Raw genomic sequence first — 111,592 nt, 5'->3', positions numbered from 1 at the left:
GCTTTGAAGCTGGCAAGCTGAAGGAAAACGTTGAAGCCCTGATCGCTGATCTGAAGCGTATCAAGCCTGCTTCCTCGAAAGGTATCTACGTCAAGCGCGTTACCCTGAGCACCACCATGGGCCCAGGTCTGGTCATCGATCAGAGCTCGCTGGACGTGTAAGAACATGGCGGTGCGACCTGTCGCACCGCCAGCAAAAATTGGGGTCCCTGCCTGGCGGGGGCTATCCAAGACCGTAGGTGGCGCAAGCCTTAAAACACCAGCCCACGCAGATGGTGCTCCCGATTCGTTACCGAATCAGACACCAAAACGACATCCGGCTTCGGCCAGATGAAACGGTAAAAACCAGGAGTAAACCCGTGGCAATTAAACTCGAAGACAAGAAGGCCATCGTCGCTGAAGTCAACGAGGCTGCCAAAGTCGCTCTGTCCGCTGTCGTGGCCGATGCCCGTGGTGTGACTGTAAGCGCAATGACCGGACTCCGTAAAGAGGCCCGCGAAGCTGGCGTTTACGTACGTGTCGTACGTAACACCCTGCTCAAGCGCGCTGTTGAAGGGACCGAATATTCGATCCTCAACGACGTGTTCAAAGGCCCGACCCTGATTGCTTTCTCCAACGAACACCCGGGCGCTGCTGCTCGTCTGTTCAAAGAGTTCGCCAAGGGTCAGGACAAGTTCGAGATCAAGGCAGCTGCGTTTGACGGCAATTTCATTGCAGCGAACCAGATCGACGTGTTGGCTACCCTGCCGACCCGCGACGAAGCTATTGCGAAACTGATGAGCGTGATCCAAGGCGCTACCAGCAAGCTGGCTCGTACTCTGGCAGCCATTCGCGACCAGAAAGAAGCTACCGCTGCCTAAGGCACGCGCGACTCTTTCAAAATCATTCGTTTAATTTGATGGCTGCGTAGGCTGTCACCCCAATACAGGATTTAAGTCATGTCCCTGACTAACGAGCAAATCATCGAAGCCATCGGCCAGAAAACCGTTCTGGAAGTTGTTGAGCTGATCAAAGCGATGGAAGAAACCTTCGGTGTTACCGCTGCTGTTGCCGCCGCTGGCCCAGCTGCTGCTGCTGCCGTTGTTGAAGAGCAGACCGAGTTCAACGTTGTTCTGGTTGAAGCCGGCGACAAGAAAGTGAACGTGATCAAAGCCGTTCGCGAACTGACCGGTCTGGGCCTGAAAGAAGCCAAAGAGAAAGTCGATGGCGCTCCTCAGGTTGTAGCTGAAGGCGTTTCGAAAGAAGCCGCTGAAGACGCTAAGAAGAAGCTGGAAGAAGCAGGCGCTAAAGTCGAGCTGAAGTAATCTCGACTTTGCGACTCCAGTCCGAGCATTGAGCAAAGGGCTGATGGCTGGTGGCTTGCGCCACCGGCCTTTTTCCGTTATTGGCGGCCGGCCAAGCCGGCCCCGATAACGAGCTGCAAAACACCCATGTGGGTGGCGCAAACCAAGGGGTTTGCACGATTTTCTGGCTGCTCCCGCCGGGAGAAGCCAAACAAGCAGGTGACCAAGCTGGGGAACGCTGATGGCTTACTCATACACTGAGAAAAAACGTATCCGCAAGGACTTTAGCAAGTTGCCGGACGTTATGGATGTGCCTTACCTCCTGGCCATCCAGCTGGATTCGTATCGCGAATTCCTGCAAGCGGGAGCATCCAAGGATAACTTCCGCGACGTCGGCCTGCACGCGGCCTTCAAATCGGTATTTCCGATCATCAGCTACTCCGGCAATGCTGCCTTGGAGTACGTAGGCTATCGCCTGGGCGAACCCGCCTTCGATGTGAAGGAATGTGTCCTGCGTGGCGTGACCTTCGCGGTCCCACTGCGGGTCAAGGTGCGCCTGATCATCTTCGACAAGGAATCGTCGAACAAAGCGATCAAGGACATCAAAGAGCAAGAAGTCTACATGGGTGAAATCCCCCTGATGACTGAGAACGGTACCTTTGTAATCAACGGTACCGAGCGTGTGATCGTTTCCCAGCTGCACCGTTCGCCTGGTGTGTTCTTCGACCACGACCGTGGCAAGACTCACAGCTCGGGCAAGCTGCTGTACTCCGCTCGCATCATCCCTTACCGCGGTTCCTGGCTGGACTTCGAGTTCGACCCGAAGGACTGCGTATTCGTGCGTATCGACCGTCGCCGCAAACTGCCGGCCTCGGTGCTGTTGCGTGCGCTGGGTTACAGCACTGAAGAAGTGCTCAATACCTTCTACACCACCAACGTGTTCCACATTTCCGGCGAGAAACTCAGCCTGGAACTGGTGCCGCAGCGTCTGCGTGGTGAAGTCGCGGTCATGGACATCCATGACGAAAGCGGCAAGGTCATCGTTGAGCAAGGCCGCCGTATCACTGCGCGCCACATCAACCAGATCGAAAAGGCTGGCGTGAAGCAGCTGGACGTTCCTATGGAATACGTCCTGGGCCGCACCACCGCCAAGGCCATTGTGCACCCGGCTACCGGCGAAATCCTGGCCGAATGCAACACCGAGTTGACCACCGATCTGCTGATCAAGGTCGCGAAGGCACAGGTCGTCCGTATCGAGACCCTGTACACCAACGACATCGACTGTGGTCCGTTCATCTCCGACACGCTGAAGATCGACACCACCAGCAACCAGCTGGAAGCGCTGGTAGAGATCTACCGCATGATGCGTCCCGGCGAGCCGCCGACCAAGGATGCTGCCGAGACCCTGTTCAACAACCTGTTCTTCAGCGCCGAGCGCTACGACCTGTCCGCTGTAGGTCGCATGAAGTTCAACCGTCGTATCGGTCGCACCGAAATCGAAGGTTCGGGTGTGCTGAGCAAGGAAGACATCGTCGAGGTTCTGAAGACCCTGGTCGATATCCGTAACGGCAAAGGTATCGTCGACGACATCGACCACCTGGGTAACCGTCGTGTACGTTGCGTCGGCGAGATGGCCGAGAACCAGTTCCGTGTAGGCCTGGTGCGTGTAGAGCGCGCGGTCAAGGAACGTCTGTCGATGGCCGAAAGCGAAGGCTTGATGCCGCAGGACCTGATCAACGCCAAGCCGGTTGCGGCGGCGGTGAAAGAGTTCTTCGGCTCCAGCCAGCTCTCGCAGTTCATGGACCAGAACAACCCGCTGTCCGAGATCACCCACAAGCGCCGTGTCTCTGCACTCGGCCCGGGCGGTCTGACCCGTGAGCGTGCCGGCTTCGAAGTCCGTGACGTACACCCGACCCACTACGGTCGCGTGTGCCCGATCGAGACCCCTGAAGGTCCGAACATCGGTCTGATCAACTCCCTGGCAGCCTATGCCCGCACCAACCAGTACGGCTTCCTCGAAAGCCCGTATCGCGTGGTGAAGGAAGGGGTGGTCAGCGACGACATCGTGTTCCTGTCCGCCATCGAAGAGGCTGATCACGTGATCGCCCAGGCTTCGGCCGCGATGAACGACAAGAAGCAGCTGATCGACGAACTGGTAGCGGTCCGTCACCTGAACGAATTCACCGTCAAGGCGCCGGAAGACGTCACCCTGATGGACGTTTCGCCGAAGCAGGTTGTTTCTGTCGCAGCGTCGCTGATTCCGTTCCTCGAGCACGACGACGCCAACCGTGCGTTGATGGGCTCGAACATGCAGCGTCAGGCTGTACCGACACTGCGCGCTGACAAGCCGCTGGTAGGTACTGGCATGGAGCGCAACGTTGCCCGTGACTCCGGTGTCTGCGTGGTTGCTCGCCGTGGTGGTGTGATCGACTCGGTCGACGCCAGCCGTGTCGTGGTTCGCGTGGCCGATGACGAAGTGGAAACCGGCGAAGCAGGTGTAGATATCTACAACCTGACCAAGTACACCCGTTCGAACCAGAACACCTGCATCAACCAGCGTCCGCTGGTGAGCAAGGGTGACAAGGTTCAGCGCGGCGACATCATGGCTGACGGCCCGTCCACCGACATGGGTGAACTGGCACTGGGCCAGAACATGCGCATCGCGTTCATGGCGTGGAACGGCTTCAACTTCGAAGACTCCATCTGCCTGTCCGAGCGTGTGGTCCAGGAAGATCGCTTCACCACCATCCACATTCAGGAACTGACCTGTGTGGCCCGTGACACCAAGCTTGGTCCAGAAGAAATCACTGCGGACATCCCGAACGTGGGTGAAGCTGCACTGAACAAACTGGACGAAGCCGGTATTGTCTACGTGGGTGCTGAAGTCGGCGCCGGTGACATCCTGGTCGGCAAGGTAACGCCAAAAGGCGAAACCCAGCTGACGCCGGAAGAAAAACTCCTGCGCGCAATCTTCGGTGAGAAGGCCAGCGACGTTAAGGACACCTCCCTGCGCGTGCCAACCGGCACCAAGGGTACTGTCATCGACGTACAGGTCTTCACCCGTGATGGCGTCGAGCGCGACAGCCGCGCCCTGGCCATCGAGAAGATGCAGCTGGACGAGATCCGCAAGGACCTCAACGAAGAGTTCCGCATCGTTGAAGGCGCTACCTTCGAACGTCTGCGCTCTGCTCTGAACGGCCAGGTGGTCGACGGTGGTGCGGGCCTGAAGAAAGGCACCGTGGTTTCCGACGAGGTGCTGGACGGCCTGGAGCACGGCCAGTGGTTCAAACTGCGCATGGCTGAGGATGCACTGAACGAGCAGCTGGAAAAGGCTCAGCAGTACATCGTCGACCGTCGCCGTCTGCTGGACGACAAGTTCGAAGACAAGAAGCGCAAGCTGCAGCAGGGCGATGACCTGGCACCGGGCGTACTGAAGATCGTCAAGGTCTACCTGGCTATCCGCCGTCGCATCCAGCCGGGTGACAAGATGGCGGGCCGTCACGGTAACAAAGGTGTTGTCTCGGTTATCATGCCGGTTGAAGACATGCCTCACGATGCCAACGGTACGCCGGTAGACGTCGTGCTCAACCCGCTGGGCGTACCTTCGCGTATGAACGTCGGTCAGATCCTTGAAACCCACCTGGGCCTCGCAGCCAAAGGCCTGGGCGAGAAGATCGACCGCATGATCGAAGAGCAACGCAAGGCTGCAGAGCTGCGCGTGTTCCTGACCGAGGTCTACAACGAGATCGGTGGTCGTCAGGAAAACCTCGACGAGTTCACTGACGAAGAGATCCTGGCCCTGGCCCATAACCTGAAGAAAGGTGTGCCAATGGCTACCCCGGTCTTCGATGGTGCCAAAGAGCGCGAGATCAAGGCCATGCTGAAACTGGCCGACCTGCCAGAGAGCGGCCAGATGGTGCTGTTCGATGGCCGTACCGGCAACAAGTTCGAGCGTCCTGTGACCGTTGGTTACATGTACATGCTTAAGCTGAACCACTTGGTGGACGACAAGATGCACGCGCGTTCCACTGGTTCCTACAGCCTGGTTACCCAGCAGCCGCTGGGTGGTAAGGCGCAGTTCGGTGGTCAGCGTTTCGGGGAGATGGAAGTGTGGGCGCTGGAAGCATACGGCGCGGCATACACCCTGCAAGAAATGCTCACAGTGAAGTCGGACGACGTGAACGGCCGTACCAAGATGTACAAGAACATCGTGGATGGCGATCACCGTATGGAGCCGGGCATGCCCGAGTCCTTCAACGTGTTGATCAAAGAGATCCGTTCGCTCGGTATCGATATCGATCTGGAAACCGAATAACACGTGACGCGAAGGGGAGTGGGGCAGGTAATGCCCGCTCCCTGCTCCGCCAGGAGGAAAGGCCTTGAAAGACCTACTGAATCTGCTGAAAAACCAGGGTCAAGTCGAAGAGTTCGACGCCATCCGCATCGGTCTGGCGTCGCCTGAAATGATCCGTTCGTGGTCGTTCGGTGAAGTTAAGAAGCCGGAAACCATCAACTACCGTACGTTCAAACCCGAGCGTGACGGCCTGTTCTGCGCCAAGATCTTTGGCCCAGTCAAGGACTACGAGTGCCTGTGCGGCAAGTACAAGCGCCTCAAGCACCGCGGCGTCATCTGCGAGAAGTGCGGCGTTGAAGTTGCCCTGGCCAAGGTTCGTCGTGAGCGCATGGCGCACATCGAACTGGCCTCGCCGGTTGCCCACATCTGGTTCCTGAAGTCGCTGCCGTCCCGTATCGGCCTGCTGATGGACATGACCCTGCGTGATATCGAGCGCGTTCTCTACTTCGAGAGCTACGTCGTTATCGACCCGGGCATGACCACCCTTGAAAAAGGTCAGCTGCTGAACGACGAGCAGTACTTCGAAGCGCTGGAAGAGTTCGGTGACGACTTCGACGCCCGCATGGGTGCCGAGGCTGTCCGCGAGCTGCTGCACGCGATCGACCTGGAGCACGAGATTGGCCGCCTGCGTGAAGAAATTCCGCAGACCAACTCGGAAACCAAGATCAAGAAGCTGTCCAAGCGCCTGAAGCTGATGGAAGCTTTCCAGGGCTCGGGCAACCTGCCTGAGTGGATGGTTCTGACCGTCCTGCCAGTATTGCCGCCGGACCTGCGTCCGCTGGTACCGCTGGATGGCGGCCGCTTCGCGACCTCCGACCTGAACGACCTGTATCGTCGGGTGATCAACCGTAACAACCGTCTGAAGCGCCTGCTGGATCTGTCGGCACCGGACATCATCGTGCGCAACGAAAAGCGCATGCTGCAGGAAGCGGTCGACGCCCTGCTGGACAACGGCCGTCGCGGTCGCGCCATCACTGGCTCGAACAAGCGTCCGCTGAAGTCCCTGGCTGACATGATCAAAGGTAAGCAAGGTCGCTTCCGTCAGAACTTGCTCGGCAAGCGCGTGGACTACTCTGGCCGTTCGGTAATTACCGTAGGCCCGACCCTGCGTCTGCACCAGTGCGGTCTGCCGAAGAAGATGGCCCTCGAGCTGTTCAAGCCGTTCATTTTCGGCAAGCTCGAAATGCGCGGCCTGGCGACCACCATCAAGGCTGCCAAGAAGATGGTCGAGCGCGAGCTGCCCGAGGTTTGGGACGTACTCGCCGAGGTCATCCGCGAACACCCCGTACTGCTCAACCGTGCACCCACCCTGCACCGTCTGGGTATTCAGGCGTTCGAGCCGGTTCTGATCGAAGGCAAGGCCATTCAGCTGCACCCGCTGGTGTGTGCGGCGTACAACGCCGACTTCGACGGTGACCAGATGGCCGTTCACGTGCCGCTGACCCTGGAAGCCCAGCTCGAAGCGCGCGCGCTGATGATGTCGACCAACAACATTCTGTCGCCAGCCAACGGTGAGCCAATCATCGTTCCGTCGCAGGACGTTGTACTGGGTCTGTATTACATGACCCGTGAAGCCATCAACGCCAAGGGCGAAGGGCGCGTATTTGCCGACCTGCAGGAAGTCGACCGCGTATTCCGCGCCGGCGAGGCCGCCCTGCACGCGAAAATCAAGGTTCGTATCAACGAAACCGTGAAAGACCGCGATGGCAGCGTGACCAAGAATACCCGTATCGTCGATACCACCGTCGGCCGTGCGCTGTTGTTCCAGGTTGTTCCGGCAGGCCTGCCGTACGACGTGGTCAACCAGCCGATGAAGAAAAAGGCGATCTCCAAGCTGATCAACCAGTGCTACCGCGTGGTGGGTCTGAAAGAGACCGTCATCTTCGCTGACCAGCTGATGTACACCGGTTTCGCTTATTCGACCATCTCCGGTGTTTCCATCGGTGTGAACGACTTTGTCATCCCGGATGAGAAAGCCCGCATCATCGGTAACGCTACCGATGAAGTGAAAGAGATCGAGAGCCAGTATGCGTCCGGCCTGGTAACCCAGGGCGAGAAGTACAACAAGGTCATCGACTTGTGGTCCAAGGCGAACGACGAAGTGTCCAAGGCGATGATGGCCAACCTCTCGAAAGAGAAGGTCATCGACCGCGAGGGCAACGAAGTCGATCAGGAGTCCTTCAACTCCATGTACATGATGGCTGACTCCGGTGCGCGGGGTTCCGCTGCCCAGATCCGTCAGCTGGCCGGTATGCGTGGCCTGATGGCCAAGCCTGACGGCTCCATCATCGAGACGCCAATCACCGCGAACTTCCGTGAAGGCCTGAGCGTACTTCAGTACTTCATCTCGACGCACGGTGCTCGTAAAGGTCTGGCGGATACCGCACTGAAGACCGCGAACTCGGGTTACCTGACCCGTCGTCTGGTAGACGTTGCGCAGGACCTGGTGGTAACGGAGATCGATTGCGGTACCGACCAAGGCCTGGTGATGACGCCGCACATCGAAGGTGGCGACGTTGTAGAGCCGCTGGGTGAGCGTGTACTGGGCCGTGTCATTGCCCGTGACGTGTTCAAGCCAGGCACCGAGGATGTAATCGTGCCGGCCGGTACGCTGGTCGACGAGCAGTGGGTCGAGTTCATCGAGCTGAACAGCATCGACGAAGTGATCGTGCGTTCGCCGATCAACTGCGAAACCCGCTACGGCATCTGCGCCAAGTGCTACGGCCGTGACCTGGCTCGCGGTCACCAGGTGAACATCGGTGAAGCTGTCGGCGTTATCGCTGCACAGTCGATCGGTGAGCCGGGTACCCAGCTGACCATGCGTACGTTCCACATCGGTGGTGCTGCAAGCCGTACCTCGGCTGCCGACAGCGTCCAGGTGAAGAACGGCGGTATGGTTCGTCTGCACAACCTGAAGCAGGTCGAGCGCGCTGACGGTAACCTGGTTGCCGTATCCCGTTCGGGCGAACTGGCGATTGCCGATGAGTTCGGCCGTGAGCGTGAGCGTTACAAGCTGCCTTACGGTGCGGTAATTTCCGTCAAGGAAGGTGACAAGGTCGAAGCTGGCGCAATCGTCGCCAAGTGGGACCCGCACACCCACCCGATCGTGACCGAGCTCAAAGGTACCGTGACCTTCGTGGGCATGGAAGAAAACATCACCATCAAGCGCCAGACCGACGAGCTGACCGGCCTGACCAACATCGAGGTCCTGGACGTCAAGGATCGCCCTGCCGCTGGCAAGGAAATTCGTCCGGCGATCAAGATGGTAGATGTCAACGGCAAGGATCTGTACCTGCCAGGTACTGACGTACCGGCGCAGTACTTCCTGCCTGCCAACGCCTTGGTGGGTGTTGCTGACGGTGCGCAGATCGGTGTGGGTGATGTTATTGCGCGTATCCCGCAAGAAACGTCCAAGACCCGTGACATCACCGGTGGTCTGCCGCGCGTTGCCGACCTGTTCGAAGCGCGCCGTCCGAAAGAAGCCTCGATTCTGGCTGAAGTCAGTGGCACCATCGCGTTCGGTAAAGAGACCAAGGGCAAGCGTCGCCTGGTCATTACCCCGACCGACGGCAGCGATCCGTACGAAGAGCTGATTCCGAAGTGGCGCCACCTGAACGTCTTCGAAGGCGAACAGGTAAACCGCGGCGAAGTCATCTCCGACGGCCCGAGCGATCCGCACGACATCCTGCGTCTGCTGGGTGTGAGCGCGTTGGCGAAGTACATCGTCAACGAGATCCAGGACGTTTACCGTCTGCAGGGCGTGAAGATCAACGACAAGCACATCGAGACCATCCTGCGTCAGATGCTGCGCAAGGTCGAGATCTCCGAGTCGGGCGATTCCAGCTTCATCAAGGGCGACCAGATGGAACTGACTCAGGTGCTGGTAGAGAACGAGCGCCTGGCTGGCGACGACAAGTTCGTCTCCAAGTTCACCCGTGTGCTGCTGGGTATCACCAAGGCGTCGCTGTCGACCGAGTCGTTCATCTCCGCGGCTTCCTTCCAGGAAACCACCCGCGTGCTGACCGAAGCGGCGGTAACCGGCAAGCGCGATTACCTGCGCGGCCTGAAAGAGAACGTGGTCGTGGGTCGTCTGATCCCGGCCGGTACCGGTCTGGCCTACCACAGCGAGCGCAAGCGTCGCCGTGAAGCAGACAAGCCGCTGCGTGTGAGCGCCAGTGAGGTTGAAGCCGCACTGACCGAAGCACTGAACTCCAGCGGTAACTGAGTACAGGGCAGGGCCCCGGCAGCCTCGAACGATCATCGCTGACATGAAATGTTGCCGATGATCGGGCGAGGAGGGCCGGGGCTTCGTCTTGACTGGGTGCAAGATCCTCTTTAGACTTTTGTACCCTTAAATTTGGTGAGGCTCCGTCTCGCCAATTTTTGGCTTTCTTGCAAGACAATAGCGTCGCAAGACAATCAGTGGAGCTAGTAGATGGCAACTATCAACCAGCTGGTACGTCAGCCGCGTAAGCGTTCGGTCGAAAAGTCCGACGTTCCTGCGCTGCAGAACTGCCCGCAACGTCGTGGCGTGTGCACCCGTGTGTACACCACCACGCCGAAAAAACCTAACTCGGCACTGCGTAAAGTATGCCGTGTGCGTCTGACCAACGGTTTCGAGGTTTCCTCGTACATCGGTGGTGAAGGCCACAACCTGCAAGAGCACAGCGTCGTCCTGATCCGTGGCGGCCGTGTAAAAGACTTGCCAGGTGTTCGTTACCACACCGTTCGCGGCTCTCTGGATACTTCGGGCGTTAAAGGCCGTAACCAGGGTCGTTCGAAGTACGGTACCAAGCGTCCGAAGTAATCGGCCGTTTGCAGACATCCATTTTTTTGAGTCGATAAGAGTAAGGTCGGGCAGGGGTCGCAGACCCACGTCCCGGGCTAACCTGAAGACCGTTTGAGGGCTTATCATGCCAAGACGTCGTGTAGCAGCAAAACGTGAGATTCTCGACGATCCTAAGTACGGATCTCAGATTCTTGCCAAGTTCATGAACCACGTGATGGAAAGCGGCAAGAAGGCCGTAGCCGAGCGCATCGTTTACGGTGCCCTGGATACTGTCAAAGCGCGCAAGAACAGCGACCCCCTGGAAATCTTCGAGAAAGCTCTCGACGCCATCGCTCCGCTGGTCGAAGTTAAGTCCCGTCGTGTCGGCGGTGCTACTTACCAGGTTCCGGTTGAAGTTCGTCCCTCCCGTCGTAACGCTCTGGCAATGCGCTGGCTCGTAGACTACGCCCGCAAGCGCGGCGAGAAGTCGATGGCTCTGCGCCTGGCCGGCGAGCTGCTGGATGCTGCTGAAGGCAAGGGTGCTGCAGTCAAGAAGCGTGAAGACGTGCACCGTATGGCCGAGGCCAACAAAGCGTTCTCGCACTACCGCTTCTAATTCAAGCATCAATCATTTTGCGAGGGCTTTATGGCTCGTACTACAGCAATTAACCGCTACCGCAACATTGGTATTTGCGCCCACGTTGACGCGGGCAAAACTACCACTACCGAGCGGATCCTGTTCTACACAGGTTTGAGCCACAAAATGGGCGAGGTGCACGACGGCGCCGCGACCACCGACTGGATGGTGCAGGAGCAGGAGCGGGGTATTACCATTACCTCCGCTGCCGTTACCACCTTCTGGAAAGGTTCTGTTGGTCAGTATGACAACTACCGCGTTAACGTCATCGATACCCCCGGCCACGTTGACTTCACCATTGAAGTAGAACGTTCGCTGCGCGTACTCGACGGCGCGGTCGTCGTGTTCTGCGGTACCTCCGGCGTTGAGCCGCAGTCCGAAACCGTATGGCGTCAGGCCAACAAATACGGTGTTCCACGTATCGTCTACGTGAACAAGATGGACCGTGCCGGTGCCAACTTCCTGCGCGTCGTAGGCCAGATCAAGAACCGCCTGGGTCACACCCCGGTTCCGATCCAGCTGGCTATCGGTTCGGAAGATAACTTCCAGGGTCAGGTCGACCTGATCAAGATGAAGGCTATCTACTGGAACGAAGACGACAAAGGCACCACCTATCGCGAGGAAGAGATTCCTGCCGATATGCTGGAGCTGGCTGAAGAGTGGCGCAACAACATGGTTGAAGCCGCCGCCGAAGCCAACGAAGAACTGATGAACAAGTACCTTGAAGAAGGTGAGCTGACCGTCGAAGAGATCAAGGCAGGCCTGCGCGCGCGCACCCTGGCCAGCGAAATCGTTCCGGCTGTCTGCGGTTCGTCGTTCAAGAACAAGGGTGTTCCCCTGGTTCTCGACGCCGTCATCGAGTTCCTGCCTGCTCCGACCGAGATCCCTGCAATTCAGGGTATCAACCCGGACGACAAGGACCTGGACAAAGAAGACCCGGCTGTCCGCAAGGACGAGCGTCACGCTGACGACGACGAGCCGTTCTCGGCCCTGGCGTTCAAGATCGCGACTGACCCGTTCGTGGGTACGCTGACCTTCGTTCGCGTTTACTCGGGCGTTCTGACCTCCGGTGACTCGGTCATCAACTCGGTCAAAGGCAAGAAAGAGCGCGTTGGCCGTATGGTGCAGATGCACGCCAACCAGCGTGAAGAGATCAAAGAAGTTCGCGCTGGTGACATCGCGGCTCTGATCGGCATGAAAGACGTGACCACGGGCGAAACCCTGTGCAACGCCGACAAGCCAATCATTCTCGAGCGTATGGACTTCCCTGAGCCGGTTATTTCGCTCTCCGTAGAGCCAAAAACCAAGGCTGACCAGGAGAAGATGGGCATCGCACTGGGCAAGCTGGCCCAGGAAGACCCGTCGTTCCGCGTCAAGACCGACGAAGAGACTGGCCAGACCATCATCTCCGGTATGGGTGAGCTGCACCTGGACATCCTCGTTGACCGCATGAAGCGCGAATTCAACGTCGAAGCCAACATCGGCAAGCCGCAGGTTTCGTACCGCGAGAAGATCACCAAGTCCAACGTTGAGATCGAAGGCAAATTCGTTCGTCAGTCGGGTGGTCGTGGTCAGTTCGGTCACTGCTGGATCCGTTTCTCGGAGCCGGAAGTTGATGCGAAAGGCAACATCACCGAAGGTCTGGAATTCAAGAACGAAGTCGTGGGTGGTGTAATTCCTAAGGAATTCATTGCCCCGATCCAGAAGGGTATCGAAGAGCAGATGAAAAACGGCGTTGTTGCCGGTTATCCTCTGATCGGCCTCAAGGCCACGGTATTCGACGGTTCGTACCACGACGTCGACTCCAACGAAATGGCGTTCAAAATCGCTGCTTCGATGGCAACCAAGCAACTGGCCCAGAAGGGCGGTGGCGTGGTTCTCGAGCCGATCATGAAAGTCGAAGTTGTAACCCCGGAAGACTACCTGGGTGACGTGATGGGTGACCTGAACCGTCGTCGTGGTCTGGTACAGGGTATGGATGAATCGGTCTCCGGCCGCGTCGTCCGCGCTGAAGTTCCGCTCGGAGAGATGTTCGGTTACGCGACCGACGTTCGTTCCATGTCTCAGGGTCGCGCAAGCTACTCCATGGAATTCTCCAAATACGCCGAAGCTCCGTCGAACATCGTCGAAGCACTCGTTAAAAAACAAGGCTAATCCCCTTTAGGCAAGAGGTTCACTGTCGTGGCTAAAGAAAAATTTGATCGTTCCCTTCCCCACGTTAACGTCGGCACTATCGGCCACGTTGACCACGGTAAGACCACTCTGACCGCAGCTCTGACTCGCGTCTGCTCCGAAGTCTTCGGTTCGGCAGTCGTTGAGTTCGACAAGATCGACTCGGCTCCAGAAGAAAAAGCGCGCGGTATCACCATCAACACCGCTCACGTTGAGTACAACTCGACCATTCGTCACTACGCTCACGTTGACTGCCCAGGTCACGCTGACTACGTGAAGAACATGATCACCGGTGCTGCCCAGATGGACGGCGCGATCCTGGTTTGCTCGGCCGCCGATGGTCCGATGCCACAAACCCGTGAGCACATCCTGCTGTCCCGTCAGGTTGGCGTTCCGTACATCGTGGTCTTCCTGAACAAGGCTGACCTGGTAGACGACGCTGAGCTGCTGGAACTGGTCGAGATGGAAGTTCGCGACCTGCTGTCCACCTACGACTTCCCAGGCGACGACACCCCGATCATCATCGGTTCGGCTCGTATGGCGCTGGAAGGCAAAGACGACAACGAAATGGGCACTACCGCTGTCAAGAAGCTGGTAGAAACTCTGGACAGCTACATTCCTGAGCCCGTTCGTGCCATCGACCAGCCATTCCTGATGCCGATCGAAGACGTATTCTCGATCTCGGGCCGTGGTACCGTTGTAACTGGCCGTATCGAGCGTGGTATCGTCCGCGTTCAGGATCCGCTGGAAATCGTTGGTCTGCGTGACACCACCACCACCACCTGCACCGGTGTTGAGATGTTCCGCAAGCTGCTGGACGAAGGCCGTGCTGGCGAGAACTGCGGCGTTCTGCTGCGTGGTACCAAGCGTGACGACGTTGAGCGTGGCCAGGTTCTGGTCAAGCCAGGTTCGGTCAAGCCGCACACCAAGTTCACCGCAGAAGTCTACGTCCTGTCGAAGGAAGAAGGCGGCCGTCACACGCCGTTCTTCAAAGGCTACCGTCCTCAGTTCTACTTCCGTACCACTGACGTGACCGGTAACTGCGAACTGCCGGAAGGCGTTGAAATGGTAATGCCAGGTGACAACATTCAGATGACTGTTACCCTGATCAAAACCATCGCAATGGAAGACGGTCTGCGCTTCGCTATCCGTGAAGGCGGTCGTACCGTCGGCGCCGGCGTTGTGGCCAAAATCATCGAGTAATCACTCGACCGATTGAAAAAACCCCCGCTCAGCGGGGGTTTTTTTTATTGGGTTGACACTAATTGGGGGCGTCTATAGAATCACGCCTCCTTTTAGCGGGCGTAGTGCGTCCGTTGGGAACAGCCTGGAGTCTGAAATCCAATGCAAAATCAGCAAATCCGAATCAGGTTGAAGGCTTTCGACCATCGCCTGATCGACCAATCCACCCAGGAAATCGTGGAAACCGCGAAACGTACTGGTGCACAAGTGCGTGGTCCAATTCCACTGCCTACCCGCAAAGAGCGTTTCACCGTTCTGGTCTCTCCGCACGTCAACAAAGACGCGCGTGACCAGTACGAGATTCGCACTCATAAGCGTGTTCTGGACATCGTCCAGCCAACGGATAAAACCGTTGATGCGCTGATGAAGCTTGATCTGGCGGCAGGTGTGGAAGTACAGATCAGCCTCGGCTAAGACTTCGGTCTAGTCGTGTAACGCTCTGAAATGGGCGGCCATAGCGGGTGAAAGCCCCGTACACTCATGAGGTTTACAACATGACTATTGGTGTAATCGGTCGCAAGTGCGGTATGACCCGCATTTTCACCGAAGAAGGTGTCTCCATTCCGGTCACGGTCATCGAGATCGAGCCGAATCGTGTCACCCAGTTCAAAACTGAAGAAACCGATGGCTACCGTGCAGTGCAAGTCACTGTCGGCGAGCGTCGTGCTTCGCGTGTGACTGCCGCTCAGGCAGGCCACTTCGCCAAGGCCAACGTTGCCGCTGGTCGCGGTGTTTGGGAGTTCCGTCTTGAAGAAGGCGATTTCCAGGCTGGCGATCTGATCAAAGCTGAACTCTTCGCTGCAGGCCAGCTGGTAGACGTTACTGGTCAGTCCAAAGGTAAAGGCTTCGCCGGTACCATCAAGCGCTGGAACTTCCGTGGCCAGGACAACACCCACGGTAACTCCGTGTCGCACCGTGTCCCAGGTTCCATCGGCCAGTGCCAGACTCCTGGTCGTGTGTTCAAGGGCAAGAAAATGTCCGGTCACATGGGCGCCGAGCGCGTGACTGTGCAGTCCCTGGAAGTTGTTCGCGTAGACGCTGAGCGCAACCTGCTGCTCGTCAAAGGTGCCGTTCCAGGCGCTACTGGCGGCGACGTGGTTGTACGTCCAGCTGTCAAGGCTCGCGGTTAAGGGGAAACTGACATGCAACTTAATGTAAATGACGCTCAGGCGATCGAAGTTTCCGAACTGACTTTCGGTGGCGAATTCAACGAGACGCTGGTACACCAAGCAGTCGTGGCCTACATGGCCGGCGGCCGTCAGGGCACCAAGCAGCAAAAGACCCGTTCCGACGTGGCTGGTGGCGGTAAGCGCCCATGGCGTCAGAAGGGTACTGGCCGTGCTCGTGCTGGTACCACTCGTGGTCCGATCTGGCGTGGCGGTGGTGTCACCTTCGCAGCTCGCCCTCAAGATCACTCGCAGAAGCTCAACAAGAAGATGTATCGCGCTGCCCTGCGTTCCATCCTCGCTGAGCTGGTGCGTAGCGACCGTCTGGTCGTGGTTCAGGACTTCGCTGTTGAAGCGCCGAAAACCAAAGATCTGCTGAACAAGCTGAACGGCATGGGTCTGAGCGATGTGTTGATCGTTTCCGACGCTGTTGATCAGAACCTGTACCTGGCTGCTCGTAACCTGCCGCACGTCGATGTACGTGACGTACAAGGTTCCGACCCGGTCAGTCTGATCGCATACGAGAAAGTGTTGATCACTGTCTCGGCCGTGAAGAAATTCGAGGAGCTGCTGGGATGAACCAGGAACGCGTATTTAAAGTCCTCCTTGGCCCGCACGTTTCCGAGAAGGCTACCGTTCTGGCTGAGAAGAAAGGCCAGTTCGTATTCAAGGTTGCTACCGATGCAACCAAGCTGGAAATCAAGAAAGCTGTCGAAGGCCTGTTCAACGTAAAAGTTGAAAACGTGTCGACTGTTAACGTTCTGGGTAAAACCAAGCGTACCGCACGTGGTCTGGGCAAGCGTAATGACTGGAAGAAGGCGATCGTCTCCCTTCAGCCAGGCCAAGATCTCGATTTCAGCAGCAGTGCTGAGTAAGGAAGGGGTGCATCATGGCAATCGTTAAATGCAAACCGACTTCCCCTGGCCGCCGTTTCGTGGTCAAGGTGGTCAACAAGGAGCTGCACAAAGGCGCTCCTCACGCACCGCTGCTCGAGAAGAAATCGAAGTCTGGTGGTCGTAACAACAATGGCCGTATTACCACGCGTCACGTAGGTGGTGGTCATAAGCAGCATTACCGTCTGGTCGACTTCCGTCGCAACGACAAAGATGGCATCCCCGCCACTGTCGAGCGTATCGAATACGATCCAAACCGTACTGCTCACATCGCCCTGCTGTGCTACGCAGACGGTGAGCGTCGCTACATCATCGCCCCTAAAGGCGTGAGCGCTGGCGACCAGCTGATCGCAGGTGCACTGGCCCCAATCAAGGCCGGTAACTCCCTGCAGCTGCGCAACATTCCAGTAGGTAGCACCATTCACGGCATCGAACTGAAGCCGGGTAAAGGTGCACAGATCGCTCGTTCCGCTGGTGCCTCGGCTCAGCTGATCGCTCGCGAAGGTGTCTACGTGACCCTGCGTCTGCGCTCTGGTGAAATGCGTAAAGTCCTGGCTGAGTGCCGTGCGACCCTGGGCGAAGTCTCGAACTCCGAGCACAGCCTGCGTTCGCTGGGTAAAGCTGGTGCCAAACGCTGGCGCGGCGTTCGCCCAACCGTTCGTGGTGTTGCCATGAACCCGGTTGACCACCCACATGGTGGTGGTGAAGGTCGTACCTCCGGTGGTCGTCATCCGGTATCGCCATGGGGCTTCCCAACCAAGGGTGCTAAAACCCGTGGTAATAAGCGTACCGACAATATGATCGTCCGTCGTCGCAAGTAACTAGAGGGATACGACAGTGCCACGTTCTCTGAAAAAAGGTCCTTTTATCGATCTTCACCTCTTGAAGAAGATCGAAGTGGCGGTGGAGAAGAACGATCGCAAGCCAGTTAAAACCTGGTCGCGCCGTTCGATGATCCTGCCACAAATGGTCGGTCTGACCATCGCCGTACACAACGGTCGTCAACACGTCCCCGTTCTGGTGAACGAAGACATGGTCGGCCACAAACTGGGCGAGTTCGCCGGTACCCGCACCTACCGCGGGCACGTGGCTGACAAGAAAGCCAAGCGTTAAGGGGTAAGGAAATGGAAGTAGCCGCTAAGTTGTCGGGCGCTCGCATCTCCGCCCAGAAAGCCCGCTTGGTCGCCGACCAGATCCGCGGGAAGAAGGTGGGCGAAGCGCTCAACCTGTTGGCCTTCAGCAGCAAAAAAGCCGCTGAAATCATGAAGAAAGTCCTCGAGTCGGCCGTAGCCAACGCCGAACACAACGAAGGCGCAGACGTTGATGACCTGAAGGTCTCCACCGTTTTCGTCAACGAAGGGCGTTCGCTGAAGCGCATCATGCCACGTGCCAAAGGCCGTGCTGATCGCATCGTCAAGCGGTCTTGCCATATCACTGTCAAGGTTGCGGACAAGTAACGGAGTCGATCAGATGGGTCAGAAAGTACATCCCACTGGCATTCGCCTGGGAATCGTCAAGGAGCACACCTCCGTCTGGTACGCAGACGGTGCTACTTACGCAGATTACCTGTTGAAGGATCTGAAAACGCGTGAGTACCTCCACGACAAACTAAAAAGCGCGTCCGTAAGCCGTATCGATATTCATCGTCCGGCTCAAACTGCACGCATCACCATCCACACCGCTCGTCCCGGTATCGTTATCGGCAAGAAGGGTGAGGATGTCGAGAAGCTGCGTCAGGACCTGACCAAGCAGATGGGTGTGCCTGTGCACATCAACATCGAAGAGATCCGCAAGCCGGAACTCGACGCCATGCTGGTTGCGCAAAGCGTAGCTCAGCAGCTGGAACGCCGCGTAATGTTCCGTCGCGCCATGAAGCGCGCCGTGCAGAACGCCATGCGTATTGGTGCCAAGGGCATCAAGATCCAGGTGAGCGGTCGTCTCGGCGGCGCTGAGATTGCTCGTACCGAGTGGTATCGCGAAGGTCGTGTGCCTCTGCACACCCTGCGTGCCGATATCGACTACAACACCTACGAAGCTCACACCACTTACGGTGTGATCGGTGTGAAGGTTTGGATCTTCAAAGGCGAAGTAATTGGTGGTCGCCAAGAAGAACTGAAACCACAAGCACCAGCGCCTCGTAAAAAAGCTGCTAAGTAAGGGGTACGCCAAATGTTGCAACCAAAGCGTACAAAATTCCGCAAGCAGATGACTGGCCACAACCGTGGTCTGGCACTGCGCGGTAGCAAAGTCAGCTTCGGCGAATTCGCCCTGAAAGCTGTTGCTCGCGGTCGCCTCACCGCTCGCCAGATCGAGTCCGCACGTCGTGCGCTGACCCGTCACGTAAAACGTGGCGGCAAGATCTGGATCCGTGTGTTCCCGGACAAGCCGATCTCCAAAAAGCCTCTTGAGGTTCGTATGGGTAAAGGTAAGGGTTCCGTGGAGTACTGGGTTGCCCAGATCCAGCCAGGTAAAGTCCTGTACGAGATCGAGGGTGTTTCTGAAGAGCTGGCGCGCGAAGCTTTCGCCCTGGCTGCTGCAAAGCTGCCTCTCGCCACCTCCTTTGTTAAGCGGACGGTGATGTGATGAAAGCGAATGAACTTCGTGAAAAATCGGCACAGCAGCTGAACGAGCAACTGCTCGGCTTGCTGCGCGACCAGTTCAATCTGCGCATGCAGAAAGCAACTGGCCAGTTGGGGCAGTCGCACCTGCTCTCGCAAGTTAAGCGTGACATCGCTCGCGTGAAAACTGTGCTCAACCAGCAGGCAGGTAAGTGATCATGGCTGAAGCTGAAAAAACCGTCCGTACGCTGACTGGCCGTGTCGTCAGCGACAAAATGGACAAGACCATCACCGTTCTGATCGAGCGTCGCGTCAAGCACCCGATCTACGGTAAATACGTTAAGCGTTCGACTAAGCTGCACGCGCACGACGAAACCAACCAGTGCAAAATCGGCGACAAGGTTTCCATTACCGAAACCCGTCCGCTGGCCAAGACCAAGTCCTGGGCACTGGTTGAAGTCCTCGAACGCGCTGTTGAAGTCTAAGGGCTAGGGGTCGGAGAAATTTTATGATTCAGACTCAATCCATGCTCGATGTGGCCGATAACAGCGGCGCTCGTCGCGTCATGTGCATCAAGGTGCTCGGCGGTTCGCACCGTCGTTACGCCGGCATCGGTGACATCATCAAAGTTACCGTCAAGGAAGCGATTCCGCGCGGTAAGGTCAAAAAAGGCCAAGTGATGACCGCTGTTGTTGTGCGCACCCGTCACGGTGTTCGTCGCGCCGACGGTTCCATCATTCGTTTCGACGGCAACGCTGCTGTTCTGCTGAACAACAAGCAAGAGCCGATCGGCACTCGCATCTTCGGGCCAGTGACCCGTGAACTTCGTACCGAGAAGTTCATGAAGATCGTCTCGCTCGCCCCTGAAGTGCTGTAAGGAGATCCGACATGCAAAAGATTCGTCGTGACGACGAGATCATCGTGATCGCCGGCAAAGACAAAGGTAAGCGCGGTAAGGTGCTGAAGGTTCTCGCTGACGACCGTCTGGTCATCGGTGGCGTGAACCTGGTCAAGCGTCATACCAAGCCTAACCCGATGGCGGGCGTTCAGGGCGGTATCGTCGAGAAAGAAGCGCCTCTGCACGCTTCCAACGTTGCCATCTTCAACGGTGAAACCAACAAGGCTGACCGCGTTGGTTTCAAAGTAGAAGACGGTAAGAAAATTCGTGTCTTCAAGTCGACCCAAAAAGCGGTTGATGCTTGAACACTGCTAGGTAGAAGACCATGGCACGACTGAAAGAGATTTACCGGAACGAAATCGCTCCTAAGCTTAAGGAAGAACTTAAGCTGTCGAACGTGATGGAAGTTCCGCGCGTTACCAAAATCACCCTGAACATGGGTCTGGGCGAAGCCATCGGTGACAAGAAAGTCATCGAGCACGCTGTTGCCGACCTGGAAAAGATCACCGGTCAAAAGCCGGTTGTGACCTTCGCTCGTAAATCCATCGCTGGCTTCAAAGTCCGCGAAGGCTGGCCGATCGGTGTCAAGGTGACCCTGCGTAGCGACAAGATGTACGAATTCCTGGACCGCCTGCTGGCGATCTCCCTGCCTCGGGTTCGCGACTTCCGCGGCCTGAATGCCAAGTCCTTCGATGGCCGTGGCAACTACAGCATGGGCGTGAAAGAGCAGATCATCTTCCCGGAAATCGATTACGACAAGATCGATGCTCTGCGCGGTTTGGACATCACCCTGACCACCACTGCTCGTTCGGACGACGAAGGCCGCGCTCTGCTGCGTGCTTTCAAGTTCCCGTTCCGCAACTGATTGGAGTAGGAAAATGGCCAAGAAGAGCATGAAAAACCGCGAGCTGAAGCGTCAGCTCACGGTAGCCAAGTACGCTAAAAAGCGTGCCGAGCTGAAAGCGACCATCGTCAACCTGAACGCTTCTCCTGAAGAGCGTTTCGCTGCCGTTGTCGCGCTGCAGAAGCAACCGCGTGATGCCAGCGCTGCCCGCCTGCGCAACCGTTGCCGCCTGACCGGTCGTCCTCACGGTGTATACCGTAAGTTCGGCCTGGGCCGTAACATGCTGCGTCAAGCTGCAATGCGTGGTGACGTACCGGGTCTGGTCAAGGCCTCCTGGTAAGCACTGCTGGTGTGATCCCGGTGGAAGGGGAGCAATCTTCCGACCGCCGGTGACCTCGCCCACAAACAAGCCCCTCTATGGGGCTTGTTTCGTTTCTGCGTTGTGTCTAGAATGACCGGCTCACCTGGGCCTGGGTACTTTGCCCTGCCTGCTCAGGTGGTTGTGATAGCCGCAAGGCTAATAATTCTTGTATCAGGAGCATCTAGCCCATGAGTATGCAGGACCCGTTAGCGGACATGCTAACTCGCATCCGTAATGCCCAGATGGCTGAAAAGTCCGTCGTAAGCATGCCTTCTTCTACCCTGAAGGTCGCGGTTGCCAAAGTTCTGAAGGACGAAGGTTACATCGCCGGCTACCAGGTAACTGGTGAGGCCAAGCCTTCCTTGTCGATCGAACTGAAGTACTTCGAAGGCCGTCCGGTCATCGAGGAACTGAAGCGCTCCAGCCGTCCAGGCCTGCGCCAGTACAAGTCCGTCACAGACCTGCCGAAAGTACGTGGCGGTTTGGGCGTGTCTATCGTCTCCACCAACAAAGGTGTGATGACTGATCGCGCTGCGCGCGCTGCCGGTGTCGGCGGCGAAGTTCTGTGCACAGTGTTCTAAGGGGAGATAGGCATGTCTCGCGTCGCTAAGAACCCCGTTAAGCTGCCATCAGGCGTCGAAGTCAAATTCGCCGGCCAGCAGCTTTCGGTGAAGGGTGCCAAAGGCACTCTCGAACTGAACGTTCACTCGTCTGTTGAAGTTACCGAAGAGTCTGGCGAGCTGCGTTTCGTCGCTCGCAACGGTGATCAGCAAGCTCGCGCCATGGCCGGTACCACCCGCGCTCTGGTGAACAACATGGTCCAAGGCGTAAGCCAAGGCTTCGAGCGCAAGCTCCAGCTGGTCGGTGTTGGTTACAAGGCACAGGCAAAGGGCACCGTCCTGAACTTGGCTCTGGGCTTCTCGCATCCAGTGGACTACGAACTGCCAGCCGGTATCACCGCTGAAACCCCAAGCCAAACCGACATCCTGATCAAGGGTATCGACAAGCAGCTGGTGGGTCAGGTGGCCGCTGAAATCCGCGATTTCCGTCCGCCAGAGCCTTACAAAGGTAAAGGTGTGCGTTACGCGGACGAAGTAGTCCGTCGTAAAGAAGCCAAGAAGAAGTAGGGCCTAGCAAATGACCGACAAAAAAGTTACTCGACTGCGTCGCGCTCGCAAAGCACGCCTCAAGATGCACGAACTCGAAGTCGTGCGCCTGTGCGTGTTCCGCTCCTCGCAGCACATCTATGCCCAGGTCATTTCGGCCGACGGCAGCAAGGTTCTGGCAAGTGCCTCGACCTTGGACAAAGAACTGCGTGATGGCGCCACTGGCAACATCGACGCGGCCACTAAGGTTGGCAAGCTGGTAGCTGAGCGCGCGAAAGCCGCCGGTGTATCTCAAGTTGCCTTTGACCGTTCCGGCTTCAAGTACCATGGCCGCGTCAAAGCGCTGGCTGATGCTGCTCGTGAAGGCGGGCTGGAGTTCTAAGTTATGGCAAATAACGATCAAAAGCGCGACGAAGGCTACATCGAGAAGCTGGTTCAAGTTAACCGCGTTGCCAAAACCGTAAAAGGCGGCCGTATCTTCACCTTCACCGCGCTGACCGTGGTAGGTGATGGTAAAGGTCGTGTTGGCTTCGGCCGTGGCAAATCGCGCGAAGTACCTGCTGCGATCCAGAAAGCCATGGAAGCTGCTCGCCGCAACATGATCCAGGTTGACCTGAAGGGCACCACCCTGCAGTACGCCACCAAGGCTGCCCACGGCGCCTCGAAGGTTTACATGCAGCCTGCTTCGGAAGGTACCGGTATCATCGCCGGTGGCGCAATGCGTGCTGTCCTGGAAGTTGCTGGTGTTCAGAACGTTCTGGCCAAGTGCTACGGTTCGACCAACCCAGTGAACGTGGTTTACGCCACCTTCAAGGGTCTGAAAGCCATGCAATCTCCTGAATCCATTGCTGCCAAGCGCGGCAAGAGCGTCGAGGAGATCTTCTGATCATGGCAACCGTAAAAGTAACGCTGATCAAGAGCACCGCCGGCCGCCTGCCTAACCACATCCTGTGTGTTAAAGGCCTGGGCCTGCGTCGCATCGGTCACACTGTAGAAGTCCAGGATACTCCCGAGAACCGCGGGATGATCAACAAGGCTTACTACATGCTGAAGGTCGAGGGTTAATCGATGAAACTCAATGATCTGAGTCCAGCGCCGGGTTCCCGTCGCGAGAAGCATCGTCCGGGTCGTGGTATCGGTAGCGGTTTGGGCAAGACTGGTGGCCGTGGTCACAAAGGTCAGACCTCCCGTTCCGGTGGCACCATCGCTCCGGGCTTCGAAGGCGGTCAACAGCCGCTGCACCGTCGTCTGCCGAAGTTCGGCTTCGTTTCCCTGAAAGCCATGGACCGCGCAGAAGTGCGTCTGTCCGAGCTGGCCAAGGTGGAAGGCGACGTGGTTTCCGTGCAGTCCCTGAAGGATGCCAATGTGATCGGCCAGAACGTTCAGCGTGTGAAAATCATGCTGTCTGGCGAAGTCACTCGCGCAGTTACCATCAAGGGCATCGCAGCCACCAAGGGTGCGCGTGCGGCTATCGAAGCAGCTGGCGGCAAGTTCGAGGAATAAATGGCTAAGCAAGGTGCTCTCTCTTCGCTCGGTAAGGGCGGGATGTCGGAACTCTGGGCTCGTCTGCGCTTTCTGTTCATGGCGATCATCGTCTATCGGATAGGTGCGCATATCCCGGTTCCTGGCATCAATCCAGACCGGCTGGCGGATCTGTTTCGGCAGAATGAGGGGACCATTCTTAGCTTGTTCAACATGTTTTCCGGTGGCGCGCTTGAGCGCATGAGCATCTTTGCACTGGGGATCATGCCGTACATTTCGGCATCGATCATCATGCAGCTGATGACCGCGGTCAGCCCGCAACTGGAGCAGTTGAAGAAGGAAGGTGAAGCTGGCCGTCGCAAGATCAGCCAGTACACCCGCTACGGCACCGTTATCCTGGCGCTGGTACAAGCCATTGGCATGTCCATTGGCCTGGCCAACCAGGGCGTGGCGTTTTCTGTAGGCCTGGGCTTCCATGTCGTCGCCGTCTCCACGTTTGTGGCGGGCGCGATGTTCATGATGTGGCTGGGCGAGCAGATCACCGAGCGCGGTGTGGGCAACGGTATCTCGATGTTGATCTTCGCAGGTATCGTTGCCGGTCTTCCGAGAGCAATCGGGCAGTCTTTCGAGTCTGCGCGCACAGGCGATATCAACATCTTCGCCCTGGTCGCTATCGGTTTGCTGGCAGTAGCGATTATCGGTTTCGTGGTGTTCATTGAGCGTGGTCAGCGGCGCATCGCCGTTCATTATGCCAAGCGTCAGCAGGGCCGCAAGGTCTTCGCTGCGCAGACCAGCCACTTGCCGCTGAAAGTGAACATGGCGGGGGTTATCCCGGCCATCTTCGCGAGCAGCATTCTGCTGTTCCCGGCTTCGCTGGGTGCCTGGTTCGGTCAGTCCGAAGGTATGGGCTGGCTGCAGGACATCTCGCAGTCGATCGCTCCTGGTCAGCCGTTGAACATTTTGCTGTTTAGTGCAGGGATCATTTTCTTCTGCTTCTTCTACACAGCGCTGATGTTCAACCCGAAAGACGTAGCGGAAAACCTGAAGAAGTCCGGTGCCTTTATTCCGGGTATCCGTCCTGGTGAGCAGTCGGCGCGCTACATTGATGGCGTTCTGACCCGTTTGACCATGTTCGGTGCTCTTTACATGATGGCCGTCTGCCTTCTGCCCCAGTTCCTGGTGGTGGCAGCAAATGTGCCGTTCTACCTTGGCGGGACCTCGTTGCTGATTGTGGTAGTGGTTGTGATGGACTTCATGTCCCAAGTACAATCGCACCTCGTTTCGCACCAGTACGAATCCCTGATGAAGAAAGCCAACCTGAAAGGCTACGGTGGCAGCGGTTTGCTGCGCTGATACGCCCCTAAGGTTCGAGGAGTCGGTAATGAAAGTTCGTGCATCGGTGAAAAAGCTGTGCCGCAACTGCAAGATCATCCGTCGCGAAGGCGTCGTACGAGTGATCTGCAGCGCAGAACCGCGTCATAAACAGCGCCAAGGCTGAGTGTGACCTGTGCTTCAAACCCAGCAGCTAGTGTGCTGCTGGGTTGATTATTCGTTTCTACAGCGATATTATCTCGCGCCCTATTTCTTGGCTTCCGGGGCGTAGGTAGCTGTCAATTGGAGTCCCACTGAATGGCCCGTATTGCAGGCGTTAACATTCCAGATAACAAGCATGCTGTTATCTCGCTGACCTACATCTATGGTGTTGGTCGCACCACTGCACAGAAAATCTGTGCAGACGCTGGCGTAAACCCAGCCGCAAAGATCAAGGATCTGAGCGACGAGCAAATCGAAACCCTGCGTGGCGAAGTTGCGAAGTTCACCACCGAAGGTGACCTGCGTCGTGACATCAACATGAAGATCAAGCGCTTGATGGACCTGGGTTGCTACCGCGGCCTGCGTCATCGTAAAGGTCTGCCGGTTCGCGGTCAGCGCACCAAGACCAACGCACGCACCCGTAAGGGCCCGCGTAAGCCGATCCGCAAGTAATCGCCCAGGAATATAGACATGGCAAAACCTGCTGCTCGTCCTCGTAAGAAAGTCAAAAAGACAGTGGTTGATGGCATCGCCCACATCCATGCGTCTTTCAACAACACCATCGTGACCATCACCGACCGTCAGGGCAATGCTTTGTCCTGGGCGACCTCCGGTGGTTCGGGTTTCCGTGGTTCGCGCAAATCCACCCCGTTCGCAGCTCAGATTGCTGCCGAGCGTGCTGGTCAAGCTGCGCTGGAATACGGTCTGAAGAACCTCGACGTTAACGTCAAGGGTCCAGGTCCAGGTCGTGAGTCCGCCGTTCGTGCATTGAACAGCTGCGGCTACAAGATCGCCAGCATCACCGACGTGACGCCAATCCCGCATAACGGGTGCCGTCCGCCGAAGAAGCGTCGCGTGTAATCAGGAGACAGATAAATGGCACGTTACATTGGTCCAAAATGCAAACTGTCTCGCCGTGAAGGCACTGACCTTTTCCTGAAGAGCGGCGTTCGCGCTCTGGAATCGAAGTGCAACATCGAAGCAGCCCCAGGTATCCACGGCCAGCGCCGTGGCCGTCAGTCCGACTACGGTACCCAGCTGCGCGAGAAACAGAAAGTTCGTCGTATCTACGGTGTACTGGAGCGTCAGTTCCGCGGTTACTACCAAGCTGCAGCCTCGAAAAAAGGCGCAACCGGTGAGAACCTGCTGCAACTGCTCGAGTGCCGCCTGGATAACGTCGTTTACCGTATGGGCTTCGGCTCGACTCGTTCCGAGTCCCGTCAGCTGGTTTCGCACAAAGCGATCACCGTCAACGGTAAAACTGTAAACATTCCATCCTACCAAGTTCGTCCGGGTGACGTGGTCGCGGTTCGTGAGAAGTCGCTGAACCAGCTGCGCATTGTTCAAGCCCTTGAACTGTGCGCCCAGCGTGGCCGCGTTGAGTGGGTTGATGTGGATGCTGCTAAAAAGTCGGGCGTTTTCAAGAACGTTCCTGCTCGCAGCGACCTGTCTGCCGACATCAACGAAAACCTGATTGTCGAGCTCTACTCCAAGTAAGGGCTAGAAAATAGGTGCATCCATGCAGATTTCGGTAAATGAGTTCCTGACTCCCCGCCATATTGATGTGCAGGTAGTCAGTCCGACCCGCGCCAAGATCACGCTCGAGCCTCTCGAGCGTGGCTTCGGCCATACCCTGGGCAACGCGCTGCGCCGCATCCTGTTGTCCTCCATGCCTGGCTGTGCAGTAGTCGAGGCCGAGATCGATGGCGTACTCCATGAGTACTCCGCGATCGAAGGTGTACAGGAAGATGTCATTGAAATCCTGTTGAACCTGAAAGGCCTGGCTCTCAAACTGCACGGTCGTGACGAAGTTACGCTGACCTTGTCGAAAAAGGGTTCGGGGGTGGTTACCGCTGCCGATATTCAGCTGGATCACGATGTCGAGATCGTCAACCCCGATCACGTAATCGCGAACCTGGCGTCTAATGGCGCCCTGAACATGAAGCTCACTGTAGCTCGTGGTCGCGGTTACGAGCCGGCCGACTCCCGTCAGACCGACGAAGACGAAAGCCGTAGCATTGGCCGTCTGCAGTTGGACGCCTCCTTCAGCCCTGTGCGTCGTATCGCCTATGTGGTCGAGAACGCCCGTGTTGAACAGCGTACCAACCTGGACAAGCTGGTCATTGATCTGGAAACCAACGGCACCCTGGATCCTGAAGAGGCTATCCGCCGCGCTGCGACCATCCTGCAACAGCAGCTGGCCGCGTTCGTCGACCTCAAGGGTGACAGCGAGCCTGTCGTAGTCGAGCAGGAAGACGAGATCGATCCGATCCTGCTGCGTCCGGTTGACGACCTGGAACTGACTGTACGTTCGGCCAACTGCCTGAAGGCGGAGAACATCTACTACATCGGCGACCTGATTCAGCGTACCGAAGTAGAGCTGTTGAAAACTCCTAACCTTGGCAAGAAGTCCCTGACCGAAATCAAGGACGTCCTGGCCTCTCGTGGTCTGTCTCTCGGCATGCGCCTCGACAACTGGCCGCCTGCAAGTCTTAAGAAAGACGACAAGGCGACCGCCTGATCGTCGTAATCACCGAACGTAGTGTTTGGTAAGGAATGAATCATGCGTCATCGTAAAAGTGGACGTCACCTGAGCCGTACCAGCTCTCACCGCAAGGCTATGTTCCAGAACATGGCAGTGTCGCTGATCGAGCACGAGCTGATCAAAACCACCCTGCCGAAAGCCAAGGAACTGCGTCGCGTTGCCGAGCCGCTGATCACCCTGGCCAAGGAAGACAGCGTTGCTAACCGTCGTCTGGCCTTCGACCGTACTCGTTCGAAGTCCGCTGTTGGCAAACTGTTCAACGATCTGGGCAAGCGCTACGCCACCCGTCAGGGCGGCTACCTGCGTATCCTGAAGTGCGGTTTCCGCGCTGGCGACAACGCGCCTATGGCGTACGTCGAGCTGGTTGATCGTCCAGTCGGTGGTGCTGTAGAAGCTGCCGAGTAAGACGTTCTGTCTGCTACAAGAAACCGGGCCTAGTGCCCGGTTTTTTGTGCTCGCTAAAATTGTCTTTTTCTATTGATATGAATCAGTTAATGAATTTGGTTTAAGGCTGCCGCTCGTCGATACTCTCCCTCAAGCCGATCCCATGGCACTGAATGTTGATAAGGAGAGCCCATGAGCAAGATTCTCACCACCGCAAGCGGCGCACCTGTAGCCGATAACCAGAACTCCCGATCTGCCGGCCCTCGCGGCCCGTTGCTGCTCGACGACTTCCACCTCATCGAGAAGCTCGCCCATTTCAACCGTGAAAACATTCCGGAGCGCCGTGTTCACGCCAAGGGCTCGGGTGCTTATGGCACCTTCACGGTTACCCGTGACATCACTCAATACACCAGCGCCAAACTGTTCGATCAAGTCGGCAAGCAGACCGAAACGTTCCTGCGTTTCTCCACCGTGGGTGGTGAACGCGGCTCGGCTGACACCGAGCGCGACCCGCGCGGGTTCGCCGTGAAGTTTTACACCGAAGAAGGCAACTGGGACATTGTTGGCAACAACACCCCGGTGTTCTTCATCCGCGACCCGCTGAAATTCCCGGACTTCATCCATACCCAGAAGCGTCACCCGCAGACCAACCTGAAGAATGCCCAGATGATGTGGGACTTCTGGTCGCACTCGCCTGAGGCGCTGCACCAGGTCACCATCTTGTTCTCCGACCGGGGTATCCCGGATGGCTACCGGCACATGCATGGTTTTGGCAGCCACACCTACAGCCTGATCAGTGCACAAGGTGAGCGCACCTGGGTGAAGTGGCACTTCAAGACTCAACAGGGCATCAAGAACCTCGCACCTGCCGATGCCGCACGCCTGGCAGGCACTGACCCCGACTACGCTCAGCGCGACCTTTTCGAAGCGATCGACCGCGGTGAGTATCCGCGCTGGACGGTGTGCATCCAGGTGATGAGCGAAGCTGAGGCAGCCAACCGTGCCGAGAACCCGTTCGACGTCACCAAGACCTGGTCTCAGAAAGACTACCCACTGATCGAAGTGGGTGTGCTGGAGCTCAACCGCAACCCGCTCAACTACTTTGCTGAAGTTGAACAGGCCGCATTTGGCCCCAGCAACATGGTGCCGGGCGTCGGCCTGTCGCCTGACCGCATGCTGCAAGGCCGCGTATTCGCCTACGCCGACGCGCATCGCTACCGGGTAGGCACCAACCACCAGCACCTTCCAGTAAACGCGCCACGCTGCGCCGTAAACAGCTATCAGCGTGATGGTTCCATGGCCACGGGCAGCTATGGCGGTGCACCCAACTACGAGCCCAATAGCTACGCTGACGCCCCCAAGCAGTCGCCAGCTCACGCTGAACCGGCCTTGGCCCTCAGTGGCGCAGCAGACCGCCACGACCACCGTGTGGACAACGACTATTACAGCCACGCCGGGGCGCTGTTCCGTCTGATGAGCGAAGCCCAAAGGTCGCTGCTGATCAACAACATTGCCGGCACCATGGCGGGTGTGAGTGAAGATGTCATCCAGCGCCAGTTGCAGTACTTCTTCAACGCTGACCCGGCGTATGGGGAGGGCATTGCCAAAGCGTTGGGCGTGAACCTCGCCTAAGTCGAAGTGATAAGAAGAACCGCCCTCATTTGGGCGGTTTTTCAATGAATATCACTACTGTTTGCCCGATTTTTTGCATCGAATTGCGCATTTCTCAGTGACCGTGGCGCAAAGCTGGTTCACACTATGTGCCATAGACGTTTTCATATGGAGAAGCAGGGCGATGCAAGGCCACCCGGACGTAATCAATTACCTCGTCACGTTGCTGAAGGGCGAACTGGCAGCGCGCGACCAGTACTTCATTCACTCACGGATGTATGAAGACTGGGGCCTGTCCAAGCTCTATGAACGTATCAACCACGAGATGGAAGAAGAAACCCAGCACGCCGACGCGTTGATGCGCCGCATCCTCATGCTCGAGGGCACGCCAGACATGCGTGCGGACGATCTGGAAGTGGGTACCACGGTGCCAGAGATGATCGAAGCCGACCTGAAGCTGGAGTACAAGGTGCGTGGCGCGCTGTGCAAAGGCATCGAACTGTGCGAGCTGCACAAGGACTATGTCAGCCGTGACATTCTGCGAGCCCAGTTGGCCGATACGGAAGAAGATCACACCTACTGGCTGGAGAAGCAGCAGGGTTTGATCAAAGCCATTGGCCTGCAGAATTACTTGCAGTCGCAGATGTAATGGAAGGGGCCGCTAAGCGGCCCCTTTTGCTTATGCCTTGTCCCGCTCCAACAGCGGCTTGAGGTAGTGCCCTGTGTAAGACTGCTTCATCTTGCTCAGCTCTTCGGGGGTTCCGCAGGCAATGATCTGCCCACCTTTGGAACCGCCTTCCGGCCCCAGGTCCACCAACCAGTCAGCCGTTTTGATCACATCCAGGTTGTGTTCAATCACCACCACGGTGTTGCCGTGGTCGCGCAGCCGGTGCAATACATCCAGCAACTGCTGAATATCCGCAAAGTGCAGCCCTGTGGTCGGCTCGTCAAGAATGTACAAGGTCTTGCCGGTATCGCGCTTGGACAGCTCACGTGACAGCTTCACCCGCTGCGCTTCACCACCCGACAACGTGGTCGCCGACTGGCCCAGCTTGATGTAGGAAAGGCCGACGTCCATCAGCGTCTGCAGCTTGCGCGCCAGTGCCGGTACGGCATCGAAGAACTCGCGAGCGTCTTCGATGGTCATTTCCAGCACTTCGTGAATGTTCTTGCCCTTGTACTTGATCTCCAGCGTTTCGCGGTTGTAGCGCTTGCTCTTGCACACATCGCAAGGCACGTAGATGTCCGGAAGGAAGTGCATCTCTACCTTGATCAGGCCGTCGCCCTGGCACGCTTCGCAGCGCCCGCCTTTGACGTTGAACGAGAACCGGCCAGGGCCGTAGCCCCGTGAACGTGACTCTGGCACGCCGGAGAACAACTCGCGGATCGGCGTGAAGATGCCCGTGTAGGTAGCCGGGTTGGAGCGGGGCGTTCGGCCAATGGGGCTCTGGTCGATGTCTACCACCTTGTCCAGGTGCTGCAGGCCGTCCATGCTGGCGTGTGGCGCTGCTTCCTGCGTACTGGCGCCATTCAGCGCGGTAGCAGCCAAGGGGAACAAGGTGTTGTTGATCAGTGTCGATTTGCCCGACCCGGATACCCCTGTCACGCAGGTCAGCAGGCCGATCGGGATTTCCAGGTCGACGTTCTGCAAGTTGTTGCCACGCGCGCCTTTGAGCTTGAGCTGCAGCTTCTTGTTGCGCGGTGTGCGCTTGGCCGGCACGACGATTTTCTTGCGCCCCGACAGGTATTTGCCGGTCAGCGAATCAGGGTGGTCCATGACCTCCTGCGGCGTCCCCTCAGCGACGATCTGCCCGCCATGCACACCGGCACCCGGGCCGATGTCCACCACGTAGTCAGCCAGGCGGATGGCGTCTTCGTCGTGTTCAACCACGATCACGGTGTTGCCCAGGTCGCGCAGGTGGTTGAGCGTGGCCAGCAGGCGGTCATTGTCCCGTTGATGAAGGCCGATGGACGGCTCATCGAGGATGTACATCACCCCCACCAGGCCTGCACCGATCTGGCTGGCCAGGCGAATACGCTGCGCCTCGCCACCGGACAAGGTTTCCGCGCTGCGGTCCAGGGTCAGGTAGTCGAGCCCGACGTTCACCAGAAACTGCAGGCGCTCACAGATCTCCTTGAGAATCTTCGATGCAATTTCACCGCGCCGGCCGGTCAGGGTCAGTTCACTGAAATAGCCACTGGCATCGCCAATGGGCATGTTGGCGACGGCCGGCAGGGTTTTCTCGCCCACCCAGACATGGCGCGCTTCACGGCGCAGGCGGGTGCCGCGGCAGTCCGGGCAGGGCTGGGTGCCGAGGAACTTGGCCAGTTCCTCGCGCACGGTAGCCGACTCGGTTTCGCGATAACGGCGCTCCAGGTTCGGCACGATGCCTTCGAACGGGTGCGAGCGCTTGACGATGTCGCCCCGGTCATTCAGGTACTTGAAGTCGACGCTCTGCTTGCCACTGCCCTGCAGGATCACCTTCTGGTGTTCAGGGGCCAGCTCGCCGAAGGGCTCGTCCAGGCTAAAGCCATAGTGCCCGGCCAGTGACCCGAGCATCTGGAAGTAGTAGACGTTGCGCCGGTCCCAGCCGCGTATCGCCCCCTCGGCAAGCGTCAACTCGGCGTTGACCAGGCGCTTGGTGTCGAAGAACTGCTTCACCCCCAGGCCATCACAGGTGGGGCAGGCGCCGGCCGGGTTGTTGAAGGAAAACAGCTTGGGTTCCAGCTCGCTGATGGCATGGCCGCAAATGGGGCAGGCGAAGCGCGCCGAGAAAATCGTCTCTTCACCGGGTTCATCGTCCATCGGCGCGACCAGCGCGATACCATCGGCCAGCTTGAGAGCAGTCTCGAACGACTCTGCAAGGCGCTGCTGCAGGTCGGCACGCACCTTGAAGCGGTCCACGACGACATCGATGCTGTGCTTTTTCTGCTTGTCCAGCTTGGGCAGTTCGTCCAGCTCATACAGCTTGCCATTGACCCGGGCCCGCACGAAGCCTTGTGCGCGCAGCTCGTCGAACACGGCAAGGTGCTCGCCTTTGCGCTCGCGTATCACCGGGGCCAGCAGCATCAGCTTGCTGCCCTCAGGGCGCTCCAGCACCAGGTCCACCATCTGGCTGACCGTTTGCGCTTCCAGCGGAATGTCGTGGTCTGGGCAGCGGGGGGTGCCGACCCTGGCATACAGCAAGCGCAGGTAGTCGTAGATCTCGGTAATGGTACCCACGGTAGAGCGCGGGTTGTGCGAGGTAGACTTCTGCTCGATGGAGATGGCCGGTGACAGGCCTTCGATGGTGTCGACGTCTGGCTTTTCCATCATCGACAGGAACTGCCGGGCGTAGGCCGACAGCGATTCGACGTAACGGCGCTGGCCCTCGGCATACAGGGTATCGAAGGCCAGGGATGACTTGCCCGACCCGGACAGGCCGGTGATGACGATGAGCTTGTCCCGGGGCAGGGTCAGGTCGATGTTCTTCAGGTTGTGGGTACGTGCCCCACGAATCAGGATCTTGTCCACTGCGGCCTCGCTCGGCGGGCATAAACGAAGAATTATACGGCGCCCTGCCAGTACGCGGCAAAGCGTCGCGTAGATGCCGTCAAGCTGTCGGACTGATAGAATCGCCGCCGGTTCATACGAGATTAATCCATGCACGACACCCACAACGAGCGCATGAGCAGCAGCGAAACCCGCGCCGCTGGCGGCCTGGCCTTGGTCTTTGCCTTTCGTATGCTGGGCATGTTCATGGTCTTGCCGGTGCTTGCCACCTACGGGATGGACCTGGCAGGCGCAACGCCGGCGCTGATCGGCCTGGCCATCGGTGCCTATGGCCTGACGCAGGCGGTGTTGCAGATCCCGTTTGGCATGGTGTCCGACCGTATCGGCCGGCGCCCGGTGATCTACCTCGGGCTGGTGGTGTTCGCCCTGGGCAGTGTGCTGGCGGCCCAGGCGGATTCGATCTGGGGCGTAATCGCCGGGCGCATCCTGCAGGGCGCCGGGGCTATTTCTGCCGCCGTCATGGCGCTGTTGTCCGACCTCACCCGCGAACAGCACCGCACCAAGGCCATGGCCATGATCGGCATGAGCATCGGCCTGTCCTTCGCCGTGGCGATGGTCGTCGGGCCACTGCTGACAAGTGCCTTCGGGTTGTCAGGTTTGTTCCTTGCCACTGCAGGTCTTGCCCTGGTCGGGATCGCCCTCATCGCGTTCGTGGTGCCGGCCACCCACACCCTGTTGCAGCACCGCGAATCCGGCGTGGCACGCCAGGCCATCGGGCCAACCCTGCGCCACCCGGACCTTTTGCGCCTGGACGCGAGCATTTTCATCCTGCACGCCATCCTCATGGCAAGCTTTGTCGCACTGCCGTTGGCGTTCGTCGAGCGTGGCGGCCTGCCGAAGGAGCAGCACTGGTGGGTATACCTGACCGCGTTGTTCGTCTCATTTTTTGCAATGGTGCCGTTCATCATCTACGGCGAGAAAAAGCGCAAGATGAAACGCGTGCTGGCCGGGGCGGTCAGTGTGCTGCTGCTGGTGGAGGTGTTCTTCTGGCAGTGGGCTGACGGTTTGCGCGGACTGGTGATCGGCACCGTGGTATTCTTCACTGCATTCAACCTGCTGGAGGCATCGCTGCCTTCGCTGGTGAGCAAGGTGTCACCCGCCGGTGGCAAAGGGACGGCGATGGGGGTTTACTCCACCAGCCAGTTTCTCGGTGCGGCCTTGGGCGGCATCATGGGCGGCTGGTTGTTCCAGCACGGCGGGCTGAACCTGGTGTTCCTCGGTTGCGCAATACTGTGTGCCATCTGGCTGGTCGTCGCCTTGAGCATGAACGAGCCGCCGTATGTGACCAGCCTGCGCATGCCCTTGACGCCTGAGGCCGCAAACGAAGCCGGCTTGGCCACGCGGCTGATGGCCGTGCCTGGCGTGACCGACGCCGTGGTGGTGGCAGAGGAAGCAGCCGTCTACATCAAACTGGATACGAAAATTTTGGACCGCACGACCCTGGAGCGCCTGGTAAACCCAGCCTCAGCGGCGTGCGAAGCCTAGGAGAACGTTATGGCCCGTGGGGTTAACAAAGTCATTCTGGTCGGCACCTGTGGCCAGGATCCCGAAGTCCGCTACCTGCCCAACGGTAACGCCGTGACCAACCTGAGCCTGGCTACCAGCGAGCAGTGGACCGACAAGCAGTCGGGCCAGAAGGTCGAGCGTACCGAGTGGCACCGTGTGTCGCTGTTCGGCAAGGTTGCCGAGATTGCCGGCGAATACCTGCGCAAAGGCTCGCAGTGCTACATCGAAGGCAAGCTGCAGACCCGCGAGTGGGAAAAGGACGGCATCAAGCGTTACACCACCGAAATCATTGTCGACATCAACGGCACCATGCAACTGCTCGGCGGTCGCCCGCAGAACCAGCAGCAAGGCGGTGATCCGTACAATCAGGGTGGTGGCAACTATGGTGGCGGCCAGCCGCAGCAGCAATACAACCAGGCCCCCCGCCAGCAGGCCCCGCGCCCGCAGCCGCAACAGCAGCAACGCCCGGCACCGCAGCAGCAGCCTGCCCAGCAGCCGGCCGCAGACTTTGACAGCTTTGATGACGATATTCCGTTCTGATCGAACGGCACGCGTTCAGCAAGACCAGAAACCCAGGGCAGTTGCTCTGGGTTTTTTTTACCCACATCAACAGCGACAACTCGGCGATCAGCCACGGCTGGCGATTTATCTGGTTGTGACACGCATCACCGCACTTTCACGTTTTCTTGCTAGTCTTAACCATTGGTGACCTTTAAAAGTCGCCACCGTGACTACCAAGAGGCGCCGGCCATGATCCGCGCGTCCAAACCTGATCAGGAGTGCACGATGGATCTCAACCGTCGGCAATTCTTCAAGGTCGCCGCCGTCGGCCTTGGAGGCTCGAGTCTCGCGGCGTTGGGTATGGCCCCGACGCCTGCGTTTGCCGAGCAGGTGCGTCATTTCAAACTGACGCACACCAAAGAAACCCGTAACACCTGCCCCTACTGTTCGGTCGGCTGCGGCCTGATCATGTACAGCCAGGGTGATGCGGGCAAGAACGTCAAGCAGAGCATCATCCACATCGAAGGCGATGCCGATCACCCGGTGAACCGCGGCACCTTGTGTCCCAAAGGCGCCGGTCTGCTGGACTTCATCCACAGCGAGAGCCGTCTCAAGTACCCCGAGGTCCGCAAGCCGGGCAGCAATGAATGGGTACGGGTCAGCTGGGATGAAGCGCTCGACCGGGTCGCTGGCCTGATGAAAGAAGACCGCGACGCCAACTTCATCGAAAAGAACGCCCAGGGGCAAACGGTCAACCGTTGGCTAACCACCGGCTTTCTCGCTGCATCGGCCGCCTCCAGCGAGGCTGGCTACCTGACCCACAAGGTCGTCCGCGCTACAGGCATGCTGGGGTTCGATAACCAAGCACGTGTCTGACATGGCCCGACGGTGGCAAGTCTTGCCCCGACGTACGGCCGTGGCGCCATGACCAACCATTGGTCAGATATCGCCAACGCGAATCTGGTCCTTGTGATGGGTGGCAACGCAGCAGAAGCGCATCCTTGCGGCTTCAAATGGGTGACCGAGGCCAAAGCGCACAACAAGGCGCGGCTGATCGTGGTCGACCCGAGGTTTACCCGTACCGCTTCGGTAGCCGATTACTATGCGCCGATCCGTACCGGTACCGACATCGCGTTCATGGGCGGGTTGATCAACTACCTGCTTAGCAACGACAAGATTCAGCACGAGTACGTGCGCAACTACACCGACGTGTCGTTCATCGTCAAAGATACCTATGGCTTCGAAGACGGGCTGTTCAGCGGCTACGACGAAAGCATGCGCATCTATGCCGACAAATCCGGCTGGGGTTACGAACTAGGTGACGACGGTTTTGCCAAGGTCGACCCGACCCTGCAGCACCCGCGTTGCGTGTTCCAGCTGATGAAGCAGCACTACAGCCGCTACACCCCTGAACTGGCGAGCATGACCTGTGGCATGCCCCAGGACGCGATGATGAAGGTATGGGAAGAAATTGCCACGTGCTCGGCACCCGGCAAGACCATGACCATCCTCTACGCATTGGGCTGGACGCAGCATTCGATTGGTGCGCAGATCATCCGCAGTGCGGCCATGGTGCAACTGCTGCTGGGTAACGTGGGCATGCCGGGGGGCGGGGTCAACGCGCTGCGTGGCCACTCCAACATCCAGGGGCTGACTGACCTGGGGCTGCTGTCCAACTCGCTGCCCGGCTACCTCACCCTGGCTGGCGATGCCGAACAGGACTACACCGCGTACATCGACAAGCGCGCGTCCAAGCCGCTGCGCCCTGGGCAACTGTCGTACTGGCAGAACTACGGCAAATTCCACGTCAGCCTGATGAAGGCCTGGTATGGCCCGAATGCCACCGCCGAGAACAACTGGGGCTACGACTGGCTGCCCAAGCTCGACGTGCCGGCCTACGACGTGCTGCGCATGTTCGAGATGATGAGCCAGGGCAAGGTCAACGGCTACATGTGCCAGGGCTTCAACCCGATCGCCGCGCTGCCGGACAAGAACCGCGTCACCGCCGCATTGGCCAAGCTCAAGTGGCTGGTAGTGATGGACCCGCTGGCGACCGAGACGTCCGAGTTCTGGCGCAACGCGGGGCCATACAATGACGTGGACACGGCCAACATCCAGACCGAAGTGATCCGCCTGCCCACCACCTGCTTCGCCGAGGAAGACGGCTCGCTGGTCAACAGTAGCCGCTGGTTGCAGTGGCACTGGAAAGGCGCCGATGGCCCGGGCGAAACCCGCACCGATGTGCAGATCATGAGCGAGCTGTTCCTGCGCATGCGCCAGCGCTACCAGAAAGAGGGCGGGGCTTACCCCGACCCGCTGCTGAACATCCACTGGCCGTACAAGATCGCCGATGAACCATCCCCCGAGGAACTGGCCAAGGAGATGAACGGCTGGGCAGTAACGGACCTCACCGACCCGACCGGCGCCGCCATCAAGGCTGGCCAGCAGCTCTCTGGTTTCGGCCAGCTCAAGGACGACGGCAGTACTGCGTCCGGCTGCTGGATCTTCGCTGGGTGCTGGACCGAGCAGGGCAACCAGATGGCTCGCCGCGACAACAGCGACCCCTACGGTATGCACCAGGTGCAGAACTGGGCGTGGGCGTGGCCTGCCAACCGCCGCATCCTCTACAACCGCGCCTCCAGCGACCCGCAGGGCAAGCCTTGGGACCCGGAGAAAAAACGCCTGGTGTGGTGGAATGGCAAGGCCTGGGGCGGTACTGACGTGCCGGACTTCAAGGTGGACTCGCCGCCGGAGGCGGGCATGAACCCGTTCATCATGAACCCCGAGGGCGTGGCGCGTTTCTTTGCCATCGACAAGATGGCCGAAGGGCCGTTCCCTGAGCACTATGAACCGTTCGAGACGCCCATTGGCATCAACCCGCTGCACCCGAACAACAAGAAGGTGATCAGCAACCCTGCCGGGCGCATCTTCGATTCGGTGTGGGAAACCCTCGGTACCCACGACGAGTTCCCGTATGCGGCCACCACCTACCGGCTGACCGAGCACTTCCACTTCTGGAGCAAGCATTGCCGGCTAAACGCCATTGCCCAGCCCGAGCAGTTTGTCGAAATTGGCGAAGTACTGGCTAACGAGAAAGGCATCAAAGCCGGCGACCGGGTACGGGTGTCGAGCAAGCGCGGGCATATTGACGCGGTGGCGGTGGTGACCAAGCGGATACGCCCGTTGCAGGTGAACAACCAGACCGTGCACCAGATCGGTATCCCGTTGCACTGGGGCTTCACCGGGGCGACCCGCCACGGGTACCTGACCAACACCTTGGTGCCGTTCCTGGGCGATGGTAATACCCAGACACCAGAGTCCAAGTCGTTCCTCGTCAAAGTGGAGAAACGCTGATGGCCAGCCAAGACATCATTGCCCGCTCGGCCACCACCACCGTGCCGCCTTCGGTGCGCCAGCAGGAGCAGGTCGCCAAGCTGATCGACACCACCAAGTGCATCGGCTGCAAGGCCTGCCAGGTGGCGTGCTCGGAGTGGAACGAGCTGCGCGACGAGGTGGGGCACAACCACGGCACCTACGACAACCCGCAGGACCTCAGTGCCGAAACCTGGACGTTGATGCGCTTCACCGAGCATGAGCGCGACGATGGCAACCTGGAGTGGCTGATCCGCAAGGATGGCTGCATGCACTGTGCAGAGCCAGGCTGCCTGAAGGCGTGCCCCAGCCCGGGGGCGATCATCAAGCACGCCAACGGTATCGTCGACTTCAACCAGGACCATTGCATTGGCTGCGGCTACTGCATCACTGGCTGCCCGTTCAACATCCCGCGCATCTCGCAGAAGGACCACAAGGCCTACAAGTGCACCCTGTGTTCGGACCGCGTGAGCGTAGGGCTGGAACCTGCCTGCGTGAAAACCTGCCCGACCGGCGCAATCGTGTTCGGCACCAAGGACGAGATGAAGGTGCATGCCGACGAGCGCATCGTCGACCTGAAGTCACGGGGTTACGACAAGGCCGGGCTGTACGACCCGGATGGCGTCGGCGGTACCCATGTGATGTACGTGCTGCACCACGCCGATACGCCCAAGCTGTATGCCGGCCTGCCGGACCAGCCGGTGATCAGCCCGCTGGTAGGGCTGTGGAAGGGCTTCACCAAGCCATTGGCGCTGTTGGCCATGGGGGCTGCGGTGCTGGCCGGGTTCTTCCACTACGTGCGCATCGGGCCTCAGCGGGTGGAGGAGGATGAACACCCGACCCCGCCTGATGACAGCGTGCATCAGGTGGACCCGGCAGTGCATGTGTACGACCTGACCAAGCCCGGTGGGCAAGGGGAGCAGCGGCCATGAACCACAACAAACCCATCCTGCGCTACAACGCCAACGAGCGCACCAACCACTGGGTGGTGGCGATCCTGTTCTTCATGGCTGGGCTGTCCGGGCTGGCGCTGTTCCACCCGGCGCTGTTCTGGCTCAGCAACCTGTTCGGCGGTGGGCCGTGGACGCGTATCCTGCACCCGTTCCTGGGCGTCGCGATGTTCGTGTTCTTCCTTGGCCTGGTGATTCGCTTCTGGCGCGCCAACTTCATCACCGCCAACGACCGGCTATGGTTGCGGCGCGTGGACCGGGTGATGCGCAACCAGGAGGATGGCGTGCCCCCGATCGGCAAGTACAACGCCGGCCAGAAGCTGCTGTTCTGGACGCTGCTGGTGTGCATGTTGATTCTACTGGTCAGTGGCGTGGTGATCTGGCGTGCCTACTTCAGCCAGTATTTCGGCATTGGCGCCATACGCCTGGCTACCTTGCTGCATGCCCTGGCGGCCTTCGTGCTGGTGCTCAGCATCATCGTGCACATCTACGCAGGCATCTGGATCAAAGGCTCGGTTGGCGCCATGCTGCACGGCTGGGTAAGCCGCGCCTGGGCGCGCAAGCACCATGAGTTGTGGTACCGCGAAGTGACGGGTGACAAGACGCCGTCCGATCACCGCAGAAAAGAAGGATGAACGCTTGAGCAGCATACTCGAACCCGGGCAGATCGAAGCGTCGGCGGTCATGCCGCCGTTTCTGCACGTGCCGCCGGCCAACCTGTTCGCCTTGCGCGCCGCCCGCCTGGAGCGCCTGGCTGAAGGCAACCCGCTGCGCCGCTACCTGCTGTTGGTGGCACGGCTGTGCCGCATTCAGCAGCAGCTTGTGGACAACCCACCCTCTGCACTGCCTGTTGCCGAGGACCGTCAGCGCTTGTGTATAAGCCACGGCTTGCCGCCCTTGGCGGCTGACAGCCTGGTTCGCGAAGGGGCCTGGCTGGCATGGTTGCAGGCGCTGTTGGGCCATTTCGACGAGCCTGCCGATAGCCCGCTGGGTGCAGCGGTGCAGCTGCTGCGCAGCAGTGATGACAACCAGCGCAAGGGCTGGGGCATCGCCTTGCTCTCGGGGCAGTACGATGCGGTGCCGGCGGCCTTGGTGCCGTTCATGGGGGCTGCCTTGCAAGCGGCATGGTCCAGCTGGCTGCTGGCGTTGCCCGGCACCGAGCTCAAGCCTGCCGCCAGCCTGGCCCAGTGCCCGGCCTGTGGCTCGCCGGCCATGGCTGGGGTGGTGCGCAACCGCGGCAAGCACAATGGCCTGCGCTACCTGGCCTGCTCGCTGTGTGCCTGTGAATGGCACGTGGTGCGCGTCAAATGCGTGTACTGCGAGTCGAGCAAGGGCCTGCGCTACACCACCCTCGACGACGACCGCCACGCCCCGGGCAAGGCGCCGTTGCGCGCGGAGTGCTGCCCAGGCTGCAACAGTTACCTCAAGCAGCATTACCTGGAAAACGACGCGGCGGCTGAGCCACTGGCTGACGACCTGGCAACGCTGGCGCTGGACATGTGCCTGGACCAGGAAGGCTTCCATCGCCTGGCGCCGAACCTGATGCTTGCCCCAGGTCAGGGGTAGAGTGTCTACACTGTAAGACCGAGTCGCCTGCATCGTCGGCAAGCCGGCTCCCACAGGGGTACAAAAAAAGCCTGTGGGGCCCGCTTGCCGGCGACAAAGGCCAGTACCGCAAACGGACCAGCCCAGGGTAGTACCGCATGTCCCTCAGCTTAGCCAGCGACACCCCACGCCTGCCTTCCATCGATACACTGCTGCGTCACCCCGCCTGCCACCCGCTGATCGACCGCCACGGCCGCGACGCCGTCCTGGCCACCTTGCGTCAACTGCTCGACGACCTGCGCGAGCCGGCCCGCACTGGCGAACTCAGCGCCCCCGAGTTGGCTGGCGAAGTGCTGCTGGGCCGTGCCGGGGAGCGGCTGGCCATCCAGCAACGCAGCCAGGTTCGCCGGGTATTCAACCTCACCGGCACCGTGCTGCACACCAACCTCGGCCGGGCGCTGCTGCCTGAAGAGGCCATCGAGGCCATGCACACGGCGGCGCGCTACCCGCTGAACCTGGAGTTCGACCTGGCCACCGGCAAGCGCGGCGACCGTGATGACCTGGTCGAGGGGCTGGTGCGCGAGCTGACCGGTGCCGAAGCCGTCACCGTGGTCAACAACAACGCGGCGGCGGTCATGCTGGCTTTGAACAGTCTGGGCGCGCGCAAGGAAGGCATTATCTCCCGGGGTGAACTGATCGAGATTGGCGGCGCCTTCCGCATCCCCGACATCATGGCCCGTGCCGGGGTCAAGCTGCACGAAATCGGTACCACCAACCGTACCCACGGCCGCGACTACGAGGCCGCTATCGGCCCGCGTACCGGTTTGCTGATGCGCGTGCATTGCAGCAACTACAGCATCCAGGGCTTCACCCACCAGGTGCCCACCGCCGAGCTGGCGCGCATCGCCCGTCAGCACCAGTTGCCACTGCTCGAAGACCTTGGCAGCGGTAGCCTGCTGGACCTCACGCGCTGGGGCCTGCCGGCCGAGCCCACCGTTCGCCAGGCCCTGGCTGACGGCGCTGATATCGTTACCTTCAGCGGTGACAAACTGCTGGGTGGGCCACAAGCCGGCATTATCGTTGGCCGCAAGGACCTGATCGCCCGTATCAAGAAAAACCCGCTCAAGCGTGCCCTGCGCGTCGACAAGATCACCCTTGCCGCGCTCGAAGCAGTGCTGGCCCTGTACCGCAACCCCGACCGGTTGGCCGAACGCCTGCCCAGCCTGCAGTTGCTTACCCGTAGCCAAACGGATATCCAGGCGCAGGCCGAACGCCTGGCACCCGAGCTCAAGGCCCGCCTGGGTGAACAGTGGGCCGTGAGCGTGCAACCTGCCCTGGGCATGATCGGCAGTGGCAGCCAGCCAGTGGCACGCCTGCCCAGCGCCGCGTTGTGCGTGCGCCCGCTGGTGCCCAAGCGGTTGCGCGGGCGCAGCCTGCATACGTTGGAGCGTGCACTGCGCGAGCTGCCAGTGCCGGTCATTGGCCGCATTGACGATGACGCCTTGTGGCTCGACCTGCGCCAACTGGACGACGAGCCTCAGTGGTTGGCGCAGTTGCCCGGCCTGCACGTGGGGCCGGTGCAGTGATCGTTGGCACAGCCGGCCACATCGACCATGGCAAGACTGCCTTGCTGCAGGCGCTTACCGGCCAGGCCGGCGACCATCGCCAGGAAGAACGGGCACGGGGCATGACCATCGACCTTGGCTACCGCTACGCGGCGCTGGCCGAGGGCGCGCCGCTGACGGGCTTTATCGACGTGCCGGGTCACGAGCGTTTCATCCACAACATGCTGGCCGGTGCCCACGGCATCGACCTGGTGCTGTTGGTGGTGGCGGCAGACGACGGGGTCATGCCGCAGACCCGCGAGCACCTGGCGATCATCCAGCTGCTGGGCATCCCCCAGGCCCTGGTGGCGATCAGCAAAAGTGACCGTGTCGAACCTGAGCGCCTGGCGCAGGTGCAGGTGCAGGTCGGCGAGCTGCTGGCGCCAGGGCCCTATGCCGGCGCGCAGCAGTTTGCAGTGTCGAGTATCACCGGGGCAGGGGTGGAGGCGCTGCGTCAGGCCTTGGTGATGGCGGGGCGTGATGTACAACGCCGCAGTGTGGCCGGCGGTTTTCGCCTGGCGGTAGACCGCGCCTTCGCCGTCACCGGTGCCGGTGTGGTGGTAACCGGTACCGCATTGGCCGGGCAGGTAAGGGCTGGCGATACGCTGTTGCTGGGCAAGGCCGGCAAACCGGTACGCGTGCGCGGGTTACACGCGCAGAACCAGCCAGCGCTGGTGGCAGAAGCGGGGCAGCGGGTGGCGCTGAATATCGCTGCCGAGCGCCTGGCGGTGGAGCACGTGCGCCGGGGCGACTGGCTGGTGCCCCAGTGGCTGCATGCGCCCAGTGTAAGGGTAGACATCGAGCTGCACTTGCTACCGGGCGAGGGGCGGGTATTCGAACATTTCAATGCTGTGCACGTGCACCTGGGCACTCAGGATGTAACTGCCAGGGTTGCCCTGCTGGAAGGGCCAAGCCTTGCCCCAGGCCAGCGCATGTTCGCCCAGTTGTTGCTGAACGCACCCCTGCAGGCTGTGCATGGCGACCGCCTGGTGCTACGTGACCAGCGTGCCCAGCACACCCTGGGCGGGGGCAGGGTGCTCGACCCGTTCGCCCCCAGCCGGCAGCGCCGCAGTGAACAGCGCCTGCAACAGTTGCAGGTGCTGCGTGATGCGCCAGGGCTTGAGCAGGCGCTGCCAGGGCTGCTGGCCAGTGCCGTCGGTGGCATCGACCCCCAGCGCCTGGAGCGGCAATTCAATCGCCTGCGCAATACCTGGGCATTACCCGAGGATGTCCAGGTGATCGCCACACGGCAGGGGCAGTTGTTGTTCGCCAACGCCCAATGGCAGGCACTGCGGCAAGAACTGCTCAGCCAGCTGGCGCTGTTTCACGTACAGGAGCCCGACCAGCTTGGCCCCGACCGCGACCGGCTAAGGCGCTTTGCAGCCATGCCCCTTGAGCGCCCGGCCTTCGTCAGCCTAGTGGATGAGCTGTTGGCGCAGGGCGACCTGGCCAGCAGCGGGGCCTGGCTGCACCTGCCGGATCACAAGGTTCAGCTGAGCGACGCAGACACGGCGTTATGGGCGCGCTTGCAGCCCCGGCTGCTGGCAGGGCTGTACGACCCGCCCTGGGTCAGGACACTGGCGAGTGAAGAAAACTGCGCCGAAGCTGACGTCCGCCTGCTGCTGCGCAAGTTGGCCCGGTTAGGGCTGGTGCACCAGGTGGTGCGAGACCTGTTCTACCCGCAAGCCACGCTGGAGCGCATGGCAGAGCTGTTGCAGAGCCACATCGATGCCACGCCGGTAGTGCAGGTTGCGGCGTTTCGCGATATGTTGGGCATCGGTCGCAAGCGCAGTGTGCAGATTCTGGAGTATTTCGACCGTATCGGCCTGACCCGCAGGGTGGCCGACCAGCGCCACATTCGCGCTGACAGCGCCCTGGCCCAGCAGCAGGCCAGGCACTGACTCAAAGGAAGGCAATCGCGCCCGGTGGCGCGGCCGGGCTTCAAACCCGGTTGGGGACGGCATCCGTTCCCGGGCAGGTTCGACTCCCGCTGCCTTCCGCCACTTTTACCGCTCCCCGCACAACTCCAGGGCAAACCACTGCTCGGCCTCGTCGACGTTCAGGCCAGCGCCCAGCAGGGCGAACATCTTGGCCAGCGCAGCTTCGCGGGTCATGCCGCCGCCACTCACCAACCCCGCACCACGCAGGCGATTACCTGCGGCGTAGGTGTCGAACACCACATCGCCTTCCGGGCACTGGCTGATGGCTGCCAGCAGCACGCCGCGCTGGCGCGCGTCACGCAGGGTGTCCAGCAGCGCCTGGTCATCCGATGGCCCGGTGCCGCTGCCGTAGCATTCCAGCAGAACGCCTTGCACGCCGCTGGCCAGCAGCCCCTGCACGTGAGCGGCCTGCAGGCCTGGGAACACCGGTACCACCGCCAGGTTTACCGGCTGGCGAGGGTGGCGGTAGGTCAATGCAGCGGGCAGTTCTGCTGCGCGCTCGCTGTGGCGATGACGGGGCAGCGCCGCGAACGCATCGAAGGCCTCGCTGCGCAGCTTCGAGGCGTGGCAACCGTGCAGCAGGCGGCCATGGAAGTAGAGCTGTACGCCGGCTTCAAGGCCCTGTTCGAACTGTTGCAACGCACCGCACAGGTTACCCCAGGCATCGCTGTCGGGGGCCCCTGCTGGCAGCATCGAGCCGGTCAGCAGCACCGGCACCGGCAGGCCCAGCAGCAGGAACGAAAGCGCCGCAGCACTGTAGGCCAGGGTATCGGTGCCATGCAGCACCAGCACACCATCATGGCCGGCCACTTCCACCGCCTGCACGATGGCATCGCGCATGGCCAGCCAGTTGTGTTGCTGCATGTTGGCGCTGTCGAGCAGCGGGTTCAGTTCCTGCAAGGTCCACTGGACCTTGGGCGCGTCGGCCATCAGGGCGAAGTGGTCACGCATGCGGGCATCGAAACCGCCAGCGGGGGCCAGGCCCTCGGGGGTTTCAAGCATGCCGATGGTGCCACCGGTGTAGAGCACGAGGAGGTTCTTGACTGCACGCATGGAGAGCATCCGTAGCGGTGAGCGGAGAAAGAAAAGCCGCCCGCGAACGGGGCGGCTTGGCACGGCAGGGTATCAGCGCTGCAGTTCGGCCTGGCCGACTGCTTTGTCAGAAGCTGTGTCCACCTGCGGGTTGGTAGGCCATGCGTTGCGGTCCAGGTCCAGGTCGGCGAACTTGGCCGAGTCGAACACTGGCTGCTTGATACCCGCCTTGCGCTGGGTATCGTAGTCGCGCATTACGCGCAGGCCGACCTTGAACAGCAGGGCCAGGGCCATCAGGTTGACGAAGGCCAGGCAGGTCATGGTGATGTCGGCGAAGGCAAACACGGTCGACAGGTCCTGCATCGAACCCCATACCACCAGGGCCAGTACCAGTACCCGGAACACCATCAGCACTGCGCGGTTGCGGCTCAGGAACTGCAGGCTGTTTTCGCCCAGGTAGTAGTTGTAGAGGATGCAGGTGAACACGAACAGCGACAGCGCCACGCTGACGAAGATGCGGCCCCAGTCACCGACCACGGCGGCCAGCGAGTTCTGGGTCAGCACGATACCGTCACCTTCGAAGCCCGGGGTGTAGAAACCCGACAGCAGAATCAGCAGGGCGGTGCAGGTGCAGATCACGAAGGTATCGAGGAACACGCTGAACGCCTGCACCACGCCTTGCGCACCTGGGTGCTTGACGGCAGCCACCGCGGCCACGTTAGGCGCACTGCCCAGGCCCGCCTCGTTGGCGAACACGCCGCGCTTCACGCCCATGACGATGGCACTGCCCAGCAGGCCGCCAAAGGCAGGATCGAGGCCGAAGGCGCTCTTGAAGATGGTTTCGAGCATGGCGGGCACGTGTTCGATCTGGGTGCCGATCACGTACAGGGTCACGCCGATGTAGGCCAGGGTCTTGATCGGTACCAGCAGGTCGGACACCGCCGCGATGCGCTTGATGCCACCGATGAAGGTGATGGCCAGCAGTACCGCCAGCACGATACCGGTGTGGCGCGGATCGAAGTTGAAGGCGTTCTGCAGCGAGTGGGTCACGGTGTACGACTGCAGCCCGATGAAGGCGAAGCCGTAGGTGACCAGCAGCAGGATCGAGAACACGATCGCCATGCCCTTGTATTTCAGGCCATGCTGGATGTAGTAGGCCGGGCCACCGCGGTACAGGCCATCGCCATCGGCGCGCTTGTACACCTGGGCCAGGGTACATTCGAAGAAGCTGCTGGACATGCCCACCAGAGCGGTCACCCACATCCAGAACACGGCACCAGGGCCGCCCAGGGTTACAGCGATACCAACACCTGCGATGTTACCGGCGCCAACGCGGCCGGCGAGGCTCAGCATCAGGGCCTGGAAGGAGCTCAGTTGGCCTGCCTGGCCACGCAGCGATTCCTTGAACACACCGAACATGTGTGCAAAGTGGCGGAACTGGACGAATCGGGAACGGATGGTGAAGTAGCTACCCAGCCCCACGATCAGCACGATGAGAAGTTTCCCCGAGAGGAAATCGTTGATTACTTCGAGCATTGGAAAATGACCTCGATTCTTATTCTTCGTGTGGAAAGACCAGCGGACGGCAGGCGCACCGCTATTCGTTGGGGCGCATGGTTGGCCATGACAAGAGTGGTTACAATTTCGCGGGTTGCTCACACTTGATGCGACTTGATGCTACAATTGCGCCATTCGCGTCATCCGGGTTTTGCACATGAGCGATCATTTCGCTACCAATCTGAAGCTGGCTTGCAGCCACTACCGCTCTATTTCCGAAGTTTGCCGGCAGCTGTCGATCAACCGGGCCCAGTTCAACAAATATCTGAGCGGGCAGAGCCGTCCGACGGCTTACAACCTCAAACGCATCGGTGACTTCTTCGGGGTCGAGGATTACGAGCTCAACCTGCCTGCCGAGCAGTTCTCGCGCCTGATCGGTGCGCGCGTCTCAACCCTCGTCGAGCAACCTGACGACCCGATCAGCGAGTTGTTCCGGCCGCTGCATGAACACGCTGGCAACCTGTCGCGCTATTGCGGTTACTACTTCGAGTATTCCAACTGCATGTCGGTGCCGGGCACCATCCTGGTGTCGTTGGTGCACCTGTGGGAGGAGCGCGGGCGCTTTCTGTTCGAACGCCAGGAACGTCAGGAGCGCTCCACCGCCACCGACCAGCACGCCGAAGTGCGCTGCCGCTACCTGGGCGCCGCGTTCCAGTTGCAGGACCGGGTGTTTCTCATCGACTACGAGTCGCTGACCTACAACGAGATGAGTCAGACCATCCTGATTCCCAGTTTCAAGAGCCGCATCACGCGCCTCAATGGGCTGAAGTCGGGCGTGTCCAGCGGAGACCGCCGCAACCCTGCGTGTACGCGGGTGGTGTGGGAGTACCTGGGGCAGGAGATCAACCGCATCAACGCCTATCGCCAGGTCAAACTGTACCGCCCAGACGACCCGCGTATAGATGACGATGTACGGGAGCGGCTGAGTGTCGGCCCTCTGCGTAACAGTCTGTTTGAAATCGAGTAAACGGCCATCTGTACAGCGCGTTCGGTAGAGGTAAGTACAGCGGCCTAACGCTTGACAGAGCCTGTGGTTGGACTTCCCCGCCCGGAAACCGCAAAATGGCCGCTTTCCTTTACTAACCTCTCCGGATCTGCTGACTCTATGCGTATGCGCCTGATGCTGTTGGGTGGTGGCAATGCCCTTGGGCAAGCGCTGATTCGTCTTGGGGCCGAGGAGGACATCGCTTTCCTGGCCCCACGCCCCCCCGAGGATGGCTGGGCGCCGGCCAGCCTCACTCAGCTGCTTGACGATCATCGCCCCGACGCGGTGATCAACCTGGCCTATTACTTCGACTGGTTCCAGGCCGAATCGGTCAGCGAACCGCGCCTGGCTCAACAGGAACGTGCCGTGGAGCGGCTGGCCGAATTGTGCCAGCACCACCAGATCACCCTGGTGCAGCCTTCGAGCTACCGGGTTTTTGATGGCTCAAGGGCTACCGCCTATAGCGAAAAGGACGAACCGCTGCCACTGGGCCTGCGTGGCCAGGCACTCTGGCGCATCGAGCAAAGCGTGCGGGCGGCATGCCCCCAGCACGTATTGCTGCGCTTCGGCTGGCTGCTCGATGAAACCCTCGAGGGCTCCCTGGGGCGTTTCCTGACCCGTGCGGAGCAGCCGCACGAGCTGCTGTTGGCTGATGACCGGCGCGGCAACCCAACGCCAGTAGACGATGCGGCCAGGGTCATACTGTCTGTGCTCAAGCAGCTGGACTGCAGTTCACCCCTGTGGGGCACCTATCACTACGCCGGCAACGAGGCGACCACGCCGCTGGCGCTGGGCCAGGCCATCCTTGCCGAGGCGGGTAAACACCGCCAGCTGGCCGTGCAGGCGCCTACCGCCCAGGCCCATGCTGCACGCCCGGATGCCAGCGAGGAACCGCAGAACGCAGTGCTGGCCTGCAAGAAAATCCTTCACACCTTCGGCATCAAGCCGCGGGCCTGGCGTGCCGGCTTGCCGGCCCTACTGGACCGGTTCTACCGTCATGTCTGATTCCCCAATCCTGATCACCGGCGGTGCCGGCTTCATCGGCTCGCACCTGTGCGATGCATTGCTGGATAAAGGCCATGCGGTACGCATTGTCGATGACCTGTCCACGGGCAAGCGCAACAACTTGCAACTGCAGCACCCCCGGCTCGAACTGATCGAGGGTGATATTGCTGATGCCGCACTTGTTCAGCGGGCGGTTGAAGGTTGCCAGGCGGTTGTGCACTTGGCTGCTGTGGCCTCGGTCCAGGCCTCGGTGGACGACCCGGTGCGCACGCACCAAAGCAACTTCATCGGCACCCTCAATGTGTGCGAGGCCATGCGCGTGCACGGTGTGCGCCGCGTGCTGTTCGCCTCCAGTGCTGCGGTATATGGCAACAACGGCGAAGGCCAGGCAATTGCCGAGGATACCCCGAAGGCACCGCTGACCCCCTATGCGGTCGACAAGCTGGCCAGCGAGCAGTACCTGGACTTTTACCGTCGCCAGCACGGCCTGGAGCCGGTGGTGTTCCGTTTCTTCAATATTTTCGGCCCGCGGCAAGACCCGTCCTCGCCCTATTCCGGCGTTATCAGCATTTTCAGCGAACGTGCGTTGCAGGGGTTGCCGATCACGGTGTTCGGCGATGGCGAGCAGACCCGTGACTTCCTCTATGTCGGCGACCTGGTGCGGGTGATGGTGCAGGCGCTTGAGCAAGCGCAGGTAGGGGAGGGCGCAGTGAACATCGGCCTGAACCAGGCGACTTCACTGAACCAGCTGCTGGCGGCGTTGAAGAAGGTGATAGGCAGCCTGCCGGCCATCAACCATGCCGCGCCGCGTGCGGGTGACATTCGCCATTCCCGGGCGGATAACCAGCGCTTGCTGGCACGCTTCGAATTCCCCCAGGCCACTTCACTGACCGAAGGGTTGGCACAGCTGTTGAGCAACCCCACTACATCTCGGTAGAAATAGGGGCTGCAATAAAACGGGGCCGCGATGCGGCCCCGGTAACGGGTTCGATCAGAATTTGTAGCCCAGGCCCACCATGTACACCCATGGGTCCACGTCCACATTGACCTTGGTCTTGCTGTAGCCCAATGCGCTTGGGCCGTTGACGCTCGCCTTGGTGTCGATGTCCACGTACCACACGGCGGCGTTGACCAGCAGGTTGTCGGTGAGCATGTAGTCCATGCCCAGCTGGCCGGCGAAGCCGATGGAGTCTTGCAGTTTCAGGTTGCTGAAGCCCTGTTGTTTACGGTTGCTGCTCAGGTCTTCGTCGAAGAACAGGGTGTAGTTGATACCCACGCCAGCGTAGGGCTGGAACTTCGACGCGGCGTCCATCGGGTAGTACTGCAGCGACAGGGTTGGTGGCAGTTGCTTGATGTCTGCCAGTTTGCCGTCCAGGCCGCCACCCAGGCCTTTAACGCCCACAGTATGCTGGAACGGGGTTGCAGCCAGCAACTCCAGGCCGACGTGGTCAGTGAGCATGTAGGCGAATGCCAGGCCCAGCTGAGTGTCGCTGTCCAGGGTCGCCTTGGTACCCGAAACCTTGTTGCCATCAAACTTCAGGTCGCTGCTGCTTTCATTGGGTGCGGTGGTGATGGCACCGGCACGGATGATGAAATCACCCGGTTGATAGGCGTGGGCGGCAGGGGCGGCGAGTGCCAGGGCCACGAGTGAGGCACCGAGCAAGGACTTGTTCATGGAAGCTCCCAGAGGACGTTAATAATCATGTAGTCCAATGGTACGGATGCAACTAAACAGAAAGTTTGACCCAGCTCAACGAAGCGTCTTCACCCCCTGCAAACAGCGTTTACTTGAGGTCATAGGCGTAAATTTTTTCGGCTTCCATCTGGTAACCGGCATCGGCAAGTTCACTGCTGGTGGCTTTCACCTGCATTCGGCCCTCGATCCAGTAGGGCTGATAAAGGTCCTCCACCCGCACGCCCATCTCGCTGAAGATATGCACGATCTGGTTCGAAGGCGGCGGCGGCACATGGATGCACGCGCCGTAATACGGAACCAGCAGAAACTCGGTGGTGCGGCCTTCCTCGCTCACTTCCAGCGGCACGATGTACCCCGGCAATTTGACCTGCTGCCCGTCCAGGCTCTGCACCACAGGGGCATCCGGCGCTTGTTGGCGGGCAGCGGGGGCAGACTCGGCAGAAAGCGCGTTGCTGAGTTGCGACATGTCGTGCAGCGGGGTGAGCTGCGGTGGGATGACCGGGGCGCCCTCGGGGATCAGGGCAGGCCAGTCGAGCTCCTTGGGCTCGGCGGCCCAAGCTGGCACCGCGGCGAGCATCAGCAGGGCCAGTAACCAGCGCAGTGCCGGCCTTTTCGCGGGCAAGCCCACACTGCTGTCAAGTAGCTGTCTGATCATTGAACACGCACTCAAAGGTGGATCGACAAACCATCGGCCAACGACTGCCGATACGCTCGCCATGCTGGCACGCTACCCATCAGCAACGCCGCGCCAAGAATGATAGCCAGCAACGTCCACTCGTGGGCGCTCGGCAGCGCCAACGGCAGGAACAAGCCGTAGTTGGCCTGCACATACCCTTGCGCCAGCGCTATGCCCGCATACAGCAAGCCCAGCCCGGCGACGATGCCGACACCTGCCAGCGCCAGCGCCTCCAGCACCAGCAGCCCTGCAATATGCCACGGGCTGGCGCCCACCGAACGCAAGATCGCCATCTCCCGCCGCCGCTCATTGAGGCTGGTCAGAATCGCCGTAAGCATGCCGATCAAACCGGTCAGCACCACGAACAGCGACACCACGAACAGGGCCTGCTCAGCGGTGCCCATCAGGCTCCACAGTTCCTGCAGGGCCACCCCAGGCAAGATCGCCAGCAGCGGCTCGCTTCGGTACTCGTTGATTTCCCGTTGCAGGCTGAAGGTGGCGATCTTGCTGTTGAGCCCCAGCATGAAGGCGGTAATGGCGGTTGGCTGCAGGTCCATGCTGCGCGCCTGCTCAGCACTGATGCGCCCCGCCCCCCGGGCTGGCACCCCGTTGTGCCAGTCAATGTGGATGGCTTCCATGCCGCCCAGGCTGATATGCAGGGTGCGGTCTACCGGGGTGCCAGTGCGTTTGAGCACACCGACCACGGTAAACGGCTTGTCGTCGTGTTTCACCAGGCTGATGGCTGCCACCCCGTGGGCCAGCACCAGCTTGTCGCCCAACGTGTAGTGCAGGGCTTCGGCCACTTCTGCCCCAAGCACCACCTCGAACGGGTCCGTGGCAAAGGCGCGGCCCTGGCTCAGTTCCAGGTGCTGACGCCGGCCATACTGGTAACGCTCGAAGTACTCGCCGGTGGTCCCCATCACCCGATAACCGCGGTGCGAGTCGCCCAGCGAGATGGGGATGGCCCATTTCACCCGCGGGTCCTTGGCGTAGTGTTCGTAGCTGTCCCACCGAATGTTGTTGGTGGCGTTGCCGATGCGAAACACGGAATACAGCAGCAGGTTGACCGAGCCGGAACGTGCGCCGACGATCAGGTCGGTGCCGCTGATGGTACTGGCGAAGCTGGCGCGGGCTTCGGTGCGCACGCGTTCCACGGCCAACAGCAGGCAGACCGACAGGGCAATGGCAAACGCGGTGAGAAAGGCGGTAAAGCGCCGGTTGGCCAGGCTGGCCAGAGCAAGGCGAAACAGGTACATCAGACCTCCCGGGGCTTGGCGGCGCGGTTGAGTTCGGCCAAGGAAAGGTGGCGGTCGAACAGGGGCGCCAGGCTCTGGTCGTGGCTCACGAACAGCAGGCTGGCACCCGCCGCGCGGCACTCGGCGAACAGCAGGCTGATGAACGCCTCGCGGGTATCGGCATCCAGGGCCGATGTCGGCTCGTCGGCGATCACCAGTTCGGGCTGGCCGATCAGCGCACGCGCAGCGGCAACCCGCTGCTGCTGGCCAATCGAAAGGCTGTCTGCGCGCCGGGCCTGCAATGCACTGTCATCCAGGCCCAGGTGGGCCAGCAAGGTTTGCGCCGCTTGGGCGACACTGCCGTGGCGCTGCTCGGCCCGCGTCTTGCGGCTGGCCGAGAAGCGGCACGGCAGTTCGACGTTTTCCCGTACCGACAGAAACGGCAGCAGGTTGAACTGCTGGAAGATATAGCCGGTGTGGTCCACCCGGAAGCGATCCCGGGCGCCTTGCCCCAGGCCGGCCAGGTCCTGGCCCAGCAACCGAATGTGGCCCCGCTCGGGCACGGTCACGCCGCCAAGCAACCCCAGCAACGTGGTTTTGCCACTGCCGCTGGGGCCTTTTAGAAACACGGCCTCACCGGCATCCAGCTGGAATGCCGGCACATCCAGCAGCGGCGCCTGGCCAGGCCAGGCGAACACCAGGTCTTGCAGTTCGATCAGCGGCTGGCCCATTCAGAACGTAACCACGGCCTTGGCCGGTGTGGTTTCCAGCCCTTTCTGGCCGTTGGGGCCGATCAGTTGCACGTTGATTTTCTGGGTGGCCGGGAACGCCTTGAACAGCGGTGCCAGGTCTACCTGGGCGAGCTTGCCCGGGTTGCTGCAGGTGAGCTGGTAGTGGGCGCCGATATCACTGTGCTGGTGGCTATGTTCATGGGCGTCACCGTCGTTGTCAGCCTTGGCGGCATCGCCGAACAAGGGGCTTTCCAGCGCTTGCTGGTCTTCCTTGCAGCCGGCGGCGGCAGCAAGGCCGAACAGCGTGAGGGGTTGTTCGAGCTGTTTGCGCACCGCCGCTACCTTGGCCTTGTCGGCATCGGTGCTGGCGGCGTGCTCGAAGCCCACCAGGTTCATCGCCGGGCTGTCCAGTTCCAGCTCCAGGCTGTTGCCATCGAGTACGGCGTTGAGCTTGGCCACCCCGTGTTCATGGGCGCCGAGTGTGCCATGGGCATGGTCGTGATCATGGTCATCGTCATCATGGGCGTGGGCCACGGCCAGTGGCAGCAAGGCGAAGGGCAGGGCGAGCAGCAGACGACGCATGGAATGCTCCAGAACAGGTTATGGATATTGCGGTTATGTTATAACGAATTCTCCGGCGGCTGCCAGCCTGTGTGGCGCAGGTTTCATGTTGCGGTAGCATGCAACGCATCAACCCGCTTCAAGGAATGCACCGTGAGAATACGTGGACAGATTGGCCAATGGCCTGTGGACCTGACAATCGAGCTGGCCCCTGAAGAGTGGGCCCAGCTCGGCCGGCAGGCTGAGCTGCCGGTTGCCTCGCAGCCTGTCCAGCCCCCAGCCGCAGCGGCGCCCCGCCAGGACGACGGCCAGTGGGCTGCGGCACGCGACGTGTTGCGCGTGGCGGGGCAAATGAGCGGGCCGGAGTTGCTCGACCGCCTGGAGGGCCTGGCCGGGAGCACTGCCGCAGGCAAGCGCCTGTTGGTGCGCTTGCGGCACTGCAGCGAGGTGAAGGTGGCAAGTGGCGAGGATGCGCCGGTGTATCACTGGGTAGGCTGAGAGGCCTCGAAGACAGGGGCCGGCTGGCGGCCCCGGAAAGGCTAGAACATGGCCGCCGACAGCTTGCGCCGGTAAACCCCCACCAGCGGGTGATCACTGCCCAGCAGCTCGAACACCTGCAGCAGGGCTTTTTGTGGCAGGCCGTTTTCGTAAGCGCGGTTACGCTGGAACAGCTTCAACAGGCCTTCCAGTGCAGCCTCGTACTGCTGGCGCGCCAGCTGCTGAATACTCAGCTGGTAGGCTGCCTCATCGTCTTCGGCGTTCTGCGCCAGCCGGCTTTTCAGGTCAGCCACTTCCGGCAGGCTCTCGGCCTGGCGCAGGAAGGTCAGTTGCGCCTTGGCACCGGCCAGTGCAGCCTTGTGTTCGTCACTTTTGACCGCATCCAGCACCACCTGGGCTTCACCCAGCTCACCGCGCTCGGCCAGGCAACGGGCGTAGAAGATCAGCGCTTCAGCGTTGCTGTTGTCCTCAGCCAGCAGTGCCTGCAACAGCGCCTCGGCTTCGGCGAAGCGGCTTTCGGCAAACAGCGCCTTGGCTTGTTCCAGCGGCGACGCCGCGGCCGGGGCTGGCATTTGCACGTGGGGTTCAAGCAGGGCGCGGATTGCCGATTCAGGCTGGGCACCGGCGAAACCGTCCACCGGCTGGCCGTCCTTGAACAGCACCACCGTGGGCAGGCTGCGGATACCGAACTGGGCCACGACCTGCTGTTCAACGTCGCAGTTGACCTTGGCCAGCAACAGCTCGCCCTGGTAGCCCTCGGCGATTTTTGCCAGCAGCGGCATCAGCGCCTTGCAGGGCGCGCACCACTCGGCCCAGAAATCCACCAGCACGGGCTTATGGAAGGAGTTCTCGATCACCAGCTGCTGGAAGTTGGCATCGGTGACGTCGAAAATGTAGGGCGTGTCTTGGGTCATCGCGACTCTCACAAACGGGTGTATGGCACCACTATAAGGGGTCGCGGCTGGCGTGGTACAGGCTGACCCGGCGGAATTCGTGCGGTTCGGCCAGGTCTGGCAGAGTCAGGGCGTCCAGTACCCCCAGTTGCCGGTACAGCGGGTGGCTGAAGTCGCGCACCCTGGAGTCTGCCACCAGCGCCTGGCGGCCGCGGCCGAGGAAGGCATCCAGCAGCGGTAGGTTGGCGCGGTCGTACAGCACGTCGGCTACCAGAATGAGGTCGAAGCGGTCGTCTTCGGCAAAAAAATCGCTGCTGTAACCCAGCGTCACGCCATTGAGCGCCGCATTCGCCTGGCATGCCTGCAAGGCCAGCGGGTCGAGGTCGCAGGCCACAACCTCCAAGGCCCCCGCCCGCGCGGCCGCAATACCGGCGATGCCGGAGCCTGCGCCAAAATCCAGCACCCGCTTGCCCGCTACCCATTGCGGGTGCTCTGCCAGAAAGTGCGCCATGGCCAGGCCGCTGGCCCAGCAGAAGCTCCAGTACGGCGGCTCTTCCAGGATGCGCCGGGTTTCATCACTGCTGAAGGCCCGGTCCATGTTCTGCTCGTCGATCAGCCATAGCCGCAGGTCGCAGCCGGGCAGGTCGCTGACGACCAGGCGGGCTTCACCGATCAGCGCGCCAAGCGCCTGCGTCAGGGCCAGCGGCGCCACTCAAGGCGCCTTTTCGAAGCGCAGCGGGCCGGTGGCCTGGGTTTGCGCCTGGGCGATGGCCACCGGCGGCAGGTGCAGGATCAACTGGCCGGAGCGGCTGGCGCGGCCGCGCAGCTCTACACGTGCGCCGGCCGGGAAGGCTTCGGGGTTGAAACGCAAGTGGTAGGGCAGCGCCTGGCCAGTACCGGTCAGGTTGCTGCTGGCCAGCAGCCGTTGCGGGCGGTTGCGCTCGTCGATCACCAGCAGGGCGAGTTCAACCTCGGCCCCGGCCGGCACCTCCAGCAAGGTACCGCTCAACTCGCGCTGGTAGGCGGGCAGCGGGCCCAGCACTTCGGCAGGCTCGGCTTTGGCAACCGGCGCAGGCGCAGGCGCGGTGTCGGTCTTCGGCCTGTCGCTGCCACACGCGGCGAGCAGGGCGGCGCAGCACAGCACAACGAGTGCTCGGTGGTGCATGGAGGAGTCCTTAGCGGGCAGATTTCCCTTGGATGTTAACCCCTTTGGCTTGTCTTGCCAGTGCAATGCGCTACCATGGCCCTCCCTTTTTTTGTTGCCTGCCACCATGCACTGTCCCTTTTGCGGTGCCAACGACACCAAGGTCATCGATTCTCGCCTCGTTGCCGAGGGCGAGCAGGTGCGCCGCCGCCGCGAGTGCGTGGCCTGCGGCGAGCGCTTCACCACCTTCGAAACCGCCGAACTGGTGCTGCCCCGGCTGATCAAGCAGGACGGTACACGCCAGCCCTTCGACGAAGACAAGCTGCGCGCCGGCATGCAGCGGGCCCTGGAAAAGCGCCCGGTGAGCGTCGAGCGCCTGGAAGCTGCGCTGGCGCACATCAAGAGCCGGCTGCGCGCCACCGGTGAGCGTGAAGTGAAATCCCTGGTGGTGGGCGAACTGGTCATGGGCGAGCTGCGCAAACTCGATGAAGTGGCCTACATCCGCTTTGCCTCGGTTTACCGCCGCTTCCAGGACCTGGACGAGTTCCGTGAAGAAATCGACCGCCTGGCCCGCGAGCCAGCCAAAGAGTGAACATGCAAAGCCCCTCTGCCGCCCTTGATGCCCACTACATGGCCCGCGCCCTCGAACTGGCGCGCAAGGGCCTGTACAGCACCCACCCCAACCCCCGCGTGGGTTGCGTCATCGTGCGCGATGGCCAGGTGGTGGGCGAGGGCTGGCACGTGCGCGCCGGCGAGCCCCATGCCGAGGTGCACGCGCTGCGCCAGGCTGGGGAGCAGGCCCGGGGCGCCTGTGCCTACGTGACCCTCGAACCCTGCAGCCACCATGGGCGTACCCCGCCGTGCGCCGAAGCCCTGGTCAAGGCCGGCGTGGCGCGGGTGGTCGCTGCCATGCAGGACCCGAACCCGCAAGTGGCAGGGCGTGGCTTGCAGCGCCTGGCCGACGCCGGCATTGAAGTGGCCAGCGGTGTGCTTGAAGCCGAAGCGCGGGCGCTCAACCCGGGCTTTCTCAAGCGCATGGAGCACGGCATGCCGTTCGTTCGCGCCAAGCTGGCCATGAGCCTGGACGGTCGCACCGCCATGGCCAGCGGCGAGAGCCAGTGGATCACCGGCCCGGCTGCCCGCTCGGCCGTGCAGCGCCTGCGCGCCCGCTCCAGCGCGGTGCTGACCAGCGCGGCCAGCGTGCTGGCCGACAATGCGCGCATGACCGTGCGCGGTGACGAACTGGGCCTGGATGCCGACACCACTCAACTTGCCCTCAGCCGCCGCCCCCTGCGCGTGCTGGTCGATGGCCGCCTGCGCCTGCCGCTGGACGCGCCTTTCTTCCAGGCCGGCCCGGCCCTGGTGGTGACCGCTGTCGCGGATGACCCGCGCTATGCCGCTGCAGGCCATGAACTGCTCAGCCTGCCCGGCGACAATGCCCAGGTCGACCTGCCGGCGCTGCTGCACGCCCTGGCGGCCCGGGGCGTCAACGAAATCCTGCTGGAAGCCGGCGCTGGGCTGGTGGGGGCGTTTGCCCGGCACGGCCTGGTCGATGAGTACCAGCTGTTCGTCGCTGGCACCTTCCTCGGCTCCCTCGCCAGGCCGCTGCTGGAGTGGCCACTGAGCAGGATGAGCGAGGCGCCGCGGCTGAAAATCACCGACATGCGTGCAGTAGGCGATGACTGGCGCGTCACAGCCGTCCCGCTGCCGCCGCCCGGCGTATAATGCCCGGCTTGCCCCGCGCAAAGCGTTTTTGAGGAAGACCCATGTTCACCGGCATCATCGAATCCATCGGCACCATACGCAGCCTCACCCCCAAGGGGGGCGACGTGCGTGTATACGTCGAAACCGGCAAGCTCGACCTGGCAGACGTCAAGCTGGGAGACAGCATTGCCGTCAATGGTGTGTGCCTGACGGCGGTCGAGCTGCCCGGCAACGGCTTCTGGGCCGACGTCAGCGTCGAAACCCTCAAGCGCACGGCCTTCATCGACCTGAAGAGTGGCAGCAAGGTCAACCTTGAAAAAGCCCTCACCCCTACCACCCGCATGGGTGGGCACCTGGTCAGTGGCCACGTCGACGGGGTGGGCGAAATCATCTCGCGCAGCGATAACGCCCGCGCCATCCAGTTCCGTGTGCGCGCACCCAGGGAGCTGGCCAAGTACATCGCCCACAAGGGTTCGATCACCGTCGATGGCACCAGCCTCACGGTCAACGAGGTCGATGGCGCCGAATTCGAGCTGACCATCGTCCCGCACACCCTGTCCGAAACCATCATGGCCGACTACCGCGCAGGGCGTCGGGTAAACCTTGAGGTCGACCTGCTGGCCCGTTACCTGGAGCGTCTGCTGCTGGGCGACAAGGCTGCCGAACCGAGCAAGGGCAGTGGCATAACCGAAAGCTTCCTGGCCGCCAACGGCTTCTTGAAATCCTGATTGAGAAGGGGGTGCCAGTGGCGCTCAACAGCATCGAAGAACTGGTCGAAGACATCCGCCAGGGCAAAATGGTCATCCTCATGGACGACGAAGACCGCGAGAACGAAGGCGACATCATCATGGCAGCCGAATGCTGCCTGCCCGAGCACATCAACTTCATGGCCAAGCACGCCCGCGGCCTGATCTGCATGCCGATGACCCGCGAGCGCTGCGAAACCCTGAAGCTGCCCCTGATGGCCCCGCGCAACGGCTCGGGCTTCGGCACCAAGTTCACGGTGTCCATCGAAGCGGCCGAGGGTGTCACCACCGGTATCTCCGCGGCCGACCGTGCACGCACCGTGCAAGCGGCAGCTGCCAAGGACGCCAAGGCCGAAGACATCGTCAGCCCCGGGCACATCTTCCCGCTGATGGCCCAGCCGGGCGGCACCTTGGCCCGCGCCGGCCACACCGAAGCGGCTTGCGACCTGGCGCGCATGGCCGGTTTCGAGCCCAGCGGCGTGATCTGCGAAGTGATGAACGACGACGGCACCATGTCGCGCCGCGCCGAGCTGGAAGTGTTCGCTGCCGAGCACGGCCTGAAAATCGGTACCATCGCCGACCTGATCCACTACCGCATGATCCATGAGCGCACCGTGCAGCGGGTTTCCGAACAGCCCGTGGAAAGCGAGCTGGGTGAATTCAACTTGGTCACCTACCGCGACGCGGTGGAAGGCGACGTGCACATGGCCCTGACCCTGGGCAGCATCTGCGCCGAAGAGCCGACCCTGGTGCGCGTGCACAACATGGACCCGCTGCGCGACCTGCTGCTGGTCAAGCAGCCGGGCCGCTGGAGCCTGCGCGCTGCCATGGCTGCCGTGGCCGAGGCCGGCAGTGGCGTGGTGTTGCTGCTGGGCCACCCGCTGGACGGCGATGTGCTGCTGGCGCATATCCGCGAAAGCGCGGGCGATGCCCCGGCCAAGGCGCCCACCACCTACAGCACCGTCGGCGCCGGCTCGCAGATCCTGCGGGACCTGGGCGTGCGCAAGATGCGCCTGATGAGTTCGCCGATGAAGTTCAACGCGATATCCGGATTCGACCTGGAAGTTGTAGAATACGTGCCCTCCGAGTGACTTGAGGCGGCATTGACGCCCTGCAGCTCGAGTCCATACCCCTGTCGAGGCCGCCAGCAAGCGGCCTCGCGTTTGAAGATGAGAATATCGGAATGAACCTGAAGACCATCGAAGGTACCTTCATCGCCCCCAAAGGTCGCTATGCTTTGGTGGTTGGCCGCTTCAACAGCTTCGTCGTCGAAAGCCTGGTGAGCGGTGCCGTTGACGCCCTGGTACGCCACGGTGTCAGCGAAAGCGACATCACCATCATCCGTGCCCCGGGTGCTTTCGAGATCCCGCTGGTGGCACAGAAGGTCGCCCAGCAAGGTGCCTATGACGCGATCATCGCCCTGGGTGCAGTGATCCGTGGTGGTACCCCGCACTTCGAATACGTAGCGGGCGAATGCACCAAGGGCCTGGCCCAGGTGTCCATGGAGTTCGGCGTACCGGTGGCATTCGGCGTACTGACCGTCGATTCCATCGAACAGGCCATCGAGCGCTCCGGCACCAAGGCCGGCAACAAGGGTGCCGAAGCCGCCCTGTCCGCTCTGGAAATGGTCAGCCTGCTGGCGCAGTTGGAGGCCAAGTGATTAGCGACGAAAGCGATCGTTTCAACCCGCGCGATCCTAAACCTGCGGATGCCGGCAAGCCGTCGAAGAGCGCCAAGCGTCGTGAAGCGCGCAAGCTTGCGACCCAGGCGCTGTACCAGTGGCACATGGCAAAGCATTCGCTGAACGAGATCGAGGCGCAGTTCCGGGTCGATAACGATTTCACCGATGTCGACGGCGCTTATTTCCGCGAGATCCTGCATGGGGTCCCGGCAAGCAAGGACGAGATCGACAACGCGCTGGTGCCGTGCATGGCCATTGCACTGGATGAACTGGACCCGGTTGAACTGGCCGTGTTGCGCCTGTCCACCTGGGAGCTGATCAAGCGCGTCGACGTACCGTACCGCGTGGTGATCAACGAAGGTGTGGAACTGGCGAAAGTGTTCGGGGCCACCGACGGCCACAAGTTCGTCAACGGCGTGCTGGACAAGCTGGCACCTGTGCTGCGTGAAGCTGAAGTCAAGGCTAACAAGCGCTGACCCCGGCGCTGGCTGCCATGGGTGAGTTCGAGCTGATCAACCACTACTTTGCCTCTGCGGCTTGCGCGCAAGGGGGTGAGGGTGTGGTGCTGGGGATCGGCGACGACTGCGCCCTGCTCAGCCTGCCACCCGGCGAGCAACTGGCCGTGTCCACCGACACGCTGGTGGCCGGCGTGCATTTTCCCGACGCCTGCGACCCTGGCCTGCTTGGCCAGCGCTCGCTGGCCGTGGCAGCCAGTGACCTGGCCGCCATGGGCGCCACCGCCATCGGCTTCACCCTGGCGCTGACACTGCCCGAGGTCGGCCCGGCCTGGCTGGCGGCTTACGCCAATGGCCTCAGCCGCATGGCCCACCGCTGCCGCATGAGCCTGGTGGGCGGCGACACCACCCGTGGCCCGTTGAGCATCACTATCACCGTTTTTGGCCGTGTGCCCGCCGGGCAGGCACTGCGCCGCAGTGGTGCGCGCCCTGGCGACTTGCTGTGTGTCGGCGGCCCGCTGGGCAACGCGGCTGGCGCATTGCCGCTGGTACTGGGCCAGCGCCAGGCGCCTGCCGAGCAGGCCGAGCCGCTGCTCAATCACTACTGGGCCCCCATGCCACAGCTCACCCTGGGGCAATGGCTGCGTGGCTCTGCCACGGCAGCGCTGGACATCTCCGACGGGCTGCTCGCCGATTGCGGGCACATCGCCAAGGCCTCGGGCGTGGCGCTGCAGGTGAACCTGGCCCAGGTGCCAGTGTCTCCTGCTTTGCAGGCATTTCTCGGGCATGACGCTGCGTTGCAGGCGGCGCTCACCGGGGGTGACGACTACGTGCTGGCCTTCACACTGCCGCCCGAGGCACTGGCGCCGCTGGCCAGCCTGGGCTTCATTGATGTGCATGTGATTGGCCACGTACTGGAAGGGCAGGGCGTTACCTTGCTCGACCGTGACGGCCAGGACATCACCCCCGTGCAGCGGGGCTACCAACATTTTAGGGAGACACCGTGACCGACCACCCCAATCAGGTGCCTGCGGAGTTCGTTCCGCCTTCGGTCTGGCGCAACCCGTGGCACTTCATCGCCTTTGGTTTTGGTTCGGGCACTTTGCCCAAGGCCCCGGGTACCTGGGGCTCGCTGGTAGCAATACCGTTCATCCCGCTGTGGCAGATGCTGCCAGACTGGGGTTACTGGTTGCTGCTGGGGGTGAGCATGCTGTTCGGCATCTGGCTGTGCGGCAAAGTGGCCACCGACTTGCGTGTGCACGATCACGAAGGCATTGTCTGGGACGAGATCGTCGGCATGTGGATCACCCTCTGGCTGGTGCCGGACGGGTGGCAATGGTTGCTGGCGGGCTTCCTGATGTTCCGTTTCTTCGACATCCTCAAGCCCTGGCCCATTCGCTGGATCGATCGCCACGTACACGGCGGTGTGGGCATCATGCTGGACGATATCCTGGCTGGCGTGTTCGCCTGGCTGGGCATGCAGGTGCTGGTTTGGGCGGTTGCCTGACACAGGGAGCGTAGGGATGGCGTTGAGGGCTGTGTTGCTGGCAATGCTGCTGAGTATTTGCCCTTGGGTGGTGGCTGGTGAACGCCTGCCCCAGCAAGTGCGCCTGGCCAGCGAAGAATGGCTGGACTACACGAATGCTGATGGCAGCGGGCTCGCCTGGGACCTGATGCGCAAGGTATTCGAGCCGGCTGGCGTCAAGGTGGTGGTGCAGAGCGCCCCCTATAGCCGGGCCATCGGCCTGGTCAAACGCGGCGAGGCCGATGCCTGGGTGGGGTCGTACAAGGAAGAGGGCGAAGACAACCTCTACCCGCGCTGGCACTACGACATGGACCATATCTACGCCTTGGGGCTGGCCAGCAAGCCAGCCCCCACCTTGGCAAACATCGGTGACTATCGCCTGGCATGGGTACGCGGGTACGACTTTGGCAAGTACCTGCCGCGGGTTCGTGACTTCCGTGAAATCCAGCGCCGCGAAGGTATCTTGCCGATGCTTGAGCACGACCGGGTGGACTTCTACATAGACGCGCTTACCGAAGTCGACTATGTGTTGGGGCAAAGTTCGCAGCCCGAGCATTTTCGCCGTACCCACGTGGCCGAACTACCGCTGTACCTGGCCTTTGCCCGTCACGACCAGGGCAGGGCCTTGCGCGACCTGTTCGACAAGCGCATGGACGAACTGGTACGCAGCGGCGAGCTGAAGGCCATTTTCGAGCACTGGAAGCAGCCGTACCCGTTCGGGGCAGGCAGCGCCCCTCAGTGATCGCCTGCGGGCAGCGGTATATCGAATTTTTCGATATCAACCGCCCGTATTCAGCCAGCGCACAGTCGCCGACCTGCTGATACAATCGGCCCACGAGAAATCACCTACTTATGCCAGGAGCACAACGTGCCCGTCGTCTTTGTTGCCGCCTCTAAACTTCCGACCCCCTTTGCGACCTTCACCATGCATGGCTTTCTCGATGAAGCCACGGGCCGTGAGCACGTGGTGCTCAGCCTGGGTGACATCGCGGACGGGCAGCCGGTGTTGGGGCGTCTGCACTCCGAATGCCTGACCGGGGATGCCCTGTTCAGCCAGCGTTGTGACTGTGGGTCGCAGCTTGAAGCTGCCCTGCAGGCCATCGCCCGCGAGGGGCGCGGTGTGCTGCTGTACCTGCGTCAGGAGGGCCGTGGCATCGGCCTGCTGAACAAGATCCGCGCCTATGAACTGCAGGACGGCGGTGCCGATACCGTCGAAGCCAACGAGCGCCTGGGCTTTGCCGCCGACCAGCGCGATTACGGCATCTGCCTGCCGATGCTCGAGCACCTCGGGGTGAAGTCGCTGCGCCTGATGACCAACAACCCGCGCAAGGTCAAAGCCCTCACCGACATGAACATCATGGTTGCAGAGCGCGTGCCGCTGCACACCGGCCACAACCCGCACAACCGCTACTACCTGGCGACCAAGGCCGGCAAGCTGGGCCATATGCTGGGCAATGAACACCAGGGCGAGGTGCCCCAGGCGTGACCCGCGCCCAGGTCAAACGGCGCCTGGCGCTCGCCTGGTGGCAATACCTGGCGGTCGGCCTGGTACCGTTGCCTGTCATGGCCTGGGCCTTCGGCGGGGGCGATGCGCTGATTCCGGTGCTGGCCATGCCGCTGTTCATCGCTGGCGCGGCCACCATGTTCCTCAGCCTGCCGCGCTTCGGTGCTTACAAACTGGCCCTTGTCGCCACTTCCAAGGCATTGGGCACCCGCGCAGAGCCTGCTGCCTGGATCGAGCTGGCACGGGCCCGGCGCATGGCCATGTTGTACGCGTGCTTCCCGGCCTGGGTCGGGGCGCTGTCGGTACTGGTAGGCCTTGAGACGGTACCGCGCCTGCTGCTGGCGTTGTCGACGCTGGTGCTGTTGTACCTCTATCGCATCCCACGCCAGCTCGGCTGATGCGCCTGCTGCTCGGGTTGCTGGCGCTGCTGGCATCCACCACCATGGCGGCGGCGCCGCTGCGGGTCGTCAGCCTGGCGCCCTCCATGACCGAAATCATGCTCGAACTGCACGCTGATGACCTGTTGGTGGGTGTGCTCGACGGTGGCGAGCGGCCTGGCGCGCTGGCGGCGCTGCCCTCGGTTGGGCGCCAGGGCCAGTTGAACATAGAGCGCCTGGTCGGCTTGCAGCCAGACTTGCTGCTGCTGTGGCCGGGCAGTATTGGCCCCGCCCAGCGCGATCAGCTAAAGCGCCTGGGCATTGAAACCTTCAGTGCCGAACCTCGCACTGTCGACCAACTGATCGGGCAGATCGAGGCCATCGGCCAACAGGTGGGGCGTGGCGAGGAGGGCCGCCGGTACGCACAGGCACTGCGTCAACGGCTGCAGCAACTGCGTCAGCAATACCAGCGGCGTGAGCCGTTGCAGGTGTTCTACCAGGTATGGGACCAACCGCTGTATACCCTCGGTGGCCGCCAAGTGGTCAGCGACGCCCTGGCCGTGTGTGGGGCACGCAATGTGTTCGCCGACCTGAGCTTGCCGGCACCGCAGGTCAGCGTTGAGGCGGTGCTGGCGCGCAACCCCCAGGTGATTGTGGCCGGGGACCAGGCCCAGTTGGCCGGCTGGAAGCGCTGGCCGCAGCTGCGTGCGGTAGCCGATCAGCGCCTGCTGGTCGTGCCCGACAAAGGGCTGGAGCGGCCCAGCGGGCAAATGATAGAGGCCACAGCCCGCCTGTGTGCGCTGCTGGCGGCTAAAGCGCCGGCGTCCAGGTAACGCTGAACAGCAGCGTGCGGCCTTCCTCGCGGTAAGACGGGTTGGTACCTTCATAACTGTAGCGTGCGCGGCCGTACCAGCGGCTCAGCAGGTTGTCCACCTTGGCCTCCAGCTTCAGCGCATCCGTGGCCGCCCAGCTGCCGCGTACCCCCAGCAGCCCATAACCGCCGATGCGGTTACGGTTGCCCTCGTCGTCATAACTGCTGCTCACGGCCTGCCAGCTCGCGCCAACGTTGAAACGCCCCAGTTCCCTGTCCACATCCAGGCTCAAGGTACGGCGAGCGCGGCGGGCGAGGGTGTGGCCACTGTCGCGGTCACGTGGGTCGATCAGCGCCAAACCCAGCTGGCTATGCCAGGCGCCCCACTGCTGGGCCAGGGCCATTTCCAGGCCATTGATGCGTGCCGAGGCGACGTTGCGCGGTATCGAGCCCTCACCGAACACGATCGCATCGCGCAGGTCGGTGCGGTACAGCGAGGTTTCCAGCCGGCTGTCGGTCGTCAGCTGGCTGCGCCACTGCAGCTCGTAGCTGCGTGAGTGCTCAGGCTTCAGGCCAGGGTTGCTGTACTGCGGGTAGTACAGGTCGTTGAAGGTTGGGGCGCGGAAGCCCTCGCTGTACGACAGCAGCACATCGTTGCGCTGATCAAGCGGCAGGGTCAGGCTGCCGCTCCAGGTGGTCTGCCCGCCAAACTGCTGGTTGCGGTCGTGGCGGACGCCCAGCTCCGTGGCAAAACCTTCTGCCGCATACCTGTGCTGGATGAACACGGCGCGGTTCCAGCGGCTGTCCTGGGTGAAGTCGGTGCTGGCATGTACCCGGTCTTCGTACCAGTCTGCACCGGCCAGCAGGCTGTTGCGCTCGTCCAGCACCAGGTCATTCTGCCAGGTGAGCTGGTCCCGGTAGGTGTTGAACACGGCGCGTTCGCTGCTGAGCTTGTCGCGCTTGTCGTCGCGGTTTTCGCTGTGGGCCAGCTCCAGCCTGGAATGCCAGGCGTTGCTGAACTCGGCGTCCACATAGCTACCCAGGCTGCTCACGCTGAAGTCGGTGTAGGGTTGCTGGCCGCTGACCTCGAAGGTGTCCATGTCGAAGCGGCCATAGGGGTTGTCGTATTCGCTGCGGCCCCGGCTGTTCAGCAGGTTCAAGCCGGCCTCGAAGCGTTCGCCAAAGGTGTGGCTCAGGCTGAAGTTGAGCGCTTTGTTGCGGTAGGCATCGTGGTCGCTGTCGCTGGCAAACGATGGGCCGGTCGCATCGATACCGGCGGTTTCATCCAGGCTGGCGCCAAGGTTGAAGCGTGTGGCTCCGTCGCCACCAGCCAGGCCGAGGCTGCGCTGGAACGTCTGGTGGCTGCCGGCTGCCAGGCGCAGGCGTGGTTGCAAACCGGCACCGCTGCTGCGCCGGGTGAAGATCTGGATAACCCCGCCAATGGCATCGCTGCCGTAAATCGCCGAACGAGAACCGCGCAGTACCTCGACCCGCTCGATCTGATCCACATTCAGAAACTGCAGGCCGCTGTCACCGGAGGTAGCGTTGGCGATACGCACGCCATCGACCAGCACCAGGCTTTGTGCTGTCTTGGTGCCGCGGAAAAAAATACCAGGCAGGCTGCCACGACCACCGGTGGGTGCCACTTGCACGCCAGGTACGCGGGTGAGCAGGTCGGTGACGCTGGTGGGTTGCAGGCGGTCGATGTCGGTGCGGGTGAACACGGTATTGGCCGCGCTGGTGGCCGTGCGCGATTCCACCTGGCGGCTGGCGCTGATCAGCACATCGGGCAGCTTGAGGGCGTCATCACGCTCAGCCGCCAGTAGTGGCACCGGCAGGCACAGCAGAGTCGCGGTGAGGGTTGGGAGTTTCATTGGCTTTACCCTGGCAACCGCCGGCTTGCCGGCGATCGGGCCGCAAAGCGGCCCAATAAATCAAAGGCCGAGCTTGCCCATGCGGGCTCTCACCGAAGCCTCTATCCCCGCCGCATCAAGCCCGCACTCGGCCAGCATCTGCGCAGGCTTGGCGTGCTCCACATAAAGGTCTGGCAAGCCCAGGTGCAGCAACGGCTTGGTTACACCCTGGCTGGCGAGGAACTCACCCACCGCAGCCCCTGCGCCGCCCATGATGGCGTTTTCTTCGAGGGTCACCAGCAGTTCATGGCTATCGGCCAAATGCAGCACCAACGCTTCATCCAGCGGCTTCACGAAGCGCATGTCGACCACGGTAGCGTTGAGCTGCTCGGCCACCTGCAGCGCTGGCGCCAGTTGCACGCCGAACACCAGCAGGGCCACCTTGCTCCCTTGGCGGCGCACCACGCCCTTGCCGATTTCCAACGGTTCCAGGTCGTCGCTGATCGGCGCGTTCGGGCCGGTACCGCGCGGGTAGCGCACAGCGGCCGGGCCGTTGTACAGGTGGCCGGTGCTGAGCATCTTGCGCAACTCGTTTTCGTCGCTGGGTGTCATCACCAGCATGCCCGGGATACAGCGCAGGTACGACAAATCGTAGCTGCCGGCGTGGGTCGGCCCGTCTTCGCCCACCAGGCCAGCACGGTCGATGGCGAACAGCACGTCCAGGTTCTGCACGGCCACATCATGGATCAACTGGTCGTAGGCACGCTGCAGGAAGGTGGAGTAGATCGCCACCACCGGCTTGCTGCCCTCGCAGGCCATGCCGGCCGCCAGGGTAACCGCGTGCTGTTCGGCGATGGCCACGTCGAAATAGCGCTCGGGGTAGCGTTCGCTGAAGGCCACCAGGTCGGAGCCTTCCTTCATGGCCGGGGTGATACCCACAAGGCGGTTGTCGGCAGCCGCCATGTCGCACAGCCACTGGCCAAACACGGCAGAATACTTGGGGCCGCTGGCCTGCTTGGGCGCAGCGGGTTTGTCCGCTGGCTCAAGCTTGGTAATGGCGTGGTAGCCGATAGGGTCGATTTCAGCCGGGGCGAAACCCTTGCCCTTCTTGGTCACCACATGCAGGAACTGCGGGCCCTTCAGGTCCCGCATGTTGCGCAAGGTGGCGATCATGGTGGGCAGGTCGTGGCCGTCGATGGGGCCGATGTAGTTCCAGCCGAGCTCCTCGAAGAGGGTGCCGGGCACCAGCATGCCTTTGGCATATTCTTCGGTGCGGCGGGCGATTTCCCAGGCACCGGGCAGGCGCGACAGCACTTTCTTGCTGCCCTCGCGCATGCTTGCGTAGGTGCGGCTGGAGAGGATCTTGGCCAGGTAGTTGGACAGCCCGCCGACGTTGCGCGAGATCGACATGTCGTTGTCGTTGAGGATCACCAGCATGTCGGCGTTGACTTCCTGGGCGTGGTTCAACGCTTCGAAGGCCATGCCTGCAGTGAGCGCACCATCGCCGATCACGGCAATCGACTTGCGCCCACTGTTTTGCAGGCGGGCAGCAATGGCCATGCCCAGCGCGGCACTGATGGACGTACTGGAATGGCCGACGCCAAAGGTGTCGTACTCGCTTTCGCTGCGGCGCGGGAAGGCGGCCACGCCGTCCTTCTGGCGCAGGCTGAGCATGCGGTTGCGGCGCCCGGTGAGGATCTTGTGCGGGTACGCCTGGTGGCCCACGTCCCACACCAGCCGGTCGTCCGGGGTATCGAAAACGTAGTGCAGGGCGATGGTCAGCTCGATCACGCCCAGGCCGGCACCGAAGTGCCCACCGGTCTGGCCCACGGTGTACAGCAGCTCCTGGCGCAGCTCGTCGGCCAGGCTCTCCAGGTCGGCTTCGGCCAGGCGGCGCAGGCCGTCAGGCGTGTCAGCGCGGTCGAGCAGCGGCGTGACCGGGCGTTCGCGGGGGATCTCTTGAAACGTCGTGGGCATCAGGCGAGTCGTTATAGGTGTTAAGACGCGGCAGTTTACCCCATTGAAGGAAAAGCTGCCCATTCACACGGGTGTCGCAGGGGCCGCAGGGTCAGTTGCGGCGCTCGACGATATAGCGCGCCAGCTCACGCAGCGGCTGGGCTTTTTCATCGAACCCTTCCAGTGCGACCAGCGCCTGGTCGCGCAGTTCGATCGCATAGGCCTTGGCGGCCTCCAGGCCCAGCAGCGAAGGGTAGGTGGGCTTGTCACGGGCAATGTCTGCGCCCTGGCGTTTGCCCAGGGTGGCGGTATCGCTCTCGACATCCAGAATATCGTCCTGCACCTGGAACGCGAGGCCCACGGCCTGTGCGTACGCCTGCAAGGCATCCAGCTGAGGTTGCTCGGCGCGGCCGCTGGCCAGGCCGCCCAGGCGCACACTGGCTTCGATCAGCGCACCGGTCTTGTGGCGGTGCATGAATTCCAGCGCCCGCTGGTCCAGCCTGATGCCCACTGAACCGAGGTCGATGGCTTGCCCGCCCACCATGCCGGCAGGGCCCGCCGCCTTGGCCAGGGCTTGCACCATGGCCAGGCGAATGCTGTCGGCCTGAGGGCTCAGGCGTGGGTCCAGCAGGGCATTGAATGCCAGGCTCTGCAGGCCGTCACCGGCAAGAATGGCACACGCTTCGTCGAAAGCTTTGTGGGTGGTCGGCTGGCCGCGGCGCAGGTCGTCGTCGTCCATGGCCGGCAGGTCGTCATGCACCAGTGAGTAGGCATGGATCAGCTCGACCGCACAGGCGGCGCCGTTGGCTTGCTCTGCCGGTGCACCCAGCGCCTCGCAGGCGGCGTAGGCCAGCAGCGGGCGCACCCGCTTGCCGCCGTTCATCACGCTGTAGCGCATGGCAGCATAGAGCCGTTGCAGCGGTTCGCTGGGGGCGACGAACAGCGGTTCGAGGGCGCTGTCGACGCGCGCCTGGCAGGTGGCCTGGTAGGCGCCGATCATGCCTCGGGCTCCACATCGAAGGGCTGGACGGCCAGCTCGCCGTCGCGCTCCAGCAGAATCTGCACCTTTTGCTCGGCCTGGGCCAGGGCGCCCTGGCAATCACGAGTCAGGGCGATGCCCTGCTCGAAGGCGGCCAGTGAGTCTTCCAGCGACAACTCGCCGTTCTCCAGGCGCTCGACCAGTGCTTGCAGCTCGGCAAGGGATTGCTCGAAATCGAGGGAAGCTTTTTTACGGGCCATGGCGGCTGTCTCGGTGGCATTCTGAACGCCGCGACACTAGCAGAGCGGGCCGGGGGGAGCAAACTTGAGCGGCGAGGCCCCGCCTGCCCGTGCAGCTTGCAGGCAGGAGAAGCCGGCCAGGGTATGGCGTGTCAGGCGGTTTCGGCTACCCGCTGCAGCTGTGCTTCGCGGTAGCGCGCCAGCTCGTCGATGGTCAGCATCGGCAGCCCGTACTGGCGCGCATACACGGCCACGTCTTCACCCCGTGCCATGCTGCCATCGGGGTTCATCAGCTCGCACAGCACGGCAGCGGGGCGCAAGCCTGCCAGGCGCGCCAGGTCCACCGAGCCTTCGGTATGGCCACGGCGTACCAGCACCCCACCATTGCGTGCGCGCAGCGGGAACACATGCCCTGGGCTGACGATATGGCGCTGCGCGGCGGTGGAGGCCAGTGCAGCGGCAATGGTGGTGATGCGGTCCTGGGCGCTCACGCCAGTGGTGATGCCTTCTGCGGCTTCAATGGTTACCGTGAACCCGGTGCCGTGCCGGGCCTGGTTGTTCTGCACCATGGGCGGCAGCTGCAGGTCATCGACGGTGGTTTCATCCAGGCACAGGCAGACGATGCCGCTGCAATCGCGAATCATCATGGCCATGGTCTGCAACGAAATGTTCTCGGCGGCGGCGATGATGTCCGCTTCGTCCTCGCGGTCGTCATCATCGAGCAACAGCACAGGGCGGCCAGCCTGGAAGGCGGCGATGGCAGCACTGACGTTGGGGAAGTGCAAAGGGTGCAACGTAGACATGAAACGCTCCTCGTGAAGGGTCGATGAACGTCTCGGGGCGAACACAATGCGCGCGCAGGGGCGCCCGTTGATGGCCCCTGCCTGACGCCTTCTTTCATCCGGACTATGACCGTCGGCCCTGGGTTCTCACCAGGTCTGCTGACCCCCGGCATGGCCGGGGCGCTCGCGGGCTCATCTTTCGATTTACCGCCGGTGGGGACTTTCACCCCGCCCTGAAGACCGGCCCAGCATACCGTACCGGCCTACGGCTTTGGCAAGCCTGAATGGCGAGGGCCTGGGCTACCGGGGCAGTGGGCGGTTGCCTTGCTTGCCGCCCATGCCCTGGATCACCCAGCCCAGCGAGGCGGGCAGCATGGGCCCATGCCCGAGCCCCTGGAAGCGCTCGAACTGCACCTGCAGGCCTGCAACGCTGCCAAGGTACTGCAGCAGTTCGCGGCTGCGTTGCTCCGCGTCATCACCCACGGGGCCTTGCGGGCTGCCAGGCTCGTCCGTACCGCGCATCAGCACCAGATGTGGCCGGGCAGTGCCCAGGCGCTGTTGCACACCTTGGGCTTCATCGATGATGGCCCCGTCGTGCCACCACAATGAGGGGCTGGCGGCCGCGTAGAGGCTGAATTCCCCTGGCCGGGTGAACAGCGCGTGGAGCACGGCAAGGCCTCCGTAGGAGTGCCCCCACAGCGTCTGGCGCTGTGTGTCGATGGGCGCAACCTGCGCCACCATCGGCCGCATGCGGGTGCGCAGCAGGTCGAAAAATGCCTCTACGCCGCCGCTGGGTTGCCCGGTGAGCGGGTCTAGCTGGTCAGCCTGCCCGGCCAGCGCCGGGGTGTAGTCGTAGGTGCGGCTTGCCCGGTCGATGCGGTGGTCAGTCTGGTACCCCACCGCCACCAGCAGCGGTGCCTGGCCCTCGGCGAGCGTGGCCAGCTGGGCTTCGTCCAGTGCGCTGAGGGCGGCGTTGCCATCGAGCATCCACAGTACCGGGTAACCGGCTGCCGGTGCAGGGCGGTTCGGCGTGCCGACCCACAAGCGGTAGTGGCGCTTACCGTCGGCCGAGTCCAGGTCGAGCTGGCTGAAGCGGTAAGCCAGCCCGGGGCGGTGCAACAACGTCGTGTCCATCACCTGGTCGTGTTGGGGCTGGGCCGTGGCGCCGCAGGCGACGAAGGCCAGTGCGAGCGTCAGTACCAGGATCAACTTGCTCATCGGGCGTCTCGTCAGGGGGCAAGGGTTGAAACGCCAGATGATAGACAGCCCCGCCAGCGCGTAAAGCGCCTTAACTTTCTAAACCGTCAGGTGCCATGGGCAGGGTCAGGTGCAGCTGCAGCCCAGGGTTGCCATTGCTGGCCCACAGCCGGCCACCCTGCAATTCGATGGCGCGGCGGGCGATGGCAAGGCCCAGGCCGAACCCTGTGCCACTGCCCGGCAGGCGTTGGTAAGGAGTGAAGATGCGCTCCAGCTCATGCTCGGGAACGCCCGTGCCCTGGTCACGCAGGCACAGGTGCCAGCTTCCCCCTTCGCGCCAGCCGTCCAGGCTCACCCGGCCTGCGGGCGGGGAGTGGCGAATGGCATTGCGCATCAGGTTTTCCAGGGCCTGGGCCAGGCTGTCCAGATGGGCCTGGACAACGCAGTCGCTACCGAGCGAGCAGGGCAGGCGCTCCCGGCCCCAGCCACTTTCGAAGCAGATATCCTGGCACAGCGCCTCCCACACCGAAGCCATCAGCACAGGCTCGGTGGCCAGGCTGGGCTGTTCGGTATCCATCCAGGCCAGGTCGAGGGTGTTTTCCAGCAGCTTCTGCATATCGGCGACTTCGTAATCCAGGCGCTCGCGTAGCTGCGCTGCTGGCAGGCCGCTGTCATGGGCGATACGCAGCCGTGCCAGGGGCGTGCGCAGCTCGTGGGACAGGGTGCGCAGCAGCAGGCGCTGTTGCTCCAGGCTGTGGCGCAGGCGGGTGGCCATGTGGTCGAACGCCTGCGCCAGCTCGCCCAGTTCGTCGTGGCGGCCGTGCAAATGCAAACCGGGGCTCTCCAGGTCGTTGGCGCGCAGGGCATCGGCGCGGTCACGCAGGCGGTTCAATGGCGCCACAAGGTGCCTGTACAGCGCCAGGCCCAGCAGCAGCGCCAGCAGTGCCGGGGCAATACCGTGGGTGACCACGTGGGTCCAGGGGGTCAGCCCGGTGGGTAGCAGGCGCTCGGGCAGCTGCATCACCACCCGACCTTGCTCGGGGTGTTGCGCGAAGGCGATGCTCACGTAGGGCAGCTCATCCTGCAGGCGTCGGCTCATGGGCCAGGCCAGCTTGCGCATGAAGGTGAGGTGGCCGGCCTCTTCGGCGGTCAGCGGCGTGGTGCCCAGGCTTTGCAGGTGCGGGCCTACCACTGCGACCCAGGTGCCCTCGGTTGCCTGTACGTGCTGGCGCCAGGCTTCGACTGCAGGCGCTCCACCTGCCGCCAGGGCCTGTTCGGCCTGTTGGCCATAGCGCGCCAGGTACAGCTGGTCGGCCTCAGGCAGAAAGTAGCTGCCACGTTCAACACTCAGGCCCCACGTCCATATCAGCCAGGTCAGCAGCAGGCAGAAACTCACCTGCAGCAATGCCAGCTTCCATAGCAGCGGGTGACGGCGCATCACGCCTGCTCCTGGTCGACCAGCACGTAACCCTGGCCACGCACCGCCTGGATCTGCACATGCTGCACGTCGATGTCGGCGAGTTTGCGCCGCAGGTTGCACACGTGCACGTCAAGGCCCCGGTCCAGGCGGGTATAGGCCCGGTGCAGCACGGTCTGGTACAAAAACGGTTTGCTCAGCGGCTCGCCGGCATGGGCCTGAAGGGTTACCAGCAAGCGGAATTCGGAGGGCGTCAGGCCGGCCGGTTTGCCGCCGTTCAGGGCATCCTGCCGGTCCTGGTCCAGCAGCAAGTCACCAAGGGTTGCAAGGCGCGCGGGTTGGCGGGCAAACGCCGCCCGGCGCAGCAGCGCGTCCACCCGTGCATCCAGCTCTGCCAGGCTGAAAGGCTTGGGCAGGTAGTCATCGGCGCCCCGGGTAAAGCCGGTGATGCGGTCCTGCTCTGCGCCCAGCGCCGACATCAGCATCACCGGTACGGCCTGGCGATGGCGCAAAGCGTCGAGCAGGGTCAGGCCATCGATGCCTGGCAGCATGATGTCCAGCAACACCAGGTCGAACGGTGCCTGGGCAATGGCGCCAAGGGCCTGCTCGGCACAGGCGCAGGCCTGCACGCGAAACCCGCGGTCGAGGAAGTGGCGGTCCAGGTCGTGGCGCAGGCAAGGGTCGTCTTCGACGAGCAGCAGGGAGGTGGGCACGGGCAGCCTTGAATGAGAATATCTATCAGTTGTGGATCATCCCACTGTCGCCCCGGCAGGGGCAATGCCTGCGTGTGTTAAGAAGGTTAATCCTGCTGCACCCCTGATTTTGCTCCGGTATCGTTCGCAAAAAGCAACGTGTTTCGTTTGCGAATTATTTTTATTTGGGCGAAGGGTAGGTCATGAAGGGTTCAAACGGGGTGGGGCGTGTGCGCTGGGTGATGCTGGGGCTGATGGCGCCGTTTTCGTTGTCGGCACTGGCCGAAACGGTGGCGGTTCAGGCTTCGGCCGCAGACAGCACGCTCGATCTGCCGGCGCTGACCATCGAGGGCAACCGGCTCTACGACATGCTGCCATCGGAGCAGACCGGCGGTTACAGCGTGGACGCCGCCACGGTGGGGACCAAAACACCGGCTGCGCTGAAAGACATCCCGCAATCGATCACCGTTTATACTCAGGACTACGTCAAGGATCGCCAGTTCGTGCACCTGGATGACCTGGCCAAGTACACCGCCGGCCTGCGCACGCTGACCAACGACAGCGGCCGCTCCTCCATCTATGCCCGTGGCTACGAATACAGCGAGTTCAACATCGATGGCCTGCCGGCGCCCATGGCCAGCATCTTCGGTACCGTGCCGTCGCTGGTGGCCTTCGACCGTGTGGAAATCATGCGTGGCCCGGCGGGGCTGTTCAGCAGCACCAGCGAACTGGGTGGCATCGTCAACATGGTGCGCAAGCGCCCTACGGCCGAGTTCCAGGGCCATGTGGAAGGCCGCTACGGCAGCTGGGACACCAACCATGAAGAAATCGACCTGAGCGGGCCGCTGGACGATGCTGGCCGCGTGCGTGGCCGCCTGATTGCCTCACGCGACGACACCAATGGCGAGGTCGACTACAACGCCAACACCAGCAACAGTTACTACGGTGCGCTGGATGTGGACCTGGACGATGCCACCACCCTGTCGTTCGGGCTGATCCATGAGGTGAAGAACATCACCCCGCACAACGGCTACCCGGCGACACTGGCCGGCCAGGTGCCAGACTTCAGCCACTCCCGCTTCCTGGGTGCGGACTGGAACAGTTTCGACGGCAAGACCACCGACCTGGTCGCAGAACTGACCCACCGTTTCGACAATGGTGGTTATGGCCGTATCGCCGCCCGCGGCTCGCACCGTGATACCGATTACCTGTACGCCTTCACCGCCACCAATGCGGCCAATGGTGCCAACTCCGAACGCGCCAGCGCCCGGGATTTCACCCAGGACACCTACGCGCTGGACGCCAGCTACAGCCAGCCGTTCGAAACTTTCGGCCAGGTCAGTGAGTTCGTGGTGGGCAGCGACTACAAGAACTACGACACCGAGTACCTCAACGGCACCACCAACCTGGGGGCCATCAACGTCAATACCTACACGCCCAAGCGCTTCGCCAAGCCGTCGCCCAACTACAGCACCGAGACGGGGATGCAGGAAGAAGAATACGGCCTGTACTCGAAGGTGACCTTCCGCCCGGTCGAGCGCCTGGCGCTGATCGCCGGTGGCCGCTTCAGCTGGTACCGCGGCGACTTCTACACCACCACGCTCAAGACCGGCGCCACCACCAACGACAGCAAGCAGGTGGATGGCCATTTCACGCCTTACGCTGGGCTGGTCTACGACCTCACCGAGAACCACGCCCTGTACGCGAGCTACTCGCAGGTGTTCAAACCGCAGTCTGCCACTGATGGCAATGGCCGTGTATTGAAGCCGCGCGAGGGCGAACAGTATGAGTTCGGCTTGAAAAGCAGCTACTTCGGTGGCGACCTCAATACACGGTTCTCGGTATTCCGGCTGACGGATGAGAACCGCGCTACCACGGTGTACGACGCCGAGGGCGTGGCCACCAATGACTCGGCGGCATCAGGCAAGACCCGGGTAAAGGGCGCCGAGGTGGAAGTAAGCGGCAAACTGACGCCGAACTGGGAATTGCTGGCCGGTTACACCTGGATGGAAACCGAAACGGTCAAGGGTGATGCCGAAACCACCTTCTTCATCATGCCGCGCAACCAGGCTTCCTTGTGGAGCAAGTACACCCTCAGCGAGGGCCCGCTGGCAGGGCTGGCCATCGGCGGCGGCGTTTCGGCGATGAGCAACTTCCACTCGGAGAATGGCGGGGTTCGTATCGATGCACCGGGGTACGCTACCGTGGATGCCATGCTGTCGTACCCGGTGACCTCGAAGCTCACGGCCACGTTGAATGTGAACAACCTGTTCGACCGGGACTACCTGTCGCGGGTGGGGTCTACCTCTACGTTCAACTTCTACGGGCCGTCGCGCAGCATGATGGTGGGGGCGCGTTACGACTTCTGAGGGGTGACGCGCCTTTGAATCGACCTTACGCAGCCAAATAAAACACAATAAAAAGCCGGCTTGTGGCCGGCTTCTCGGGGACGCTTCCGGCTAATTTATGGTAAGCCGCAATCGCCTTAACAGGGTGGCCAGCAAAGGCCTGAAAAAGAAGGCAGATGCCCGTGTGGGGTATCGCCGAGCCCTCTGGGCCGCGGTTTGCACCGGGCGGGGCTGATGTGCGGCGTAGCATACAAGGCCCCAGCCATGATGCACAGCAAAAAATGGCACAGGGTGTGTCACCGCGGGCGTTGCTGGCGGAAGAACGCCCAGTGGAACACCCAGCCCAGAATCTCCAGCCCCTGGGCATGGCGTTGGGCGGGCGTGTAGCGCTCAACCGCATAGTTGTGCCGGTCGTGGCTGTGCAGGTACAGGGTGCCGTTCTGGCCAAGGCTGAGGTTGTGCACGCGCAAGGCCCCATTGAGCATCAAGGCATAGGTTTCGCCCTCGACAATCTGCGTCATGCCCATGTCGATTGCCAACGTCGCCTGCAGTGGAATCAGCGGCGCCATGTTGCCCGTGGGCATGGCCACGCACAGGGTGTTGTCGGGGTGTACCCCCAGCCCCTTCAAGGCATTGGCGGGCAGGCGCAGGTGGCGGCCGGCTACCGGGCACAGCAGGCCACTGCGCAACTCATGGAAGGGCACATTCACCACCCGGCCGCGCTGCACCGACAACGGGATGGGCACCTGGGCAGGCGCAGGCCGCGGCGCGCAATTGCGCAAAATCGCATTGGGGTGCTTGATGCCCTCGCCGCTGCGCAGCCAGCGGCGGTGCACGCAGAACAGGTCGGCAAGTTCGTCCAGGCGCGCCAGTGGCACGCCGCGGTTGAACCAGTTATTGACATGCTGTGGGGTCACGCCGCACTGGGCAGCGAAATCGGAGGCTGTAAGCCCGCATTCATGAAGCAGGGCCCTGAGGCGGTCACCGGATGTGTTCATGGCGCGAGTGTAGCGGCGAGGTGCCAGCAAGGATATGAACAGCAGGTTGACAGGGTTTGTAAGAAATACGGTGGTTTGTAGGGCTAAGACGTAAGACGTTGTAGGACCTGTTACCGGCTTCATTACACAGCGCGTGACGCGTTCAGCCGCCATAAAAAAACCCCGCCAAAGCGGGGTTTCTCATGCAAACGGTATCAGCCCTTGTAGGCAGCGACCGATTTGGTGATCGCAGCGCGGGCGGCGTCTGCGCCATCCCAGCCTTCGATCTTGACCCACTTGCCTTTCTCGAGATCTTTGTAGTTGGCAAAGAAGTGCTCGATCTGCTGGATCAGCAGGGCTGGCAGGTCGGTGTATTCCTTCACGTCCACGTACAGCTGCGACAGCTTGTCGTGTGGAACAGCGATAACCTTGGCGTCGCCGCCGCCATCGTCGGTCATGTTCAGCACGCCTACCGGGCGGGCACGGATGACCGAGCCTGGGGCTACCGGGTAAGGGGTGACCACCAGCACGTCCAGCGGGTCGCCGTCGTCAGCCAGGGTGTTGGGGATGAAACCGTAGTTGGCCGGGTAGAACATCGGGGTAGCCATGAAACGGTCGACGAACAGGGTATCGCTGTCCTTGTCGATTTCGTATTTGATCGGCGCGTGGTTGGCCGGGATCTCGATGGCGACGTAGATGTCGTTCGGCAGGTCTTTGCCCGCCGGAATCTTGCTGTAGCTCATTGGGCAGTGCCCCCGTGTTTGACCAAAAAAGTGGCGGCGATTATAGGCATATTCTGCCTGCGCATGCCACGCCTGGCCTGATGCAGCGGGGCGTCAGGCGGGGTGCTCACGGTACGCGGGGTGCTCCGCCTGCAATTGGTTGAGCCGGGCCAGCGGGTTCTGGCGGTAGAACAGCGACAGCTGGTGGTAGACCTGTGGGTAGGCCTGGTACAGCAGGTCGGGCCCACTGAAGAAGTACTCGCTGGCCACTGCAAAGAATTCCGCGGGGTTTTCTGCCGCATAGGGGTCGATGGCGGTTTCGGCGTCGGGGTTGGCGTCCAGCTGCCGGTTGAGGTCGTCGTAGGCGTGTTGCATGGCGCTGGCCCAGTGCTCGATCGACATGTCGCTGTGCAGGGGCGGCAGGCCATTGGCGTCGCCGTTGAGCATGTCCAGCTTGTGCGCCAGCTCGTGGATGACCAGGTTGTAGGCTTCCCAGCCACCGCTGGCCAGTACCCCGCTCCAGGCCAGGATGATCGGGCCCTGCTGCCAGGCCTCGCCGCTGTGCTCGCCGTCCCAGGCATGCTCGATGCCGCTGGCATCACGGTGGCGCTGGGGGCTCTTGAAATCGTCGGGGTAGAGGATGATTTCGTGAAAGCCCTGGTACCAATGCAGCTCGCCCAGGTGCAGCAACGGCAACTGGGCCTGGGCTGCCAGTATCAGGCGCTGCTGGTCGTCCAGCTCGACCCTCGGCAGGCATGTCAGGTGCTTGTCCAGCAGGAACAGAATGCAGGCTTCGCGCAGCCAGTGGTCTTCTTCGTCGCTGATGCCGTCGAGCATTGGCAGGCGCTCGCGCACGGCCTGCCATTGCTGGGGCGTGATGGGGTAGCGCGCCAGGGTGCGCTTGCGCCGCCAGGCGCTGAATGACCACATGGACGCAACGCCTGGCGGTCAGTGTGCCTTGGCCGTGCGGCCCAGGCGGGTGCGCAGCAGGCCCAGGATCATGGGTACCAGTGACAACACGATGATGCCCACCACCATCAGCGACAAGTGCTGCTTGATGAACGGCACGTTACCGAAGAAGTAACCCAGGGTGACCAGCCCACCTACCCACAGCAAGGTCCCGGCAATGCTGAACCCCAGGAAGCGGGGGTAGTGCATGTGAGCGATGCCGGCAACAAACGGGGCAAAGGTACGCAGGATGGGCAGGAAGCGCGCCATGGTCACGGTCTTGCCGCCGTGGCGTTCGTAGAAATCGTGGGTGCGCTGCAGGTAGTCGCGGCGGAAGATCTTCGAGTTGGGGTTGCTGAACAGACGCTCCCCGGCCGTTCGCCCGATGACGTAGTTGGTACTGTCGCCGAGGATAGCGGCGATCATCAGCAACCCGGCAAGCAGTACCGGGTCCATACCGCCCCCCGCGGCCACGGCGCCGGCGATGAACAGCAGCGAGTCACCCGGCAGGAACGGCATGACCACCAGGCCGGTTTCGCAGAAAATCACGGCAAACAGAATGGCGTAGATCCAGGGGCCGTAATTGGTGACCAGCAGGTCGAGGTACGCATCGAGATGCAGGATAAGGTCCAGCGGGTTGAAATCCATGTACAGCACCTGTGTTCTTGGTCGAAGGCTCGGTTAGCTGGGAGAGGGGAAACATTTCTCACATGACAAGTAGGCCATTATACGGCGAAGTCAGGATCATGCCCGGGGAGTTTGTAGCGGCGGGTTACGACGGAAGTCGTCCTCGGCTGGCCTTGTCGCGGGCATACCCGCGATAAGGCAACCGCAGGTCATTCCTGGCTGATGGGCAGGATGTAGTTGCGGAACTCGGTGTCCTCGCGAAACCCGATGGACTCGTAGGTCTTGTGCGCCACTTGGTTGTCGCTGCTGGTGGAAACCCGCATGCGCACGGCGTTGGTCTGGCGCGCCATCTTCTTCGCTTCGCGCATCAGGTGGTCAGCCACCAGCATGCGCCGGGAGTCCTCGGCCACATAGATGTCGTTGAGAATCCACACCCGCTTCAACGACAGTGACGAGAAGCTAGGGTACAGCTGGCAGAAGCCCAGCAGTTTGCTGTTATCGTCATCGGGCAATGCCAGGTAGATCACCGACTCTTCACGCGTCAGGCGCTTGCGCAGAAAGCTGCGAGAGCTGTCGGGGTAGGGCAGTTGGCCGTAGAACTCCCGGTATTTGACGAACATCGGGGTTAGCAGGTCGAGGTGATCCAGGGTTGCCTTGATGATGCGCATGTGCGGCCCTCAGCGTCCATGTGGAAAACAGTGCAACGCCAGCAGCGTCCAAGGCCATGCTGCCCAATGCCCGGGGCAAGTGCAATCTGCCCCACGTGACAGCTTGGTTAATCTTTGCCCAGCAGGAAGTTGCCCTTCTGGCTGGCCAGGTCGTCGCTTTCCAGGCTATGCACCTCGGCTTCGTCTTTCAGGTTCACGCCCGACAACTGGCGCCGGCAGGCTTCGCGCATCAGGTACAGCAGGCGGTGCGCTGCCATGCCGTAACTCAGCCCCTCCAGGCGTACGTTGGAGATGCAGTTGCGGTAGGCGTCGGTCAGGCCTACCCGGGGGGCGTAGGTAAAGTACAGCCCCAGGCTGTCGGGTGAGCTGAGCCCCGGGCGCTCACCGATCAGCATGACCGTCATGCGCGCGCCCAGCAATTCGCCCACTTCGTCGGCCACCGCTACCCGGCCTTGTTGCACCAGCACGACCGGCGCACAGGCCCAGCCGTCGGCGCTGGCCTGCTCTTCGAAGCGGGCCAGAAACGGCAGGGTATGGCGATGCACGGCCAGGGCCGACAAACCGTCGGCCACCACGATCGCCAGGTCGACCCCGCCGGGGTTTTGCTGGGCGTGCTGGCGCAGGGTTGCCGCCGACTCGTCGTTCAGCCGCCGCCCCAGGTCGGGCCGCTGCAGGTACTGGTGGCGGTCGCTTGCCGCGCTGTGCAGCAGCAGGCTGTGGCGGCCACGCTCGCTCAGCTGGGCAGCCAGGCCGTCAGCATCGAATGGCAGGTGCACCGCATCCCGTGCCTGGGCATGGGCATACTGGAAGTCCAACTGCGCGCCGGTGGGCAGGCTGGTGCCGGCGCGGCCCAGGGCGATGCGTGCCGGGGTGAGGTTGCGCAGGGCCAGCCAGGGGTTGTCGGCAGTAGGTGTGTGTTTGTTCATGGTCATCCCTATGCGAGCTGCGCCAATGCCTGGCGGAACGCCGGCGGCAGGTTGTCACCGAAACGCACCCGGCCGTCGGCCTGGGTGAAGATGCCGGTGCGGGCCAGCCACGCTTCGAACTCCGGCCCGGGTTTCAGGCCCAGGGTCTGGCGCGCGTACAGGGCGTCATGGAACGAGGTGGTCTGGTAGTTGAGCATGATGTCGTCGGAGCCGGGGATGCCCATGATGAAGTTGATCCCGGCCACCCCCAGCAGCGTCAGCAGGGTGTCCATGTCGTCCTGGTCGGCTTCGGCATGGTTGGTGTAGCAGATGTCACAACCCATGGGCACGCCCAGCAACTTGCCGCAGAAGTGGTCTTCGAGGCCGGCACGGATGATCTGCTTGCCGTTGTACAGGTACTCCGGGCCGATGAAGCCGACCACGGTATTGACCAGAAACGGCTTGAAGTGGCGGGCGACGGCGTAGGCGCGGGTTTCACAGGTTTGCTGGTCCACACCATGGTGGGCGTTGGCCGACAGGGCGCTGCCCTGGCCGGTCTCGAAGTACATCAGGTTCTGGCCGAGGGTGCCGCGCTGCAGCGACAGGCCGGCTTCGTAGCCTTCCTGCAACACGTTCAGGTTGATGCCGAACCCGGCATTGGCTGCCTCGGTACCGGCGATGGACTGAAACACCAGGTCCAGCGGTACGCCACGGTTGACCGCCTCGATTGAAGTGGTGACGTGGGTGAGTACGCAGGCCTGGGTAGGGATGTCGTAGCGCTGGATGATGGCGTCGAGCATCTCCAGCAGTGCGCAGATGGAGGCGATGCTGTCGGTGGCCGGGTTGATGCCGATCATGGCATCGCCATTGCCGTAAAGCAGGCCGTCGAGAATGCTCGCGGCAATGCCTGCCGGTTCGTCGGTGGGGTGGTTGGGCTGCAGCCGCGTCGACAGCCGCCCACGCAGGCCCATGGTGCCGCGAAAGCGCGTGACCACGCGAATTTTCTGGGCTACCAGCACCAGGTCCTGCACGCGCATGATCTTCGACACGGCTGCGGCCATTTCCGGCGTCAGCCCAGGTGCCAGTGCCCGCAGGCTGGTCTCGTCGGCCTGCTCGCTCAGCAGCCAGTCCCGCAGGCCGCCTACCGTCAGGTGGCTGACCGCAGCAAATGCCTGGGCATCATGGGTGTCGATGATCAGGCGGGTGACTTCGTCGTCCTCGTAGGGGACCAATGCCTCGCTCAAAAAGTGTGTCAGCGGGATGTTCGCCAGGGCCATCTGCGCGGCCACCCGCTCGCCATCGTTGCTGGCGGCGACGCCGGCCAGGTAGTCACCGGAACGCGCCGGGCTGGCCTTGGCCATCACCTCCTTGAGGCTGTCGAAGCGGTAGACCATCTGGCCGACCGTGTGCACGAAAGTTGCCATACAGGTTCTCCAGAGCCGCGGGCTGCCCCGCGGCAGGTGGCGATGATCAGTGCAGGGCCTGTTCGGCCTGCTGGATCGCGGCGAATTCCTCTTCCGGTGTGCCGGCTACCAGGTGGTGGCGGCTATAGAAGGCAAAGTACGCGATCAGCACCGCATAGATCACGGCGGCGCCAATCACCACCCGCGGGTCTACCAGGAAGCCCGCGACCACCGCGATACAGGCCAGCACCAGGGCCAGCCCCGAGGTGAAGATGCCCCCCGGCGTGCGGTAGGGACGCTCCATCTTCGGCCGGCGGATCCGCAAGGTGATGTGCGCCGCCATCATCAGTACATAAGACAAGGTAGCGCCAAAAACCGCCACCAGGATCAGCAGATCACCCTGGCCGGTCAGCGACAAGGCAAAACCGATGATGCCAGGGATGACCAGGGCCATCACTGGCGCCTTGCTCTTGTTTGTTTCCGACAGCTTGCGCGGCAGGTAACCGGCCCGGGACAGGGCGAAGATCTGCCGGGAATAGGCGTAGATGATCGAGAAGAAGCTGGCGATCAGGCCGGCCAGGCCCACCAGGTTGACAAAGCTGCCCATCCAGGTGGAACCACCATAGGCCTTGGCCAGGGCCTCGACCAGCGGGTTGCCGGAGGCCTTAAGGGCTTCGGAGCCCGCGCCACCTGGGCCTACCACCAGAATCAGCAAGGCAAAGGCAACCAGCACCAGCATGGCGCCGATCAGCCCGCGCGGCAGGTCGCGCTTGGGGTTCTTGGTTTCTTCAGCGGCCAGCGGCACGCCCTCCACTGCGAGGAAGAACCAGATGGCATAGGGGATGGCCGCCCACACGCCCACGTAGCCGAACGGCAGGAAGCTGCTGGCGCCTGCGGCGTCGGTAACGGCGATGTCGAACAGGTTGGCTGCATCAAAATGGGGCACCATGGCCACCAGGAACACGGCCAGTGCAATGGCCGCGACGGCGGTGATGGCAAACATCAGCTTCAACGCCTCGCCCACGCCGAAGATGTGGATGGCGATGAACACCACGTAGAACACCAGGTAGATCAGCCAACCGCCGATGCCGAACAGCGACTGGCAATAGGCGCCGATGAACGTGGCGATGGCGGCGGGGGCAATGGCGTACTCGATCAGGATCGCCGTCCCGGTCAGAAACCCGCCCCAGGGGCCGAATGCGCTGCGGGCAAAGCCGTAGCCGCCGCCGGCTGTAGGGATCATGGACGACAGTTCAGCCAGGGAGAAACACATGCACAGGTACATGGTGGCCATCAGCAAGGTGGCCAGGAACATGCCGCCCCAGCCACCTTGGGCCAGGCCGAAGTTCCAGCCGGCATAGTCGCCGGAAATCACGTACGCCACCCCCAGGCCGACCAGCAACACCCAGCCTGCGGCGCCCTTTTTCAGTTCACGTTGCTGGAAATAGTCGGAGCCGACCTTTTCGAAATCGACGGAAGAGCCTGCCGGCGAGCCGGCGGAATGATCGCTTGGCATAATTTCACCTTTCAAAAAAAAGCGGCAAGCGGCAAGCCATGATAAGCGGCAAGCTGCAAGCCATGAGCTGCAAGACAAAGCGAACTGCGCCCGGCTCGCCATCTTCTTCAGCTTGGAGCTCGCTGTTTGAATTTATGTAGTTGTTATCAGTGGCGAGCGTTGAGCCACGAAGATCACTAGCAAACTTCTAGCCACAAGCGAGCAACAGGGGCAGCCATGATGCGGTCCGCCCCTCTTGCCGCTTGTAACTTGCAGCTTGCAGCTGCCCTTTTAGAAGAAGCCCAGCGGGTTGATGTCGTAGCTCACCAGCAGGTTTTTGGTTTGCTGGTAGTGGTCGAGCATCATCTTGTGCGTTTCACGGCCGACACCCGACTTCTTGTAGCCGCCGAACGCCGCGTGGGCCGGGTACAGGTGGTAGCAGTTGGTCCAGACACGGCCAGCCTTGATCCCGCGGCCCATGCGGTAGGCGCGGTTGATGTCGCGGGTCCACACCCCGGCACCCAGGCCAAACTCGGTATCGTTGGCAATCGCCAGGGCCTCGGCCTCATCCTTGAACGTGGTCACGCTGACCACCGGCCCGAAGATTTCCTCCTGGAACACGCGCATCTTGTTGTTGCCTTTGAGCAACGTCGGCTGGATGTAGTAACCGGTGGCCAGCGAGCCCTCCAGTTTTTCCACCTTGCCGCCGGTCAACAGCTCGGCGCCTTCCTTCTGGGCGATGTCGAGGTACGACAGGATCTTCTCGAACTGCTGCTGGGAGGCCTGTGCGCCGACCATGGTGTCGGTGTCCAGTGGGTCGCCGCGCTTGATCTGCAGCACCTTCTTCATCACCACTTCCATGAACTGCGGGTAGATCGACTCCTGCACCAGTGCCCGCGACGGGCAGGTGCACACCTCGCCCTGGTTGAAGAACGCCAGCACCATGCCTTCGGCGGCCTTGTCGATGAAGCTCGGCTCGGCCTGCATGATGTCTTCGAAATAGACGTTCGGCGACTTGCCGCCCAGTTCGACGGTGGAGGGGATGATGTTTTCGGCCGCGCATTTCATGATGTGCGAGCCCACCGGGGTAGAGCCGGTGAAGGCAATCTTGGCGATGCGCTTGCTGGTGGCCAGCGCCTCGCCGGCCTCGCGGCCAAAGCCTTGCACCACGTTGAGCACGCCCTTGGGCAGCAGGTCGCCGATCAGCTCGACCAGTACGGTGATGCCCAGCGGCGTTTGTTCAGCAGGCTTGAGCACTACGCAGTTGCCGGCCGCCAGTGCCGGGGCCAGCTTCCACGCGGCCATCAGAATCGGGAAGTTCCAGGGAATGATCTGACCGACCACGCCCAGTGGCTCGTGAATGTGGTAGGCAACGGTGTTTTCGTTGATCTCGGCAGCGCCGCCTTCCTGGGCGCGTATGCAGCCGGCGAAGTAGCGGAAGTGGTCCACTGCCAGCGGGATGTCGGCGTTCAGGGTTTCGCGGATTGGCTTGCCGTTGTCCCAGGTTTCGGTAATGGCCAGCACTTCGAGGTTCTGCTCGATGCGGTCGGCGATTTTCAGCAGCACGTTGGAGCGGTCCTGCACCGAGGTGCGGCCCCAGGCATCGGCGGCCGCGTGTGCAGCGTCCAGGGCTTTGTCGATGTCTTCGGCAGTGGACCGTGGGAAGTCGGCAATCGGCTGGCCGTCCACCGGGGACGTGGTGGTGAAGTACTCACCCTTTACCGGAGGAACGAACTCACCACCGATGTAGTTGCCGTAGCGGCTCTTGAAGGAAACCTTCGCGCCTTCGGTACCGGGATGTGCGTAACGCATGGTGTGTCTCCTGGCTATTGTGTTTGTGTGGAGTTACCAAGCGTAGAGCAAAGCGCGGGCCACTGTGCCTTGGCTCAATAAAATCAATGGCTTGCGCCAGTACTTGGATGTTGCAGCCTGGCCCTTGTACCACGGGCGGTACGGTTGGGCATGACACTGTGTACCGTTTACGGCACAACGTTGGGCCGCTGCATTGCAAACCCCTGCGCGGTGGAGGATGCTGGGGCGATGCACTCATCTGCGGAGCACAACAACAATGCAGAGCAACCCATTCACCCGCCACGCCCGGCAAGTGCACACGGTGGCCCACGGCGGCGCCAGCGAGGGTGGCGGCGACCCGTCCATCGCTCGCTCCTGGCTGCGTTGCCTGGAGGACTATCACCTCGACCCGGCACTGATCGAGGCCCCGGTGGTGCTGGAGCATGGCCGCCTGCAGGAGAGCCGCGAGCGCCTGCGCCAGGTACTGCAAATTGCCGAGCACGAGATGAACAGCCTGCACCAGCAGCTCTCGGGTGCCGGCCACGCGGTGCTGCTCACCGACGCACGCGGGGTGATCCTCAACTGCGTCACCGCGCCTGCCGAGCGGCGCAGTTTCGAGCGCGCCGGGCTGTGGCTGGGCGCCGACTGGAGCGAAGCCCGCGAGGGCACCAACGGCATCGGCACCTGCCTGGTCGAGCGCCAGGCGCTGACCATTCACCAGCATGAACATTTCCGTGGGCGGCACACCGGGCTGACCTGCTCTGCGAGCCCCGTGTTCGACCCCCACGGCCAGTTGCTGGCGGTGCTCGACGTGTCGTCAGCGCGGCCCGATGTTTCGCGGCAAAGCGAATTCCACACCATGGCCATGGTCACCCTGTCGGCCAAGATGATCGAGAGTTGCTATTTCCTGCGCCAGTTCGAGCAGTACTGGCTGCTGCGTTTTCATGTACAGGCCGAATCGGTCGGGCTGTTCAGCGAAGGGCTGCTGGCGGTGGAGGGTGATGGGCGCATCTGCGCGGCCAACCAGAGCGCGCTCAACCTGCTGGGGCGCGTGCGCGGGGGCGTAGTCGGCCAGTCACTGGAAGACTTTTTCACCTGCCGCCACGACGAGGTATTCAGCCGAGCCACCCCGGGCGGCAGTGCGGTGTGGCCGCTGAACACCGTCGATGGCCGGTTGGTGTTTGCCAGCCTGCGTGGTCAGGCCCCCGCGCCGGTGTGGTCGGTGCCTGCGGCTCAGCCGCTGCCGGTGCCCGAGGTGCAGCCGCAGGTGTGCCTGCTGGACCCTGCGTTGCAGAACCACTTCCGCCGTAGCGTGCGGGTGTTCGAGCGCAATGTGCCGTTGCTGCTGCGCGGGGAGACCGGTTGCGGCAAAGAGGCCTTTGCCCTCGCCGTGCACCAGGCCAGTGGGCGGCGCGACAAACCGTTCGTGGCCATCAACTGCGCGTCCATCCCCGAAAGCTTGATCGAAAGCGAGCTGTTCGGTTACCGGGGCGGCAGTTTCACCGGCGCACGCAAGGAAGGCATGCGCGGCAAGCTGCTGCAGGCCGATGGCGGCACCTTGTTGCTGGACGAGATTGGCGACATGCCGCTGGACCTGCAGACTCGCCTGCTGCGGGTGCTGGAGGAACGCCAGGTGGTGCCGATTGGCGGCGAGCCCCAGGCGGTGGATGTGCGTATCATCAGCGCCACCCACCGTGACTTGCTGCAACGGGTGGAGCAGGGCACCTTCCGCGAAGACCTCTACTACCGCCTCAATGGCCTGGAAGTAGCACTGCCTGCGGTACGCGAGCGCAGCGACAAGGCCCAGTTGCTGGACTTCTTGTTCCGCGAGGAGGCCAAAGGGCAGTTGATCGACATCGCATCCTGCGCGCGCCAGGCGCTGCTGGCTTTCGCCTGGCCCGGCAATGTGCGGCAGATGCGTAACGTGCTGCGCACCCTGGTAGCGCTGTGCGAGCACACCCACATCGCTTTTGCCGATCTCCCAGACATCATCCGCGAGGGCTCGCCCCTGCGTGCAGGTGCCGGCTTGCCCGCGTCAGGGCCCGAAGCCCTGAAAGATGCCGAATGCCAAACACTCCTGGCTGCCCTGCAAGCAAAACACTGGCACCTCACCCGGGTAGCCGAGTACCTGGGCATCAGCCGCAATACCCTGTACCGGAAACTGCGCAAGCACAACCTCAACCGGCCAGCCTGAGCGAAACAGCGGGTGCGATTTATCGCGCCCTGGGCTACCCTGCCTCGATGTTTTGCGAGGTCGACCATGCATATTCACATTCTCGGTATTTGCGGCACCTTCATGGGCTCGCTGGCGGTGCTGGCCAAGGAACTTGGCCACCGCGTCACGGGCTCCGACGCCAATGTCTATCCGCCCATGAGCTCCCAGCTTGAAGCCCAGGGCATCGAGCTGACCCAGGGCTACGACCCTGCGCAACTCGACCCGGCGCCAGACCTTGTGGTCATCGGCAACGCCATGTCCCGCGGCAACCCGGCAGTGGAGTACGTGCTGAACAAGGGCCTGCCCTATGTGTCTGGCCCGCAGTGGCTGGCCGACCATGTGCTGCAGGGGCGCTGGGTACTGGCGGTAGCGGGTACCCACGGCAAGACCACCACCAGCAGCATGCTCGCCTGGGTGCTGGAGCACGCTGGCATGAGCCCGGGTTTCCTGATTGGCGGCGTGCCGCAGAATTTCTCGGTGTCGGCCCGCCTGGGCGCGACGCCCTTCTTCGTGGTAGAGGCTGACGAATACGACAGCGCGTTCTTCGACAAACGCTCCAAGTTCGTGCATTACCACCCACGCACCGCCATCCTGAACAACCTGGAATTCGACCACGCAGATATCTTCCCGGACCTGGCGGCCATCGAGCGGCAGTTCCATCATCTGGTGCGGACCATCCCCAGCGAAGGCCTGGTGATTCACCCCACCTCCGAACAGGCGCTGGAGCGGGTGATTGGCATGGGTTGCTGGACGCCGGTACAGACCACGGGCGATGGCGGGCAGTGGCAGGCGCGCCTGCTCAGCCCTGACGGGTCGCGCTTCGAGGTGCTGTTCGAGGGCCAGGTGCAGGGCGTGGTGGACTGGGCCCTCACTGGCCAGCACAACGTGGCCAATGCCCTGGCTACCCTGGCGGCAGCACGCCATGTGGGCGTGGTGGCCGCCATGGGTATCGAAGGCCTCAGCGCATTCAAGAGCGTTAAACGGCGCATGGAAAAGGTCGCTGAAGTCCAGGGTGTAACCCTCTACGACGACTTCGCCCATCACCCTACCGCCATCGCCACCACCCTGGACGGCCTGCGCAAGCGCGTAGGCGAGGCGCCGATCATTGCGGTGATCGAGCCACGCTCCAATTCCATGAAGCTGGGGGCGCACCGCGACGGCCTGCCCGAAAGCGTCAATGATGCCGACCAGGTCATCTGGTACGCGCCTGCCAACCTGGGCTGGGACCTGGCGGGCACTGCCGCACAGTGCACGGTACCGAGCACGGTGGCGGATAGCCTCGAGGCGATCATCGAGCACATCAAGGGCCAGGCCCGCCCAGGCACCCACGTGGTGATCATGAGCAACGGCGGCTTTGGCGGGCTGCACGGCAAGCTGGCAGAGGCCCTGAAGTGAGCGGGCCGCAGCGCATCACACTGGCCATGACGGGGGCCTCGGGCGCTCAGTATGGCCTGCGCCTGCTCGACTGCCTGGTACGCGAGGACCGCGAGGTGCACTTTCTGATCTCCAAGGCCGCACAACTGGTGATGGCCACCGAGACCGACGTGCTGCTGCCGGCCAAGCCTCAGGCCATGCAGGCGTTCCTTACCGAGTACACCGGCGCTGCCGCCGGGCAGGTGCGGGTGTACGGCAAGGAGGACTGGATGTCGCCGGTTGCGTCGGGCTCCGGCGCGCCCGCTGCCATGGTGGTAGTGCCCTGTTCGACGGGCACGTTGTCTGCCATTGCCACTGGCGCCTGCAACAACCTGATCGAGCGGGCTGCCGATGTGACCCTCAAGGAGCGTCGCCAGCTGATCCTGGTGCCGCGCGAAGCGCCGTTCTCCACCATTCACTTGGAGAACATGCTCAAGCTCTCCCAGATGGGCGCGGTGATTTTGCCTGCCGCGCCCGGGTTCTATCACCAGCCGCAGACCATCGATGACCTGGTGGATTTTGTGGTGGCGCGCATTCTCAACCTGCTGGACATCCCGCAGGACATGCTGCCGCGCTGGGGTGAGCATCACCTTGGGGTGGATGATTGAAGCGAGCGTTGGCCTGCCTGATGGCAGTGGCTGCGCTGGGCGGCTGCGCCACGGTGCGTACACTGGATGCGAATGTACCTGGGGCCCCGGTGGTGTATGCCGGGGCTCGGCTGGACTGGTACGTGATCAATGGCGGCTGCTGCCCGCGGGATCGGTTTGGTGTTGAGGCGCCCTATTTTGCAAAGGCTGACCTTGTGCCCAGCATGCTCCTCGATACCCTGCTGCTGCCACTGTCCCTGCTGACCGCAGCGGGTATCGAGTACAGGGCCTCGGGCGGCCTTTGACGGCTACTGCTTGCCCAGTTTTCGCAACTCGTCCGATTCGACGACGCGCACCCCGTCCTGTTCTTCCAGCGCCAGGCGCCACAGCGCCCTGGCCAAGGTGCAGGCCTCGATACCCCGGTATTTGCCCGGTATCAGCTTGGAAAACGGCGCCGCGAGTTTTTCTGTAAGGCGCGGGTGGCTGCGCTCTCCCAGTAGCAAAGAGGGGCGCACGATGGTGAGCTGTGGCCAGTCCTGGGCCTTCAATGCGTCCTCCATCTCACCCTTGACCCGGTTGTAGAAAATCGAGGATTTCGGGTCTGCGCCCAGCGCGCTGATCACCAACAGGTGACGGGCGCCCAGTTCCCGCGCCCGCTTGCTGAAGGCCACTACCATGTCCAGGTCCACTGCCCTGAACGCAGACTCGGAGCCCGCCTGTTTCAGCGTGGTGCCCAGGCAGCAATAGGCAATATCGACACGCCCACCCAGCTGTGGCAAGAACACCGCCGGGTCGCCGACGGGGTTCTCCAGGTGCGGATGTTCGGCCAGTGGCCGCCGGGTCGGTGCCAGCACCCGGGTGATGGTCGGCTCGTTGAGCAGGCGGTCGAGCAGGTGTTCACCGGTCAGGCCGGTCGCTCCGGCAAGCAGGACATGCTGAGGCGTCAAGTACATGATGTCTCTCCCTTGTTACACCCAAGCTTAGTGGTTGCGCGGCGTTTTTGCCTGCGCCCCCACCTTGGCATGGGTGGCATTGCGCAAGGCTTCTTCGGCTTGCTGGCTGCGCAGACGCTGCCAGTGTTCCAGCACCTTGGGCGGCGCCCACAGCTGCGGTTCAGACGCCTCGAAGCCTTCCCTTCGTTCACGTTCGGCAACACTGTCACGCGCCAGTTCAAACGCCTGTTTCAGGTCGTCGGTCTGGTTCAGTGCCTGGGCGAACAGGGCATCGCCAAAGTAGGTGAAGTCGGCTTCTTCCGAGCAGCCGAACGACACCCGGTCAGCCCGCGCTGCGGTCATGATCATGGTGCGCTCGTCCTTCAGGCCGGCGATGTAGCCACCGGAATAACAGGCAGAGATGACGATTACCTTGTCCCGGTCCTTGAGCGGTGCCAGGGCGCTGGCCAGCTCGTCGGCAGACAGGTCCGCCAGCTGCAGCCGTGGCTGGTCCAGCACCAGCTGGTGATCCTCGCTGCCGTGGCTGGTTAGGTAGATGAACAGCAGGTCTTGCGGGCCGCTGCGTTCTGCCAGAGCCTGGGCCGCGCGGGTAATGCTCTGGCGGGTGGCCATGGGGCGTGTGGCCATGAAGTCGCGGTGATTGACCAGGGTTACCTGGCCACGGGCACCGAAGCGTACCTTCAGCAGGTTGCTGACGTAGTCGGCCTCACGCAGGAACACGCTCTGCTGCCCGTCGCCGGCCACCACCAGGCTGTACAGCTGGATGGGCGCCAGCGAGCGCGGCACTGCCGCCAGCGCTTCGTCCAGCAGCCGGCCCTGGTTGAGCAGGGCGAGGTCGAGAGGGTCGGGCAGCAGCTTGCCGTGCTGGTCGCGCACGCGCACGCCGTTGGCCCAGACCCCGCTTTGCACCTGGCCGTTGGCCAGGGTCAGGCGCCCTTGGCCGTGGTAGGCATCGTTGAGCAGGTTACCCACGTACTGGCTGCCATCGGCCAGTTGCAGGCTGCCGTGGCCAGACATGCGCCAGTCGACGAAGGCGCCTTTGTAATGGCTGCCATCGCTGCCGAGCATTTCGCCTTCGCCCACCAGCGCGCCGTCCTTGAACTGGCCGATCCACACATCACCGTCGGCATTTTCGTAGCGGCCCCGGCCTTCCAGGCGGTTGTCCTTGAATTCACCGATGTACTGCTCGCCGTCGACGCTGTCGTAAGTACCGGTGCCTTGCAATTGGCCGTCCACGAAGCGCCCGCTGAACTGGTTGCCGCTGGCGTCGCTGCGTACCCCGGCGCCGTTGGGTTTGCCTTTGGCGAACAGGCCCTGGTAGCGGCTGCCGTCGGCCAGCTCCAGCTGGCCGGCGCCTTCGTACTGGTCGTCCTTGAACTGGCCACGGTAGGTCTGGTCGGCCTGCTTGAGGGTGCCTTCACCGTCACGGCGGCCGTGGCGGAAGGTGCCGGCGTAATGGCTGCCGGGGGTGATCAGGTCGCCCAGGCCTTCGAACAGGCCATCCTTGAACTGGCCACGGTACACCTCACCGTTCTGGCCATGCCATTCACCCTGGCCGTGCCACTGGCCATTCTTGAAGGTGCCGGCGTACCAGCTGCCGTTGGGGTAGTCGATGCGCCCTTCGCCCTGCAGAAGGCCATCGACCACCTGGCCTCGGTAGCGGCCGCCATCGGGCAGGCGGGCATCCGGCGGCAACAGGGATTCGCCATCGCCACAAGCGGTAAGCAGCAGAAGCAAGGTAAAAGGCAGCAGTGGACGCATGGCGATGACCGGGCAATAAGTTTGCCGAGTATGACGCAGATTGGGTGAGCGACGGTAGGAGGGAGGGAGGGCTTGAAGGTGCCCGCCCTGATGATTTTTCCGCCTGTGAACCCGAGCGCCGCCCGCTCCTACACTGGAATAATTGCCCACAAAAATGTAGGAGCGAGCGCAGCTCGCGATGGGCTGCGTAGCAGCCCCGGTCCTTCAGGCGCTGCGCAAAAACGCCAGCATGCTGCGATTCACCGCTTCGGCAGCCTCCATCTGCACCATGTGACCAGCCTCAGGCACCCGCAGCACTTCAACATCGAGGCCTTCGGCATGGCTGGCCGGGATGATCGCGTCCTTGCCGCCCCAGATCACCAGCGCCGGCTGCTGGGCAAGTACATGGCGCAGGTCGTGGCGCTGGGTATCGCCCTCGGCAAGGCCCGAAGCCAGCTGGCGCAAGGCACCGTCCACGCCCTCCAGCCGCTTGAACTTGAGCATGTCCTCCAGCATCTGCCGGGTCACCAGCGCCGGGTCGGCGAACAGCTGAGCCATTTGCGGTTTCAGGGCATTGCGGTTGGCGGCAGCCACGAAGCCTTGCAGGTACTGCCCATTGATATGCTCGCCCAGGCCCACGCTGGCGATCAGGCTCAGGCTTGCCACCCGCTGCGGGGCCATGCGCGCAATGTTCAGGCACACTGCGCCGCCCATCGAGTGGCCAGCCAGGTGAGCCTTGGTGATGCCCAGGTGGTCAAGCAAGGCCAACACGGTTTCGGCCAGCTCACCCAGGTCGCCGCGTTGCAGAGCCTTGGCCGACTCGCCGTGGCCCGGCAGGTCGAGGGCGATCACCCGGCGCTCGGCGGCCAGGGCGGGGTGGTTGTACAACCAGTTGTTCAGGTCGCCGCCAAAGCCGTGCACCAGCACCAGCGGCGTACCCCCTTCGCCCAGCTCGAACCAGCGTAGCAGTTGCCCGGCCACCTCGGCCTTTTGCGGGGCGGCCCCCTGGGCCTGGTCGGCGTTGCCCTCTGCGACGAACTCGGCCTGGAACCGCTGTACCACGGCATCGATTGCGGCCTCGTCAGCCTCGCCTTCGACCACCACCGCCAGCAGCGCCCCCACCGGCAGGGTTTCATCGGGTTTGGCCACCACGCGGCGCAGCACGCCGCTGAAAGGCGCCTCGACGCTGCTGCTGATCTTGTCGGTCTCCACGTCCAGCACTTCATCGCCTTTGCTGATCGGGTCACCCTCCTGCTTGAGCCAGGTGTCCACCCGGCCTTCGGTCATCGACAGGCCCCACTTGGGCATGGTCAGGGTATGGATCTGGCTCATGCGGCGCTCCTTTTCGCGTCGATCACCTTGCGTACGGCGGCCTCGATCTTGGCTGCGTCAGGGATGTACAGGTCTTCCAGCGCATCGGAGAACGGCACGGGGGTATGCGGTGCGGTCACCATCTCGATCGGCCCCTTGAGTGTGGCAAACGCCTTTTGTGCAACGAGCGCGCTGATGTCGGTGGCCACGGAACAACGCGGGTTGGCTTCGTCGATGACGACCAGGCGCCCGGTTTTTTCCACGCTTTCCAGAATGCTGTCCTCGTCCAGCGGGCTGGTGGTGCGCAGGTCCAGTACCTCGCAGTCGATCCCCTGGCGGGCAAGGTTGTTGGCAGCTTCCAGTGCCACATGGACCATGCGGCCGTAGGTCACCAGGGTCACATCGTCACCGTCGCGCAGGTAGTTGGCCTCGCCGAACGGTACGCTGTACACCTCTTCCGGCACCTCGCCCTGCAGGCTGTACAGCAGCTTGTGCTCGCAGAAGATCACCGGGTCGTTGTCGCGAATGGCCTGGATCAACAGGCCCTTGGCGTCGTAGGGCGAAGACGGGCACACCACCTTCAGCCCGGGAATGTGCGTCCACAGCGAGGTGAGCATTTGCGAGTGCTGGGCAGCGGCACGCAGCCCGGCACCGTACATGGTGCGCATCACCAGGGGCGTGACCGCCTTGCCACCGAACATGTAGCGAAACTTCGCGGCCTGGTTGAGTATCTGGTCCAGGCAGCAGCCGGCGAAGTCGACGAACATCAGCTCGCAGACCGGGCGCAGACCTTGGGTCGCGGCGCCCACCGCTGCCCCCACATAGCCAAGCTCGGACAACGGCGCGTCCAGCACCCGCCCGGGGAACTGGTGGTACAGGCCTTTGGTAACCCCCAGTACGCCGCCCCAGGCGTCATCCTCGCCCGGCGCGCCGGCACCGCCGGCGACGTCTTCGCCAATGATGAAAACGCTCTCGTCGCGGCCCATTTCCTGGGCCAGGGCTTCGTTGATGGCTTGCTGGTAGCTGATCTTTCTTGCCATGGTGATTCTCCTGTCGTTCTTGTTATGGGCAGCTCAGGGGTAGGCGACGTAGACGTCGGTCAGCAGGTCGGCAGGTTGCGGTTTGGGGTCGGCCTTGGCGCGCTGCACGGCGTCCTCGATCAGGTCTTCGATGCGCGCATCGATAGCGTCAAGTTGTGCGGCGCTCAGCCAACCGGCCCGGGTGGTCTTGTCGCGAAATTGCATCAGGCAGTCGCGGGTCTCGCGCAGGTTCTTTACCTCGTCGGGCGCACGGTAGGTTTGTGCGTCGCCTTCGAAGTGGCCGTAGTAGCGGGTGAGCTTCACCTCGACCAGCGAGGGGCCCTGACCACTGCGGGCCCGTTCGACGGCGGCGCCGGCAGCTTCGTGCACGGCAAAGAAGTCAAAGCCATCGATGGTCACCCCTGGCATGCCGAAGCCTGCTGCGCGGTCGGCGATGTGCTTGCAGGCCACCGACCAGTTCGAGGCGGTGGCTTCGGCATAGCCGTTGTTCTCGGCCACGAAGATGCAGGGAAGCTTCATGATCGCGGCCATGTTCATGGCCTCGAATACTGCACCCTCGTTGGAGCCGCCGTCGCCAAAAAACACCACCGCCACATCGTCACGGCCCTTGATCCTGGCCGCCAGCGCGGCGCCGGCCACAAGCGGTGCGCCTGCGCCGACGATGCCGTTGGCCCCGAGCATGCCTTTGCCCAGGTCGGCGATGTGCATCGAGCCGCCCTTGCCGCCGCACACACCGGTCTTCTTGCCGTAGATCTCGGCCATCATGCCGTACACATCCACGCCCTTGGCGATGCAGTGGCCATGGCCACGGTGGTTGGAGGCGATGCAGTCGCTGTCGCGCAAGTGCGCCATGACGCCGGCGGCCGAGGCTTCCTCGCCGGCATAAAGGTGGACAAAGCCGGGTATCTCGCCGGTGGCGAATTCGACATGCAGGCGTTCTTCGAACGCGCGGATGGTGCGCATCACCTCGTAGGCATGCAGCAGTTGTTCGGTGCTCAGTTGATTGGACATGTTGTTGTTCTCCGGGGTGTCTCAACGGTTCACAGCGTGCAGGCCCATCGCACGTGCTTGCCTGGGCTGGAGCAAGGCCGGTGCCAGCTTTGTGCAGGCTGCCGGAAAGGCCCGTTGCAGAGGGGCCCTGCATGCATTTCGCGATCAGGCTCGCCAGGCAGGCTGAGACGCCCGGTGCCGGCGCGCGGCTGCAGCCGGTGAAACGTTGAGACGCTGCGTCTCAAGCCAGCCGATAATCACCCCGTGCTTGTCGGGGCATGCCAGCGGGCGCTTAATGGCCGCACAACCATAAAAAGCTGTAACGAGAACCGGAGGGCCTGAATGCTTGCCGCGAACTCCCGAGCCCATGTCGACTGCGTCAGCCGGGTGCTGAAAAATGCCGACCGCCTGCCCCAGGCGCCGGTGCCACCGCTGATCCTGGATTCATGGCGCCGCTCCATGGAGCTATACCGCCTTGACCCTGCCTCCCAACAAGGGCCGCGGGTGCTTTCACCCAGCCTGCTGAACGAATGCCGCGAGCGTGCCGAGCTGTTTTTGCGCATTGCCGGCGATGCGGTGGCACGCCTGCATGAACGGGTGCGCGGCGCCGACTACTGCGTGCTGCTGACCGATGCCCAGGGCCGTACCATCGACTACCGCGTCGAGTCAGCCATCCGCAAGGACTGCCGCAAGGCCGGGCTCGACCTGGGCACCTGCTGGTCGGAGGGCGTGGAGGGCACCTGCGGGGTGGCCGCGGTGCTGACCAGCAGGGCCCCGGTCACGGTGCACAAGCGCGACCACTTTCGTGCGGCCTTCATCGGCCTGACGTGCACGGCGGCGCCGGTGTTTGACCCGCAAGGCGAGTTGCTGGGCGTGCTGGATGTATCGGCCCTGCAGTCGCCGGATGACCGTCGCAGCCAGCACCTGATTCGCCAACTGGTGGAGCAGACCGCGCGCGAGATCGAGAACGCGGTATTCATGCACAGCGCGCAGGGGCACTGGGTGATGCGTGCCCATGGCACCCCGGGCTACGTGGAAAGCCAGCCCGACTACCTGCTGGCCTGGGACGCCGATGGGCGCCTGCAGGCGCTCAACAGCCTGGCACGAGAGCACCTGGCGCAAAGGCTTGGGCGCTTGCCGGCGCACATCGGCGAGCTGTTCGCCCCTGAGCAACTGCGGCGTGTCAGTGCCTCCAGCGCCCAGCGCCTGCCAGGCCTTGCCGGGCTGTACGGCCGGGTCAGCCCGCCCCAGCGCCGCACGCCTGCGCGGGCCGTGCAGCAAGGCCAGGACGCGCGTATCGAGCAGCACCTGCAGTTGGCCACGCGGGTCAAGGACTGCGGCCTGGCAATACTGGTGCTGGGCGAGACGGGGGCTGGCAAGGAAGTGTTCGCCCGCCAGTTGCATCGCCTGAGCCGGCGCCACGAAGGGCCGTTCGTGGCCCTCAACTGTGCGGCCATTCCGGAAAGCCTGATCGAGAGCGAACTGTTCGGGTATGCGGCGGGGGCGTTTACCGGGGCTTCCAGCAAAGGGATGCAGGGGCTGTTGCAGCAGGCCGACGGCGGCACGTTGTTCCTCGATGAAATCGGCGACATGCCCCTCACCCTGCAAACCCGCCTGTTACGTGTGCTGGCAGACGGCGAAGTGGCGCCCTTGGGTGCGGCGCGGCGTGAGCACGTGGACATTCAGGTGATCTGCGCGACCCACCGGGATCTGGCGGCGAGGGTGGAGCAGGGCCAGTTCCGGGAGGACCTCTATTTCCGCCTGGCCAACGCCAGCTTCGCGCTGCCGCCGCTGCGTGAGCGTGAGGACCTGCTGGGGTTGATCCACCAGATGCTGAGTGAAGAAGCAGCCGGCTGCAGTACCGACGCCGTGTTGGCCAATGATGCACTGCAAGCGCTATTGGTGTACCGCTGGCCTGGGAACCTGCGGCAGTTGCGCCAGGTGCTGCGCTACGCCTGCGCAGTGAGTGAAGGCGGGCACATCCGGATGAAAGACCTGCCCCAGGCGCTGCAACACGACCCCCCTGTTGCAGATGCCCCGGGGGTATCGTGCCCCGCCCGGCAGTTGCTGCTCGATGCCTTGATACGTCACCGCTGGAAGCCGGCTGAAGCGGCGCGGGCATTGGGCATATCGCGCGCGACGCTGTATCGGCGCGTACATGAACACCGCATCGAAATGCCGCGGATGAAGGGGTGAGCACAGGCCCGGAAGGGGCCATAAAAAACCCCGGCACCAGGGCCGGGGTTGTTGAACATCACACTACACGATCAATCCTGGTTGGCCAGTTTGTGCTCGAGGTAGTGAATGTTGACGCCGCCGTTGCAGAAGCCTTCATCACGCACCAGGTCGCGGTGCAGCGGGATGTTGGTCTTGATGCCATCGACGACGATTTCGTCCAGGGCATTGCGCATACGGGCCATGGCCTCGTCGCGGTCCTTGCCCCAGGTGATCAGCTTGCCGATCAGCGAGTCGTAGTTCGGCGGTACCGAGTAGCCGCTGTACAGGTGCGAATCAACACGTACGCCGTTGCCGCCGGGTGCGTGGAAGTGCTTCACCGTGCCTGGGCTCGGGATGAACTTCTTCGGGTCTTCGGCGTTGATCCGGCATTCCAGCGAATGGCCGTGGACCACGATATCTTCCTGGCGGAACGACAGCTTGTTGCCAGCGGCGATGCTCAGCATCTCCTTGACGATGTCGACACCGGTGACCATTTCCGAAACCGGGTGCTCAACCTGTACGCGGGTGTTCATCTCGATGAAGTAGAAGCGACCGTCTTCGTACAGGAACTCGAAAGTACCCGCACCGCGGTAGCCGATCTCGATGCACGCGTCCACGCAGCGCTTGAACACTTCCTGGCGGGCTTTCTCGTCGATGCCCGGGGCCGGCGCTTCTTCCAGTACCTTCTGGTGACGGCGCTGCAGCGAGCAGTCACGGTCGCCCAGGTGGATGGCGTTGCCCTGGCCGTCCGACAGCACCTGCACTTCAACGTGGCGCGGGTTGGTCAGGAACTTCTCCAGGTACACCATCGGGTTGCCGAAGGCAGCACCGGCTTCGGTACGGGTGAGCTTGGCCGAGGCAATCAGGTCCTCTTCCTTGTGCACCACGCGCATGCCGCGACCACCACCGCCACCAGCAGCCTTGATGATCACCGGGTAGCCGACTTCACGGGCAATGGCCAGGGCCATGTCTTCGTCTTCCGGCAGCGGGCCATCGGAGCCCGGCACGGTAGGTACGCCGGTCCTGATCATGGCGTCCTTGGCCGAAACCTTGTCGCCCATCAGGCGAATGGTGTCAGCTTTGGGGCCGATGAAGGCGAACCCGGATTTTTCCACCTGTTCGGCGAAGTCGGCGTTTTCCGCCAGGAAGCCGTAGCCCGGGTGGATCGCCGTGGCGCCGGTGACTTCGGCGGCCGCGATGATTGCCGGAATATGCAGGTAGGAATCCTTGGACGATGCAGGGCCGATGCAGACCGACTCGTCTGCCAGGCCCAGGTGCATCAGTTCACGGTCGGCGGTGGAGTGCACCGCGACGGTCTTGATGCCCAGCTCTTTGCAGGCACGCAGGATCCGCAGGGCAATTTCCCCACGGTTGGCGATCAGGACTTTTTCGAGCTTCCCAGACATCGTTGGCTCTCCGCGATTCAAACGACGGTGAACAGCGGCTGGTCGAACTCAACCGGCTGGCCGTCTTCTACCAGGATGGCGTCGATCACACCGCCGATTTCGGCTTCGATGTGGTTCATCATCTTCATGGCTTCGACGATGCACAGGGTGTCGCCTTTTTTCACGGTCTGGCCAACTTCAGCGAAGTTCGGCGAGGTCGGCGAAGGCTTGCGGTAGAAGGTGCCGACCATTGGCGAGCGGACCACGGTGCCTTTCAGGGCAGGGGCAGCAGCAGCGGCTTCAGCAACCGGGGCCGCGGCCGCTGCCGGGGCGGCTACTGGGGCAGCGGCCATTGGCGCAGGTGCGTAGAACTGCTGGGCGGCCGGGGTCTTGCTGTGACGGCTGATACGGACAGACTCTTCGCCTTCCTTGATCTCCAGCTCGTCGATGCCAGACTCTTCCAGCAGCTCGATCAGTTTCTTGACTTTACGGATATCCATTAATCATCAACTCCCAAAGGTTCGGTCAGGGGGCGAAAGGTAAAAACGTGTCGACACGTTTCTCTCGACCCTGGCCACCGAGGCCAGGGTTTTCATTATTTGGGCTGTGCGTTGGCAGCCAGTTGTTCCAGCGCAGACTCCAGGGCCAGCCGATAACCGCTGGCGCCCAGGCCGCAGATCACACCCACTGCAACGTCGGAAAAGTAGGAGTGATGGCGGAACGGTTCGCGTTTGTGCACGTTGGACAGGTGCACTTCGATGAATGGGATGCTCACCGCAAGCAACGCGTCACGTAATGCGACACTTGTATGGGTGAACGCCGCCGGATTGATCAGGATGAAGTCCACACCCTCATTGCGCGCCGCGTGAATGCGCTCGATCAGTTCGTATTCGGCATTGCTCTGCAAATACTGCAAATGGTGGCCCGCTGCACGGGCGCGTTGCTCCAGGTCCTGGTTGATCTGGGCCAGGGTCACGGCGCCGTAGTGGCCAGGCTCGCGGGTACCGAGCAGGTTCAGGTTGGGGCCGTGAAGCACCAGTAGCGTTGCCATCTGCGGATTCCTTGGATTTGTAGGGCAATTCGACACAGCGCGGCGAGTGTGCCGTAAAGGGGTACCAAGTGTCCAGTTCCCCGAAATAGCCAGCACGATGCCCGAGGTTCGCGCGAAGTATGTGACCGGATGTTTGGATCCGGTCACTCAGCGCAGGTTTGCGCCCGGCATACGGGCGCCTCAAAGCCCTGCAGTAGCGCGTACGCGCTGAAGAATAGCGGCAAATTGATCGGCGTTTACTTCACCAATGACCCGATCAGCGGTAATTTCGCTGCCATTACCGCCAAAAAACAGGATTGCAGGTGGGCCGAACAGCCCGTACCGGTCCAGCAGGCCGCGTTGGGCGGCATCACTTTGGGTGATATCGAAGCGCAGCAGCTTGAACCCAGCCAACTGCGGGCGCACCTGTGCGGCATTCAGCACCTCGTGCTCGATCACCTTGCAACTGATGCACCAGTCGGCATACCAGTCCAGTAGCACCGGTTGGCCAGCCGCCTTGGCCTGCGCCAGCGCTGCGTCCAGGGCGGCGGGGGCGGTTAGGGTTTGCCAGGCGTCGGCCGGTGCCGAAGGGGTGCCGACACCCGCCTGAACGGCGGGCGGCAATGGCCGCAGCGGATCGCCCTGGCCACTGAGCGCGCCGTACCAGCACGCCAGGGCGTACACCAGCAACGCCAGGCCCAGCAACTGTGCCAGGCGCTGGCGTGGCGACTTGACCACGAACTCAAGGGCGCCGAGAAACAGCGCCACACCGGCGCTCAGCAGGCCCACCAGCAACAACGTCAGCGGGCCGGGCAGCACGCGGCTGAGCAGGCCGACAGCCAGCCCCAGCAACAGCACGCCAATGGCATTTTTCACCGTGTTCATCCAGGCTCCGCCTTTCGGCAGCCAGGCGGCACCACCGGTGGCGATCAGCAGCAGCGGGGCGCCCATGCCCAGGCCCAGGGCAAACAACTTGAGGGCGCCGCCCAGGGCGTCGCCACTGGCGCTGATGTAGAGCAGGGCACCGGCCAAGGGGGCCGAAACGCAGGGTGAAACCAGCAGGCTCGACAGCACCCCCAGCGCTGCCGCGCCCAGCAGCGAGCCGCCTTTGGTGCGGCTGGCCACACTGTCCAGGCGGCTGCTCAGCGACTGTGGCAGTTTCAGTTCGAACAAGCCGAACATGGCCAGGGCGAACACCACGAAGAACAGCGCGAAGGGCACCAGCACCCAGGCCGACTGCAAGCGGGCCTGCAGGTTGAGGCCTGCGCCAAACAGGCCCATCAGCGCGCCCAGGGCGGCAAAGCTTGCGGCCATCGGCAATACATACGCCAGCGACAACGCCAGGCCGCGCAACCCGCCTACCTGGCCGCGCAGCACCACCCCGGACAGAATCGGCAGCATCGGCAGCACACAAGGGGTAAAGGTCAGGCCCAGGCCGGCGAGAAAGAACAGCAGCAGTGACTTCCACGTCCAGCCCTGCTCGCTGCCAGGGGCAGAAGGGCTAGCCAGTGCGGTGCTGGCGCCTTGGCCGTCGATACTGATGCGTTCGGTTTCCGGCGGGTAGCACAGGCCCTTGTCGGCGCAGCCCTGGTAACCCACCTGCAACGTGAATGCACGGGAGTCTGTACGCGGCAGTTCGATGTCGAGCACCCCGTGATACACCTCGACGTCGCCGAAAAACTCATCATGCTTGGGCTCGCCTTTCGGGATATTCGGCGTGCCCAGGGCGATATCTGCCGGCTCGGTATGGAACTGGAACCGGTGGCGGTACAGGTAGTAGCCATCGGTGGCCACAAAGCGCAGCTTGATGCTGTGCGCATCGGCCTGTACCAGGCTGAGCTTGAAGGCCTCGTGCACCGGCAGGAAGTCGGCATTGTTGGACAGCGAGGCGGCGCCAAGGGTGGCGCTGGGGCGGTTGTAAAGCAGGCCGGTGGCGAACACCGGGCTGGCCAGCAGCAGGAACAACAGGAAAAACAGGCGGCGCATGGCGGACTCGCGAGGTGGAACGTGCCGCGCATGATAGCGGAGCGCCCGTGTGATGTCCCCCATGGGCACTGGCTCACACCCTGAACGCGCGCACCGCCCGGTTCAGCTCGCTACCCAGGCTCAGCAACTGTTCGCCTTGCTCGCGGCCTTCGCCTATGCGCTGCAGGTTGTCGCCGCCCAGTTCATGGATACGTTCGCTGTGGTCACGAATTTCGCTCACGGCGCCGCTCTGCTGGGCGGTGACGTCGGCGATGCGCACGGCGGTATCGGAGATGGTGCGGATGGCGCAGACGATTTCATCCAGCGCGCCGTCCGCCGTCTGCGCCTGGCTGGCGGTCGCCTCGGCGTGCTCAAGCTGGGTGCGCATGCCGGTCACGGCGCTTCTGGCCGCCTGCTGCAGCCGGTCGATCAGCGTCTGGATTTCGCCGGTGGCACCCGTGGTGCGCTGGGCCAGGGAGCGCACCTCATCGGCCACTACTGCAAAGCCGCGGCCCATTTCGCCAGCGCGGGCCGCCTCGATGGCAGCGTTCAGGGCCAGCAGGTTGGTCTGCTCGGCGATCGAGCGGATGACCGTAAGCACCCCGCCAATGGTGGCAGACTCCTCGGCCAACTGCTCGATCATGCGGGCGTTGCCCTGCACCTCGTCGACCAGCGTGCGCAGCCCTGTCAGGCTCTGGCCAATCACCGTCTGACCCTGTTCCACCGCACGCCCGGCATCACGGCTGGCATGGGCGGCGGCGCTGGCATCGCCGGCCACCTGCTGGATGGTCGCCTCCAGCTCGCCCAGGGCGTCGCGGATCTGGCCGGTGTCGCCGGCCTGGCGCTGGGCGCCGTCGTGCAGGGCGGCGCTCATGCCTGCCAGGGCATGGCTGCTGCCGGCTACCTGTTCGGCATTGTGGCGGATGGTGCCCACCAGCTCGACCAGGTACTGGCGCAGGCGGTTGAGCGATTCCTGAATATCGTGCAGTTCGCGGTTGGTCTTGCCCAGGGCGATGGCCTGGGCGAAGTCGCCTTCGGCCCAGCGCGACAGGGCCGGGGCCAAGCTGGTGAGGGTGCGCGCAAGGCGCCGTTGCAGCGTGTCGATCAACAAGGCGATCAACAAGATCAAGCCGATCATCAGGCCCTGGATGATGCGTACTTCAGCTGCAATCTTGCCATGCAGGTTGCGGACTTCTGGTTCCAGGGCGGCAATGGCCTGTTGCACCGCATCCAGACGCTGGCCGGTGCTGGTCGCCAATGCGGCGCGCCGCTCGATCTGGGCGCGGGTGCGTTGCAGCTCGGCAGGGTAGCGGCTCACCAGGCTCTGCAGTTCGCGCTTGAGGGGCACGGCCACATCTTCCTGCTGCTCGCTGGCCTGGGTTTGCAGGCCCATCATGGCGGCAAAATCGTCCGCCCCGGACTCGGCGGCGCGGGTCACCCCTAGCAGCGGCAGGCCGTCGATGACCTGGGCCTGGGCGCGTATCAGTTGCAGTTCACGCTCCACTTCATCGGCAAGCTCCGGTCGGCCACTGCTGACCAGCTTGTCCCGTGCAAGCGACAGCCGGCCCAGGTGCACGGCGGCATCCAGCAACGGCACCTGATAACGGTTGGCGTCAGGGCTGTTGCTGTCCCGGGCATAGCCGGCCAGTTGCTCAAGGTTGGCGCCCAGTTCACGCTCGGCCTGCAACAGCAGGGCTTGCGGGTCGCCTGCCAGCTTGCCTGCCGCCAGCAGATCGCCGGCGGTGAAGGCCTGCAGCCCATCCAGGCTAGGCCGGAGTTTATCGGCGAGTTCGCCCGGCCATTCGGCCAGGCCCGCCTGTAACTGTTGGGTGGCTTCCAGCGCGGCAGCGTGGCGCAGGGCATCGCCGCTGCCCAGGTAGGCCTGGATATTGCGCGCCGCCTGGTTCTGGAACTGCTGGGACAGGCCCAGGTAGCGCTCCATCATCTGGTAAGGGCGTTCCAGCGCCCGCTGCGACCACCACAACGTGGCCGCCAGCGCAATGCACACGGTCACCAGCAACAGCGTGTTGAAATTGGTCAGCCACTTCAGGCGCATAGCCGCACACTTCCTGCGCAGGGGGGAGATAGGCGCCTGAAGTTATTGCGATTTTATGACGTGGTGATGACGACAAAGGCCTGGCGTCAAAAAAAGTGGCAAAGTGCCGCTATTTGCGTAGGTCCCGTTTCAAGGCTCTACGCGTACCACGCAGTTACGGCCCGCATGCTTGGCCCGGTACAGGGCTTCATCGGCGGCACTGGCCATGGTCAGTGCGTCCAGCCCGTCATCCAGTTGCACCACACCTGCACTGAAGGTGCACTGCAGGTCCCGGGGTTGGGCCGGGTACAGGATGTCGGCAAAGCGCCGGCGGATCTCGTCCAGCACCTTGTGCGCCGCGTCCAGGGCGGTATTGGGCATGACGATGGCGAATTCCTCACCGCCGTAACGGCCAATGAAATCGGACTTGCGTAGCCGCTGCTTGAGGAACAGCGCCAGGCTCTTGATCACTCGGTCACCCATGGGGTGGCCGTGGCGGTCGTTGATCTTCTTGAAATGGTCGATGTCGAGCATGGCAAAGCTGAGCGGCTGGCACTCACGCCGCGCCCGGAAGCTGCAGTCTTCGAGCAGTTGCAGGATGTGTGTGTGGTTGTACAGGCCCGTCAGGCTGTCGCGCACCATGCGTGCCTTCAGGTGCCTGGCGCGGGCGGCGCGGTTGCGCACGGTGGTGATCAGGTGGCGTGAGCGAAACGGTTTGGTCAGGAAATCGTCGCCGCCTTCACTCATGGCATCGAGCTGCTTGTCCAGGTCGTCTTCGGCCGACAGGTAGATGATCGGCACGCTGACGTAACGGTCGTTGTGACGGATGACCTTGGCCAGCTCCGGGCCCGTGCAGGCGGGCATGTACATATCCAGGATGATCAGGTCGGGCTGAAAGTCGGCCAGTTCGGCCATGGTGCGAATCGGGTCGCTCAGGCTGCGGGTAACCATGCCCGCCCCAGCCAGTACCCGTTCGGTGTACAAGGCCTGGGTGCGCGAGTCATCGATGATCAGCACCCGCAGTGGGTCGTAGGGGGCGGCGTCGGTCAAGCGTTCGACCTTCTCCAGCAGGCTGGAGGCCTCCAGGGTGCCGGTGAGAAAGTCCTGGCCACCTGCCCTGACCGCAGCCAGGCGGGTAGGGGTGTCGGTTTCGTGGTGGCTGAAGAACAGCAACGGCACGGGTTTTACCAGGCTGGCCTGGATCTCGGCAGCCAGTGCCAGGCCTTGGCCGGCGCCACTGAAATCGACATCCATGATCACCGCCGACGGCGGGCATTCACTGAAGGAGGCACGAAACGCATCAGCCGTTGGCAACGCCTGTACGCCAAGGCCGAAGAATTCCAGTTGTTGCGCGAGGCGCTCGGCACGCTCGTGGTCCTGCAGCAGGATGTAGACCGGCCTGCGCACAGGCGCGAGTAGTACCTGGTCGAGCGGGTCATCCTTGCGCAGGCCGCTACGCGTGAGCTGCTGGGCGGGGCGCTGCGGGCTCGGCTCGACTGCTTGGCTCATGTCCTGGCTACTTTGTAGGTTGTGGTATGCAGGGGCAGTGATGGCTCTATGCTAGCACCTCTTCATTGCAGGGTGAGTGTCACATGTCAACAAAATGACCAGGATCACTATTCAGTTCATGACTGATGAGTCGTTTATGCGTAAGGCAGTGTCTGCTTTATAGTGCAGCAAGGCGGGCTTGCCGTGGCACCCTGGCGTAGGCCTGTGGTCCAAGCCCCTGAACCGTCGTGACTGATTAAGGACAAAGCCATGCTGGACTGGAAAAACCGCGAGGCGAAAGCCGAGCCCCGTGAGCGTGCCGACAGCCGCGGCGCTGCCGCCCGTAGCTACTTTGGCGGGTTGTGGAGCCGTGCGCTGCTGACCCTGGTCGGGTTGTACCTGTTGGTCTGCATTGGCCTTGGCTGGTACTGGAGCCAGGAGCCGGACCTGTTCCCGGTCCAGCAGAACGCGCAAGCGGCCGCTCAACGTAACGCCCAGCAGATGGTCGTGGGTTACACCACCATCGAAACCCTCAAGACCGTGGCCGGCACGTTGCTGGACAAACCGGGCGGTTACATTTCCAACGACCGCTTCCCACCAGGGCTGTGGATGGACAACATGCCGAGCTGGGAATACGGCGTACTGGTCCAGGTGCGTGACCTGTCCCGGGCCCTGCGCAAGGACTTCGCCCGTTCGCAGTCGCAGTCCACCGAAGACGCCGACCTGGCCAAGGCCGAGCCACGCTTCAACTTCGACAACAAGAGCTGGATTCTGCCTTCCAGCGAGTCGGAGTTCGAGGAAGGTATCAAGTCGCTGTCGCGCTACCAGGCACGCCTGGCCTCGGGTGACAAAGGTGCAATCTTCTACACCCGCGCCGACAACCTGAACAACTGGCTGGGCGATGTCGCCACCCGCCTGGGTTCGCTGTCCCAGCGCCTGTCGGCCAGCGTCGGCCGGGTCAAGCTCAACACCACGTCCAAGACCGACTCGGTGGTGGCTGGCCAGGCGCCGCAGGTGGACGAGGAAGTGGTGGAAACCCCTTGGCTGCAGATTGACAACGTGTTCTACGAGGCCCGTGGTCAGGCCTGGGCACTGTCGCACCTGCTGCGCGCCATCGAGGTGGACTTCGCCGACGTGCTGGCGAAGAAGAATGCCACGGTGAGCGTGCGCCAGATCATTCGTGAACTGGAAGCCTCGCAGGAACCGCTGTGGAGCCCGATGGTGCTCAATGGCAGCGGCTTTGGCATGTGGGCCAACCACTCGCTGGTCATGGCCAACTACATCTCCCGCGCCAACGCTGCCGTCATCGACCTGCGCCAGTTGCTGTCGCAGGGCTAAGGTGAGCATCACTGCCCGCGAGGCCGCCCACCGGGCGGCTTCAGACCGCGAGCTGGTGACCTGGGTGGATGAAGCCGACCAGGTGCAGGGGGCTTTGCCCCGGGCGCAGTTACGCGAACGCGGCCTGATCGGCCGCTGCACCTTCATCCTGCTGTTCAATACCGCCGGTGAGCTGTGCGTGCACAGGCGCACCTTGAGCAAGGCGCTGTACCCAGGTTATTGGGACGTCGCGGCAGGGGGTATGGTCGCAGCGGGCGAGGGCTATGCCGAGTCTGCGGCCAGGGAGCTGGCTGAGGAACTGGGGGTGGAGGGCGTTGAACTGCGCTTTCATGAGCGGTTCTACTTTGACCAGCCTGGCAACCGCTTGTGGTGTGCAGTTTATTCGGCGGTGTCCGATGCGCCGTTGCGCTTGCAGCCGGAAGAGGTGATGGAGGCGCGGTTCATGGGCTTGGAGCAGGCTGAGGTGCAGAGCCTGAGCGAACCTTATTGCCCGGATTCGTTGGCGGCGTTGCAGCGGTATAAAGCCAGCCTTTGAGTACTTGCTTGTTGCTCAGGAAGTGGGGCTGGCCAATGACCCTGCTCCTGTGCAAATACTTCGCTCGCGATCACGGCGCGCCTACACAATAGCCAGATTTATCGTTACACTGCGCGCCCTTTTCAGGCTGCCGCAACACCTTGCGGCAGTAGCGCTGCCCCTGCCAGAGTGGGGCTTTGCGGTCGGCCTTGTCCCAGGCTCGACCAGTTTTTGTCCTCAGCGCAGAGGAACAAAAGTGGCCAAGAAAGCTTCTTCCTTTTCCGCCCTTGGCGGTCTCGTTTACTCCACCGATGCCGGTCGGCATTGCCCCGACTGTGGCCAGCCGTTGGATGCCTGCACCTGCAAGCAGCAGGCTATCCCCGAAGGGGATGGCATTGCCCGCGTGCGCCGCGAAAGCAAAGGCCGCGGCGGCAAGACCGTGACCACCGTCACCGGGGTGCTGCTGCCGCTGGATCAGCTCAAGGAGCTGGCCACCACCCTCAAGCGCCGCTGTGGTACCGGTGGTGCGTTGAAGGACGGGGTTATCGAAATTCAGGGCGACCATGTAGAGCTGTTGGTTGCCGAGCTCATCAAGCAGGGTTTCAAGGCGAAGAAGTCCGGCGGCTGAGTCTTTTTGCCCGGTGCTTTCTAAACTCGTTGCTGTGACCAGGGTCTACCCAGGCAACAGACGAACCGTCACTTTTGGCTTTTACACTGCGCCCGCCAGCTGGCAGGGCCGTGTTTTCGACTTACTTATAGGGGACTTGAATGTCCGTACGACGCACACGCAAAGACGATGGTAGCCAATGGACCGTGGCCGACAGCCGCAGTGTGTATGGCATCCGCCATTGGGGCGCTGGTTACTTCGCCATCAATGATGCCGGGCGCGTCGAAGTGCGCCCCAATGGGCCGGACAGTGCCCCGATCGACCTGTTCGAGCAGGTGGACGAGCTGCGTCAGAGTGGGCTGTCGCTGCCGTTGCTGGTGCGCTTCCCTGGCATTCTGCAGGACCGCGTGCGCCAGCTGACCGGTGCCTTCGATGCCAACATTGCGCGCCTGGAATACCAGAGCCAGTACACCGCGCTGTACCCGATCAAGGTCAACCAGCAGGAAGCGGTGGTGGAAAACATCATCGCCACGCAGAACGTGTCCATCGGCCTGGAAGCCGGCTCCAAGCCTGAGCTGCTGGCAGTGTTGGCACTGGCGCCCAAGGGCGGCACCATTGTCTGCAACGGCTACAAGGACCGTGAGTTCATCCGCCTGGCGCTGATGGGCCAGAAGCTGGGCCACAACGTGTTCATCGTCATCGAGAAAGAGTCGGAAGTGGCGTTGGTGATCGACGAGGCCGCCGAGCTCAAGGTCAAGCCGCAGGTGGGCCTGCGGGTGCGCCTGTCGTCGCTGGCCTCGAGCAAATGGGCCGACACCGGTGGCGAGAAGTCCAAGTTCGGGTTGTCGGCCGCGCAGCTGATTTCGGTGGTACAGCGTTTCCGTGATGCCGGGCTGGACCAGGGTATCCGCCTGCTGCACTTCCACATGGGCTCGCAGATCGCCAACCTGGCCGACTACCAGCATGGGTTCAAGGAAGCCATCCGCTATTACGGCGAACTGCGTGCCCTGGGCCTGCCGGTGGACCATATCGACGTGGGCGGTGGCCTGGGCGTTGACTACGACGGCACCCACTCGCGCAATGCCAGCTCGATCAACTACGACATGGACGACTACGCCGGCGTGGTGGTGGGCATGCTCAAGGAATTCTGCGACGCGCAGGGCCTGCCGCACCCGCACATCTTCTCCGAGAGTGGCCGCTCGCTGACCGCGCACCATGCCATGCTGGTGATCCAGGTGACCGACGTCGAGAAACACAACGACCAGGTGCCGACCATCGAGAACAAGGCAGCCCTGCCCGAGACCGTGCAGTGGCTGGTTGACCTGCTGGGCCCTACCGACATCGAGATGGTGACCGAGACCTACTGGCGCGCCACCCACTACATGGGTGACGTGGCGGCGCAGTATGCCGACGGCAAGCTGACCCTGGCCGAGAAGGCCCTGGCCGAACAGTGCTACTTTGCCGTGTGCCGCCGCCTGCACAACTCGCTGAAGGCTCGCCAGCGCTCCCACCGCCAGGTGCTGGACGAATTGAATGACAAGCTTGCCGACAAGTACATCTGCAACTTCTCGGTGTTCCAGAGCCTGCCCGACACCTGGGCCATTGGCCAGGTGCTGCCGATCATCCCGCTGCACCGCCTGGACGAAGAGCCCCTGCGCCGCGCTGTGCTGCAGGACCTGACCTGCGATTCCGACGGCAAGATCAACCAGTACGTGGATGAGCAGAGCATCGAGACCAGCATGCCGGTGCATGCCTTGAACGAGGGCGAGGACTACCTGCTGGGTGTGTTCCTGGTGGGCGCGTACCAGGAGATCCTGGGCGATATGCACAACCTGTTCGGTGATACCGACTCGGTGAACATCTACCAGAACGCTGATGGCAGCGTTTACCACGCCGGTATCGAGACTCACGACACCATCGAGGACATGCTGCGCTATGTGCACCTGTCGCCGGAGGAGCTGATGACCCATTACCGCGACAAGGTGGCCAGCGCCAAGATCACCGCACGCGAACGTACCCAGTACCTGGATGCGTTGCGCCTTGGGTTGACCCGGTCTTCGTACTTATCGTCGTAAGCAACGATATATCGCTCGCTTCTACCCCCCTGTAGGAGCGAGCGAAGCTCGCGATGCGCCGCAACGC

General features: G+C 62.3%; 112 protein-coding genes, 1 tRNA gene and 1 riboswitch (1 of these 114 cut by a window edge). Of the genes, 74 read left to right on the top strand and 39 right to left on the bottom strand.

Features of this window, described 5'->3' with window-relative positions:
* From rplA to bfr, 39 genes are all read left to right on the top strand, one after another.
* On the top strand, positions 1-161 hold the 3' end of the coding sequence (gene rplA, locus IAE36_RS11300) for a 50S ribosomal protein L1 (protein WP_027915749.1). 535 nt of this gene lie to the left of the window's left edge; 161 of the gene's 696 nt are visible here — the last part of the coding sequence; its start codon lies off the left edge, out of view; the stop codon is at positions 159-161.
* A gap of 197 nt (positions 162-358) precedes the next feature.
* Positions 359-859 (top strand): 50S ribosomal protein L10, encoded by a 501-nt coding sequence (rplJ, locus tag IAE36_RS11295; RefSeq protein WP_028633699.1) that lies wholly within the window; start codon positions 359-361, stop codon positions 857-859.
* 78 nt (positions 860-937) lie between these two features.
* Positions 938-1,303, top strand: coding sequence for a 50S ribosomal protein L7/L12 (rplL, locus tag IAE36_RS11290; protein WP_003255496.1), 366 nt, complete (start codon positions 938-940; stop codon positions 1,301-1,303).
* A gap of 220 nt (positions 1,304-1,523) precedes the next feature.
* Complete coding sequence (rpoB, locus tag IAE36_RS11285; RefSeq protein ID WP_028633700.1) at positions 1,524-5,597, top strand: DNA-directed RNA polymerase subunit beta; 4,074 nt, start codon at positions 1,524-1,526, stop codon at positions 5,595-5,597.
* Positions 5,598-5,661: 64 nt separating this feature from the next.
* Positions 5,662-9,861, top strand: a complete 4,200-nt coding sequence (gene rpoC / locus IAE36_RS11280; RefSeq protein ID WP_201212417.1) for a DNA-directed RNA polymerase subunit beta' — start codon at positions 5,662-5,664, stop codon at positions 9,859-9,861.
* A gap of 210 nt (positions 9,862-10,071) precedes the next feature.
* Positions 10,072-10,443, top strand: a complete 372-nt coding sequence (gene rpsL / locus IAE36_RS11275; protein WP_003255492.1) for a 30S ribosomal protein S12 — start codon at positions 10,072-10,074, stop codon at positions 10,441-10,443.
* A 106-nt stretch (positions 10,444-10,549) separates the two neighbouring features.
* Positions 10,550-11,020 carry a 30S ribosomal protein S7 gene (gene rpsG, locus IAE36_RS11270; protein ID WP_003246741.1) on the top strand — a complete coding sequence of 157 codons (471 nt, stop codon included), beginning with the start codon at positions 10,550-10,552 and terminating at the stop codon, positions 11,018-11,020.
* A gap of 30 nt (positions 11,021-11,050) precedes the next feature.
* Positions 11,051-13,195 carry an elongation factor G gene (gene fusA, locus IAE36_RS11265; protein WP_028633702.1) on the top strand — a complete coding sequence of 715 codons (2,145 nt, stop codon included), beginning with the start codon at positions 11,051-11,053 and terminating at the stop codon, positions 13,193-13,195.
* A 27-nt stretch (positions 13,196-13,222) separates the two neighbouring features.
* Complete coding sequence (tuf, locus tag IAE36_RS11260) at positions 13,223-14,416, top strand: elongation factor Tu (RefSeq protein ID WP_038411791.1); 1,194 nt, start codon at positions 13,223-13,225, stop codon at positions 14,414-14,416.
* A gap of 141 nt (positions 14,417-14,557) precedes the next feature.
* Positions 14,558-14,869: a 30S ribosomal protein S10 gene (rpsJ, locus tag IAE36_RS11255; protein WP_003186070.1), complete on the top strand. Its 312-nt coding sequence runs from the start codon at positions 14,558-14,560 to the stop codon at positions 14,867-14,869.
* 80 nt (positions 14,870-14,949) lie between these two features.
* Entirely contained in the window at positions 14,950-15,585 is a 636-nt protein-coding gene (gene rplC, locus IAE36_RS11250; RefSeq protein WP_028633080.1) for a 50S ribosomal protein L3, read from the top strand.
* A gap of 12 nt (positions 15,586-15,597) precedes the next feature.
* Positions 15,598-16,200: a 50S ribosomal protein L4 gene (gene rplD, locus IAE36_RS11245; RefSeq protein ID WP_003255485.1), complete on the top strand. Its 603-nt coding sequence runs from the start codon at positions 15,598-15,600 to the stop codon at positions 16,198-16,200.
* Complete coding sequence (gene rplW, locus IAE36_RS11240; protein ID WP_003255484.1) at positions 16,197-16,496, top strand: 50S ribosomal protein L23; 300 nt, start codon at positions 16,197-16,199, stop codon at positions 16,494-16,496. Before rplD ends, rplW begins: the two co-directional genes overlap by 4 nt.
* A gap of 14 nt (positions 16,497-16,510) precedes the next feature.
* Entirely contained in the window at positions 16,511-17,335 is an 825-nt protein-coding gene (gene rplB / locus IAE36_RS11235; RefSeq protein ID WP_027915105.1) for a 50S ribosomal protein L2, read from the top strand.
* 16 nt (positions 17,336-17,351) lie between these two features.
* On the top strand, positions 17,352-17,627 hold the full coding sequence (rpsS, locus tag IAE36_RS11230) for a 30S ribosomal protein S19 (protein WP_010486981.1): 276 nt from the start codon (positions 17,352-17,354) through the stop codon (positions 17,625-17,627).
* Positions 17,628-17,638: 11 nt separating this feature from the next.
* Positions 17,639-17,971: a 50S ribosomal protein L22 gene (rplV, locus tag IAE36_RS11225; RefSeq protein ID WP_003103908.1), complete on the top strand. Its 333-nt coding sequence runs from the start codon at positions 17,639-17,641 to the stop codon at positions 17,969-17,971.
* A 13-nt stretch (positions 17,972-17,984) separates the two neighbouring features.
* Positions 17,985-18,671, top strand: a complete 687-nt coding sequence (rpsC, locus tag IAE36_RS11220; protein ID WP_023535026.1) for a 30S ribosomal protein S3 — start codon at positions 17,985-17,987, stop codon at positions 18,669-18,671.
* Positions 18,672-18,683: 12 nt separating this feature from the next.
* Entirely contained in the window at positions 18,684-19,097 is a 414-nt protein-coding gene (gene rplP / locus IAE36_RS11215) for a 50S ribosomal protein L16 (protein ID WP_003255479.1), read from the top strand.
* On the top strand, positions 19,097-19,288 hold the full coding sequence (rpmC, locus tag IAE36_RS11210; RefSeq protein WP_002555481.1) for a 50S ribosomal protein L29: 192 nt from the start codon (positions 19,097-19,099) through the stop codon (positions 19,286-19,288). The genes rplP and rpmC overlap by 1 nt, the downstream gene beginning before the upstream one ends.
* Before the next feature lie 2 nt (positions 19,289-19,290).
* Entirely contained in the window at positions 19,291-19,557 is a 267-nt protein-coding gene (gene rpsQ, locus IAE36_RS11205) for a 30S ribosomal protein S17 (protein ID WP_023534981.1), read from the top strand.
* Between the two features lie 23 nt (positions 19,558-19,580).
* The gene (gene rplN, locus IAE36_RS11200) at positions 19,581-19,949 is read left to right on the top strand and encodes a 50S ribosomal protein L14 (RefSeq protein WP_002555479.1); all 369 of its coding nucleotides are present in this window, start codon (positions 19,581-19,583) and stop codon (positions 19,947-19,949) included.
* An 11-nt stretch (positions 19,950-19,960) separates the two neighbouring features.
* Positions 19,961-20,275, top strand: coding sequence for a 50S ribosomal protein L24 (gene rplX, locus IAE36_RS11195; protein ID WP_003255476.1), 315 nt, complete (start codon positions 19,961-19,963; stop codon positions 20,273-20,275).
* 20 nt (positions 20,276-20,295) lie between these two features.
* The gene (rplE, locus tag IAE36_RS11190) at positions 20,296-20,835 is read left to right on the top strand and encodes a 50S ribosomal protein L5 (protein WP_003255474.1); all 540 of its coding nucleotides are present in this window, start codon (positions 20,296-20,298) and stop codon (positions 20,833-20,835) included.
* 13 nt (positions 20,836-20,848) lie between these two features.
* Positions 20,849-21,154, top strand: a complete 306-nt coding sequence (gene rpsN / locus IAE36_RS11185) for a 30S ribosomal protein S14 (protein ID WP_009397499.1) — start codon at positions 20,849-20,851, stop codon at positions 21,152-21,154.
* A gap of 209 nt (positions 21,155-21,363) precedes the next feature.
* A complete protein-coding gene (gene rpsH, locus IAE36_RS11180; RefSeq protein ID WP_008089805.1) occupies positions 21,364-21,756 on the top strand; it encodes a 30S ribosomal protein S8 in 393 nt (130 codons plus the stop codon).
* A 12-nt stretch (positions 21,757-21,768) separates the two neighbouring features.
* Positions 21,769-22,302 carry a 50S ribosomal protein L6 gene (rplF, locus tag IAE36_RS11175; RefSeq protein WP_003255469.1) on the top strand — a complete coding sequence of 178 codons (534 nt, stop codon included), beginning with the start codon at positions 21,769-21,771 and terminating at the stop codon, positions 22,300-22,302.
* Positions 22,303-22,312: 10 nt separating this feature from the next.
* Complete coding sequence (gene rplR / locus IAE36_RS11170; protein WP_009397496.1) at positions 22,313-22,663, top strand: 50S ribosomal protein L18; 351 nt, start codon at positions 22,313-22,315, stop codon at positions 22,661-22,663.
* A gap of 3 nt (positions 22,664-22,666) precedes the next feature.
* Positions 22,667-23,167: a 30S ribosomal protein S5 gene (gene rpsE / locus IAE36_RS11165; protein ID WP_003255465.1), complete on the top strand. Its 501-nt coding sequence runs from the start codon at positions 22,667-22,669 to the stop codon at positions 23,165-23,167.
* Positions 23,168-23,169: 2 nt separating this feature from the next.
* Positions 23,170-23,346, top strand: coding sequence for a 50S ribosomal protein L30 (rpmD, locus tag IAE36_RS11160; protein ID WP_023535007.1), 177 nt, complete (start codon positions 23,170-23,172; stop codon positions 23,344-23,346).
* 3 nt (positions 23,347-23,349) lie between these two features.
* Positions 23,350-23,784: a 50S ribosomal protein L15 gene (gene rplO / locus IAE36_RS11155; RefSeq protein ID WP_028633079.1), complete on the top strand. Its 435-nt coding sequence runs from the start codon at positions 23,350-23,352 to the stop codon at positions 23,782-23,784.
* A complete protein-coding gene (gene secY / locus IAE36_RS11150) occupies positions 23,785-25,116 on the top strand; it encodes a preprotein translocase subunit SecY (protein ID WP_003257108.1) in 1,332 nt (443 codons plus the stop codon).
* A 28-nt stretch (positions 25,117-25,144) separates the two neighbouring features.
* Positions 25,145-25,261: a 50S ribosomal protein L36 gene (gene rpmJ / locus IAE36_RS11145; protein ID WP_002555468.1), complete on the top strand. Its 117-nt coding sequence runs from the start codon at positions 25,145-25,147 to the stop codon at positions 25,259-25,261.
* 131 nt (positions 25,262-25,392) lie between these two features.
* Positions 25,393-25,749 carry a 30S ribosomal protein S13 gene (gene rpsM, locus IAE36_RS11140; protein ID WP_003257112.1) on the top strand — a complete coding sequence of 119 codons (357 nt, stop codon included), beginning with the start codon at positions 25,393-25,395 and terminating at the stop codon, positions 25,747-25,749.
* A gap of 18 nt (positions 25,750-25,767) precedes the next feature.
* Positions 25,768-26,157 (top strand): 30S ribosomal protein S11, encoded by a 390-nt coding sequence (rpsK, locus tag IAE36_RS11135; RefSeq protein ID WP_003255454.1) that lies wholly within the window; start codon positions 25,768-25,770, stop codon positions 26,155-26,157.
* Positions 26,158-26,172: 15 nt separating this feature from the next.
* Entirely contained in the window at positions 26,173-26,793 is a 621-nt protein-coding gene (gene rpsD, locus IAE36_RS11130; RefSeq protein ID WP_201162781.1) for a 30S ribosomal protein S4, read from the top strand.
* Between the two features lie 22 nt (positions 26,794-26,815).
* A complete protein-coding gene (locus IAE36_RS11125; RefSeq protein ID WP_028633078.1) occupies positions 26,816-27,817 on the top strand; it encodes a DNA-directed RNA polymerase subunit alpha in 1,002 nt (333 codons plus the stop codon).
* 42 nt (positions 27,818-27,859) lie between these two features.
* Entirely contained in the window at positions 27,860-28,246 is a 387-nt protein-coding gene (gene rplQ, locus IAE36_RS11120; protein WP_003255451.1) for a 50S ribosomal protein L17, read from the top strand.
* A gap of 171 nt (positions 28,247-28,417) precedes the next feature.
* Positions 28,418-29,857 carry a catalase gene (locus IAE36_RS11115; RefSeq protein ID WP_201162782.1) on the top strand — a complete coding sequence of 480 codons (1,440 nt, stop codon included), beginning with the start codon at positions 28,418-28,420 and terminating at the stop codon, positions 29,855-29,857.
* Positions 29,858-30,020: 163 nt separating this feature from the next.
* Entirely contained in the window at positions 30,021-30,485 is a 465-nt protein-coding gene (gene bfr / locus IAE36_RS11110; protein ID WP_028633076.1) for a bacterioferritin, read from the top strand.
* Positions 30,486-30,515: 30 nt separating this feature from the next.
* Here bfr and uvrA read toward each other — a convergent pair whose 3' ends face one another.
* A complete protein-coding gene (gene uvrA / locus IAE36_RS11105; protein ID WP_201212415.1) occupies positions 30,516-33,350 on the bottom strand; it encodes an excinuclease ABC subunit UvrA in 2,835 nt (944 codons plus the stop codon).
* Between the two features lie 129 nt (positions 33,351-33,479).
* Between uvrA and IAE36_RS11100 the strand changes: the two genes are divergently transcribed.
* The 9 genes from IAE36_RS11100 to IAE36_RS11060 all read left to right on the top strand — a co-directional run bounded on the left by IAE36_RS11100 (position 33,480) and on the right by IAE36_RS11060 (position 44,870).
* Entirely contained in the window at positions 33,480-34,874 is a 1,395-nt protein-coding gene (locus tag IAE36_RS11100) for an MFS transporter (RefSeq protein WP_028633074.1), read from the top strand.
* Between the two features lie 9 nt (positions 34,875-34,883).
* Positions 34,884-35,435 (top strand): single-stranded DNA-binding protein, encoded by a 552-nt coding sequence (locus IAE36_RS11095; protein ID WP_028633073.1) that lies wholly within the window; start codon positions 34,884-34,886, stop codon positions 35,433-35,435.
* Between the two features lie 246 nt (positions 35,436-35,681).
* Positions 35,682-38,750 (top strand): formate dehydrogenase-N subunit alpha, encoded by a 3,069-nt coding sequence (gene fdnG, locus IAE36_RS11090; protein WP_201212413.1) that lies wholly within the window; start codon positions 35,682-35,684, stop codon positions 38,748-38,750.
* Positions 38,750-39,700 carry a formate dehydrogenase subunit beta gene (gene fdxH / locus IAE36_RS11085; RefSeq protein ID WP_201212410.1) on the top strand — a complete coding sequence of 317 codons (951 nt, stop codon included), beginning with the start codon at positions 38,750-38,752 and terminating at the stop codon, positions 39,698-39,700. Before fdnG ends, fdxH begins: the two co-directional genes overlap by 1 nt.
* Positions 39,697-40,353, top strand: coding sequence for a formate dehydrogenase subunit gamma (locus IAE36_RS11080; protein WP_060482349.1), 657 nt, complete (start codon positions 39,697-39,699; stop codon positions 40,351-40,353). Before fdxH ends, IAE36_RS11080 begins: the two co-directional genes overlap by 4 nt.
* Before the next feature lie 4 nt (positions 40,354-40,357).
* Positions 40,358-41,284: a formate dehydrogenase accessory protein FdhE gene (gene fdhE, locus IAE36_RS11075; protein WP_201162798.1), complete on the top strand. Its 927-nt coding sequence runs from the start codon at positions 40,358-40,360 to the stop codon at positions 41,282-41,284.
* Between the two features lie 137 nt (positions 41,285-41,421).
* Positions 41,422-42,849 carry an L-seryl-tRNA(Sec) selenium transferase gene (selA, locus tag IAE36_RS11070; protein WP_201212408.1) on the top strand — a complete coding sequence of 476 codons (1,428 nt, stop codon included), beginning with the start codon at positions 41,422-41,424 and terminating at the stop codon, positions 42,847-42,849.
* The gene (gene selB, locus IAE36_RS11065; protein WP_201212423.1) at positions 42,846-44,768 is read left to right on the top strand and encodes a selenocysteine-specific translation elongation factor; all 1,923 of its coding nucleotides are present in this window, start codon (positions 42,846-42,848) and stop codon (positions 44,766-44,768) included. The genes selA and selB overlap by 4 nt, the downstream gene beginning before the upstream one ends.
* Positions 44,769-44,774: 6 nt before the next feature.
* Positions 44,775-44,870, top strand: a tRNA-Sec gene (locus tag IAE36_RS11060).
* A 3-nt stretch (positions 44,871-44,873) separates the two neighbouring features.
* On the opposite strand, the gene IAE36_RS11055 is transcribed toward IAE36_RS11060, so the two are convergent.
* Together IAE36_RS11055 and IAE36_RS11050 are read right to left on the bottom strand one after the other, a co-directional pair.
* The gene (locus IAE36_RS11055; protein WP_201212406.1) at positions 44,874-45,860 is read right to left on the bottom strand and encodes an asparaginase; all 987 of its coding nucleotides are present in this window, start codon (positions 45,858-45,860) and stop codon (positions 44,874-44,876) included.
* Positions 45,861-45,932: 72 nt separating this feature from the next.
* Positions 45,933-47,375, bottom strand: a complete 1,443-nt coding sequence (locus tag IAE36_RS11050) for an alanine/glycine:cation symporter family protein (RefSeq protein ID WP_201212404.1) — start codon at positions 47,373-47,375, stop codon at positions 45,933-45,935.
* A 178-nt stretch (positions 47,376-47,553) separates the two neighbouring features.
* Between IAE36_RS11050 and IAE36_RS11045 the strand changes: the two genes are divergently transcribed.
* From IAE36_RS11045 to IAE36_RS11035, 3 genes are all read left to right on the top strand, one after another.
* On the top strand, positions 47,554-48,363 hold the full coding sequence (locus IAE36_RS11045) for a helix-turn-helix domain-containing protein (protein WP_060482346.1): 810 nt from the start codon (positions 47,554-47,556) through the stop codon (positions 48,361-48,363).
* 138 nt (positions 48,364-48,501) lie between these two features.
* Entirely contained in the window at positions 48,502-49,386 is an 885-nt protein-coding gene (locus IAE36_RS11040; protein ID WP_080667833.1) for a sugar nucleotide-binding protein, read from the top strand.
* Positions 49,379-50,323 (top strand): NAD-dependent epimerase/dehydratase family protein, encoded by a 945-nt coding sequence (locus IAE36_RS11035; protein WP_201212402.1) that lies wholly within the window; start codon positions 49,379-49,381, stop codon positions 50,321-50,323. Before IAE36_RS11040 ends, IAE36_RS11035 begins: the two co-directional genes overlap by 8 nt.
* 54 nt (positions 50,324-50,377) lie before the next feature.
* On the opposite strand, the gene IAE36_RS11030 is transcribed toward IAE36_RS11035, so the two are convergent.
* The 5 genes from IAE36_RS11030 to IAE36_RS11010 all read right to left on the bottom strand — a co-directional run bounded on the left by IAE36_RS11030 (position 50,378) and on the right by IAE36_RS11010 (position 54,306).
* Positions 50,378-51,061 (bottom strand): OmpW/AlkL family protein, encoded by a 684-nt coding sequence (locus IAE36_RS11030; RefSeq protein ID WP_028633060.1) that lies wholly within the window; start codon positions 51,059-51,061, stop codon positions 50,378-50,380.
* Positions 51,062-51,170: 109 nt separating this feature from the next.
* Complete coding sequence (locus IAE36_RS11025) at positions 51,171-51,683, bottom strand: DUF3299 domain-containing protein (RefSeq protein ID WP_201212421.1); 513 nt, start codon at positions 51,681-51,683, stop codon at positions 51,171-51,173.
* A gap of 65 nt (positions 51,684-51,748) precedes the next feature.
* Positions 51,749-53,014, bottom strand: a complete 1,266-nt coding sequence (locus IAE36_RS11020) for an ABC transporter permease (protein WP_201212400.1) — start codon at positions 53,012-53,014, stop codon at positions 51,749-51,751.
* Positions 53,014-53,724: an ABC transporter ATP-binding protein gene (locus IAE36_RS11015; RefSeq protein ID WP_201212398.1), complete on the bottom strand. Its 711-nt coding sequence runs from the start codon at positions 53,722-53,724 to the stop codon at positions 53,014-53,016. The genes IAE36_RS11020 and IAE36_RS11015 overlap by 1 nt, the downstream gene beginning before the upstream one ends.
* Entirely contained in the window at positions 53,725-54,306 is a 582-nt protein-coding gene (locus IAE36_RS11010; RefSeq protein WP_201162806.1) for a DUF2796 domain-containing protein, read from the bottom strand.
* Between the two features lie 132 nt (positions 54,307-54,438).
* Here IAE36_RS11010 and IAE36_RS11005 point away from each other — a divergent pair, with 132 nt between their 5' ends.
* Positions 54,439-54,783, top strand: coding sequence for a hypothetical protein (locus IAE36_RS11005; protein ID WP_201212396.1), 345 nt, complete (start codon positions 54,439-54,441; stop codon positions 54,781-54,783).
* A gap of 41 nt (positions 54,784-54,824) precedes the next feature.
* Here the strand turns inward: IAE36_RS11005 and trxA are convergent, their stop codons facing one another.
* From trxA to IAE36_RS10990, 3 genes are read right to left on the bottom strand one after another with little or no spacing between them, the layout of a single operon-like run.
* Positions 54,825-55,697, bottom strand: coding sequence for a thioredoxin (gene trxA / locus IAE36_RS11000; RefSeq protein WP_201162808.1), 873 nt, complete (start codon positions 55,695-55,697; stop codon positions 54,825-54,827).
* A gap of 31 nt (positions 55,698-55,728) precedes the next feature.
* Entirely contained in the window at positions 55,729-56,388 is a 660-nt protein-coding gene (locus tag IAE36_RS10995) for a class I SAM-dependent methyltransferase (protein ID WP_028633053.1), read from the bottom strand.
* Positions 56,389-56,841 (bottom strand): YbaY family lipoprotein, encoded by a 453-nt coding sequence (locus IAE36_RS10990; RefSeq protein WP_201212394.1) that lies wholly within the window; start codon positions 56,839-56,841, stop codon positions 56,389-56,391.
* Between the two features lie 106 nt (positions 56,842-56,947).
* Here IAE36_RS10990 and nrdR point away from each other — a divergent pair, with 106 nt between their 5' ends.
* From nrdR to IAE36_RS10930, 12 genes are all read left to right on the top strand, one after another.
* Entirely contained in the window at positions 56,948-57,412 is a 465-nt protein-coding gene (gene nrdR, locus IAE36_RS10985) for a transcriptional regulator NrdR (protein WP_027915127.1), read from the top strand.
* A 2-nt stretch (positions 57,413-57,414) separates the two neighbouring features.
* Positions 57,415-58,545, top strand: coding sequence for a bifunctional diaminohydroxyphosphoribosylaminopyrimidine deaminase/5-amino-6-(5-phosphoribosylamino)uracil reductase RibD (gene ribD, locus IAE36_RS10980; RefSeq protein WP_201212392.1), 1,131 nt, complete (start codon positions 57,415-57,417; stop codon positions 58,543-58,545).
* 41 nt (positions 58,546-58,586) lie between these two features.
* Positions 58,587-59,252, top strand: coding sequence for a riboflavin synthase (locus IAE36_RS10975; RefSeq protein WP_201212390.1), 666 nt, complete (start codon positions 58,587-58,589; stop codon positions 59,250-59,252).
* A gap of 17 nt (positions 59,253-59,269) precedes the next feature.
* On the top strand, positions 59,270-60,361 hold the full coding sequence (ribBA, locus tag IAE36_RS10970) for a bifunctional 3,4-dihydroxy-2-butanone-4-phosphate synthase/GTP cyclohydrolase II (RefSeq protein ID WP_201162812.1): 1,092 nt from the start codon (positions 59,270-59,272) through the stop codon (positions 60,359-60,361).
* Between the two features lie 92 nt (positions 60,362-60,453).
* Positions 60,454-60,930: a 6,7-dimethyl-8-ribityllumazine synthase gene (ribH, locus tag IAE36_RS10965; RefSeq protein WP_028633048.1), complete on the top strand. Its 477-nt coding sequence runs from the start codon at positions 60,454-60,456 to the stop codon at positions 60,928-60,930.
* On the top strand, positions 60,927-61,427 hold the full coding sequence (gene nusB / locus IAE36_RS10960; protein WP_201162814.1) for a transcription antitermination factor NusB: 501 nt from the start codon (positions 60,927-60,929) through the stop codon (positions 61,425-61,427). Before ribH ends, nusB begins: the two co-directional genes overlap by 4 nt.
* Before the next feature lie 17 nt (positions 61,428-61,444).
* Positions 61,445-62,413: a thiamine-phosphate kinase gene (gene thiL / locus IAE36_RS10955; protein WP_201212388.1), complete on the top strand. Its 969-nt coding sequence runs from the start codon at positions 61,445-61,447 to the stop codon at positions 62,411-62,413.
* Complete coding sequence (locus tag IAE36_RS10950; protein WP_028633045.1) at positions 62,410-62,913, top strand: phosphatidylglycerophosphatase A family protein; 504 nt, start codon at positions 62,410-62,412, stop codon at positions 62,911-62,913. The genes thiL and IAE36_RS10950 overlap by 4 nt, the downstream gene beginning before the upstream one ends.
* Positions 62,914-62,929: 16 nt before the next feature.
* A complete protein-coding gene (locus IAE36_RS10945) occupies positions 62,930-63,673 on the top strand; it encodes a substrate-binding periplasmic protein (RefSeq protein WP_201212386.1) in 744 nt (247 codons plus the stop codon).
* Between the two features lie 126 nt (positions 63,674-63,799).
* On the top strand, positions 63,800-64,417 hold the full coding sequence (ribA, locus tag IAE36_RS10940) for a GTP cyclohydrolase II (protein ID WP_028633043.1): 618 nt from the start codon (positions 63,800-63,802) through the stop codon (positions 64,415-64,417).
* Entirely contained in the window at positions 64,414-64,833 is a 420-nt protein-coding gene (locus IAE36_RS10935; RefSeq protein WP_201212384.1) for an MFS transporter, read from the top strand. Before ribA ends, IAE36_RS10935 begins: the two co-directional genes overlap by 4 nt.
* Entirely contained in the window at positions 64,833-65,645 is an 813-nt protein-coding gene (locus IAE36_RS10930) for a cobalamin-binding protein (RefSeq protein ID WP_201212382.1), read from the top strand. Before IAE36_RS10935 ends, IAE36_RS10930 begins: the two co-directional genes overlap by 1 nt.
* On the opposite strand, the gene IAE36_RS10925 is transcribed toward IAE36_RS10930, so the two are convergent.
* The 8 genes from IAE36_RS10925 to IAE36_RS10890 all read right to left on the bottom strand — a co-directional run bounded on the left by IAE36_RS10925 (position 65,623) and on the right by IAE36_RS10890 (position 74,759).
* Positions 65,623-67,497 (bottom strand): TonB-dependent receptor domain-containing protein, encoded by a 1,875-nt coding sequence (locus tag IAE36_RS10925; RefSeq protein ID WP_201212381.1) that lies wholly within the window; start codon positions 67,495-67,497, stop codon positions 65,623-65,625. The genes IAE36_RS10930 and IAE36_RS10925 overlap by 23 nt on opposite strands.
* Before the next feature lie 60 nt (positions 67,498-67,557).
* The gene (gene dxs / locus IAE36_RS10920) at positions 67,558-69,453 is read right to left on the bottom strand and encodes a 1-deoxy-D-xylulose-5-phosphate synthase (protein WP_201212379.1); all 1,896 of its coding nucleotides are present in this window, start codon (positions 69,451-69,453) and stop codon (positions 67,558-67,560) included.
* 91 nt (positions 69,454-69,544) lie between these two features.
* A complete protein-coding gene (locus IAE36_RS10915) occupies positions 69,545-70,432 on the bottom strand; it encodes a polyprenyl synthetase family protein (protein WP_028633038.1) in 888 nt (295 codons plus the stop codon).
* Positions 70,429-70,671 carry an exodeoxyribonuclease VII small subunit gene (locus tag IAE36_RS10910; protein WP_201212378.1) on the bottom strand — a complete coding sequence of 81 codons (243 nt, stop codon included), beginning with the start codon at positions 70,669-70,671 and terminating at the stop codon, positions 70,429-70,431. The genes IAE36_RS10915 and IAE36_RS10910 overlap by 4 nt, the downstream gene beginning before the upstream one ends.
* Before the next feature lie 131 nt (positions 70,672-70,802).
* On the bottom strand, positions 70,803-71,453 hold the full coding sequence (gene ribB, locus IAE36_RS10905) for a 3,4-dihydroxy-2-butanone-4-phosphate synthase (RefSeq protein WP_201212376.1): 651 nt from the start codon (positions 71,451-71,453) through the stop codon (positions 70,803-70,805).
* Between the two features lie 82 nt (positions 71,454-71,535).
* Positions 71,536-71,677: riboswitch (FMN riboswitch) on the bottom strand.
* Positions 71,678-71,732: 55 nt separating this feature from the next.
* Complete coding sequence (locus tag IAE36_RS10900; protein ID WP_201212374.1) at positions 71,733-72,650, bottom strand: alpha/beta hydrolase; 918 nt, start codon at positions 72,648-72,650, stop codon at positions 71,733-71,735.
* Positions 72,651-72,720: 70 nt separating this feature from the next.
* Positions 72,721-74,067 carry a HAMP domain-containing sensor histidine kinase gene (locus IAE36_RS10895; RefSeq protein WP_201212372.1) on the bottom strand — a complete coding sequence of 449 codons (1,347 nt, stop codon included), beginning with the start codon at positions 74,065-74,067 and terminating at the stop codon, positions 72,721-72,723.
* Entirely contained in the window at positions 74,067-74,759 is a 693-nt protein-coding gene (locus tag IAE36_RS10890) for a response regulator transcription factor (RefSeq protein WP_201212370.1), read from the bottom strand. Before IAE36_RS10890 ends, IAE36_RS10895 begins: the two co-directional genes overlap by 1 nt.
* A gap of 182 nt (positions 74,760-74,941) precedes the next feature.
* Here IAE36_RS10890 and IAE36_RS10885 point away from each other — a divergent pair, with 182 nt between their 5' ends.
* The gene (locus IAE36_RS10885) at positions 74,942-77,107 is read left to right on the top strand and encodes a TonB-dependent siderophore receptor (RefSeq protein WP_201212368.1); all 2,166 of its coding nucleotides are present in this window, start codon (positions 74,942-74,944) and stop codon (positions 77,105-77,107) included.
* A gap of 275 nt (positions 77,108-77,382) precedes the next feature.
* Here IAE36_RS10885 and IAE36_RS10880 read toward each other — a convergent pair whose 3' ends face one another.
* The 9 genes from IAE36_RS10880 to exaC form a co-directional block, all read right to left on the bottom strand.
* Complete coding sequence (locus IAE36_RS10880; protein WP_060482362.1) at positions 77,383-78,084, bottom strand: XRE family transcriptional regulator; 702 nt, start codon at positions 78,082-78,084, stop codon at positions 77,383-77,385.
* 194 nt (positions 78,085-78,278) lie between these two features.
* Positions 78,279-78,806 (bottom strand): inorganic diphosphatase, encoded by a 528-nt coding sequence (ppa, locus tag IAE36_RS10875; protein ID WP_016484715.1) that lies wholly within the window; start codon positions 78,804-78,806, stop codon positions 78,279-78,281.
* Between the two features lie 93 nt (positions 78,807-78,899).
* Positions 78,900-79,715: a zinc-dependent peptidase gene (locus IAE36_RS10870; RefSeq protein WP_201212366.1), complete on the bottom strand. Its 816-nt coding sequence runs from the start codon at positions 79,713-79,715 to the stop codon at positions 78,900-78,902.
* An 18-nt stretch (positions 79,716-79,733) separates the two neighbouring features.
* Complete coding sequence (locus tag IAE36_RS10865; protein ID WP_028633029.1) at positions 79,734-80,381, bottom strand: DedA family protein; 648 nt, start codon at positions 80,379-80,381, stop codon at positions 79,734-79,736.
* Positions 80,382-80,569: 188 nt separating this feature from the next.
* Entirely contained in the window at positions 80,570-81,028 is a 459-nt protein-coding gene (locus IAE36_RS10860) for a GNAT family N-acetyltransferase (RefSeq protein ID WP_201212364.1), read from the bottom strand.
* Between the two features lie 107 nt (positions 81,029-81,135).
* Complete coding sequence (gene eutC, locus IAE36_RS10855) at positions 81,136-81,954, bottom strand: ethanolamine ammonia-lyase subunit EutC (RefSeq protein ID WP_201212362.1); 819 nt, start codon at positions 81,952-81,954, stop codon at positions 81,136-81,138.
* Between the two features lie 8 nt (positions 81,955-81,962).
* Positions 81,963-83,357 (bottom strand): ethanolamine ammonia-lyase subunit EutB, encoded by a 1,395-nt coding sequence (locus IAE36_RS10850; protein WP_028633026.1) that lies wholly within the window; start codon positions 83,355-83,357, stop codon positions 81,963-81,965.
* Between the two features lie 46 nt (positions 83,358-83,403).
* Positions 83,404-84,852 (bottom strand): ethanolamine permease, encoded by a 1,449-nt coding sequence (gene eat, locus IAE36_RS10845; protein WP_028633025.1) that lies wholly within the window; start codon positions 84,850-84,852, stop codon positions 83,404-83,406.
* Between the two features lie 270 nt (positions 84,853-85,122).
* Entirely contained in the window at positions 85,123-86,643 is a 1,521-nt protein-coding gene (gene exaC / locus IAE36_RS10840; RefSeq protein ID WP_028633024.1) for an acetaldehyde dehydrogenase ExaC, read from the bottom strand.
* Between the two features lie 256 nt (positions 86,644-86,899).
* On the opposite strand from exaC, the gene IAE36_RS10835 reads away from it, so the two are divergent.
* The 4 genes from IAE36_RS10835 (at position 86,900) to IAE36_RS10820 (ending at position 91,142) form a co-directional block, all read left to right on the top strand.
* Positions 86,900-88,816 (top strand): sigma-54-dependent Fis family transcriptional regulator, encoded by a 1,917-nt coding sequence (locus IAE36_RS10835; protein WP_201212360.1) that lies wholly within the window; start codon positions 86,900-86,902, stop codon positions 88,814-88,816.
* Positions 88,817-88,882: 66 nt separating this feature from the next.
* The gene (mpl, locus tag IAE36_RS10830; RefSeq protein WP_201212358.1) at positions 88,883-90,232 is read left to right on the top strand and encodes a UDP-N-acetylmuramate:L-alanyl-gamma-D-glutamyl-meso-diaminopimelate ligase; all 1,350 of its coding nucleotides are present in this window, start codon (positions 88,883-88,885) and stop codon (positions 90,230-90,232) included.
* Positions 90,229-90,858 carry a flavin prenyltransferase UbiX gene (gene ubiX, locus IAE36_RS10825; protein WP_028633021.1) on the top strand — a complete coding sequence of 210 codons (630 nt, stop codon included), beginning with the start codon at positions 90,229-90,231 and terminating at the stop codon, positions 90,856-90,858. The genes mpl and ubiX overlap by 4 nt, the downstream gene beginning before the upstream one ends.
* Complete coding sequence (locus tag IAE36_RS10820) at positions 90,855-91,142, top strand: YceK/YidQ family lipoprotein (RefSeq protein WP_201212356.1); 288 nt, start codon at positions 90,855-90,857, stop codon at positions 91,140-91,142. Before ubiX ends, IAE36_RS10820 begins: the two co-directional genes overlap by 4 nt.
* Before the next feature lie 3 nt (positions 91,143-91,145).
* Here the strand turns inward: IAE36_RS10820 and IAE36_RS10815 are convergent, their stop codons facing one another.
* The 5 genes from IAE36_RS10815 to IAE36_RS10795 form a co-directional block, all read right to left on the bottom strand.
* Positions 91,146-91,790 carry an oxidoreductase gene (locus IAE36_RS10815; RefSeq protein WP_201212354.1) on the bottom strand — a complete coding sequence of 215 codons (645 nt, stop codon included), beginning with the start codon at positions 91,788-91,790 and terminating at the stop codon, positions 91,146-91,148.
* Between the two features lie 27 nt (positions 91,791-91,817).
* Positions 91,818-93,551 carry a C13 family peptidase gene (locus IAE36_RS10810; protein WP_201212352.1) on the bottom strand — a complete coding sequence of 578 codons (1,734 nt, stop codon included), beginning with the start codon at positions 93,549-93,551 and terminating at the stop codon, positions 91,818-91,820.
* 204 nt (positions 93,552-93,755) lie between these two features.
* The gene (locus IAE36_RS10805) at positions 93,756-94,862 is read right to left on the bottom strand and encodes an acetoin dehydrogenase dihydrolipoyllysine-residue acetyltransferase subunit (RefSeq protein WP_201212350.1); all 1,107 of its coding nucleotides are present in this window, start codon (positions 94,860-94,862) and stop codon (positions 93,756-93,758) included.
* The gene (locus IAE36_RS10800; protein ID WP_201212348.1) at positions 94,859-95,881 is read right to left on the bottom strand and encodes an alpha-ketoacid dehydrogenase subunit beta; all 1,023 of its coding nucleotides are present in this window, start codon (positions 95,879-95,881) and stop codon (positions 94,859-94,861) included. Before IAE36_RS10800 ends, IAE36_RS10805 begins: the two co-directional genes overlap by 4 nt.
* Positions 95,882-95,914: 33 nt before the next feature.
* A complete protein-coding gene (locus IAE36_RS10795) occupies positions 95,915-96,892 on the bottom strand; it encodes a thiamine pyrophosphate-dependent dehydrogenase E1 component subunit alpha (protein ID WP_201212346.1) in 978 nt (325 codons plus the stop codon).
* Positions 96,893-97,213: 321 nt separating this feature from the next.
* Between IAE36_RS10795 and IAE36_RS10790 the strand changes: the two genes are divergently transcribed.
* Entirely contained in the window at positions 97,214-99,067 is a 1,854-nt protein-coding gene (locus IAE36_RS10790; RefSeq protein WP_201212344.1) for a sigma-54-dependent Fis family transcriptional regulator, read from the top strand.
* Positions 99,068-99,138: 71 nt separating this feature from the next.
* On the opposite strand, the gene accC is transcribed toward IAE36_RS10790, so the two are convergent.
* The 6 genes from accC to IAE36_RS10760 all read right to left on the bottom strand — a co-directional run bounded on the left by accC (position 99,139) and on the right by IAE36_RS10760 (position 107,012).
* The gene (gene accC / locus IAE36_RS10785; protein WP_201212342.1) at positions 99,139-100,494 is read right to left on the bottom strand and encodes an acetyl-CoA carboxylase biotin carboxylase subunit; all 1,356 of its coding nucleotides are present in this window, start codon (positions 100,492-100,494) and stop codon (positions 99,139-99,141) included.
* 17 nt (positions 100,495-100,511) lie between these two features.
* Positions 100,512-100,973 (bottom strand): acetyl-CoA carboxylase biotin carboxyl carrier protein, encoded by a 462-nt coding sequence (accB, locus tag IAE36_RS10780; protein WP_060482302.1) that lies wholly within the window; start codon positions 100,971-100,973, stop codon positions 100,512-100,514.
* Between the two features lie 95 nt (positions 100,974-101,068).
* Positions 101,069-101,524 (bottom strand): type II 3-dehydroquinate dehydratase, encoded by a 456-nt coding sequence (gene aroQ / locus IAE36_RS10775; RefSeq protein WP_028633011.1) that lies wholly within the window; start codon positions 101,522-101,524, stop codon positions 101,069-101,071.
* A gap of 180 nt (positions 101,525-101,704) precedes the next feature.
* Positions 101,705-103,489, bottom strand: a complete 1,785-nt coding sequence (locus IAE36_RS10770) for a protein-disulfide reductase DsbD (protein WP_201212340.1) — start codon at positions 103,487-103,489, stop codon at positions 101,705-101,707.
* 73 nt (positions 103,490-103,562) lie between these two features.
* The gene (locus IAE36_RS10765) at positions 103,563-105,524 is read right to left on the bottom strand and encodes a methyl-accepting chemotaxis protein (protein WP_201212338.1); all 1,962 of its coding nucleotides are present in this window, start codon (positions 105,522-105,524) and stop codon (positions 103,563-103,565) included.
* A gap of 129 nt (positions 105,525-105,653) precedes the next feature.
* The gene (locus IAE36_RS10760) at positions 105,654-107,012 is read right to left on the bottom strand and encodes a diguanylate cyclase (RefSeq protein WP_060482299.1); all 1,359 of its coding nucleotides are present in this window, start codon (positions 107,010-107,012) and stop codon (positions 105,654-105,656) included.
* 249 nt (positions 107,013-107,261) lie between these two features.
* Between IAE36_RS10760 and IAE36_RS10755 the strand changes: the two genes are divergently transcribed.
* The 4 genes from IAE36_RS10755 to speA all read left to right on the top strand — a co-directional run bounded on the left by IAE36_RS10755 (position 107,262) and on the right by speA (position 111,525).
* Positions 107,262-108,329: a DUF2333 family protein gene (locus IAE36_RS10755; RefSeq protein ID WP_028633007.1), complete on the top strand. Its 1,068-nt coding sequence runs from the start codon at positions 107,262-107,264 to the stop codon at positions 108,327-108,329.
* Between the two features lies 1 nt (position 108,330).
* Positions 108,331-108,864: an NUDIX hydrolase gene (locus tag IAE36_RS10750; RefSeq protein ID WP_201212336.1), complete on the top strand. Its 534-nt coding sequence runs from the start codon at positions 108,331-108,333 to the stop codon at positions 108,862-108,864.
* A 235-nt stretch (positions 108,865-109,099) separates the two neighbouring features.
* On the top strand, positions 109,100-109,471 hold the full coding sequence (locus IAE36_RS10745) for a translation initiation factor Sui1 (protein ID WP_201212334.1): 372 nt from the start codon (positions 109,100-109,102) through the stop codon (positions 109,469-109,471).
* Between the two features lie 140 nt (positions 109,472-109,611).
* Complete coding sequence (speA, locus tag IAE36_RS10740) at positions 109,612-111,525, top strand: arginine decarboxylase (RefSeq protein WP_201212332.1); 1,914 nt, start codon at positions 109,612-109,614, stop codon at positions 111,523-111,525.
* Positions 111,526-111,592: the final 67 nt, after the last annotated feature.

Origin of the sequence: Pseudomonas sp. S36, assembly GCF_016647875.1 — a bacterium.
In the GTDB taxonomy this organism is placed as follows: Bacteria; Pseudomonadota; Gammaproteobacteria; order Pseudomonadales; family Pseudomonadaceae; genus Aquipseudomonas; species Aquipseudomonas parafulva.
This window is presented reverse-complemented; position numbering and strand designations above follow the sequence as displayed.

What these genes read in the sequence shown, in the direction of transcription:
- rpmC (WP_002555481.1), top strand. Translation starts at nt 19,097, where the DNA reads ATGAAAGCGAATGAACTTCGTGAAAAATCGGCACAGCAGCTGAACGAG.
- IAE36_RS11040 (WP_080667833.1), top strand. Translation starts at nt 48,502, where the DNA reads ATGCGTATGCGCCTGATGCTGTTGGGTGGTGGCAATGCCCTTGGGCAA.
- IAE36_RS11055 (WP_201212406.1), bottom strand. Translation starts at nt 45,860, where the DNA reads ATGCGTGCAGTCAAGAACCTCCTCGTGCTCTACACCGGTGGCACCATC.
- IAE36_RS10765 (WP_201212338.1), bottom strand. Translation starts at nt 105,524, where the DNA reads ATGCGCCTGAAGTGGCTGACCAATTTCAACACGCTGTTGCTGGTGACC.
- rplV (WP_003103908.1), top strand. Translation starts at nt 17,639, where the DNA reads ATGGAAGTAGCCGCTAAGTTGTCGGGCGCTCGCATCTCCGCCCAGAAA.
- secY (WP_003257108.1), top strand. Translation starts at nt 23,785, where the DNA reads ATGGCTAAGCAAGGTGCTCTCTCTTCGCTCGGTAAGGGCGGGATGTCG.
- IAE36_RS11100 (WP_028633074.1), top strand. Translation starts at nt 33,480, where the DNA reads ATGCACGACACCCACAACGAGCGCATGAGCAGCAGCGAAACCCGCGCC.
- IAE36_RS11035 (WP_201212402.1), top strand. Translation starts at nt 49,379, where the DNA reads ATGTCTGATTCCCCAATCCTGATCACCGGCGGTGCCGGCTTCATCGGC.
- rpsQ (WP_023534981.1), top strand. Translation starts at nt 19,291, where the DNA reads ATGGCTGAAGCTGAAAAAACCGTCCGTACGCTGACTGGCCGTGTCGTC.
- IAE36_RS10805 (WP_201212350.1), bottom strand. Translation starts at nt 94,862, where the DNA reads ATGAGCCAGATCCATACCCTGACCATGCCCAAGTGGGGCCTGTCGATG.
- rplL (WP_003255496.1), top strand. Translation starts at nt 938, where the DNA reads ATGTCCCTGACTAACGAGCAAATCATCGAAGCCATCGGCCAGAAAACC.
- IAE36_RS11125 (WP_028633078.1), top strand. Translation starts at nt 26,816, where the DNA reads ATGCAGATTTCGGTAAATGAGTTCCTGACTCCCCGCCATATTGATGTG.
- IAE36_RS10930 (WP_201212382.1), top strand. Translation starts at nt 64,833, where the DNA reads ATGCGCCTGCTGCTCGGGTTGCTGGCGCTGCTGGCATCCACCACCATG.
- eat (WP_028633025.1), bottom strand. Translation starts at nt 84,852, where the DNA reads ATGCCAAGCGATCATTCCGCCGGCTCGCCGGCAGGCTCTTCCGTCGAT.
- rpsK (WP_003255454.1), top strand. Translation starts at nt 25,768, where the DNA reads ATGGCAAAACCTGCTGCTCGTCCTCGTAAGAAAGTCAAAAAGACAGTG.
- IAE36_RS10770 (WP_201212340.1), bottom strand. Translation starts at nt 103,489, where the DNA reads ATGCGCCGCCTGTTTTTCCTGTTGTTCCTGCTGCTGGCCAGCCCGGTG.
- ribH (WP_028633048.1), top strand. Translation starts at nt 60,454, where the DNA reads ATGAACCTGAAGACCATCGAAGGTACCTTCATCGCCCCCAAAGGTCGC.
- ribD (WP_201212392.1), top strand. Translation starts at nt 57,415, where the DNA reads ATGCAAAGCCCCTCTGCCGCCCTTGATGCCCACTACATGGCCCGCGCC.
- exaC (WP_028633024.1), bottom strand. Translation starts at nt 86,643, where the DNA reads ATGCGTTACGCACATCCCGGTACCGAAGGCGCGAAGGTTTCCTTCAAG.
- aroQ (WP_028633011.1), bottom strand. Translation starts at nt 101,524, where the DNA reads ATGGCAACGCTACTGGTGCTTCACGGCCCCAACCTGAACCTGCTCGGT.
- IAE36_RS11080 (WP_060482349.1), top strand. Translation starts at nt 39,697, where the DNA reads ATGAACCACAACAAACCCATCCTGCGCTACAACGCCAACGAGCGCACC.
- rpsJ (WP_003186070.1), top strand. Translation starts at nt 14,558, where the DNA reads ATGCAAAATCAGCAAATCCGAATCAGGTTGAAGGCTTTCGACCATCGC.
- rplD (WP_003255485.1), top strand. Translation starts at nt 15,598, where the DNA reads ATGCAACTTAATGTAAATGACGCTCAGGCGATCGAAGTTTCCGAACTG.
- rpoB (WP_028633700.1), top strand. Translation starts at nt 1,524, where the DNA reads ATGGCTTACTCATACACTGAGAAAAAACGTATCCGCAAGGACTTTAGC.
- IAE36_RS10795 (WP_201212346.1), bottom strand. Translation starts at nt 96,892, where the DNA reads ATGTCCAATCAACTGAGCACCGAACAACTGCTGCATGCCTACGAGGTG.
- IAE36_RS10815 (WP_201212354.1), bottom strand. Translation starts at nt 91,790, where the DNA reads ATGTACTTGACGCCTCAGCATGTCCTGCTTGCCGGAGCGACCGGCCTG.
- IAE36_RS10835 (WP_201212360.1), top strand. Translation starts at nt 86,900, where the DNA reads ATGCAGAGCAACCCATTCACCCGCCACGCCCGGCAAGTGCACACGGTG.
- rpsC (WP_023535026.1), top strand. Translation starts at nt 17,985, where the DNA reads ATGGGTCAGAAAGTACATCCCACTGGCATTCGCCTGGGAATCGTCAAG.
- IAE36_RS10990 (WP_201212394.1), bottom strand. Translation starts at nt 56,841, where the DNA reads ATGCACCACCGAGCACTCGTTGTGCTGTGCTGCGCCGCCCTGCTCGCC.
- IAE36_RS11020 (WP_201212400.1), bottom strand. Translation starts at nt 53,014, where the DNA reads ATGTACCTGTTTCGCCTTGCTCTGGCCAGCCTGGCCAACCGGCGCTTT.
- IAE36_RS10915 (WP_028633038.1), bottom strand. Translation starts at nt 70,432, where the DNA reads ATGATCGGCGCCTACCAGGCCACCTGCCAGGCGCGCGTCGACAGCGCC.
- IAE36_RS11045 (WP_060482346.1), top strand. Translation starts at nt 47,554, where the DNA reads ATGAGCGATCATTTCGCTACCAATCTGAAGCTGGCTTGCAGCCACTAC.
- IAE36_RS11050 (WP_201212404.1), bottom strand. Translation starts at nt 47,375, where the DNA reads ATGCTCGAAGTAATCAACGATTTCCTCTCGGGGAAACTTCTCATCGTG.
- fdxH (WP_201212410.1), top strand. Translation starts at nt 38,750, where the DNA reads ATGGCCAGCCAAGACATCATTGCCCGCTCGGCCACCACCACCGTGCCG.
- IAE36_RS10945 (WP_201212386.1), top strand. Translation starts at nt 62,930, where the DNA reads ATGGCGTTGAGGGCTGTGTTGCTGGCAATGCTGCTGAGTATTTGCCCT.
- rplW (WP_003255484.1), top strand. Translation starts at nt 16,197, where the DNA reads ATGAACCAGGAACGCGTATTTAAAGTCCTCCTTGGCCCGCACGTTTCC.
- rpmJ (WP_002555468.1), top strand. Translation starts at nt 25,145, where the DNA reads ATGAAAGTTCGTGCATCGGTGAAAAAGCTGTGCCGCAACTGCAAGATC.
- IAE36_RS10760 (WP_060482299.1), bottom strand. Translation starts at nt 107,012, where the DNA reads ATGAGCCAAGCAGTCGAGCCGAGCCCGCAGCGCCCCGCCCAGCAGCTC.
- IAE36_RS10880 (WP_060482362.1), bottom strand. Translation starts at nt 78,084, where the DNA reads ATGAACACATCCGGTGACCGCCTCAGGGCCCTGCTTCATGAATGCGGG.
- IAE36_RS10885 (WP_201212368.1), top strand. Translation starts at nt 74,942, where the DNA reads ATGAAGGGTTCAAACGGGGTGGGGCGTGTGCGCTGGGTGATGCTGGGG.
- rplE (WP_003255474.1), top strand. Translation starts at nt 20,296, where the DNA reads ATGGCACGACTGAAAGAGATTTACCGGAACGAAATCGCTCCTAAGCTT.
- IAE36_RS10900 (WP_201212374.1), bottom strand. Translation starts at nt 72,650, where the DNA reads ATGAGCAAGTTGATCCTGGTACTGACGCTCGCACTGGCCTTCGTCGCC.
- nrdR (WP_027915127.1), top strand. Translation starts at nt 56,948, where the DNA reads ATGCACTGTCCCTTTTGCGGTGCCAACGACACCAAGGTCATCGATTCT.
- rpsE (WP_003255465.1), top strand. Translation starts at nt 22,667, where the DNA reads ATGGCAAATAACGATCAAAAGCGCGACGAAGGCTACATCGAGAAGCTG.
- IAE36_RS11115 (WP_201162782.1), top strand. Translation starts at nt 28,418, where the DNA reads ATGAGCAAGATTCTCACCACCGCAAGCGGCGCACCTGTAGCCGATAAC.
- IAE36_RS10755 (WP_028633007.1), top strand. Translation starts at nt 107,262, where the DNA reads ATGCTGGACTGGAAAAACCGCGAGGCGAAAGCCGAGCCCCGTGAGCGT.
- IAE36_RS10800 (WP_201212348.1), bottom strand. Translation starts at nt 95,881, where the DNA reads ATGGCAAGAAAGATCAGCTACCAGCAAGCCATCAACGAAGCCCTGGCC.
- rplN (WP_002555479.1), top strand. Translation starts at nt 19,581, where the DNA reads ATGATTCAGACTCAATCCATGCTCGATGTGGCCGATAACAGCGGCGCT.
- rplF (WP_003255469.1), top strand. Translation starts at nt 21,769, where the DNA reads ATGTCTCGCGTCGCTAAGAACCCCGTTAAGCTGCCATCAGGCGTCGAA.
- rpsD (WP_201162781.1), top strand. Translation starts at nt 26,173, where the DNA reads ATGGCACGTTACATTGGTCCAAAATGCAAACTGTCTCGCCGTGAAGGC.
- mpl (WP_201212358.1), top strand. Translation starts at nt 88,883, where the DNA reads ATGCATATTCACATTCTCGGTATTTGCGGCACCTTCATGGGCTCGCTG.
- IAE36_RS10790 (WP_201212344.1), top strand. Translation starts at nt 97,214, where the DNA reads ATGCTTGCCGCGAACTCCCGAGCCCATGTCGACTGCGTCAGCCGGGTG.
- selA (WP_201212408.1), top strand. Translation starts at nt 41,422, where the DNA reads ATGTCCCTCAGCTTAGCCAGCGACACCCCACGCCTGCCTTCCATCGAT.
- rpsM (WP_003257112.1), top strand. Translation starts at nt 25,393, where the DNA reads ATGGCCCGTATTGCAGGCGTTAACATTCCAGATAACAAGCATGCTGTT.
- rplR (WP_009397496.1), top strand. Translation starts at nt 22,313, where the DNA reads ATGACCGACAAAAAAGTTACTCGACTGCGTCGCGCTCGCAAAGCACGC.
- IAE36_RS11095 (WP_028633073.1), top strand. Translation starts at nt 34,884, where the DNA reads ATGGCCCGTGGGGTTAACAAAGTCATTCTGGTCGGCACCTGTGGCCAG.
- rplB (WP_027915105.1), top strand. Translation starts at nt 16,511, where the DNA reads ATGGCAATCGTTAAATGCAAACCGACTTCCCCTGGCCGCCGTTTCGTG.
- IAE36_RS10910 (WP_201212378.1), bottom strand. Translation starts at nt 70,671, where the DNA reads ATGGCCCGTAAAAAAGCTTCCCTCGATTTCGAGCAATCCCTTGCCGAG.
- eutC (WP_201212362.1), bottom strand. Translation starts at nt 81,954, where the DNA reads ATGAACAAACACACACCTACTGCCGACAACCCCTGGCTGGCCCTGCGC.
- fusA (WP_028633702.1), top strand. Translation starts at nt 11,051, where the DNA reads ATGGCTCGTACTACAGCAATTAACCGCTACCGCAACATTGGTATTTGC.
- thiL (WP_201212388.1), top strand. Translation starts at nt 61,445, where the DNA reads ATGGGTGAGTTCGAGCTGATCAACCACTACTTTGCCTCTGCGGCTTGC.
- IAE36_RS10925 (WP_201212381.1), bottom strand. Translation starts at nt 67,497, where the DNA reads ATGAAACTCCCAACCCTCACCGCGACTCTGCTGTGCCTGCCGGTGCCA.
- IAE36_RS10860 (WP_201212364.1), bottom strand. Translation starts at nt 81,028, where the DNA reads ATGCGCATCATCAAGGCAACCCTGGATCACCTCGACCTGCTAACCCCG.
- trxA (WP_201162808.1), bottom strand. Translation starts at nt 55,697, where the DNA reads ATGACCCAAGACACGCCCTACATTTTCGACGTCACCGATGCCAACTTC.
- rpsG (WP_003246741.1), top strand. Translation starts at nt 10,550, where the DNA reads ATGCCAAGACGTCGTGTAGCAGCAAAACGTGAGATTCTCGACGATCCT.
- speA (WP_201212332.1), top strand. Translation starts at nt 109,612, where the DNA reads ATGTCCGTACGACGCACACGCAAAGACGATGGTAGCCAATGGACCGTG.
- dxs (WP_201212379.1), bottom strand. Translation starts at nt 69,453, where the DNA reads ATGCCCACGACGTTTCAAGAGATCCCCCGCGAACGCCCGGTCACGCCG.
- IAE36_RS10865 (WP_028633029.1), bottom strand. Translation starts at nt 80,381, where the DNA reads ATGGATTTCAACCCGCTGGACCTTATCCTGCATCTCGATGCGTACCTC.
- rplP (WP_003255479.1), top strand. Translation starts at nt 18,684, where the DNA reads ATGTTGCAACCAAAGCGTACAAAATTCCGCAAGCAGATGACTGGCCAC.
- IAE36_RS10975 (WP_201212390.1), top strand. Translation starts at nt 58,587, where the DNA reads ATGTTCACCGGCATCATCGAATCCATCGGCACCATACGCAGCCTCACC.
- rplX (WP_003255476.1), top strand. Translation starts at nt 19,961, where the DNA reads ATGCAAAAGATTCGTCGTGACGACGAGATCATCGTGATCGCCGGCAAA.
- bfr (WP_028633076.1), top strand. Translation starts at nt 30,021, where the DNA reads ATGCAAGGCCACCCGGACGTAATCAATTACCTCGTCACGTTGCTGAAG.
- accB (WP_060482302.1), bottom strand. Translation starts at nt 100,973, where the DNA reads ATGGATATCCGTAAAGTCAAGAAACTGATCGAGCTGCTGGAAGAGTCT.
- ribB (WP_201212376.1), bottom strand. Translation starts at nt 71,453, where the DNA reads ATGTCTACGTTGCACCCTTTGCACTTCCCCAACGTCAGTGCTGCCATC.
- IAE36_RS10870 (WP_201212366.1), bottom strand. Translation starts at nt 79,715, where the DNA reads ATGTGGTCATTCAGCGCCTGGCGGCGCAAGCGCACCCTGGCGCGCTAC.
- IAE36_RS10850 (WP_028633026.1), bottom strand. Translation starts at nt 83,357, where the DNA reads ATGGCAACTTTCGTGCACACGGTCGGCCAGATGGTCTACCGCTTCGAC.
- IAE36_RS11030 (WP_028633060.1), bottom strand. Translation starts at nt 51,061, where the DNA reads ATGAACAAGTCCTTGCTCGGTGCCTCACTCGTGGCCCTGGCACTCGCC.
- IAE36_RS11010 (WP_201162806.1), bottom strand. Translation starts at nt 54,306, where the DNA reads ATGCGTCGTCTGCTGCTCGCCCTGCCCTTCGCCTTGCTGCCACTGGCC.
- rpsN (WP_009397499.1), top strand. Translation starts at nt 20,849, where the DNA reads ATGGCCAAGAAGAGCATGAAAAACCGCGAGCTGAAGCGTCAGCTCACG.
- rpmD (WP_023535007.1), top strand. Translation starts at nt 23,170, where the DNA reads ATGGCAACCGTAAAAGTAACGCTGATCAAGAGCACCGCCGGCCGCCTG.
- accC (WP_201212342.1), bottom strand. Translation starts at nt 100,494, where the DNA reads ATGTCTGGGAAGCTCGAAAAAGTCCTGATCGCCAACCGTGGGGAAATT.
- rplO (WP_028633079.1), top strand. Translation starts at nt 23,350, where the DNA reads ATGAAACTCAATGATCTGAGTCCAGCGCCGGGTTCCCGTCGCGAGAAG.
- rpsH (WP_008089805.1), top strand. Translation starts at nt 21,364, where the DNA reads ATGAGTATGCAGGACCCGTTAGCGGACATGCTAACTCGCATCCGTAAT.
- IAE36_RS11015 (WP_201212398.1), bottom strand. Translation starts at nt 53,724, where the DNA reads ATGGGCCAGCCGCTGATCGAACTGCAAGACCTGGTGTTCGCCTGGCCT.
- rpsL (WP_003255492.1), top strand. Translation starts at nt 10,072, where the DNA reads ATGGCAACTATCAACCAGCTGGTACGTCAGCCGCGTAAGCGTTCGGTC.
- IAE36_RS10810 (WP_201212352.1), bottom strand. Translation starts at nt 93,551, where the DNA reads ATGCGTCCACTGCTGCCTTTTACCTTGCTTCTGCTGCTTACCGCTTGT.
- rplC (WP_028633080.1), top strand. Translation starts at nt 14,950, where the DNA reads ATGACTATTGGTGTAATCGGTCGCAAGTGCGGTATGACCCGCATTTTC.
- ppa (WP_016484715.1), bottom strand. Translation starts at nt 78,806, where the DNA reads ATGAGCTACAGCAAGATTCCGGCGGGCAAAGACCTGCCGAACGACATC.
- rplQ (WP_003255451.1), top strand. Translation starts at nt 27,860, where the DNA reads ATGCGTCATCGTAAAAGTGGACGTCACCTGAGCCGTACCAGCTCTCAC.
- IAE36_RS10895 (WP_201212372.1), bottom strand. Translation starts at nt 74,067, where the DNA reads ATGCGCCGTCACCCGCTGCTATGGAAGCTGGCATTGCTGCAGGTGAGT.